The sequence below is a fragment of the Rhodoferax sp. P1_F3 genome, from assembly GCF_056405715.1.
The window spans coordinates 503,572-615,354 of sequence record NZ_JBFUBO010000002.1; the positions used below are offsets into that span (position 1 = coordinate 503,572).

The 111,783-nt window shown below is 61.9% G+C and carries 104 protein-coding genes, 2 pseudogenes and 2 riboswitches (2 of these 108 cut by a window edge); of the genes and pseudogenes, 47 read left to right on the forward strand and 59 right to left on the reverse strand.

The genetic code is table 11. The features are described from left to right. The 5 genes from AC1DZ5_RS05080 to AC1DZ5_RS05100 all read right to left on the reverse strand — a co-directional run. A protein-coding gene (locus AC1DZ5_RS05080) for a DUF4062 domain-containing protein (protein ID WP_477886718.1) crosses the window boundary here: on the reverse strand, positions 1–587 show its start. Its footprint begins 1,846 nt before the window's first position; only the first 587 of its 2,433 coding nucleotides appear in the window; the start codon lies at positions 585–587; its stop codon lies beyond the left edge, outside the window. 200 nt (positions 588–787) lie between these two features. After that, complete coding sequence (locus tag AC1DZ5_RS05085; RefSeq protein WP_477886720.1) at positions 788–1,729, reverse strand: CysB family HTH-type transcriptional regulator; 942 nt, start codon at positions 1,727–1,729, stop codon at positions 788–790. A 6-nt stretch (positions 1,730–1,735) separates the two neighbouring features. Further along, complete coding sequence (locus tag AC1DZ5_RS05090) at positions 1,736–3,031, reverse strand: O-acetylhomoserine aminocarboxypropyltransferase/cysteine synthase family protein (protein WP_477886722.1); 1,296 nt, start codon at positions 3,029–3,031, stop codon at positions 1,736–1,738. 198 nt (positions 3,032–3,229) lie between these two features. Continuing rightward, positions 3,230–4,420, reverse strand: a complete 1,191-nt coding sequence (locus tag AC1DZ5_RS05095) for an MFS transporter (protein WP_477886724.1) — start codon at positions 4,418–4,420, stop codon at positions 3,230–3,232. Beyond that, positions 4,420–5,349: a TauD/TfdA dioxygenase family protein gene (locus AC1DZ5_RS05100; RefSeq protein ID WP_477886726.1), complete on the reverse strand. Its 930-nt coding sequence runs from the start codon at positions 5,347–5,349 to the stop codon at positions 4,420–4,422. Before AC1DZ5_RS05100 ends, AC1DZ5_RS05095 begins: the two co-directional genes overlap by 1 nt. A 208-nt stretch (positions 5,350–5,557) precedes the next feature. On the opposite strand from AC1DZ5_RS05100, the gene AC1DZ5_RS05105 reads away from it, so the two are divergent. Genes AC1DZ5_RS05105 through AC1DZ5_RS05120 form a run of 4 tightly spaced genes read left to right on the forward strand, consistent with a single transcriptional unit; the run spans position 5,558 to position 9,638 of the window. Then, on the forward strand, positions 5,558–6,571 hold the full coding sequence (locus tag AC1DZ5_RS05105) for an ABC transporter substrate-binding protein (protein WP_477886728.1): 1,014 nt from the start codon (positions 5,558–5,560) through the stop codon (positions 6,569–6,571). Beyond that, positions 6,568–7,422, forward strand: a complete 855-nt coding sequence (locus AC1DZ5_RS05110; RefSeq protein ID WP_477886730.1) for an ABC transporter ATP-binding protein — start codon at positions 6,568–6,570, stop codon at positions 7,420–7,422. Before AC1DZ5_RS05105 ends, AC1DZ5_RS05110 begins: the two co-directional genes overlap by 4 nt. Continuing rightward, positions 7,415–8,254 carry an ABC transporter permease gene (locus AC1DZ5_RS05115; protein WP_477886732.1) on the forward strand — a complete coding sequence of 280 codons (840 nt, stop codon included), beginning with the start codon at positions 7,415–7,417 and terminating at the stop codon, positions 8,252–8,254. Before AC1DZ5_RS05110 ends, AC1DZ5_RS05115 begins: the two co-directional genes overlap by 8 nt. Before the next feature lie 31 nt (positions 8,255–8,285). Beyond that, complete coding sequence (locus AC1DZ5_RS05120; RefSeq protein WP_477886734.1) at positions 8,286–9,638, forward strand: LLM class flavin-dependent oxidoreductase; 1,353 nt, start codon at positions 8,286–8,288, stop codon at positions 9,636–9,638. Between the two features lie 6 nt (positions 9,639–9,644). Here AC1DZ5_RS05120 and AC1DZ5_RS05125 read toward each other — a convergent pair whose 3' ends face one another. From AC1DZ5_RS05125 to AC1DZ5_RS05145, 5 genes and pseudogenes are all read right to left on the reverse strand, one after another. After that, positions 9,645–10,406: a carbonic anhydrase gene (locus AC1DZ5_RS05125; protein WP_477886736.1), complete on the reverse strand. Its 762-nt coding sequence runs from the start codon at positions 10,404–10,406 to the stop codon at positions 9,645–9,647. A 120-nt stretch (positions 10,407–10,526) separates the two neighbouring features. Continuing rightward, entirely contained in the window at positions 10,527–10,814 is a 288-nt protein-coding gene (locus AC1DZ5_RS05130) for a hypothetical protein (RefSeq protein WP_477886738.1), read from the reverse strand. A 38-nt stretch (positions 10,815–10,852) separates the two neighbouring features. Next, complete coding sequence (locus AC1DZ5_RS05135) at positions 10,853–11,035, reverse strand: hypothetical protein (RefSeq protein WP_477886740.1); 183 nt, start codon at positions 11,033–11,035, stop codon at positions 10,853–10,855. 41 nt (positions 11,036–11,076) lie between these two features. Beyond that, positions 11,077–11,330: pseudogene (locus tag AC1DZ5_RS05140) on the reverse strand (hypothetical protein); the annotation flags it as partial. A 133-nt stretch (positions 11,331–11,463) separates the two neighbouring features. Then, a complete protein-coding gene (locus tag AC1DZ5_RS05145) occupies positions 11,464–12,405 on the reverse strand; it encodes a LysR family transcriptional regulator (RefSeq protein ID WP_477886742.1) in 942 nt (313 codons plus the stop codon). Positions 12,406–12,497: 92 nt separating this feature from the next. On the opposite strand from AC1DZ5_RS05145, the gene AC1DZ5_RS05150 reads away from it, so the two are divergent. Beyond that, positions 12,498–12,914 (forward strand): nuclear transport factor 2 family protein, encoded by a 417-nt coding sequence (locus AC1DZ5_RS05150; RefSeq protein WP_477886744.1) that lies wholly within the window; start codon positions 12,498–12,500, stop codon positions 12,912–12,914. On the opposite strand, the gene AC1DZ5_RS05155 is transcribed toward AC1DZ5_RS05150, so the two are convergent. The 7 genes from AC1DZ5_RS05155 to AC1DZ5_RS05185 form a co-directional block, all read right to left on the reverse strand. Next, entirely contained in the window at positions 12,904–15,102 is a 2,199-nt protein-coding gene (locus tag AC1DZ5_RS05155) for a putative bifunctional diguanylate cyclase/phosphodiesterase (protein WP_477886746.1), read from the reverse strand. The genes AC1DZ5_RS05150 and AC1DZ5_RS05155 overlap by 11 nt on opposite strands. Continuing rightward, the gene (locus tag AC1DZ5_RS05160; RefSeq protein ID WP_477886748.1) at positions 15,099–15,431 is read right to left on the reverse strand and encodes a circadian clock KaiB family protein; all 333 of its coding nucleotides are present in this window, start codon (positions 15,429–15,431) and stop codon (positions 15,099–15,101) included. The genes AC1DZ5_RS05155 and AC1DZ5_RS05160 overlap by 4 nt, the downstream gene beginning before the upstream one ends. 28 nt (positions 15,432–15,459) lie before the next feature. Further along, positions 15,460–15,795 (reverse strand): circadian clock KaiB family protein, encoded by a 336-nt coding sequence (locus tag AC1DZ5_RS05165; RefSeq protein ID WP_477886750.1) that lies wholly within the window; start codon positions 15,793–15,795, stop codon positions 15,460–15,462. Between the two features lie 27 nt (positions 15,796–15,822). Continuing rightward, positions 15,823–17,526: a circadian clock protein KaiC gene (gene kaiC, locus AC1DZ5_RS05170; RefSeq protein WP_477886752.1), complete on the reverse strand. Its 1,704-nt coding sequence runs from the start codon at positions 17,524–17,526 to the stop codon at positions 15,823–15,825. 246 nt (positions 17,527–17,772) lie between these two features. Continuing rightward, complete coding sequence (locus tag AC1DZ5_RS05175; protein ID WP_477886754.1) at positions 17,773–17,988, reverse strand: TOBE domain-containing protein; 216 nt, start codon at positions 17,986–17,988, stop codon at positions 17,773–17,775. Positions 17,989–18,024: 36 nt separating this feature from the next. Next, positions 18,025–18,615, reverse strand: coding sequence for an NADPH-dependent FMN reductase (gene ssuE, locus AC1DZ5_RS05180; RefSeq protein ID WP_477886756.1), 591 nt, complete (start codon positions 18,613–18,615; stop codon positions 18,025–18,027). A 2-nt stretch (positions 18,616–18,617) separates the two neighbouring features. Beyond that, on the reverse strand, positions 18,618–19,631 hold the full coding sequence (locus AC1DZ5_RS05185; RefSeq protein ID WP_477886758.1) for a sulfate ABC transporter substrate-binding protein: 1,014 nt from the start codon (positions 19,629–19,631) through the stop codon (positions 18,618–18,620). A gap of 317 nt (positions 19,632–19,948) precedes the next feature. On the opposite strand from AC1DZ5_RS05185, the gene AC1DZ5_RS05190 reads away from it, so the two are divergent. From AC1DZ5_RS05190 to AC1DZ5_RS05220, 7 genes are all read left to right on the forward strand, one after another. Continuing rightward, entirely contained in the window at positions 19,949–21,253 is a 1,305-nt protein-coding gene (locus tag AC1DZ5_RS05190; RefSeq protein WP_477886760.1) for an ABC transporter substrate-binding protein, read from the forward strand. Positions 21,254–21,329: 76 nt separating this feature from the next. Further along, positions 21,330–22,190, forward strand: coding sequence for a carbohydrate ABC transporter permease (locus AC1DZ5_RS05195; RefSeq protein WP_310342961.1), 861 nt, complete (start codon positions 21,330–21,332; stop codon positions 22,188–22,190). 7 nt (positions 22,191–22,197) lie between these two features. After that, complete coding sequence (locus tag AC1DZ5_RS05200) at positions 22,198–23,028, forward strand: carbohydrate ABC transporter permease (RefSeq protein ID WP_477886763.1); 831 nt, start codon at positions 22,198–22,200, stop codon at positions 23,026–23,028. A 32-nt stretch (positions 23,029–23,060) separates the two neighbouring features. Then, complete coding sequence (locus tag AC1DZ5_RS05205; RefSeq protein WP_477886764.1) at positions 23,061–24,104, forward strand: ABC transporter ATP-binding protein; 1,044 nt, start codon at positions 23,061–23,063, stop codon at positions 24,102–24,104. Between the two features lie 23 nt (positions 24,105–24,127). Then, the gene (locus AC1DZ5_RS05210) at positions 24,128–24,868 is read left to right on the forward strand and encodes an SDR family oxidoreductase (protein WP_477886765.1); all 741 of its coding nucleotides are present in this window, start codon (positions 24,128–24,130) and stop codon (positions 24,866–24,868) included. A 35-nt stretch (positions 24,869–24,903) separates the two neighbouring features. Then, positions 24,904–26,304, forward strand: a complete 1,401-nt coding sequence (dalD, locus tag AC1DZ5_RS05215) for a D-arabinitol 4-dehydrogenase (RefSeq protein WP_477886766.1) — start codon at positions 24,904–24,906, stop codon at positions 26,302–26,304. Between the two features lie 55 nt (positions 26,305–26,359). Continuing rightward, positions 26,360–27,334: an AraC family transcriptional regulator gene (locus tag AC1DZ5_RS05220; RefSeq protein WP_477886767.1), complete on the forward strand. Its 975-nt coding sequence runs from the start codon at positions 26,360–26,362 to the stop codon at positions 27,332–27,334. Between the two features lie 16 nt (positions 27,335–27,350). Here the strand turns inward: AC1DZ5_RS05220 and AC1DZ5_RS05225 are convergent, their stop codons facing one another. The 6 genes from AC1DZ5_RS05225 to AC1DZ5_RS05250 all read right to left on the reverse strand — a co-directional run bounded on the left by AC1DZ5_RS05225 (position 27,351) and on the right by AC1DZ5_RS05250 (position 31,922). Next, on the reverse strand, positions 27,351–28,766 hold the full coding sequence (locus AC1DZ5_RS05225; protein ID WP_477886769.1) for a DUF342 domain-containing protein: 1,416 nt from the start codon (positions 28,764–28,766) through the stop codon (positions 27,351–27,353). A 765-nt stretch (positions 28,767–29,531) separates the two neighbouring features. Next, positions 29,532–29,714 carry a hypothetical protein gene (locus tag AC1DZ5_RS05230; RefSeq protein WP_477886771.1) on the reverse strand — a complete coding sequence of 61 codons (183 nt, stop codon included), beginning with the start codon at positions 29,712–29,714 and terminating at the stop codon, positions 29,532–29,534. Between the two features lie 77 nt (positions 29,715–29,791). After that, positions 29,792–29,920 (reverse strand): hypothetical protein, encoded by a 129-nt coding sequence (locus tag AC1DZ5_RS05235; RefSeq protein WP_477886773.1) that lies wholly within the window; start codon positions 29,918–29,920, stop codon positions 29,792–29,794. 53 nt (positions 29,921–29,973) lie between these two features. Beyond that, positions 29,974–30,594 carry a nitroreductase family protein gene (locus AC1DZ5_RS05240; protein WP_477886775.1) on the reverse strand — a complete coding sequence of 207 codons (621 nt, stop codon included), beginning with the start codon at positions 30,592–30,594 and terminating at the stop codon, positions 29,974–29,976. 155 nt (positions 30,595–30,749) lie between these two features. Then, positions 30,750–31,241 carry a nuclear transport factor 2 family protein gene (locus AC1DZ5_RS05245; RefSeq protein ID WP_477886777.1) on the reverse strand — a complete coding sequence of 164 codons (492 nt, stop codon included), beginning with the start codon at positions 31,239–31,241 and terminating at the stop codon, positions 30,750–30,752. A 42-nt stretch (positions 31,242–31,283) separates the two neighbouring features. After that, positions 31,284–31,922, reverse strand: coding sequence for an NADPH-dependent F420 reductase (locus AC1DZ5_RS05250; protein WP_477886779.1), 639 nt, complete (start codon positions 31,920–31,922; stop codon positions 31,284–31,286). Between the two features lie 123 nt (positions 31,923–32,045). On the opposite strand from AC1DZ5_RS05250, the gene AC1DZ5_RS05255 reads away from it, so the two are divergent. Next, positions 32,046–32,993, forward strand: coding sequence for a LysR substrate-binding domain-containing protein (locus tag AC1DZ5_RS05255; protein WP_477886781.1), 948 nt, complete (start codon positions 32,046–32,048; stop codon positions 32,991–32,993). A 90-nt stretch (positions 32,994–33,083) separates the two neighbouring features. Here AC1DZ5_RS05255 and AC1DZ5_RS05260 read toward each other — a convergent pair whose 3' ends face one another. Then, the gene (locus tag AC1DZ5_RS05260) at positions 33,084–34,097 is read right to left on the reverse strand and encodes an alpha/beta hydrolase (RefSeq protein ID WP_477886783.1); all 1,014 of its coding nucleotides are present in this window, start codon (positions 34,095–34,097) and stop codon (positions 33,084–33,086) included. Between the two features lie 39 nt (positions 34,098–34,136). Then, positions 34,137–34,562, reverse strand: a complete 426-nt coding sequence (locus AC1DZ5_RS05265) for an organic hydroperoxide resistance protein (RefSeq protein ID WP_477886785.1) — start codon at positions 34,560–34,562, stop codon at positions 34,137–34,139. 118 nt (positions 34,563–34,680) lie between these two features. On the opposite strand from AC1DZ5_RS05265, the gene AC1DZ5_RS05270 reads away from it, so the two are divergent. Further along, positions 34,681–35,529, forward strand: coding sequence for an AraC family transcriptional regulator (locus tag AC1DZ5_RS05270; protein ID WP_477886787.1), 849 nt, complete (start codon positions 34,681–34,683; stop codon positions 35,527–35,529). A gap of 9 nt (positions 35,530–35,538) precedes the next feature. Here AC1DZ5_RS05270 and AC1DZ5_RS05275 read toward each other — a convergent pair whose 3' ends face one another. After that, positions 35,539–36,345: an AraC family ligand binding domain-containing protein gene (locus tag AC1DZ5_RS05275; RefSeq protein ID WP_477886789.1), complete on the reverse strand. Its 807-nt coding sequence runs from the start codon at positions 36,343–36,345 to the stop codon at positions 35,539–35,541. 102 nt (positions 36,346–36,447) lie between these two features. Between AC1DZ5_RS05275 and AC1DZ5_RS05280 the strand changes: the two genes are divergently transcribed. Then, a complete protein-coding gene (locus tag AC1DZ5_RS05280) occupies positions 36,448–37,395 on the forward strand; it encodes a DMT family transporter (RefSeq protein WP_477886791.1) in 948 nt (315 codons plus the stop codon). A gap of 52 nt (positions 37,396–37,447) precedes the next feature. On the opposite strand, the gene AC1DZ5_RS05285 is transcribed toward AC1DZ5_RS05280, so the two are convergent. Then, the gene (locus AC1DZ5_RS05285) at positions 37,448–38,194 is read right to left on the reverse strand and encodes a TerC family protein (RefSeq protein ID WP_477886793.1); all 747 of its coding nucleotides are present in this window, start codon (positions 38,192–38,194) and stop codon (positions 37,448–37,450) included. A gap of 174 nt (positions 38,195–38,368) precedes the next feature. Between AC1DZ5_RS05285 and AC1DZ5_RS05290 the strand changes: the two genes are divergently transcribed. The 5 genes from AC1DZ5_RS05290 (at position 38,369) to AC1DZ5_RS05310 (ending at position 42,541) form a co-directional block, all read left to right on the forward strand. Next, entirely contained in the window at positions 38,369–39,412 is a 1,044-nt protein-coding gene (locus AC1DZ5_RS05290) for an amidohydrolase (RefSeq protein ID WP_477886795.1), read from the forward strand. 122 nt (positions 39,413–39,534) lie between these two features. Further along, positions 39,535–40,518, forward strand: a complete 984-nt coding sequence (locus AC1DZ5_RS05295; protein WP_477886797.1) for an AraC family transcriptional regulator — start codon at positions 39,535–39,537, stop codon at positions 40,516–40,518. Positions 40,519–40,590: 72 nt separating this feature from the next. Next, positions 40,591–40,899 carry a putative quinol monooxygenase gene (locus AC1DZ5_RS05300; RefSeq protein ID WP_477886799.1) on the forward strand — a complete coding sequence of 103 codons (309 nt, stop codon included), beginning with the start codon at positions 40,591–40,593 and terminating at the stop codon, positions 40,897–40,899. After that, positions 40,896–41,867, forward strand: a complete 972-nt coding sequence (locus AC1DZ5_RS05305; RefSeq protein WP_477886801.1) for an MYG1 family protein — start codon at positions 40,896–40,898, stop codon at positions 41,865–41,867. Before AC1DZ5_RS05300 ends, AC1DZ5_RS05305 begins: the two co-directional genes overlap by 4 nt. Beyond that, on the forward strand, positions 41,867–42,541 hold the full coding sequence (locus AC1DZ5_RS05310) for a hypothetical protein (RefSeq protein ID WP_477886803.1): 675 nt from the start codon (positions 41,867–41,869) through the stop codon (positions 42,539–42,541). Before AC1DZ5_RS05305 ends, AC1DZ5_RS05310 begins: the two co-directional genes overlap by 1 nt. 49 nt (positions 42,542–42,590) lie before the next feature. Here the strand turns inward: AC1DZ5_RS05310 and AC1DZ5_RS05315 are convergent, their stop codons facing one another. Both AC1DZ5_RS05315 and AC1DZ5_RS05320 read right to left on the reverse strand, forming a co-directional pair. After that, positions 42,591–43,181 (reverse strand): tRNA-uridine aminocarboxypropyltransferase, encoded by a 591-nt coding sequence (locus tag AC1DZ5_RS05315; RefSeq protein ID WP_477886805.1) that lies wholly within the window; start codon positions 43,179–43,181, stop codon positions 42,591–42,593. Then, positions 43,181–44,083 (reverse strand): LysR family transcriptional regulator, encoded by a 903-nt coding sequence (locus AC1DZ5_RS05320; RefSeq protein WP_477886807.1) that lies wholly within the window; start codon positions 44,081–44,083, stop codon positions 43,181–43,183. Before AC1DZ5_RS05320 ends, AC1DZ5_RS05315 begins: the two co-directional genes overlap by 1 nt. A 101-nt stretch (positions 44,084–44,184) precedes the next feature. On the opposite strand from AC1DZ5_RS05320, the gene AC1DZ5_RS05325 reads away from it, so the two are divergent. From AC1DZ5_RS05325 to add, 3 genes are read left to right on the forward strand one after another with little or no spacing between them, the layout of a single operon-like run. Then, positions 44,185–45,177 (forward strand): SDR family oxidoreductase, encoded by a 993-nt coding sequence (locus AC1DZ5_RS05325; RefSeq protein ID WP_477886809.1) that lies wholly within the window; start codon positions 44,185–44,187, stop codon positions 45,175–45,177. A 40-nt stretch (positions 45,178–45,217) separates the two neighbouring features. Beyond that, positions 45,218–45,433: a DUF4287 domain-containing protein gene (locus AC1DZ5_RS05330; protein WP_477886811.1), complete on the forward strand. Its 216-nt coding sequence runs from the start codon at positions 45,218–45,220 to the stop codon at positions 45,431–45,433. Continuing rightward, positions 45,430–46,443 (forward strand): adenosine deaminase, encoded by a 1,014-nt coding sequence (gene add / locus AC1DZ5_RS05335; RefSeq protein ID WP_477886813.1) that lies wholly within the window; start codon positions 45,430–45,432, stop codon positions 46,441–46,443. The genes AC1DZ5_RS05330 and add overlap by 4 nt, the downstream gene beginning before the upstream one ends. 414 nt (positions 46,444–46,857) lie before the next feature. On the opposite strand, the gene AC1DZ5_RS05340 is transcribed toward add, so the two are convergent. The 7 genes from AC1DZ5_RS05340 to AC1DZ5_RS05370 form a co-directional block, all read right to left on the reverse strand. After that, complete coding sequence (locus AC1DZ5_RS05340; protein ID WP_477886815.1) at positions 46,858–48,741, reverse strand: ATP-dependent nuclease; 1,884 nt, start codon at positions 48,739–48,741, stop codon at positions 46,858–46,860. Positions 48,742–48,763: 22 nt separating this feature from the next. Beyond that, the gene (locus AC1DZ5_RS05345) at positions 48,764–50,023 is read right to left on the reverse strand and encodes a Zn-dependent hydrolase (protein ID WP_477886818.1); all 1,260 of its coding nucleotides are present in this window, start codon (positions 50,021–50,023) and stop codon (positions 48,764–48,766) included. A 29-nt stretch (positions 50,024–50,052) separates the two neighbouring features. After that, positions 50,053–51,495: a dihydropyrimidinase gene (hydA, locus tag AC1DZ5_RS05350; protein ID WP_477886820.1), complete on the reverse strand. Its 1,443-nt coding sequence runs from the start codon at positions 51,493–51,495 to the stop codon at positions 50,053–50,055. A 75-nt stretch (positions 51,496–51,570) separates the two neighbouring features. Continuing rightward, positions 51,571–52,878, reverse strand: a complete 1,308-nt coding sequence (gene preA / locus AC1DZ5_RS05355; protein ID WP_477886822.1) for an NAD-dependent dihydropyrimidine dehydrogenase subunit PreA — start codon at positions 52,876–52,878, stop codon at positions 51,571–51,573. 32 nt (positions 52,879–52,910) lie between these two features. Then, positions 52,911–54,263, reverse strand: a complete 1,353-nt coding sequence (locus AC1DZ5_RS05360; RefSeq protein ID WP_477886824.1) for an NAD(P)-dependent oxidoreductase — start codon at positions 54,261–54,263, stop codon at positions 52,911–52,913. 130 nt (positions 54,264–54,393) lie between these two features. Then, entirely contained in the window at positions 54,394–55,311 is a 918-nt protein-coding gene (locus AC1DZ5_RS05365; RefSeq protein WP_477886826.1) for an alpha/beta hydrolase, read from the reverse strand. A gap of 207 nt (positions 55,312–55,518) precedes the next feature. Then, entirely contained in the window at positions 55,519–56,121 is a 603-nt protein-coding gene (locus AC1DZ5_RS05370; protein WP_477886828.1) for a TetR/AcrR family transcriptional regulator, read from the reverse strand. A gap of 135 nt (positions 56,122–56,256) precedes the next feature. Between AC1DZ5_RS05370 and AC1DZ5_RS05375 the strand changes: the two genes are divergently transcribed. Continuing rightward, positions 56,257–57,270 (forward strand): hypothetical protein, encoded by a 1,014-nt coding sequence (locus AC1DZ5_RS05375; RefSeq protein WP_477886830.1) that lies wholly within the window; start codon positions 56,257–56,259, stop codon positions 57,268–57,270. Positions 57,271–57,277: 7 nt separating this feature from the next. Here AC1DZ5_RS05375 and AC1DZ5_RS05380 read toward each other — a convergent pair whose 3' ends face one another. From AC1DZ5_RS05380 to AC1DZ5_RS05390, 3 genes are read right to left on the reverse strand one after another with little or no spacing between them, the layout of a single operon-like run. After that, entirely contained in the window at positions 57,278–58,177 is a 900-nt protein-coding gene (locus tag AC1DZ5_RS05380; protein ID WP_477886832.1) for a LysR substrate-binding domain-containing protein, read from the reverse strand. A 9-nt stretch (positions 58,178–58,186) separates the two neighbouring features. After that, positions 58,187–58,990 carry a carbon-nitrogen hydrolase family protein gene (locus tag AC1DZ5_RS05385; RefSeq protein WP_477886834.1) on the reverse strand — a complete coding sequence of 268 codons (804 nt, stop codon included), beginning with the start codon at positions 58,988–58,990 and terminating at the stop codon, positions 58,187–58,189. A 5-nt stretch (positions 58,991–58,995) separates the two neighbouring features. Continuing rightward, positions 58,996–60,681, reverse strand: coding sequence for a flavin monoamine oxidase family protein (locus AC1DZ5_RS05390; protein WP_477886836.1), 1,686 nt, complete (start codon positions 60,679–60,681; stop codon positions 58,996–58,998). Between the two features lie 202 nt (positions 60,682–60,883). On the opposite strand from AC1DZ5_RS05390, the gene AC1DZ5_RS05395 reads away from it, so the two are divergent. After that, positions 60,884–62,080, forward strand: a complete 1,197-nt coding sequence (locus tag AC1DZ5_RS05395; protein WP_477886838.1) for an acyl-CoA dehydrogenase — start codon at positions 60,884–60,886, stop codon at positions 62,078–62,080. Between the two features lie 28 nt (positions 62,081–62,108). Here the strand turns inward: AC1DZ5_RS05395 and AC1DZ5_RS05400 are convergent, their stop codons facing one another. Beyond that, positions 62,109–63,155, reverse strand: a complete 1,047-nt coding sequence (locus AC1DZ5_RS05400) for a substrate-binding domain-containing protein (RefSeq protein WP_477886840.1) — start codon at positions 63,153–63,155, stop codon at positions 62,109–62,111. Between the two features lie 42 nt (positions 63,156–63,197). Then, positions 63,198–64,592 (reverse strand): GH1 family beta-glucosidase, encoded by a 1,395-nt coding sequence (locus tag AC1DZ5_RS05405; RefSeq protein ID WP_477886842.1) that lies wholly within the window; start codon positions 64,590–64,592, stop codon positions 63,198–63,200. 240 nt (positions 64,593–64,832) lie between these two features. On the opposite strand from AC1DZ5_RS05405, the gene AC1DZ5_RS05410 reads away from it, so the two are divergent. Next, entirely contained in the window at positions 64,833–66,104 is a 1,272-nt protein-coding gene (locus tag AC1DZ5_RS05410; protein ID WP_477886844.1) for a CaiB/BaiF CoA transferase family protein, read from the forward strand. Positions 66,105–66,127: 23 nt separating this feature from the next. Here the strand turns inward: AC1DZ5_RS05410 and AC1DZ5_RS05415 are convergent, their stop codons facing one another. Both AC1DZ5_RS05415 and AC1DZ5_RS05420 read right to left on the reverse strand, forming a co-directional pair. Beyond that, the gene (locus AC1DZ5_RS05415) at positions 66,128–68,089 is read right to left on the reverse strand and encodes an ATP-binding cassette domain-containing protein (RefSeq protein WP_477886846.1); all 1,962 of its coding nucleotides are present in this window, start codon (positions 68,087–68,089) and stop codon (positions 66,128–66,130) included. Between the two features lie 138 nt (positions 68,090–68,227). Beyond that, the gene (locus AC1DZ5_RS05420; RefSeq protein ID WP_477886848.1) at positions 68,228–69,403 is read right to left on the reverse strand and encodes a diguanylate cyclase; all 1,176 of its coding nucleotides are present in this window, start codon (positions 69,401–69,403) and stop codon (positions 68,228–68,230) included. A gap of 94 nt (positions 69,404–69,497) precedes the next feature. On the opposite strand from AC1DZ5_RS05420, the gene AC1DZ5_RS05425 reads away from it, so the two are divergent. Further along, entirely contained in the window at positions 69,498–70,370 is an 873-nt protein-coding gene (locus AC1DZ5_RS05425; protein ID WP_477886850.1) for a pirin family protein, read from the forward strand. 24 nt (positions 70,371–70,394) lie between these two features. Here AC1DZ5_RS05425 and AC1DZ5_RS05430 read toward each other — a convergent pair whose 3' ends face one another. Continuing rightward, positions 70,395–71,414 carry an LLM class flavin-dependent oxidoreductase gene (locus AC1DZ5_RS05430; protein ID WP_477886852.1) on the reverse strand — a complete coding sequence of 340 codons (1,020 nt, stop codon included), beginning with the start codon at positions 71,412–71,414 and terminating at the stop codon, positions 70,395–70,397. Positions 71,415–71,570: 156 nt separating this feature from the next. On the opposite strand from AC1DZ5_RS05430, the pseudogene AC1DZ5_RS05435 reads away from it, so the two are divergent. After that, a pseudogene (locus tag AC1DZ5_RS05435) lies at positions 71,571–72,065 on the forward strand (FxDxF family PEP-CTERM protein); the annotation flags it as partial. Position 72,066: 1 nt separating this feature from the next. Then, complete coding sequence (locus AC1DZ5_RS05440) at positions 72,067–72,555, forward strand: FxDxF family PEP-CTERM protein (protein ID WP_477886854.1); 489 nt, start codon at positions 72,067–72,069, stop codon at positions 72,553–72,555. Between the two features lie 404 nt (positions 72,556–72,959). Here AC1DZ5_RS05440 and AC1DZ5_RS05445 read toward each other — a convergent pair whose 3' ends face one another. Beyond that, the gene (locus AC1DZ5_RS05445; protein WP_477886856.1) at positions 72,960–74,465 is read right to left on the reverse strand and encodes a CoA-acylating methylmalonate-semialdehyde dehydrogenase; all 1,506 of its coding nucleotides are present in this window, start codon (positions 74,463–74,465) and stop codon (positions 72,960–72,962) included. Positions 74,466–74,548: 83 nt separating this feature from the next. Continuing rightward, a complete protein-coding gene (aptA, locus tag AC1DZ5_RS05450; protein ID WP_477886858.1) occupies positions 74,549–75,925 on the reverse strand; it encodes an omega-aminotransferase AptA in 1,377 nt (458 codons plus the stop codon). Positions 75,926–76,033: 108 nt separating this feature from the next. Between aptA and AC1DZ5_RS05455 the strand changes: the two genes are divergently transcribed. Next, entirely contained in the window at positions 76,034–76,972 is a 939-nt protein-coding gene (locus tag AC1DZ5_RS05455; protein ID WP_477886860.1) for a LysR family transcriptional regulator, read from the forward strand. On the opposite strand, the gene AC1DZ5_RS05460 is transcribed toward AC1DZ5_RS05455, so the two are convergent. The 5 genes from AC1DZ5_RS05460 to AC1DZ5_RS05480 are packed head-to-tail and all read right to left on the reverse strand — an operon-like array spanning position 76,963 to position 81,967. Then, entirely contained in the window at positions 76,963–77,424 is a 462-nt protein-coding gene (locus AC1DZ5_RS05460) for a MarR family winged helix-turn-helix transcriptional regulator (RefSeq protein WP_477684902.1), read from the reverse strand. The two genes, AC1DZ5_RS05455 and AC1DZ5_RS05460, sit on opposite strands and share 10 nt — an antisense overlap. A 59-nt stretch (positions 77,425–77,483) precedes the next feature. Then, positions 77,484–78,470, reverse strand: coding sequence for a Bug family tripartite tricarboxylate transporter substrate binding protein (locus AC1DZ5_RS05465; RefSeq protein WP_477886863.1), 987 nt, complete (start codon positions 78,468–78,470; stop codon positions 77,484–77,486). Between the two features lie 43 nt (positions 78,471–78,513). Continuing rightward, entirely contained in the window at positions 78,514–79,299 is a 786-nt protein-coding gene (locus tag AC1DZ5_RS05470; protein WP_477886865.1) for an SDR family NAD(P)-dependent oxidoreductase, read from the reverse strand. An 11-nt stretch (positions 79,300–79,310) separates the two neighbouring features. Further along, positions 79,311–81,182, reverse strand: a complete 1,872-nt coding sequence (locus AC1DZ5_RS05475; RefSeq protein ID WP_477886867.1) for a feruloyl-CoA synthase — start codon at positions 81,180–81,182, stop codon at positions 79,311–79,313. 2 nt (positions 81,183–81,184) lie between these two features. Further along, positions 81,185–81,967, reverse strand: coding sequence for a crotonase/enoyl-CoA hydratase family protein (locus AC1DZ5_RS05480; protein WP_477886869.1), 783 nt, complete (start codon positions 81,965–81,967; stop codon positions 81,185–81,187). Between the two features lie 125 nt (positions 81,968–82,092). Between AC1DZ5_RS05480 and AC1DZ5_RS05485 the strand changes: the two genes are divergently transcribed. Continuing rightward, positions 82,093–82,956, forward strand: coding sequence for an amidohydrolase family protein (locus tag AC1DZ5_RS05485; protein WP_477886871.1), 864 nt, complete (start codon positions 82,093–82,095; stop codon positions 82,954–82,956). Positions 82,957–82,983: 27 nt separating this feature from the next. Here AC1DZ5_RS05485 and AC1DZ5_RS05490 read toward each other — a convergent pair whose 3' ends face one another. Next, complete coding sequence (locus tag AC1DZ5_RS05490; protein WP_477886873.1) at positions 82,984–84,309, reverse strand: D-amino acid dehydrogenase; 1,326 nt, start codon at positions 84,307–84,309, stop codon at positions 82,984–82,986. Between the two features lie 85 nt (positions 84,310–84,394). Between AC1DZ5_RS05490 and AC1DZ5_RS05495 the strand changes: the two genes are divergently transcribed. After that, positions 84,395–85,309, forward strand: coding sequence for a LysR family transcriptional regulator ArgP (locus AC1DZ5_RS05495; RefSeq protein ID WP_477886875.1), 915 nt, complete (start codon positions 84,395–84,397; stop codon positions 85,307–85,309). A 57-nt stretch (positions 85,310–85,366) separates the two neighbouring features. After that, a complete protein-coding gene (locus AC1DZ5_RS05500; protein ID WP_477886877.1) occupies positions 85,367–85,984 on the forward strand; it encodes a TetR/AcrR family transcriptional regulator in 618 nt (205 codons plus the stop codon). Between the two features lie 43 nt (positions 85,985–86,027). On the opposite strand, the gene AC1DZ5_RS05505 is transcribed toward AC1DZ5_RS05500, so the two are convergent. After that, complete coding sequence (locus AC1DZ5_RS05505) at positions 86,028–86,954, reverse strand: aldose 1-epimerase (RefSeq protein ID WP_477886879.1); 927 nt, start codon at positions 86,952–86,954, stop codon at positions 86,028–86,030. 399 nt (positions 86,955–87,353) lie between these two features. On the opposite strand from AC1DZ5_RS05505, the gene AC1DZ5_RS05510 reads away from it, so the two are divergent. The 6 genes from AC1DZ5_RS05510 (at position 87,354) to AC1DZ5_RS05535 (ending at position 93,961) form a co-directional block, all read left to right on the forward strand. After that, positions 87,354–88,319, forward strand: coding sequence for an ABC transporter substrate-binding protein (locus AC1DZ5_RS05510; protein WP_477886881.1), 966 nt, complete (start codon positions 87,354–87,356; stop codon positions 88,317–88,319). A gap of 72 nt (positions 88,320–88,391) precedes the next feature. After that, positions 88,392–89,933: a sugar ABC transporter ATP-binding protein gene (locus AC1DZ5_RS05515; RefSeq protein WP_477886883.1), complete on the forward strand. Its 1,542-nt coding sequence runs from the start codon at positions 88,392–88,394 to the stop codon at positions 89,931–89,933. Further along, positions 89,930–90,997 carry an ABC transporter permease gene (locus AC1DZ5_RS05520; RefSeq protein WP_477886885.1) on the forward strand — a complete coding sequence of 356 codons (1,068 nt, stop codon included), beginning with the start codon at positions 89,930–89,932 and terminating at the stop codon, positions 90,995–90,997. Before AC1DZ5_RS05515 ends, AC1DZ5_RS05520 begins: the two co-directional genes overlap by 4 nt. Continuing rightward, positions 90,994–91,959, forward strand: a complete 966-nt coding sequence (gene yjfF / locus AC1DZ5_RS05525; protein WP_477886887.1) for a galactofuranose ABC transporter, permease protein YjfF — start codon at positions 90,994–90,996, stop codon at positions 91,957–91,959. Before AC1DZ5_RS05520 ends, yjfF begins: the two co-directional genes overlap by 4 nt. An 84-nt stretch (positions 91,960–92,043) precedes the next feature. Beyond that, positions 92,044–93,027, forward strand: coding sequence for an aldo/keto reductase (locus AC1DZ5_RS05530; RefSeq protein WP_477886889.1), 984 nt, complete (start codon positions 92,044–92,046; stop codon positions 93,025–93,027). Positions 93,028–93,034: 7 nt separating this feature from the next. After that, entirely contained in the window at positions 93,035–93,961 is a 927-nt protein-coding gene (locus tag AC1DZ5_RS05535) for an NAD(P)-dependent oxidoreductase (RefSeq protein ID WP_477886891.1), read from the forward strand. Here AC1DZ5_RS05535 and AC1DZ5_RS05540 read toward each other — a convergent pair. After that, the gene (locus tag AC1DZ5_RS05540; RefSeq protein ID WP_477886893.1) at positions 93,958–94,380 is read right to left on the reverse strand and encodes a universal stress protein; all 423 of its coding nucleotides are present in this window, start codon (positions 94,378–94,380) and stop codon (positions 93,958–93,960) included. The two genes, AC1DZ5_RS05535 and AC1DZ5_RS05540, sit on opposite strands and share 4 nt — an antisense overlap. 93 nt (positions 94,381–94,473) lie before the next feature. Here AC1DZ5_RS05540 and AC1DZ5_RS05545 point away from each other — a divergent pair, with 93 nt between their 5' ends. Further along, on the forward strand, positions 94,474–95,361 hold the full coding sequence (locus AC1DZ5_RS05545) for a DNA ligase (RefSeq protein WP_477886895.1): 888 nt from the start codon (positions 94,474–94,476) through the stop codon (positions 95,359–95,361). A gap of 49 nt (positions 95,362–95,410) precedes the next feature. Here AC1DZ5_RS05545 and AC1DZ5_RS05550 read toward each other — a convergent pair whose 3' ends face one another. Next, positions 95,411–96,217: a metallophosphoesterase gene (locus tag AC1DZ5_RS05550; protein ID WP_477886897.1), complete on the reverse strand. Its 807-nt coding sequence runs from the start codon at positions 96,215–96,217 to the stop codon at positions 95,411–95,413. Then, on the reverse strand, positions 96,214–97,176 hold the full coding sequence (locus AC1DZ5_RS05555; protein ID WP_477886899.1) for a LysR family transcriptional regulator: 963 nt from the start codon (positions 97,174–97,176) through the stop codon (positions 96,214–96,216). The genes AC1DZ5_RS05550 and AC1DZ5_RS05555 overlap by 4 nt, the downstream gene beginning before the upstream one ends. A gap of 129 nt (positions 97,177–97,305) precedes the next feature. Between AC1DZ5_RS05555 and AC1DZ5_RS05560 the strand changes: the two genes are divergently transcribed. After that, the gene (locus AC1DZ5_RS05560; protein ID WP_477886901.1) at positions 97,306–97,710 is read left to right on the forward strand and encodes a hypothetical protein; all 405 of its coding nucleotides are present in this window, start codon (positions 97,306–97,308) and stop codon (positions 97,708–97,710) included. A gap of 98 nt (positions 97,711–97,808) precedes the next feature. Here AC1DZ5_RS05560 and AC1DZ5_RS05565 read toward each other — a convergent pair whose 3' ends face one another. Both AC1DZ5_RS05565 and AC1DZ5_RS05570 read right to left on the reverse strand, forming a co-directional pair. Next, positions 97,809–99,692, reverse strand: coding sequence for a phosphoenolpyruvate carboxykinase (GTP) (locus AC1DZ5_RS05565; RefSeq protein WP_477886903.1), 1,884 nt, complete (start codon positions 99,690–99,692; stop codon positions 97,809–97,811). Between the two features lie 396 nt (positions 99,693–100,088). Continuing rightward, a complete protein-coding gene (locus AC1DZ5_RS05570; protein WP_477886905.1) occupies positions 100,089–100,229 on the reverse strand; it encodes a hypothetical protein in 141 nt (46 codons plus the stop codon). Between the two features lie 162 nt (positions 100,230–100,391). Between AC1DZ5_RS05570 and AC1DZ5_RS05575 the strand changes: the two genes are divergently transcribed. Continuing rightward, the gene (locus AC1DZ5_RS05575) at positions 100,392–102,734 is read left to right on the forward strand and encodes an AAA family ATPase (RefSeq protein WP_477886907.1); all 2,343 of its coding nucleotides are present in this window, start codon (positions 100,392–100,394) and stop codon (positions 102,732–102,734) included. Between the two features lie 142 nt (positions 102,735–102,876). Continuing rightward, positions 102,877–103,170, forward strand: a complete 294-nt coding sequence (locus tag AC1DZ5_RS05580; RefSeq protein WP_477886909.1) for a hypothetical protein — start codon at positions 102,877–102,879, stop codon at positions 103,168–103,170. Between the two features lie 47 nt (positions 103,171–103,217). Here AC1DZ5_RS05580 and recQ read toward each other — a convergent pair whose 3' ends face one another. After that, on the reverse strand, positions 103,218–105,098 hold the full coding sequence (gene recQ / locus AC1DZ5_RS05585; protein ID WP_477886911.1) for a DNA helicase RecQ: 1,881 nt from the start codon (positions 105,096–105,098) through the stop codon (positions 103,218–103,220). Between the two features lie 135 nt (positions 105,099–105,233). Here recQ and AC1DZ5_RS05590 point away from each other — a divergent pair, with 135 nt between their 5' ends. From AC1DZ5_RS05590 to metH, 4 genes are all read left to right on the forward strand, one after another. Continuing rightward, the gene (locus tag AC1DZ5_RS05590) at positions 105,234–107,495 is read left to right on the forward strand and encodes an EAL domain-containing protein (RefSeq protein WP_477886913.1); all 2,262 of its coding nucleotides are present in this window, start codon (positions 105,234–105,236) and stop codon (positions 107,493–107,495) included. Positions 107,496–107,541: 46 nt separating this feature from the next. Continuing rightward, a riboswitch (S-adenosyl-L-homocysteine riboswitch) is annotated at positions 107,542–107,629 on the forward strand. A 25-nt stretch (positions 107,630–107,654) separates the two neighbouring features. Then, entirely contained in the window at positions 107,655–108,731 is a 1,077-nt protein-coding gene (locus AC1DZ5_RS05595; protein WP_477886915.1) for a homocysteine S-methyltransferase family protein, read from the forward strand. 15 nt (positions 108,732–108,746) lie between these two features. Beyond that, positions 108,747–109,751 (forward strand): Gfo/Idh/MocA family protein, encoded by a 1,005-nt coding sequence (locus AC1DZ5_RS05600; protein WP_477886917.1) that lies wholly within the window; start codon positions 108,747–108,749, stop codon positions 109,749–109,751. Between the two features lie 6 nt (positions 109,752–109,757). Further along, positions 109,758–109,843, forward strand: a riboswitch (S-adenosyl-L-homocysteine riboswitch). Between the two features lie 22 nt (positions 109,844–109,865). Next, positions 109,866–111,783, forward strand: the 5' portion of a protein-coding gene (gene metH, locus AC1DZ5_RS05605; protein ID WP_477886919.1) for a methionine synthase. Its footprint extends 848 nt past the window's final position; only the first 1,918 of its 2,766 coding nucleotides appear in the window; it begins with the start codon at positions 109,866–109,868; its stop codon lies off the right edge, out of view.

The window sequence follows — 111,783 nt, forward strand, 5'->3', positions numbered from 1 at the left end:
GTCGTTGGTCCTGGCTCGTTGGTTGGTGCGATTTGTTCCTCAATAGCAGGTGCTTGGTCCTTCTCTGAGTCAGATTCCTTATCTTTGCTGGCAAGTGCGATAACGTATCCTTGAATGCACTTACGGAATTTGATTTCGAAGTCACGCATATCCGAGAAGGTTCCGGCCAATAGCTTCCTCTCGGAAAAAACTTGGTCTTTAAATGCAATGACCTTCTTGAGATGATCCCCTGGGTCGGCGAGAGACGCTGTATCAAGATCCTTTAACAGTAGGCTTATCTCGGGTCGCCCATCTTTTGCGTTTCGTTCCATTGATCGTTGGAACTCCTCTTCGAAACCAGATGTGTAGGGTGGCGTTCCCGGGGGCGTTCCCCAGCGCTTCCAAAGCATGCCAACAAAAAGATCACACCCGTCCAAGTCTCTATTGATGATTGCTTGTGGTCTGCCTACGCCTGGCAGGGTGTCTTCCCAGCCCACCAACTCGACTTGGTATCCCAGCGCATCAGCTAATTGGCTATTGAAGTCATCAACGATCGCTCGAGCAGTCTTGCGCTCCTCTATTAGGTCGCCTGGAGATGCAAGAAACACTTTGACGAATCGCCTTATTCCAGCCATTGGCCTTCCTCCCATTGTTCAATACGCCAGTTCTTCGCATGAACTGCTGTTGAGACATATGGTATCCGTCCAGCTGCTTAAATACAGGCTGATTCATGGCCTGAAATTGCTCGAGAGCGACTAGCACCTTAAGTCGAGCAACCTATTTGAACTGTATTCATCGTGAAGCTTCGTCAAGCCGCTCTCTCCGCCGCACTATTCAATACCTTCGCCACCACCTCCTTACTCAGCGTAGGCACAAACGTCTCAATAAACCGATAGGCATACCCCCGCAGCCACGCCCCGCGGCGCAGCCCGAGCCGCGTCACGTTCACCTGGAACAGGTGGCCCGCGTCGAGGATGCGCAGGTGCGCGTCGCGCTCCTCGTCCACCGCAACCGATGCGACGATGCCTACGCCCATGCCCAGTTCCACATAGGTCTTGATCACGTCGGCGTCCATCGCGGTCAGCACCACCTCGGGGTGCAAGCCGGCCGCGGCAAAGGCGTTGTCGATGTGCGAGCGCCCGGTGTAGCCCAGCTCGTAGGTGATGATGGGATAGCGCGCCAGTTGCTCCAGCGTCACCGGGCCGCCCTGCGCCAGCAGCGGGTGGTCGGGTGGCACCACGATGCTGTGCGTCCAGCGGTAGCAGGGCAGGGTGACCAGCTGCGGGTAGTCGGCCAGCGCCTCGGTGGCCACGCCAATGTCGGCCTCGCCCGAGAGCAGCATGGCGGCCACCTGCTTGGGCGAGCCCTGGTGCAGGTGCAGCGTGACCTTGGGAAACTGGTCGCGAAAATCCTTCACCACATGCGGCAGCGCGTAACGCGCCTGCGAGTGCGTGGCGGCCACTGACAGCTGGCCCTCCAGCTGCGCGCTGTAGTCTTGCCCGGCACGTTTGAGGTTGTCCGCGTCCAGCAGCAGGCGCTCCACGATGGGCAGCAGGTCTTTGCCCGGCGGTGTGAGCCCCGTGAGCCGTTTGCCAGCGCGGCCAAAGATCTCCACACCCAGCTCTTCCTCCAGCTCACGGATCTGGCGGCTCACGCCGGGCTGTGAGGTGTGCAGCATGTGCGCTACTTCCGTGAGGTTGTAGCCGCAGCGCACGGCCTCGCGCACCGATCTCAGTTGTTGGAAATTCATGCCGTCTTACACCGCCGCCAGCGCCTGGTCCAGGTCGGCCAGCAGGTCGTCAATGTGTTCAATGCCGACCGACAGCCGCACCGCATCGACCGGTACGCCGGCCTTGGCCAGTTCTTCGGGCGACAGCTGGCGGTGCGTGGTGGAAGCCGGGTGGGTGGCCAGCGATTTGGCATCGCCAATGTTCACCAGGCGAGTGAAGAGCTGCAGCGCATCCAGAAACCGCGCACCGGCCTCGCGCCCCTGGCCTTCGGGCGCTTTCACGCCAAAGGTCAACAGGCCCGAGGCCTTGCCGCCCAGGTACTTTTGGGCCAGTTCATGGTCGGGGTGGCCGGGCAGGGCGGCAAAGTTGACCCAAGCTACCTTGGCGTGTTTTTGCAGGTGCTGCGCCACCTTGAGTGCGTTGTCGGTGATGCGCTCCAGGCGCAGGGCCAGGGTTTCAATGCCTTGCAGGATCAGGAAGGCGTTGAACGGCGAGATGACAGCACCGGTGTTGCGCAGGGGCACCACGCGGGCGCGGCCAATGTAGGCGGCTGGGCCCAGGGCGTCGGTGTAGACGACGCCGTGGTAGCTGGGGTCGGGCTCGTTCAGGCGCTTGAAGCGGGCCTTGTGCTGGTCCCACGGGAACTTGCCGCTGTCCACAATGGCGCCGCCAATGGTGGTGCCGTGGCCGCCCAAATACTTGGTGAGCGAGTGCACCACGATGTCGGCGCCGTGCTCGATGGGGCGCAGCAGGTAGGGCGTGGCCACGGTGTTGTCCACGATAAGCGGAATGCCGTGGGCATGCGCAATGTCGGCAATGCGGCGGATGTCAGTCACATTGCCCTGCGGGTTGCCTAGCGATTCGACAAAGATGGCCTTGGTACGGTCGTCAATCAGCGGCGCAAAGCTGTCCGGGTTCTTGTGGTCGGCAAAGCGGGTGGTAATGCCGAACTGCGGCAGCGTGTGGGCGAACAGGTTGTAGGTGCCGCCATAGAGCGCGGTGCTGCTGATGATGTTGTCGCCAGCCTCGGCAATGGTCTGGATGGCGTAGGTCACAGCGGCCTGGCCCGAGGCCAGTGCCAGCGCGGCCAGGCCGCCTTCCAGGGCCGCCACGCGCTTTTCCAGCACGTCTTGCGTGGGGTTCATGATGCGGGTGTAGATATTGCCCGGTACCTTCAGGTCGAACAGGTCGGCGCCGTGCTGGGCGCTGTCAAAGGCGTAGGCCGCCGTCTGGTAGATGGGCACGGCCACGGCCTTGGTGGTGGGGTCTGGGCTGTAACCGGCGTGGACGGATTGGGTTTCGAATTTCCAGTGGTCTGACATGGGGGCCTCTCCTGATGGCGGGTGGTGGTGTGACTTGCTATGGTTTTGGTAGCTGCTCGCGCATATTTCACGGGGGCTATAGGCCTATTTCACTTATAAACAGGCCTTTCCAGCTTGCGAAAGATGCGGAAAAAGCCGCGAATGCAGTGCACTCTAAAGGCGGCTCTTCAAAACTCAAAAGAATAAAAAGTTGATTCTTTAGATCAAAAACATCGTAGGGCGTGTGCTCTCGCGGTAGGCGTGCCAGCCCAGCCACCAGAACACCGGCACAAACAGCAGGAACAGCGCCTGCAGCCCCACCACCGTGCCCAGCGTGCCACCCAGCAGCCCGCCGATGAAGCCGCCGCAGGGGCCAGCCAGCGCACTCAGGCCCGACACCCGGCCGCGCCCCAGGCGCGCGCCTACGTGGGCAAACTGGGTGAGCGTGTGCATCTGCAGCAGCCCCAGGCCCGCGCCCAACACCACGCCGCCCACCCACAGCCAGCCTGTCGTGCTGGCCCAGGCCAAGAGCAGTGCCGCCAGCGTGACCGCACTCACTGACGCGAGGACGGTGCGCAGCGGCCCCAGCCAGGTGAGCAGGGGGCCCAGAAAGATCAACGTGGCCACAAAGGCGCTGCCCTGCACCGCCACGAGCGAGCCGGCGCCCAGTGCGGGCAGGCCCAGCTCTTGCACGGCGATGACCACCATGTAGAAGGCGTAGTACATGTGGATGGCCTGGACGGCGCATTCCTGCATGGCCAGCACGCGAATCTCGGGCTCACGCCACAGCGCCCGCACCGACTGGTGCATGGACAGCCGCGCCGCACCGGCGCGCGGTGGTGTGTGCGTGTGCTGGCTCAGCACCGATGACGACAGCCAGGCTGTCAGCACAAACATGGCTGCAATCAGCCAGTAGCTGCCCGCATGGCCCACCAGCGCCACTACACCGGCGGCCAGCATGGGGCCCAGCAGAAACATGCCCGCCATGTGCGCGCCGCGCTGCCAGCCGGCGCGTGCGTGGCCAATGCGCTCCAGCGCCGCCATGAACACGGTGTTGAGCGAGACAAAGCGCAGCGGCATGACAAAGCTGATGAGTGCCGTTAGCAGCACCAGAAACAGCGTGTGCGGCAGCAGCGGAATGGCCGCATACAGACCCCCCATGACCAGGCTACCCGCCACGAACAGCCTCTCAGGGCCGATGCGTTCCACCCAAAAGCCCACCGGAATGCTCATGAACAGAATGCCCACCGACTGCGCCCCGGCGATGGCCGCCAGCCAACCGCCCTGCGCGCCCAGGTGCAGCGCGTACAGGGTGGTGGTGAACTTGGCCAGCCCCACGCTGATCCCCATGAAGGAGGACAGCAGCGCGAAGCGCAGTAAAAACGCGTTGCGTTCAAAGAACCCGCGCATCAGGCGGCCTGGGCCGCGGAGTTGGCAGCCTGGCCCACCGCAAAGCTGCGCCGGCCATCCACCGACACCGGCACTTCACCGCGCACGGTTACCCTGCGCACCACGCGGTGCTGGTGGCCGTAGTCGTTGATGGCGTAGTGCTGCGTGGCGCGGTTGTCCCAGATGGCCACGTCCCCCGTGGTCCATTGCCAGCGCACGGTGTTCTCCAGCCGCGTGATGTGGTGCTGGAAGACCTCGAACAGGCGGTCCGAGTCGTGCGTGTTGTAGCCCACCAGGCGCTTGATGAAGTGGCCTGCGATGAGCGTGCGTTCGCCAGTCTCGGGGTGCACGCGCACCAGCGGGTGCTGCGCTTCGATTAGGCGTGCGCGGAACACATCCCGATAGTGCTGTGCGCCGGCGTCATCAGGCTCTACGCGGGTGGCAGCGTAGTCGTAGTCGTTGCTGTGCACGGCCCACAATTTGTCGGCCAGGGCCTTGAGTTCGTCGGGCAGCTCGTCATAGGCGGTGGCGGTGTTGGCCCACACCGTGTCGCCTCCCGATTTGGGAATCGTCACCCCGCGCAGCACCGACACCTTGGGGTAGTCCGCGTCAAAGGTCACGTCGGTGTGCCAGGAGTTGGCGCGCCCGCCGTGGTTCGAGTCCAGCTCCAGGATCTGGGTGCCGTTGCGCGAAGGCACGGTGGGGTGGGCCACCACATCGCCCCACAGGCTGGCAAAAGCCTGCTGCTCGGCATCGTCCAGATGCTGTTGGCCGTGGAAAAAGATGACCTTGTATTTCAGCAGCGCTTGATGGATGGCGGCAAAGGTCTGGGGGGCCAACTGGCCCGACAGGCGCACGCCGTGGATGACCGCGCCGATGCGGCCAGCCAGGGGACGCACCTCGAGGGCAGCAGCGGTGGTGATGTGGGGGTGTTGCAAGACAGCAGACATGAAAACTCCTTGGTGAGACAGCGTTGAAAGACAAGAAAAGAGAGAAGGCGTTGCCATCGTAGGAAGCCTGTGCGCCGTTGCGAAGCGCCCAATTCGCATGTCGATATGCGCTGCGCAAGCCCGCATAAGCAAGCGCGGTTTTCTTCGTTGTTGTTTGTGGTTGCCGTCTTTACGCTGCACTCCCATGACCAACCGATAAGGACTTTGCATGCGACAATTTTTCAAACTTTTAACTGCCGCCGCCGTGGCGCTGGGCTTCACGGCCACCGCGTGGGCCCAAGAGGCCCTGGAGGTCACCGACATCCGCTACCAGGGCACGGTGGGCCAGGTGGTCTGGATTGAGCTGGCCGAGCACCTGGGCTACCTGGCTCCGCTCAAGGCCAAGTGGGTGGGCAACACCATCAGCGGTCCGCAGGATGTGCAGGCGGTGGTCACCAACGACATTGACATTGGTGGTGCCTTCAATGGCGCACTGGTCAAGCTGATTGCCAAGCGGGCGCCGGTGAAAGCGGTGATTGGCTACTACGGAGTGGACGACAACACCTGGAGTGGCTACTACGTCAAGAACGACAGCCCCATCAAAACCGCCCGCGATCTGCTGGGCAAAAAGGTGGCCATGAACACCCTCGGTGCCCACCACGATTTCATCGTGCGCGAGTACCTGGAGCGCAACAAGATCACGGACGAAGAGGCCAAGCAGGTCACCTTTGTCATCACCCCACCTGTCACCGGTGAGCAGGCCCTGCGCCAGAACCAGGTGGAGGTGACCACGCTGGGCGGCATCCTGCGCGACAAGGCGCTGGAGCGCGGCGGCATCCGCCCTCTGTTTACCGACCGGGACCTGTTTGGCAACTTCACTGCCGGCTCCTATGTGCTGCGCAACAAGTTCATCGAGCAGAACCCCAAGGCCTCCAAGCATTTGGTGAGTGCGCTGGCCCGCTCCATCGAGTGGGCCCGCAACACGCCAGCAGCCCAGGTGCGCAGCACGTTTGAGTCCATCATCAAGGCGCGCGGCCGCGCCGAAAGCGCCGATGCCATCCAGTACTGGAAGAGCACCGGCATACCCTCCACCGGTGGCGTGGTGCTAGACAAGGACCTGCAGGTCTGGATCGACTGGCTGGTCAAGGAGGACATCATCAAGGCTGGTCAGGTCAAGCCTACAGACCTGTACACCAATGCCCTCAACAGCTACGCCACCGGCGCGAAGGTGGCGGCCAAATGAGCACCGCCAAGATCCGTTTTGAACACGTCAGCAAGGAGTTCACCGTCCGCGCTGAAGATGGTGGCCCGGACAAGCGCTTCACGGCCTTGCAGGACGTGACGCTGGACGTCCGTGCGGGTGAATTCCTGGTGTTGGTCGGGCCCAGCGGTTGCGGCAAGTCCACCCTGTTGGACCTGCTGGCCGGCCTGACCTTGCCCAGCCAGGGGCGGGTGCTCATCGATGGGAAACCCATCACCGGCCCGGCCCGAGACCGTGGCGTGGTGTTTCAGCAGTACGCGTTGTTCCCCTGGCTCAGCGCACTGGACAACGTGGCTTTCGGTCTGGAAATCGCGGGCCTGGGCAAGAAGGAACGCAGGGAGAAAGCGGCCCATTACCTGGAACTGGTGGGCCTCACCGATTTCCGCAACCACTACCCGCACGAAATGTCGGGCGGCATGAAGCAACGCGTGGCCATTGCGCGCAGCTTGGCGTATGAGCCCGAGGTGCTGCTGATGGACGAGCCCTTTGCCGCGCTGGATGCGCAAACCCGCGAGACCCTGCAGGAAGAGCTGGTGGAGATCTGGCACCGCACTGGCAAGACCATTGTGTTCATCACCCACGGCATCGACGAAGCCGTGGTGCTGGGCCAGCGCGTGGCGGTGATGACCTCGCGCCCGGGGCGTATCAAACAGATTGTGGACATCCCCGAGACGTTACGCACCGACACACCGGATGTGCGCTCACTGCCCCTGTTTGGTGAGCTGCGCCATCAAATTTGGTCCCTGTTGCACGACGAGGTGGCCGCGGCGCGCCAACAGCGCCGTGCCCGTATCGCAACCCTACCCGCCCGCAAGGAGAGTTTCCATGTCTGATGTCTCGTTAACCGCCGGCACAGCGCCCGTAGCCCTGGTGCCCCCCGCCCGCTGGACGCGCTTGCTGCGCCAGTTGGGCAATATCGGCTGGCGCTCCGCGCTGGTGCTGGCCCTTGCGCTGTGGTGGGAGCTGGCCCCGCGCCTGGAACTGACCGACCCGGCCTTCTTTCCCCCACTCAGCGAAGTGCTGGCTGCAGGCTGGGCCCTGGCACTGAACGGGCAGCTTTGGCAACACACCTCGGCCAGCGTGGCACGGGCCCTGGGTGGCTTTGCCATCGCGGTGTTGTATGCAGTGCCGCTGGGCTTGGCCATTGGCTGGTACCGCCGCCTCGGCCATTTCCTGAACCCGCTCATTGAGGTGCTGCGCAACACGGCGCCGCTGGCCTTGCTGCCCGTGTTCTTGCTGCTGCTGGGCATTGGCGAGGTGTCCAAGGTAGCCATGGTGGTTTACGCCTGCTCATGGCCGCTTTTGCTCAACACCATCTCGGCCGTCAAGCAGGTGGACCCGCTGCTCATCAAGTCCGCCCGCACCATGGGGGCCAGTGCACAGCAGCTGTTCCTCAAGGTCATCTTGCCAGCCTCGGTGCCCACCATTTTTGTGGGCATCCGTCTGGCCAGTGCTACCGCCATTCTGGTGCTGGTGGCGGCCGAGATGGTGGGGGCCAAGTCCGGCCTGGGCTACCTAATCATCTACGCGCAGTACAGCTTTCTGATTCCCGACATGTACTTCGGAATCATTGCCATCACCTTCATTGGCGTGTTGTTCACCCTGGCGCTGGAGGCGGTGGAGCGCCGCCTGACCGCCTGGAAGCCCGCCCCGGCATTGGCTTAAACCCCGTCAACTTTTCAACCAAGGAACTTTCATGTCTGACCGCAAACTGCGCCTGGGCGCCTTCATCATGGCCACGGGCCACCACATCGCCGCCTGGCGCCACCCTGGGTCACAAATCGATTCGGGAACCAATATCGACCACTACATCGAGGTGGCCAAGACCGCCGAGCGCGGCCTGTTCGACCAGGTGTTTGTGGCCGACAGCCCGGGCCTGTGGTTTGAGGGCAGCGATGAAGCCTTCAGCCGCCAGGGCCGGGTGTCGCACTTCGAGCCTGTCACGCTGTGGGCTGCGTTGGCCGCAGTGACCAAGCATGTGGGCTTTGTGGCCACCGCCTCTACCACCTACGAAGACCCGTATTTGCTGGCGCGCAAGTTTGCCTCGCTGGACCACATCAGCAAGGGCCGCGCGGCCTGGAACGTGGTGACCACGGGTGCCGAAACCCTGTATGGCAACTTCGGCCTGGACAAGCACCCCGACCCCGAAACCCGCTACGAGAAGGCGCATGAGTTTGTGGACGTGGTGAAGGGCCTGTGGGACAGTTTTGAAGACGACGCCTTCAGCCGCGACCCAGCCAGCGGCGTGTACTTTGACCCTGCCAAGCTGCACACGCTGAACCACGTGGGCAAGCACCTCAAGGTGAAGGGTCCGCTGAACCTGGAGCGCTCGCCGCAGGGTTACCCGGTCATCGTGCAGGCCGGGTCGTCCGAGCCTGGCAAGGAACTGGCCGCCGCCACGGCGGAAGCCATCTTCACCGCCTGGACCAGCTTGGCCGAGGCGCAAGCGTTTTACAGCGACGTGAAAGGCCGCCTAGCCAAGTACGGCCGCCGCCCCGAGCAGCTCTTGGTGCTGCCCGGCATCTCACCCGTGGTGGGCCGCACGCAGGAAGAGGCCGAAGCCAAATGGGCCGCGCTGCAAAAGCTCATCCACCCCTCCGTGGGCCTGAGCACCATTGAGCCCTTCTGGCCCGGTGAAGATCTCAGCAAGTGGGACCTGGACGCGCCGCCACCCTATATTCCCCAGCCGCCCATCGGCCGCAACAGCCGAGCCCACGTGGTGCTGGAACTGGCACGCCGCGACAAGCTCACCGTGCGCCAGCTCTACGAGTACCTGGCCGGTGCGCGCGGCCACTGGGTGGTGGTGGGCACGCCCGAAAAGATTGCCGACGAGATCCAGACCTGGTTCGAAAACGGCGCGGCCGACGGCTTCAACGTCATGCCGCCTGTGCTGCCCGAATCGCTGGACGACTTTGTCGACTTGGTCATCCCCGAGCTGCAACGCCGTGGCCTGTTCCGCACGGAATACGAAGGCACGACGCTGCGCGAGAACCTGGGGCTGGAGCGGCCGGTGAACCAGTTCACCGTGCGCAAGCAGAAGGCTGCTTAGAGTGTCTTATTTGGACTCTTCAATGATGCGCCCGTTCAGTGGCTGAATGGGGCGCGCATTGGCATTGAAGATGCGGCGGAACGCCTTGATCTGCTCTGCGCCGAGTCGAATCGGTTGCTTCAGCACCATCCATTTCACGCCTTCGGAGCAGGGCGGGGTGGTCAATGAGCCGGCAAAGGAGTAGTAGCCTTTGTCCGCTGGCAGCATGGCGGCCAAGTCGAGTTGCAAGTCGGTCACGGTGATCGTTTCACCCTTGCGCGGCAAGTGGGCAAAAACCGGGGCGAAGGCCGCATTGGTCTTGCCGGGCTGCATCAGCACGCCAATCACGCCCAGGCCGCCCTCGGCATTTTTGTGGACAAAGTGGCCCACCATGGCGGTGTGCTTGCCATTGAGTGCTTCTTCACTGGGGGTGTGGAAGTGGAACTGGAGCAGCTCGTAGGTTTTGTCGCCTACGGTCAGTGTTTGGCCTGCAGGCAGGTTGATCTGGATGGTGTGGCCATTGTTGACCAGCGTGGGGGCAGCGGTGGTGTAGTTGAACTGCAGCGCGGGCAGGTCCGCCTTGACCGCATTGCGGATATCGATGGGGCTTTGGTTGCCGCCCTTGGCGCAGGTTTCAAAAGCCGGGTCTAGTTCGGCCCAATGGGTGGGGCCTTCGTGGCTATGCCCATAGTTCCAGTGAGGTGGATGGCCCTCTGCGTGGGCCAGGCCTGCGGCCAGGGTGAACAAGCCAAGGGCAATGGTTGTGGGAAGTTTGCGAAGAGATTGCATGGTTTTATTGGGTGTGTGGAAGTGAAAGGTTGACTGGTAAGTGTTCGCTGCTTAGCGAACAAGAAATCCTATCGCACATTTTCTCGACATCACGCCGTGGTGTGCGCGGTGGCTCTGCGTTCATGTTTGGTACACAAACCATCCGACAGTCACCCCGAGCACAACCAGAATGGCCACGAGCCATCGCCGGATGGTTCGTTCTTTGACACAACCACCGCAAATACGCACGGCACTGGCGGGGCTCTTGAAGTGCAGCGTCACGGACTTGGCGTCCGACCCCAGCGCGGCACCACACTGGTAACACAGGCCGAGGCTGCGCCATTGAGCGCTCCGGCGTTCGCGCCATACCGATAGCACCATGAGCACCAGCACGGTGAGGGCGATGACGAGAAAACCGATCTTGGACATGGGGCGAGGCTGGACGAGCACGGTGGTTGAAAACCGGTCTAGCTTAGCGAGTTGCGCAGCAGAACACTGAAGGCCTCGCGTGCCATGTGGTGCGAGCGTTCGCGGTGCCAGACTAGCAGTGTTTTTGCTTTACCAACCCCACGGGGTGTTGGATGCGTACGCACGGTGCCAGCGGCAAGATGCATTTCCAGTACGGCCCGCGGCAACAGACTGATGCCCATGCCTGCCGCAACACAACCAATGATCGCCTCGAAAGAACCGTATTTGTGTAGATCTGCTTCAAATTGCGCCGCTGTTTCCGAGATTTTGTTGCCTCTAATTCCAGCCAGCCAGCCAGCCAGCCAGCCAGCCAGCCGGCCAGCCGGCCAGCCAGCCGGCCAGCTTTTCGGCATTGGAATCCAGCTTCTTTGAACTGACCCGCCTTGGGTAGGCAGGTTCAATTTCCTCTGAGCTGAGGTACTTCTTTACGGTGTTGCGAGCCAGGCCTGTACGTCTGGATATCTCGCGGATGGACATTTGTTCCCGTAGTGCCCAACGCCTAATGACATTCAATGTCGCCACGTCTAAGGCCAAAGATTAATGCTTGCTCACAATTCCAGTAGCAGCACGATGCGCGAGAACCTTGGGCTAGAGCGGTCGGTGAGCCAGTTCACCGTGCGCGAGCAGAAGGCTGCGTAGGGCGTTCTGCAGGCGGGGTCGTATCGGACATGACCGTTGCCAGTTGTCGCTGCAATTCCGCAATGCTGGGTGCCAAACGCCGATGCAATCGCGTCAGTGTGAACACATGCATTTCGTAGTGTGGCAGCGCCTCACGCAGAGACAATGGCACGACCAGGCCCTTCGGTCCGTTGTCCAATAAGGCCGCGTGGGGGAGAACACCCAGCAGATCCGTGTGCGCTATGAGGTTGATCATGCTGGCGTAGTCCGGGCAGGACGCAGTGATGCGTGCCGGTGGCATCCGGCGCACGGCAAAAGCTTCCCGCAGTACGTCCACCGGCCCCCGCACACTGGGCTCAACCATGGCCCACTCAGCAGACGCCAATTGCACCAGGGATTGCGCTTTGATCAAGGGGTGGGTTCGGCGGGCATACGCCTGTGGCCTGATGGGATAAAGCGCCTGGGTCACCAGGCCAGCCGTGCTGTAACCACGCGGCATAGGCGCAATCACCAGGTCGAGTTCACCGCCCCGCAAGCCGGCAAGCATGCGTCCTTCGTCTGCGCTGGACATGGCCAAACGTCGATGGGGATGGTCGTGGCACCACGCAAAGTGCAGGGCCGGGCCGCACACCAAGGCTGCGGAGGGCGTAGCCCCAACGCGCAGAGTGCCGCGGCGGCTCGCGGTGACAACACTCTCCCCCATGGCACCCACACGGTCCGCGATGTCAGCACCGTGCAGCGCAACGCGCAGCGCGACTTCGGTGGGAACCTGCTGCCTCCCGGACTTGACAAAAAGCGGGGTGTCAAACTGCAGTTGCAACTGCCGCATTGCGTGGCTGATAGCGGGCTGGGACACGCCACCGGCCAGCGCCGCAGCAGAGAAGCTGCCGTGGTGGATTACCAGCCGAAGGTATAAAAGAAAGCGCAAATTCATAAATGGTGTTTATGGTTTTATGCGCATTGTGACTTGTGCGAAACCCCATCTTTTGGAACCATGGGGCCATTGCAACCACAAGAGAGCCTTCCATGAGCCAACAACACTTAGATGCCGTGCGCGATTACCTCATCCACCTGCATGCCAGCGATACGAAGGCATTGGTTTCTGCGTTCGAAGACGACGGCGTTGTCCACTCCCCGTTTCTCGGGGTCATGAAGGCGGTGGACTTTTTTCCCAAGTTGGCGCTGGCGTCGAGCAAGAGCGTGATCACGCTGATTGACCTGTTTGCCTCTGTGCAAGCGGTTGACGACACAGTGCGGGTGGCCGCGTATTTTCGCTATGACTGGACGCTGAGCGATGGAAGATTGGTCGACTTCACCTGTGTGGACGTCTTCAGTTTTCGGAAAGACAGCATTCGCATCGGCAGCATGCATATCGTGTACGACACGCATCCACTGCGTGAGCAGGTGGGTGACAAATATGCGCCAGATCCGGTCAACGATTGAGAAGTTCTCTACAGTCGGCTGCGGATACTGGCCGACTAAAGTAGTAGCCCTGCACGGCATCGCAGACGTGAGCGCGCAGATAGTTCAGTTGTTCTTCGGTCTCTACACCCTCAGCAATCACTGAGAGCTTCAGGCTGTGCGCCAACGCAATGATGGAACGCACAATCGCCGCGTCATTGCGATCGTTGGTGAGATCTTTGACGAATGACTGGTCTATTTTCAGAATATCTATGGGGAATTGCTTCAGGTAGCTGAGGCTGGAATACCCGGTGCCGAAATCGTCGATCGACAGCTTGATTCCCATCGCCTTGAGTTTGCCAAGCGTTAACACGACCACTTCGACGTTGTCCATCACCATGCTCTCGGTCAACTCCAGTTCGAGATAGCGGGCATCCAGGCCGGTTTCTTGCAGTACCCGTGCAATGACTTCCACCAAGTTCGGCTGCTTGAATTGGCGCGCGGACAAATTGACCGACACACTGACTTTCGGCAGGCCGGCGTTGTGCCAAGTTTTCATTTGTGCGCAGGCGGTCTTGAGTACCCATTCACCGATGGGAACGATCAAGCCCAGCTCCTCGGCCAATGGAATGAAATCCGTCGGTGAAATCATTTCCTGCGCGCCAGGCTTCCAGCGTATCAGTGCTTCCACCCCGACAATGGCACCCGTTTGCAAACCGACTTGCGGTTGGTAATGCAGGAGGAATTCGTTGCGCTCCAAAGCGTGACGCAACATCAACTCCATCGCCATCCTTTTGCGTATCTTTTGGTTCAACTCCTCTGTATAAAACTGGGCATTGTTGCGGCCCTGCTCCTTGGCACGGTACATCGCCGCGTCTGCGTTGCGTAACAGGGTCTGTGCATCCAGGCCGTCGATGGGATACACGCTAAAACCAATGCTGCAGGTGACCTGTAGTTCTTGGCCATCGACCACGACAGGCTCTGCAACCGAGGCGAGTATCTTGGACATCAGCAAGGAAATTACGGCTTCGTTGGAATGGTTGATCACCACGACAAACTCGTCACCACCATACCGTGCCACCGTATCGCTCTCGCGCAGGCAAGATTGCAGGCGCTGCGCCACCGTTTTGAGCAGCTGGTCGCCAGTGAAGTGGCCCAGGCTATCGTTGATGAATTTGAACTGGTCCAGATCGATGAACGCGACCGTGAGTTGGTACTTGTAGCGCTCCGCCGAGAGAATGGCCAGTTGCAGACGATCCTGCAAACGGCAGCGGTTGGACAAGCCTGTCAAGGTGTCGTAGCTGGCCTGGTACAGCAACTGGCCTTCGTATTGCTTGCGCTCGCTGACATCCTCAATGCAGCCTTCATAAAACTGCACTTCTCCGGCCAGGTTGCGAACAGCACGAACCGTTTCGGTGATCCAGATCATCTGCTGGTCCGCGCCGTGAACTTGGGATTCGAGGTTAACGACTTCCCCCGAATTGCGGAGTAATCGCATGCATTCGGAACGCCCCTCAGGATCAACAAAAATCGGACTGGCCGGATCGTTCAGGCAGGCTGTCAGTTGCTCCAACGACGGGGCGCGAAAAATGCGCACCATCGCCGGGTTGATGTTCATGTACTGGCCGTCACGGTCAATCTGAAAAATCCCTTCGACCGCATTCTCGAAAATGGTGCGGTATTTGTGCTCCGCGTCGCGCAAGGCGTTTTCAATCAGCTTGTACGACGTCAAATCCATCGCAACCATGTACAGGATGGTCGGCTCATCCTTGACCTGCAGGATTCTGGGTGACAGTAGCACTGGGAGCGCTGTGCCCTGGGCATCACGCAACAGGACCTCGGCTTTCTGGAGCATGGTCCCCAGCAGCATCTGCTCAACCGTCGCAACCCCAGACGGCACAACAAAGGTCTGCAACAACGTCCCTACCAGTTGGTCTGATGGACACTTCAGCATCTCCGCAAAGCAATGGTTGCAATACAGAATCGTGCCGTCCGTTGCCAGGGTCATGACGCCTTCGTTCATGGCTTCGACCATCAGGCGGTAGGTGTGCTCGGCGCCCTGCAGGGTAAAGATTTTTGCCTCGTCGTGCTTGGAGACCACCAGGGCATCAACGCGGCCGTAGCGTATCGCATCCAATGTTTCTTCCGCTTCCCGCAGGCGTGCACGCAAGTCCGCCAGTTCATCGGACGGTGCAGGTGTGAGATACGTGACGGACGCGAGCTCGGTCATGGCGCATCCTCCCAGTGGCCGTCAACTTCTTGCAGCAGAGCAGAGACATCGGAAAGGTCGCCGATCATGCGTCGCACGGGGAGTGGAAACGTGCGGATCAGCGTCGGCACCGCAATCACGTTCTCTTCTTTCGCCAAAGAGGGTTGCAACAAGAGGTCGACGATCTTCAACTGAACGCGCCCCTGCAGGCGCCCTTCACAGAGGCGTTTGACACACTCCATGGCGCGCATGGAATGGGCGGACATGCCCACCACGTACAAATGGAAAGCGTAGTGCTGCCGCTGTGCGGGTGCCGAATAGACCAGGCGCAGGGGCGAGGCGTTAGGCATCAAGGGCTTAGTAGGCGCATAGGGAGTCTCACTTGCCCGGGTGGATGTCCAGACCGACCAACACCCGCTCCGTATTGGAGAGATCGCCAATGATCTTTTTGATCGGCATTGGCATGCTGCGAACCAGGGTTGGCAGCGCGAAGATTTGATCGCCCTTGGCCAACTTCGGGTTCTCCAATAAGTCGATGACATCGACGTGATAGCGGTCGGGCATATGCTCTTCGCAAATACGGTGCAGATTGGCGCGTGCGACGGCCGATTTGACGGTTTGCCCCGCGACGTACAAGCGCAGCATCCATTGTTTTCCTGGCATCTGCGGCATCGTTGAATGTGTTCTTTCCGTTCCGGTGATTAACTCAAGCATGGTGCGAACCTCACTTTTTCTTAAAAATTAGATGGCTGCCAGATCCGCGCGCCGCAACTTGGCCATGTCGGCCCGGTCATGGACCATGACGGCGTCCCGTTGCTGTTCTTCTTCAGACAGGCTGTCGATGATTTCGGTGGCGGTGTCGAACTCTTCGTGCAGGGCCGCGATATTGGCTTCCAGCGCCTGGCGCTTGCGCTCGTATTCCCGCTTCTTGCGCTGCAGCTCTTGTTGCCGCACCACCGCCCCGGATTTGTCCTGCGACTCCTGGCCAACCCGGGCCGCACCGGTCAAGACCCCTTCAGGCCCCAGGTAGACGTCGACCAGGTCGATGCCCTTGTCGCTCAGAATGAATTCACGGATCTGGTTGGAGTGCGCCATGCCCCGCGATTTCAGGATATACATGCCGCGGTTGCGCTCGCCTTTGTATTCAATGTCGCGCAGGCTCAACCAAGTGTCGATAAGCGAGGGGATTTCTTCGGTGCTCGCCTCGAGTTTGTCGCTGATACTGGTCAAGCCGGTCAGCAAGGTGGTGACTTTGCGGGTCTTCAGAAAATCGATCAACCGGGTCAGCATCGATTTGGCTTCCGTGTCGGAACCGACCACCGTCAAGGCAGAAATCGGATCCACCACGACGATGGCTGGATCCCATTCCAGAATGAGCTTGTGCATGGTCACCAAATGCATCTCCAAGCCATGCACCGACGGACGCGAGGCGTGGAAGCGCAACAGCCCTTGTGCTACCCATGGCGCCAGGTCGATGCCGATGGAGCGCATATTGCGCATGATCTGCTGCGGCGATTCTTCAAATGCGAAAAATAGACATTTCTCGCCGCGACTGCATGCGGCATCGACAAATTTGGCGGACACACTGCTCTTGCCCGAACCTGCCGTACCGGACACCAGAATGGAACTTCCGCGGAAATACCCTTCACCGCTGAGCATCGTGTCCAGGCGCGGAATGCCGCTGGAAATCCGCTCGTCGGACACCGTATGGTCCAGCCCCAGAGACGTGATCGGGAGTATCGAAATCCCCTGTTTGTCGATAAGAAAGGGATATTCGTTGGCTCCGTGTTCACTGCCGCGGTATTTGACGATGCGCAGGCGCCGGGTGGCAATTTGCTCGTCCACGCGCAGGTCCAACAGGATCACGCAGTCGGCCACATATTCTTCCAGCCCATAGCGCGTCAAGGTGCGTTCGCCCCGTTCACCGGTGATGACAGCTGTCACACCCCGGTCCTTGAACCAACGAAACAAGCGACGTAGCTCTGCGCGCAGGATGGCGCCGTTGGTCAAACCGCCGAACAGCGTTTCTATCGTGTCCAGCACAATTCTTTTGGCGCCAATAGCGTCAATGGCCTGTCCCAGGCGGATGAAGAGGCCGTCCAGGTTGTAGTCGCCCGCTTCCTCTATTTCGCTGCGCTCAATGTAGACATATTCAAGACCAAGCAGGCGGCGCGCCTCCAGGTCTTTGAGGTCGTAACCCAGTGCACCGAAGTTGCTGATCAGGTCGTCGTCGGTTTCTTCGAATGACACAAAGACACCGGGCTCGCCATAGTCAATGGCTCCGTGCAGCAAGAACTCCATCGCCAAAATGGTCTTGCCACAGCCGGCGTTGCCGCAGATCAGACTGGGTCGCCCTTTGGGCAGCCCGCCCTCGGTAATCTCATCCAGACCGCGTATGCCCGTAAGCGATTTCGCCAGCGGTTGCGGCGCGTGTGCATTGTTCACAATAGAACCCCCTTGGTTTTAAAAAACCAATCTCTACAACCAAGCGGGATTTTTTCTTTAGAACATCGTCGCGAGAAACGCGACCTGAAAGACAAGATGAATTCTTAGGCCTTGGCAAACCGTTACTTTGTTATAGCAGGTATCGGTTCGTGATAGGCGAAGAATAAGTAACCGTTGTCATAGTCGTGGAAGTACTGGTCACGATAAGGCTGAATTCCGCGGGGCTATCTCGCGGGCTTCAGCGAATCACAGTTTGGCGATAGACACCTCTGTGGATTTGACCAAGGCGACGACATCCGAGCCGATCTTGAGCTGTAGATCGTCTACTGATCGGGTGGTGATGACGGAGGTGACGATGCCCCATGGGGTTTCGACATCGATCTCGGAGACGACGTCGCCGCGGATGATTTCGCGCACTTTGCCTTTGAACTGGTTGCGTACGTTGATGGCTTGGATGGACATGGGTTTCCTGGAAAAAAGAAGAGTGGTCGGGATGGCTCAGGAGCTGTACTGCACCTTTGAAAACGCAACCGGCGCAAACCGCGTGGCAATGGCCAGCCCGGTCTGCAGGGTTTCGGTGATCAGGGTGTGCACGGCGTCGTCCAGGCGCGCGCCAATGTCTGCGCTGACCTGGTAACTGCCGCTTTCCGACACCGTGACCTGGGCGTCGGTGGCGTAGATGCCGGGCAGGATGTGCTTGGCACCCAGTGACTGCAGCACCGGGCGCAGCGAGTAGTCCAGCGCCAGCATGTGGTGCGGGCTGCCACCGGTAGCCAGCGGCAGCACCACCTTGTTTTTGAAGCCGCTTTGCGGGAGCAGGTCCAGAAACACCTTAAGCACGCCGCTGTACGCCGCCTTGTAGACCGGGGTGGCCACGATGATCACGTCCGCCTCTGCCACCTGGCCTGTGGCCTGGCTGATGGAGGGGTGGCCAAAGTCCGCCAGCAGCAGGGCTTGGGGTGACAGGTCCCGCACGCGCAGCCGGTCCACCAGCACACCGCGTGCTTCCAGGCGCTGGCCCGCGGCTTCCAGCAGGGCGGCGGTGCGCGAACGCTCTGACGGACTGCCTGCGATGAGTAGGACGGACATGCTTATTTCTTGGTGTAGATCTGGTCGAAGCTGGCGCCATCGGCAAAGTGCGCTGCATCCGCTTTCTCCCAACCGCCAAAGGCTTCTTCGATGGTGAAGAGCTTCAGAGGCTGGAATTGCTTGGCGTACTTGGCCTTCGCCTTCTCGGAAATCACAGGGCGGTAGAAGTTCTTGCCGGCAATGTCCTGGCCTTCTTCGGAGTACAGGTACTTCAGGTACTCCTCGGCCACGGCACGGGTGCCTTTCTTGTCCACGTTTTTGTCCACCACGGCTACCGCGGGCTCGGCCAGGATGGACAGCGGGGGCGCGATCACATCAAACTTGGCGCCGAATTCTTTTTCTAGCAAATACGCTTCGTTCTCCCAGGCAATCAGCACGTCGCCCTGGGCGCGCTGCGCAAAGGTGATGGTGGAGCCGCGCGCGCCGGTGTCCAGAATCGGCACGTTGGCAAACAACTTGGCGACGAATTCCTTGGCTTTCGCGTCACCGCCGTATTTGCGTTTGGCAAACTCCCAAGCGGCCAGGTAGTTCCAGCGGGCACCGCCCGAGGTCTTGGGGTTGGGGGTAATCACCTTCACGTCGGGGCGAATCAGATCGTCCCAGTCCTTGATCTTCTTGGGGTTGCCTTCACGCACGGCGAACACGATGGTGGACGCATAGGGCGTGGCGTTGTGGGGCAGGCGCTTCTGCCAGTCGGGGTTGATCCAGCCACCGTTTTTCACAATGGCGTTGGTATCCCCGGCCAGGGCCAGGGTCACCACGTCGGCATCCAGGCCGTCAATCACCGAACGGGCCTGCTTGCCCGAACCGCCGTGGCTTTGCTTGATGGTCACGTCCTGCCCGGTTTTGGCCTTCCAGTACTTGGCAAAGGCGGCGTTGAATTCGACGTACAGCTCGCGGGTCGGGTCGTAGGACACGTTGAGCAGGGTGACCGCTTGCTGGGCCAAGGCGCCTGCGGCGGCGCTGACCAGGGCAGCAGCCACGGCAAGGTTCAGAAGGTGGCGACGGTGGGCCATGAAACAAACTCCAGAAAAGCAACGCAACAGTGCGATGGGGTGGATTCTGAAAGCCTGTCGTTAAAACAAGAACTACTGTTTTCTCAGTTCTTAATTACCTAAACATCTGAGAGATGCGCCGCGTAACTTCGCCAAAATTTCCACAAATCAATACGTTATCGCGTGTATATGGGAAAACCCTGACTAGTTTTTGCATGCGAATACTGTCAATCGTTCCAAAAGTATCAACCTCGCCAAGGGGTGACTTCTACTATTCAGGCCTGTCGATGCATCGTTGGCATTGGCTGAACACCCGAACTTCCATTAGGAGACAAAACATGAAACTCAAGGCATCTTTGGCCCTGGCATTTGGTTTGCTGGCCAGCGCCGCATACGCACAAACAGAACTCGTTGTGGCCACCGTGAACAACGGCCACATGATCGAAATGCAGAAGCTCAGCAAGAACTTCGAAACCGCCAACCCCGACATCAAGCTGAAGTGGGTGACGCTGGAAGAAGGCGTGCTGCGCCAGCGCGTGACGACGGACATCGCCACCAAGGGCGGCCAGTTCGACGTGATGACCATCGGCATGTACGAAACCCCCATCTGGGGCAAAAAAGGCTGGCTGCAGGAACTCAAGACTGACGCCAAATACGATGCAGACGACATCCTGCCCGCCATGCGCAATGGCCTGTCGGTAGACGGCAAGATGTTTGCAGTGCCCTTCTACGGCGAATCCTCCATGCTGATGTACCGCAAGGATCTGGCTGACAAGGCCGGCATCAAAGTGGCTGACAAGCCCACCTGGACCGACATCAAGGCCCTGGCCGCCAAGATCCACGATCCCAAGAACGGCGTGTACGGCATCTGCTTGCGCGGCAAGCCAGGTTGGGGCGACAACATGGCCTTCCTGTCTACGCTGGTGAATACCAACGGCGGCCAATGGTTCGACATGAACTGGAAACCCCAACTGGAAAGCCAGCCCTGGAAGGATTCCATCAACTTCTACGTGGACCTGCTGAAGAACTACGGCCCTCCCGGTTCGTCGGCCAACAGCTTCAACGAAATCCTGGCGCTGTATAACGAAGGCAAGTGCGGCATGTGGATCGACGCCACCATCGCAGCGTCCTTCATCACCGACCCCAAGCAGTCCAAAGTGGCTGACAAGGTGGCGTTTGCACAGGCTCCTACCGCGGTAACCCCCAAGGGTGCCAACTGGTTGTGGGCATGGGCGCTGGCCATTCCATCGGGCTCCAAGAAAGTGGACGCTGCGACAAAGTTTGTGACTTGGGCAACATCCAAGGAATACATCGAGCTGGTGGCCAAGACCAATGGCTGGGCCCACGTGCCAACCGGTACCCGCAAGAGCACCTACGCCAATCCTGAGTTCACGAAGGCTGCAAAGTTTGCTGCTGCTGAAAAAGCGGCGATTGACTCGGCCAACCCCAATGACAGCACCCTGCCCAAGAGCCCTTATGTTGGCGTGCAGTTCGCGGCCATCCCTGAGTTCCAGGCCATCGGCGCCACCGTGGGCCAGGAAATGAGCGCAGCGCTGGCTGGCAAGAAATCCGTAGACGACGCCCTCAAAGCCTCTCAAGCCGCGGCTGACCGCGAAATGAAGAAGGCGGGCTACTACAAGTAAACCCTCCTCTCCGGTTGGTGGACTTTCAGGCGCGCGGGGTCTCCTCCGCGCGCCCTTTTTCCCGCGAGGTCGTTGTATGAGTCGCTTTATTCCCCGTGCCTTGATGGCGCCGGCCGTTCTATCCCTGTTCCTGTGGATGATCGTGCCCTTGGTGATGACCCTGTATTTCTCGGTCATCCATTACAACCTGATGCAACCCGACAAAGTGGGCTTCGTCGGTCTGGAAAACTACATCTACTTCATGACCGATCCGTCCTTTGGCACGGCCGTCATGAATACGTTGCTGTTGCTGGGCAGTGTGATCCTGATCACCGTGATTGGCGGCACCCTGGTGGCCCTGCTGATCGACGAACCGTTTCTGGGTCGTGGTCTGGTGCGCATTTTGTTGATTTCTCCCTTCTTCGTCATGCCCACGGTGAATGCGCTGTTGTGGAAGCACATGATGATGAACCCCATCTACGGCGTGCTGGCCCAGGTCTGGCATTTCTTTGGTGCCACGCCGGTGGACTGGCTGACGGACTTTCCGTTGTTCAGCGTCATCATCATCGTGTCCTGGCAGTGGTTGCCGTTTGCCACGCTGATCTTCATCACCTCGCTGCAAAGCATGAACCGCGAGCAGCTAGAAGCCTCGCGCATGGACGGCGCCAACTACCTGCAGCAGCTGCGCTACCTGTACCTGCCGCACCTGGCCCGCTCGGTGGCCATCGTGGTGATGATTGAAATGATCTTCTTGCTCAGCGTCTTCGCCGAGATCTACACCACCACTGGTGGCGGTCCGGGCGACGCGAGTACCAACGTGGCCTTCCTGATCTTCAAGCAGGCGCTGCTGAACTTTGACGCCGGTGTGGCCTCTGCGGGCGCCATGTTCGCCGTGGTGCTGGCCAACATTGCCGCAGTCTTCCTGATCCGCATGGTCGGCAAAAACCTGGACAAGTGAGCACTCCATGACACAACGCAAAAGCTTTCCGTGGTTGCATTGGCTGCGCACCTTGAGTGCCTGGGCCGTGACCTTTGTGCTCTTTTTCCCGCTGGGCTGGCTGGTGCTGACCGCCTTCAAGACCGAGTTGCAGGCTATCTCGGTGCCGCCGCTGCTGTTCTTCCCGCCCACGCTGGAGAACTTCGAGATCGTGCAGGAGCGCAGCGACTACATGCTGTACGCCACCAACTCGCTGATCACCAGCGTGGCCTCCACCATCCTGGGGCTGGCACTGGCTTTCCCCGCGGCCTACGCCATGGCCTTCTTCAAGGGCAAGTACACCAAGGACATCCTGATGTGGATGCTCTCCACCAAGATGATGCCCGCCGTGGGCGCCCTGGTGCCTGTGTACGTGATGGCGCAAACCAGCGGTCTGCTGGACACGCGCACCGGCCTGGTCATCGTCTTCACGCTGTCCAACCTGCCCATCATGGTGTGGATGCTGTACTCCTACCTGAAGGAGATTCCGGCCGAGATTCTGGAAGCCTCGCGCATGGACGGCGCCACGCTGTGGCAAGAGTTCCGCCACGTGCTGCTGCCACTCACCATGGGTGGCCTGGCCTCTACCGGCCTGCTCACCCTGGTGCTGAGCTGGAACGAAGCCTTCTGGTCGCTCAACCTGAGTGCGGCCAAGGCCGGCACGCTGGCCACGCTGATTGCCTCGTACTCCAGCCCCGAGGGCCTGTTCTGGGCCAAGCTGTCCGCCGCCTCCTTCATGGCCATTGGCCCCATCGTGGTCTTCGGCTGGTTCAGCCAAAAACAACTGGTGCAAGGCCTGACCTTCGGCGCCGTCAAGTAAACCAATAAAGATCAGATCAGGAGACCACTCTCATGTCTTACCTCAAACTCAGCGGCGTTGAAAAACTGTTTGGCGAACACCGCGTCATCAAGGGCATCGACCTGGACATCCAGCCTGGCGAATTCGTCGTGTTTGTTGGCCCCTCGGGCTGCGGCAAGTCCACGTTGCTGCGCCTCATTGCCGGCCTGGAAGCCATCGACAACGGCAGTCTGCATCTGGACGGCCGCGACATCACCCACCTGCCTTCGAGCAAGCGCGACTTGGCCATGGTGTTCCAGAGCTATGCCCTCTACCCCCACATGAGCGTGTTCGAAAACATGAGCTTTGCGCTCAAGCTCGCCAATGTGGACCCCGCCGTCATCAAGGAAAAGGTAGACCGCGCGGCCAAGATCCTGAACCTCACCGCCTACCTGGAGCGCACACCCAAAGAGCTGTCCGGTGGCCAGCGCCAGCGTGTGGCCATTGGTCGCGCCATCGTGCGAGCGCCCAAGGTGTTTTTGTTTGACGAACCGCTCTCCAACCTGGACGCCGCACTGCGTGGCCAGACCCGCATCGAGATTGCCAAGCTGCACCGCGATCTGGGCGCCACCACCATCTACGTGACGCACGACCAGGTGGAAGCCATGACCCTGGCCGACCGCGTGGTGGTGCTGCGCGACGGCAACATCGAACAGGTCGGCACGCCGCTGGAGCTGTACGACCGCCCCGCCAATCAGTTTGTGGCGCAGTTCATCGGTACCCCGCAGATGAACGTGATTGAGGCGGCCAAGCTGCCCCAAGTCACCACCGTGGCCGGCTTCGCCGTGCCCGCGCTGGGCGCCATTGGCCTGCGCCCCGAAAACCTCACCCTGGTGGGTGTGGGCCAGGGCCAGGTGCAAGCCAAGGTAGAGCTCATCGAAGCCCTGGGCGCCGAGACCCTGATTTACGTCAGTACCGACAGTGGCGCCCAGCTGGTGTCGCGCCTGAACACGCGCACCGAGCTGCAAGTGGGCTCGGCGGTGGGCGTGCAGATCGATGGCGATTCGGCCCACCTGTTTGATGCCAATGGCCGCGTGGTGGCAGCTGGCAAGCACTGATTCGAACCATACCGCTGAACGCCATGAACACCAACACAACAACCCCTTTGCAAGGCCGGGTAGCCGCCGTGACCGGCGCCGCTTCTGGCATCGGTCTGGCCAGCGCGCGCGCGATGGTGGAGGCGGGGGCACGCGTGGTCTTGGTGGACCGCGACGAGGCTGCGCTGGGCAGGGCCTGTGCAGAGCTGGGCCCCCAGGCCCTGCCGCTGGTGCTGGACCTGCTGGATGCCAAGCAGTGCGCCACGCTGCTGGCGCGGGTGCTGGCGCTTGCCGGCCGGCTCGATGTCTTCCATGCCAATGCCGGTTTGTATGTGGGCGGCGATCTGGTTGATTCCGATCCCGATGCCATCGACCGCATGCTCAACCTGAACGTGAATGTGGTGATGAAGAACGTGCACAACGTGCTGCCCCACATGATTGAGCGCGGCGTGGGCGACATCATCGTCACCAGCTCGCTGGCGGCGCATTTCCCCACCCCGTGGGAGCCGGTGTACGCCTCGTCCAAATGGGCGATTAATTGCTTTGTGCAGACCGTGCGTCGCCAAGTCTTCAAGCACGGCATCCGCGTAGGTTCCATCTCGCCGGGCCCTGTCATCACCTCGCTGCTGGCGGACTGGCCTGCCGAAAAACTGGAAGAGGCCAAGGCCAAAGGCAGTTTGCTGGAGGCGTCCGAAGTGGCCAACGTGGTGCTGTTCATGCTCACGCGTCCGCGCGGCATGACCATCCGCGACGTCGTGATGATGCCCACCCAGTTTGATCTTTGAGTGATTTTGAGAGTTAACCTTTTCCACGCCTGACCATGTATACGATTCTTCACCTCGGACTGGGTTCGTTCCACCGCGCACACCAAGCGCTCTATGTCCACCAACTGCGCCAGCAGGGCGACACGCGCTGGTCCATCACCGGTGGCAACCTGCGTCCGGACATGGCGGACACCATGGCGGCCCTGCAAGCGCAGGGCGGTGCCTACACGCTGGAGACCGTGACGCCCCAGGGAGAGCGCAGCTACACCCGCATCGAGTCCATCCAGGCAGTCATTCCCTACCAGGACGATCTGGCGCCCCTGATTGCTGCCGGTGCTGAGCCGGCCACGCGCATCATCTCTTTCACGGTGACTGAAGCTGGCTATTACCTGGACGCCAAAAACCAGCTGGACTGGACAGCCTTTGCAGACCTGCGCGCGGACCTGGACACGTTCAAGCAAGGTGGCGCGGGCCACACCATCTACGGCGGTCTGGTCAGCATCCTGCGCGCGCGCCTGCACAACGGTGCGGGCCCCGTGACGCTGATGAACTGTGACAACCTGCGACACAACGGCGAGCGCTCGCGTGCGGGCCTGATGCAGTTCATCGATGCACTGGGCGACGCTGAACTCAAAGCCTGGGTGGAGCAACACACCAGCAGCCCCAATGCCATGGTGGACCGCATCACCCCGCGCCCGACCCCCGATGTGGCCGAGCGCGTCAAGGCTGCCACCGGCTGGGATGACCGCGCAGCCCTCATGGGCGAAAGCTTCATCCAGTGGGTGATGGAGGACAACTTCATTGCCGGCCGCCCGGAATGGGAGAAGGTCGGTGTCGAGATGGTGGCCTCGGTGGATGCCTTTGAGGAGGCCAAGATCCGCCTGCTGAACGCCACCCACAGTTGCATCGCCTGGGCCGGCACGCTGGTGGGCTACGAGTACATCCACGAAGGCACGCAAGACTCAGTGATCCGCCGCATCGCCTACGACTACGTGACCGACGACACCATCCCTGTGCTGGACACGCCTGAAAACCCCAGCCCGCTGGACCTGCGCAAATACCGTGACGTGGTGCTGGACCGCTTCAGCAACCCCGCCATTTGCGACACCAACCAACGCGTGGCCATGGACGGGTATTCCAAGATCCCCGGCTTCATCGTGCCCACCATCCGCGAGCGTCTGGCCCGTGGCGAATCCATTGCCAGCGTGGCCATGCTGCCCGCCCTTTTTCTGGCTTACTTGCAGCGCTGGCACAGGGGCGAAATTGCCTACACCTACCAAGACCAGGCTATGGACCCGGCAGCCGCCCATGCCATCTGCGCATCGGTCGACCCGGTGGCCGCTTTTGCCGCCGATCCGGTGTTGTGGGGCCCACTGGCCTCACGCCCGCAACTGCTGGATGCGCTGCGTGTCGGCCATGCGCGGGTTCAGCTCTTTGTGAAAAACCATTTGGGCTGAATAAAGTCAAAAGCTGGTAATGTGAGATCTTGAATCCAATCAGAGGGAAGTTGCCATGGTCGCACCCCATCAATCGCATGCACTGCCCGGGAGCCAGGTCAATCGACGCCGGGCGCCTGAGCTGGAAGCGGACTACAACCGCAACCCGTCGTTAGGCTATGAGCCCACCGACGAGGTGGGCTTCATCCGTTGCCTAGACCATGGCTACCCCACGCCGCTGGCGCGCTGGCACTGCCACGACGAGTACGAGTTGCACCTGATCACTGCCACCTCGGGCAAAGCCTTTGTGGGCGACTGGATTGGCCCCTTTGAGCCTGGTCATTTGGTGCTGTGCGGGCCACGCCTACCGCACAACTGGATCTCGCTGGATTTGCCCGACGAAGGCGTGCCTCAGCGCGACCTGGTCATCCAGTTCCGCCACGAGCCGCTGGAACAGGCCTGCCACGCCATCCCCGAATTTTCTGAAGTGCTGCCGCTGCTGGAGCGCGCACGCCACGGTATCGAGTTCTTCGGCATGGCCGACACCGCCGCGTCGCATTGGCATGCCGTGAAGTCCTCGCGCGGGCTCAAACGGGTGGCGGCCTTTTGCGACCTGGCCAGTGACCTGGCGCGCTGCACCGACTACCGCTTGCTCTCTAACGTGCAAATGCGAGGCGTGGAAAACGATGCCGAGCTGGACCAGATCAACACCATCGTCAACCGCATCACCGAGAACCCCTCGCACTCGCAAACTGCGGCCGAGGTGGCCTCCGAGTTGGCCATGAGCGAAAGCCGTTTCTCGCGCTTCTTTCGCCGCGCCACGGGCAACACCTATACCGACTTTGTGAATCGCGTGCGCATCAACCGCGCCTGTCAGCTGCTCATGAGTTCGGACCGCTATGTGACCAATATTTGCTACGACGTGGGCTTCAACAACGTGGCCAATTTCAACCGCCGTTTTCTGGAGCTCAAGGGCATGACGCCGTCTGAGTTCCGCAAGCAGGCCGAGAGCCGCTTTGGCGGTGCCCCGGCCCATGCGGCCGTTGCCTGATGCGTGAGCCTAGGCCCTAGCTGATAGGGAAGGCTTGGCCGCCGGCATCGGTGAACTGGATCTTGTTGTCCGGGTCCACCGAAAACTCTCCGGTGCCAAACTCTTTGTGCAGCGTGGTTTTTCGCTTGCCAAATGCCAGCTCCACGGCGCCCAGGGTGCCTTGCATCACCTGCACCTTGGCGTTGCGCGTGATGGCCAGCAGCGCATCCAGCTCCGTCTGCTCCACCAAGGACTTGGCCCAGGTTTGGGTGGCCTGCTGCCACGAGGCCCTGACCCGCGGCAGCATCGCCTTGGGGTCTCCCGTTTGGGTCAGGTGCGCCACCAGTTTGGATAGGTTGTCTTCGTTAGCCTTTTCCTTGTCGATGCGTTCTTGCAGTGCCTGGTAGCGTTGCTCCAGCTCGGGGTTGGCCCCAACACTCACGCTGGTGGTGCCGGACTTGGGCGAGCCCAGCGTGGGCACGCGCACCAGCATCATGGCCGCGGTCTTGCCGCCGACCAGCTTGCCCTTTTGCGGTGTCTTCTCCCCAATCACGATGTGGCTGCCGGCCTGCAGTTCTGATTCCAGCGCCATGTCGTGCAGCACGATGGCGGTCTCGGCTTTCACCTTGGCCGATTGGGTGAACCGCGCGGTCACACCCCCACCGCTGACCACCTGGCCCTGGGCGATGATTCCGCCACCCACCAGCACATTGCCTCCGCTCTCGACCGATCCGCCCTCCACCGTGCCGCCCACCGACACATCGCCCGTGGCCTGCACCTTCATGCTGTGCATCACATCGCCATCCACCTGCACGCTGCCATCGAAGTAAATATTGCCGGTGGCCAGGTTCACCTCTGCCACGCGTAGCACTGGCTCCACCTGCACGCCCTGCGCCACCAGCACGGGCTGCCCCTGGATGGTGGCGCACAGCAGGTAGGGATCGTCGGGCGACACCGCGGCCCCCGTCAGCCCGTCGGCAAATGGCAGATCTTTGCCAGGCACCGAAGGCAGAGGTTTACCGGTGATGGTGCGCCCCTCGCTGCCCCAGCTGGCGGGTGTGCGCCGCATCAGGGGCGCGCCCGGTGTCACCAGGCAGATGCCGCTGAACTCTCGGTAGTCCACCAGGCCCTGCGCGTCGATCTTGGGTGCGCGTACGGATGCGTCCAGCGACAGCGCTTCAAAGGCTGCGTCCATCCCGTGTACCGGTTCTGTGCCGCGGGCCACCACCAGTTGTGCGGCTTGACCCTGGGTGCAGGCAGCCAGCACGGCCTCGTGGTCCAGCCCATAGGTAATGCCAGCCTCTGCCAGCGCGGCCATCACCTCCTCCAGGGTGGCATTGTGGCCATCAGCGGAGGGGCACAGGTCCAGGGCGGCGCTCATCGCGTCCGCGGCCAAATGCACCACGATCCGGGGCTTGTCCTCGGCTAGGGTAGTCGTTCCAACAGTGTCCACTTATGTTGTCTCCTCAGAGAGGCTGTGGTGATGTTCTTCTCTGCATTCTGGTGCAGAAGTGAAGAAATGCCAAACCTAGCTTGGGGCTAGCGCTGCGGGGTCAGCGCGTCTTTGCGGTATTCATCGGGCGTGGTGCCCAGTACGGTTCTCAGTCACAACCTCTGCCGCTACAACTTTGCCGCGAAGGCCTTGGCGGTGAGGGGTTTGCTATACAAATAATCTTGCGCCTGTTCGCATCGCAAAAGCTTCAGCAATTGCGTTTCCTCTTTGGTCTCAACGCCTTCAGCGACCACTGCCCATGGGCCAATTAAATAATGCTGTTCACCAGCGTCATGTAATGGACCTCTGTCGTCATCTTCATTACAAAGGACCGGTCGATCTTTAAGGCTACTTGTTCAGCGCAGCCTTAGGCCGTTTTGAAGCGGAATACCAAGGGCAGAGCCTGGTCCGGTAAGCGAGATGCGCATGCCAATACGGATATCGGCGCGCGCTGTTGTAACCGTGAGCGCGGCGAACGCAGCCGCCAGAATGTGCGAGACCTTTGTCATTTTGGGTAGCCCGAGGGCGCGAGGTGAATGTGATGTGTTTTCTTGTGGTGAAGACATGGATAGCGTTTGAGGGGATCTGCCGCACTTGGACGTTTCTGTTGAAATTGCGGGTTTCCACCCACGTTTGCCCGGTAGGATACGAAGTCCGGTTCGGTCACTTCCGCGCTTGACACCCCTCTCCCAAAATGTCGTTATACGAGCCGTTGGCCATGCCAATTCAGCCATTAAAGACAGCTTGGTCGATGTAGCCACTGTCAAACATGGGCTTGATCAGCTTGGGCAGGTCTTTATGACCACCGACTTTGCCGACGACCACAAAGGCTATCGGCACGTCGCCCACTATGGGTTGGTTGTAGGCAGCGGCCTTGAGGCGGGCTTTGGCTGCGGGGGTATTGGCCACCACAAGTCGCCAACTTTGTTGGTTGAAGGATGTAGGGGGTTAATCGGTGTGATGATGTGTACTCAAGGCACCCAATCTCATTCAAGCAATGCGCATAACACCTGAATGACGACTGCAACCGCAAACACTGCGACAAGGGGAGGAATGACGAAGAGTGCAACGCCAAAATCCTCATGGTGCGCTTCAATGTACTTCCAGAACTTCATCACGCTAACTCCTTCTTGGACTTGTCTACTTCAACCATACCCCCCCAAAAAACTTAGTCAGCGCTGAAGCTCACCACGTCAGCCACAGCACGACGTGCTTTACGGGGCCAGTTACCGGGCGCTGCACGACCTACCGCAATCAGCATCACCGGTATTTCATCAGATGCGAGCTTGCACTCGGCACTGACTGCTGCTGGGTCATATCCAATCATGGCTCCCGACACCAGACCTTTGCCGTTTGCTGCATACATCAGCGTCATCGCAGCCATGGAAGCGGAGCGTATGGCTTCATCACGTTGGAGCTGCTCTTTGCCGTCATACGTGCCGTTGGCCATGCCAATCCAGCCATCAAAGGCAGCTTGGTCGATATGGCCACCGTCGAGCATGGGCTTGATCAGCACGGGCAGATCTTTATGGCCACCGACTTTGCCAACGACCACAAAGGTTGTCGCAGCGTCGCCCACTTTAGCTTGGTTGTAGGCAGCGGCCTTGAGGCGGGCTTTGGCTGCGGGGGTATTGACCGCCACAAGTCGCCAGTTTTGCTGGTTGAAGGATGTGGGAGTTTGGTTGGTCAGTTCCGCCAGTTCTGTGATCTCCGACTGGGTCATCACGTGGGTGGGGTCAAAATTGTTGGCAGAGGTGCGGCCATTGATGGCACTGAAAACGTCGATCATGGAAAGTCCTAAAAAATTAAAAATTTGGCACAGACGATGTCGTCAAGCTGCAACGCAGCGTTTAGACCTTGATGAAGTTGATCGCGGCCAGGGGACCGATCTGTGCAGGCGCAGCGGCGAACCTGGCGACCACACTGAAGAGCGTGGTTTTCGCATTAAAACTTGGCGCCGCTCATGGCAGCCATGAATGCCATGGGGTTCCAATACTCGCGGTAGTTGACGATCAGGCCGTTGCGGAAAGTCACGAACGTGGCGTAGCTCATCTCGTAGGGATTGCCGTTGCTGATCACTCGGCCCGAGGCGCTCCACTCGGCGATGGCCACATTCGGATCGTCCGTCACGTGGATTTTCAGAGTGGGGATGGTTTTGACATCAATGACTTTGGGGTAGTTGCGCAAGTACTCATAGATCGCCGCGCGGCCGACAATTTTTTTGGATGCGGGATCGGGCGAGAAAGGGAACTCGACGACAACGTTCTCGTCGCAGAGGGCTGCCCAGCCTTTCATGTCTTTGGCAAAAAAAGTATCGAGGCTACGTTTCAATAATTGTGCTGAAGTCAAGTTTTTACCCGTTTCCTGTGCCAGAACCGGGGTGGCCAAAGTGGCCATGGCGACCGTCGCGGCTGTGATGAGATTGCGTCGTTTCATGGTGTTGTCTTGGTGAGTCAAAAGAGTGCTTGTTCGTATCTTTTAGATCTTGATGAAGTTGATCGCTGCCAGTGGGCCAAACGGCAGTTGTGACAGCGGGCCACCCACATCAAGCGTCCCCAGGTCTACGGCAAAGTAGCCAGCCGCTTCAAGCAGCTTGCGGACTTCGGCTTTTGCGGCAGCGTCATCACCCGAATAGAACTGGACCCGCGTGCCGCCGGAAACTTCCGTCTGAGCCAGCGCATTCACATCCAGATGGTTGAAGGCTTTCACAACCCGTGCACCGGGCACCATCTCGCGAAATACCGCGCTGGAGTGCTGGCCACCCAGGTCAATCGCCTTGATACCCCAGTCCGCCAGTGGATTGGTCGGGTCCTTGGGTGCATTGGGGTCAAGAAACTCAACTGGGTTGGTGCCGTCAATGACGATGCGTCCATTCCAGGCGGGCATGCTTGAGAGCATCGCTGGCAGAGACTCCCAACGCACGGCCACCAGCACGATGTCCGCGCTTGCCGCTTCTGCCACAGTGCCCGCCTTGATGGAAGGGCCAACTTCCGCAATCAACGCGGCCAGGGAGGCTGGCCCACGACTGTTGGAAATGGTTGCTGTGATGCCCTTCTTGGCAAGTGCACGCGCCACATTAGCGCCCAAGCCGCCTGAACCGATGATTCCGATACTCATAACTAAATCCTTTTGATAAATGAGGTAATAAATGCTTTCAGGAGTGAACTTTAGGTGCTTCCGTCATCTATCGGTAGTTGCAGCTGGATAGAATCTGTTTCAACTAATAATTGAAGGTTAGTCATGGAAACTTTCGCCAATCTGGAGTCTTTCGTTCGAAGCGCAGAAAGCGGCAGCTTCTCGTCCGCAGCACGTCGGCTGGCGCTGACACCTGCGGCGGTCAGCCGCAACGTTGCGCAACTGGAGCGCAATCTCGGCGTACGGCTGTTCCAGCGCAGCACACGCGGTCTGACCCTAAGCGAAGCAGGTGAACATTTTTTGCAATCCGTGCGCGGTGGGCTCAAGAGCGTCCAGGATGCGATTGCCGACATCATGGTGAATGCTGGACAGCCCGCCGGAGTACTCAAACTTACTGCTGCGCCCGGCTTTGGGATGGAGTTCCTGTTGCCATTGATGCCGACCTTTCTGGAGCGCTATCCGGCAGTGATACCCGACTGGATTTTTGACAACCGTCCGGTGGACCTGATTGCCGAAGGTTTCGATGCGGCTATCGGCGGTGGCTTCGAATTGCAGCCTGGCATGGTGGCGCGCGAGCTGGGGCGGATACAGCTGGTCGCGGTGGCATCCCCGGCTTTCATGCGCGGAAAACGCCGCCCCAAAGACCCGAGCGGACTTGCTGAATTCGCTGGTGTGGTCATGCGCTCCCCCCTGAATGGCCGCGCACGCACGCGAATCATGCGTAACAGTGCTGGCACTGAAATGGAAGCCGAACAAAAGACCGCAATTTTTATCAACGACCCGGATGCGCAGTGCCGCGCGACCTTGTTGGGCCTGGGAGTTGGCTTGGTGGCCGTGCCGTATGCCGCCCCCCACTTGGCCAGTGGCACATTGGAGCGACTGCTGCCCGAATGGCATGTCGATCTGGGGCCGATCTCGCTCTACTTCGCCAGCCAGAAATTGCTGCCTGCCAAAACGCGCGCTTTCATTGATTTCGCCATCCATGCATTCGGCGAGCAGAAGCTGGCCCATGTGCTTTCTGCCAAGTCATTGGCAAAAAGCAAAGGAGCCTGACGCACAGCATGGGGTCTGGAGCAGGCCTGTCACCTGAACGCTGGCGATGCCACAGGTGTTTTGGATGACACCTGTGGTTATGCAAGCCGCTTATTTCAGACGCAACTTCAGCTCTTCGCTGGCCTGATGCAGTGCCGCCTTGGTGGCAGGCAGAGACGACAACACATTCAACAGCCCGAAGTCGTGAATCATGCCGCCGTAACGGGTGGACACCACGGTCACGCCAGCGGCATCCAACTTGCGCGCATAGGCCTCGCCTTCGTCGCGCAGCACATCTTTTTCAGCCGTTTGAACCAGTGTTGGCGGCAAGCCCTTCAATTGCTCCGGCGTTGCCTGCAATGGCGAGGCATAGATTTCTTGGCGTTGCTTTGCGTCGGTCGTGTAGGCGTCCCAGAACCACTTCATCATGCCTTTGGTCAAGAAGTGATCATTCGCAAACTCATCATAGGAAGCGTTCTCGAAGTTGGCGTTCGTAACGGGCCAGAACAACACTTGTGCGCGCAGCGCCGGGGTTCCCTTGGCTTTGGCCATCAGTGCGACCACCGCAGCCATGTTGCCGCCCACGCTGTTTCCCGCCACCGCCAGGCGCTTGCCATCTACGTTGATCTGGGCACCGTTCTCGGCTACCCACTGGGTTGCCGCATAGGCCTCATTGATGGCCACGGGGTAGCGCGATTCGGGCGAGGGTGTGTAGTTGACGAACACGGCTGCTGCACCGGAATCAGCCACCAGGTCACGTACGAAGCGCTCGTGGGTTGGGAAGTCGCCCAGGATCCAGCCACCGCCGTGGAAGAACATGAAGGCTGGCAGCACACCTTTGGCACCTGCGGGGCGCACGATGGTGAGCTTCAGTGGTTTGCCGTCAATTTGAATGGTCTTTTCGCTCACGTCCGCAGGCGCCAGCTTGGCGCCCTGCTGTGCACCCACCAGCACGGCGCGCGCATCGGCGGGAGAAAAGGTCTCCAAGGGCTTGCCGCCACCCTTGGCGAGCGCCTCAAGAAAGGCCTGGGTGTTGTGTTCGACGCCGGGACTGCCCGCTGCCATTGCGAAGCTGGAAATGGCAGTGGCGAGGGCGGCAGTCAGAAGTTTTGTCTTGAATGTCATGGTGATTCCTTTGGGTTGAATGGAAGGGTGGTGCGATGTTTAGATGAGCGTCAAAGACACATCAATGTTGTTTCGCGTGGCGTTGGAGTACGGGCAAACGATGTGGGCCTTGTCAACCAGGGCCTGCGCCGTCTCGCGGGTCAGGTCAGGAATGCTGATCTGCAACGCGACTTCAATGCCAAAGCCGGTCGGGATGGCACCGATGCCGACGGTGCCGGTCACGTTGGTCGCGGCCGACAAAGCCACCTTCTCTTGGCTGGCAACAAACTTCAGCGCCCCCAAGAAGCAGGCCGAATAGCCAGCAGCAAACAGTTGCTCGGGGTTGGTGCCAGGGCCTCCGGCGCCACCGAGTTCGCGCGGTGTGGACAGCTGGACTTTCAAAACACCATCAGACGAAGTGGCGCTTCCTTCGCGGCCACCGGTGGCGGTGGCCTGTGTGCTGTACAGAACTTTTTCGATTGACATAACTAACTCCTGGGTGAATGGACGGATTGCGAATTGCCGTTTGGCAGTACGAACTTTATCGGCTTGAAGATACGAAACATCACATAAAATGCGCATAACTTGATCGGGAGTACTTTCTATGGCCAATGTATGCACTGACCGTCTCGACGCCTTGTTGAAGCATTTCCCGGTACGTGCCCAGGTGTTCCATTCCGGCGCTTTGTGTGGAATCACCGAATTCACGGACCAGGGTGAAGGGGGGCAACTGCATCTGGTGAAAGCCGGGGTACTCGACGCCATCCACTCAGGACAGCCCGCACTGCATGTGGCAGAGCCCAGCCTGCTGCTGTATCCGAGGCCATTTGCGCGTCGGTTCGTTACTGATGCCCAGCATGGCGCAGAGTTGGCCTGTGCGCACTTGCACTTTGATGGCGGCGCTGCGAACCCTGTTGCCGGAGCCCTACCCGATGTAGTTTGTCTACCTCTCAATACCCTCGACCGCGCCGACCAGGTACTGGCGCTTCTCTTTGAAGAGGCGTTTGGCGACAACTGCGGTCGTCGCGAGGTGGTGGACCGGCTATTTGAAATCGTGCTAATTCAGGTTCTGCGGCATTTGATGGAAAGCGGGCAGATCCGCAGTGGTCTGCTGGCAGGCATGTCGCATCCCAAGCTGCGCAAAGCACTTGTCGCCATGCACGAGCAACCCGCAGAGGAATGGTCTTTGGAGGCGTTGGCGCAAATTGCGGGTATGTCCCGCAGCATCTTTGCAGGTACCTTTAGAGCCACTGTTGGCAGCACCACGGGCGCTTACCTACAGGCTTGGCGGGTGAGGCTTGTACAGAAAGCCTTGCTACAAGGGCAGCAACTGAAAATGATTGCTGGCGAGGTTGGGTATGGGAGTGAGGCTGCGTTGTCCCGCGCATTCAAGGCTCAGTGTGGTGTCGCACCGCGTGAATGGAGGCAGACGCGCAATGCAGCTAACGCTTGAGTTTGCCAATCAGAGAAAGGTCGCCTGAGTCAACACGCCTTTGCGGTATTCATCGGGCGTGGCGCCCATCAGCTTTTTGAACATGCTGATGAAGGCAGAGGCGCTGCCATAACCCAGGTCCAGCGCAATCGTCTCCACCGTTTGGCCGGCTTCCAGCAAGGGCATGGCGCGTACCACGCGCAGCCGCTGGCGCCACTCCGCCAGCGATATGCCCAGGTCGCGCTGGCAACGGCGCATTAGCGTGCGCTCCGTGGTGTGGGCTGCGTTTGCCAGTTCGGGCAATGAGCGGTTGTCGCCGGGGTTGGCCTCCAGCATGCGCAGCACCGCGCTCAGCAGCGGGTCTTCCGAGGTGGGCAGGTAGCTGCCTGCACGTGGCGCCTGCACCAGCTGGTCCAGCAGCACCTGCAGCAGGCGCGCCTCTTGCACGCTTGCGGTTGTGCCGGGCAGCTGCTGGCGCAGGTGTTCCATGAGCGCGCGCACCAGTGGGCTCACCGTTAGCGCGCAGGGCGTGGCGGGCAGCAGGTGGCACAGTGCGGGGCCTATGTACAGCGAGCAGTGGTGCGCTTCGTAGCGGTTCAGCCCCACATGCTTGAGGTTGGGCGGCAACCACACGCCGTACTGCGGCGGTGCCAGGTAGTGGTGGTCTGCCACCTTCACTTCCATCACGCCGCTAAAGGAATACACAAACTCGCCCCAGGCATGCTGGTGCAGCGGGTAGATGCCCTCGGCCGGCGCCACCGCGCTGCGAAACATGATGGGCGAGGGCAGGTTGGCGCTGGAGAGCGGTATCTCCAGCTTGGGTTTGAGGATGGGCATGGCGGGGAGGGCGGCCAGGGAGTGAGGCGTTTGTCGGCTTCGGTGTATGGCTTGTCTGGTTTTCACTATATCAATGAAAGCCGTCAATTCAATAATCAGTGCATGGACATCCGCAAACCCCTCGATTCCCAAGCCATTGGCTGCATGCTGGTGCTGTGCGTGCTGTGGGCACTTCAACAAGTTGCGCTCAAGGCCACGGCCAGCGACATTGCCCCCATCTTTCTGATTGCCCTGCGTTCTGGCGCCGCCGCGGTGTTGGTGGGCTTGCTGATGCTGGTGCGCCGCGAAGACTGGGGTCTGCGCAATGGCAACTGGCGTGCAGGGCTGGTGGTGGGCTCGCTGTTTGCGCTGGAGTTTTTGCTGGTGGGCGAAGGCCTGCGCCACACCAGCGCCTCGCACATGGTGGTGTTCCTGTACACCGCGCCCATCTTCGCTGCGCTGGGTCTGCACTGGCGCCTGCCAGCCGAGCGCCTGGGCGCTGTGCAGTGGTTGGGCATTGCCATGGCCTTTGGCGGCTTGTCGATTGCCTTCTTCGGCCGCAGCCAGCCGTCTGCGGCGGCGCCCGGCAACATGCTGCTGGGTGATTTGCTGGGCCTGATGGGTGGCATGGCCTGGGGCGCCACCACCATGGTGGTGCGCTGCTCGCGCCTCTCCAGCGCGCCGGCCACGCAAACCTTGCTCTACCAATTGGTATGTGCGTTTGTGCTGTTGCTGGTGGTGGCGCTGTCTACAGGCCAGGCCCACTTCAACCCCATCCCCCGGGTCTGGGCTGCCTTGGCGTTCCACACGCTGGTGGTGTCGTTTGCGAGTTTTCTAGTGTGGTTCTGGTTGTTGCGCCACTACCTGGCATCGCGCCTGGGCGTGTTCTCGTTCATGACGCCACTGTTCGGCATCGTGCTGGGCGCCTGGCTGCTGAATGAGCCCATCGAGGCCAGTTTTCTGGTCGGCGCGGTGCCGGTGCTGCTGGGCATTGTGTTGGTGAGTGGCGGCAGCTGGGTGACGCAGCTGCTGGCACCTCTGGCCAAAAAAATAGCCCCTGATTCGCTATGAAATCAGGAGCTGCTAGCGCAATGTTGGCGGGGGCTAGGCCGTCATTTGACACTTAGCCCTTCAGCGCCTGGCGCTTGCTGCGCGCCCGGATGTTGAGCGCTTCCACCCCCAGCGAGAAGGCCATGGCGGCGTAGATATAGCCCTTGGGGATGTGCTGGTCAAAGGCCTCGGCGGTCAGAGCCATGCCCACCATCACCAAAAAGGCCAGGGCCAGTACCTTGACCGACGGGTGCTTGTCCACAAACTCGCCAATCGGCTTGGCAGCCACCAACATGACACCCACGGATGCAATCACCGCGGCCACCATCACGCTGATCTGGTCCACCATGCCCACGGCGGTGATGACGGAGTCCAGTGAAAACACGATGTCGATGATGGCGATCTGGCCGATGATGGCCCAGAACAGCCGGGTGCCAGCGGCCTTGACGGCAGCCGACTCGGTAGCAGCGGGGGCGTGTTGGTCGCGCGCTTCCACCTCCACAAAGATTTCGTGGGATGCCTTGTAGAGCAGGAATACACCGCCCAGCAGCAGCACCAGATCGCGCCCGCTGAATCCCTGGCTGGCAATGGTGAACAGGTCCGAGGTCAGCCCCATCACCCAGCTCAGCGAGAACAGCAGCAACAGCCGTGAGACCATGGCAAAGCCCAGGCCCAACCGGCGCGCCTTGTCGCGCAACTCGGGTGGCAGGCGGCCCACCAGGATGGAGATGAAGATGATGTTGTCTATGCCCAGCACGATCTCCAGGGCGGTCAACATCCCAAAGGCAATCCAGACATTGGGGTCGGTTAAAAAATCCATGGTCAGGCTCTCTGTTCTAAGTGACCCGGGCGATGGTAGGGTCAGAGGCCGCTTCCAGCGAAACCTCAGTCGGCCCAACCCCTTAAAAGACGGGGGCTTGTGGCGCGCCTGGCCGCTTTGCGGTTGCGCGTTCGGCGTCGTTATCATGGGCAGATCGCACGGAGGGTTCGCGTCATGAAACGCAGGCAATGCTTGGCCGCTGGTGGGTTTGCAGCACTTTGGCTGGGCGGCGTGCGCGCGCAAGAGGCACCGGCCAACCTGGCTGTGCTCCAGGCCGGCTATGCGCGCCGCATCAAGCGCCTGTTGGCGGCTGGGCAGTTGCCCTACATCGATGTGGAAAGTTCGTGTAACCCCGCCAAGGTGGACGTCCCCGCCCTGGCTGCCGAGCTCGACCGGCTCCACATCGGCGCCATGGCGCTGTCGTCTGACATGGGTAACCACCAGTTCGAGCGCGGGGTGCTGCGCGACAACTTTTCCCGACAGATCACTGCGCAGTTTCCCGAGCACTTCATCCCCGTGGGCAACGGGGGGCAGCCGCCTTTCACCACCGAGGTAGGCGAAGAGTTTTTGCTGGCCCAGGAGGCTGCGGCTTTGGCGGGCGAAATAGCCTTGTTGGGGGAGTATGAATTTCGGCACTACCCCTCACCGCGCCAAGTCAAGCGGGGAGGTGACGACCGCGATGTAGCCATCGCCCTGGACGGGCCACTGGGCCACCGACTGTTTGGCATCAGCGAAAAGACCGGGTTGTGCTTCCAGCTCCACTACGAGATTGAGGATGCCCTGCTGTCCGCGCTGGAGCAGATGCTGTTGCAGTACCCCAAAGCCCGTGTGGTCTGGTGCCATGTCGGTCAAATACGCTATTTGGAGCGCGCCTCGCGCTACAGCCCGGTGTACGTGGATGGCTTGCTCAGCCGGTTTCCCAATCTCTATTTCGACACCGCCTTTGGCGATGCGCGGTCTGTCTATCCCCTGAGCCAACAGCGGCACGCGCGTGTTTGGGGGGGCGATGGCCAGCTCACGCCCGCCTGGCGCGACCTGATGGCCGCACGCGCAGACCGTTTCATGTCGGCGCTGGACCTGGGCGGCGACCGCATGGACCGCATCCAGGAGTACGACCAAAAGCACCGCCACTTTTTGGGCTGCCTGCCCGCCGAGGTACGCCAGCAGGTGGCCTTTGGTACGGTGTGGAAGCTGCTGTTCGGGGAAGACTTCGCATAGCCCCGATCCGCAACATCCGCGCGTGCTCCCTAAAATCGGGAGATGACCACTACCACCGCCACGCACAGTGGCACCGTCCACGCCGATGACGTGGGCGGTGTCGGTGTTCAAGCTGCGCTAGCATGCCGTTGAAAGAGCAGGCGGCCCTGTCCGTAGTGGAACGCTTGCGGTCCATGGTTGCTGCACGTGCATCTGCCGAAGGCCGTACCGATTCCTTGTATCCCGGGCTTCGGTACTACCGCTTCTCCCACCCCATTGAATACACCAAGGCGCAGCGCCTGGCCCCCGGCATCGTGGTGGTCTTGCAAGGTGCCAAGACGGCCAACCTGGGTGGCCAGCTGCATGCCTACGACCCGCTGCACTACCTGGTCTTGGGTGGTGAAACCGTGTGCCACGGAACCGTGGTGACTGCAAGCTCCGACTGCCCTTACCTCGCCATCCATCTCGATCTGCCACCCGCTGCGCTGGTCAAAACCTTCGTCACGTTGGCAGAGAAGCAGGGGGCACTTGCGCCCACGCCGGTGCGCGAGAACTTTGTGTCGCCGGTGGACACGGGTGTGTTGCAGGCCTTCGCCCGGCTGCTGCCTGCCACCGATACTGCCTTGGATTGCGCCACACTGGCGCCGCTGGTGGTGGAAGAGATCGTGGTGCGCCTGATCCGTTCCAACGCCGCCTTTGCCATTCGCGACGCTGCGGCCATGGGCCGCTCGGCCACCCGCATCCAAAAGTCCATCCAGTTCATCCAGGCCAACTTCGCAGGTTCGCTGTCGGTCGGTGGGTTGGCAGACCACGCGGCCATGAGCCCTTCGCACTACGCCCACAGCTTTCGCCAGGTGGCGGGCGTCAGCCCCATGCGCTACTTGCGCGATGTGCGCCTGGACCAGGCCCGCGTGCTCATGCTGGGTAGCCCGTTGCGCCCCAGCGAGGTGGCCGAGCAGGTCGGTTTTGAAAGCGCTGCGCACTTCACTCGCGAGTTCAAGCGCCGCTTTGAGGTATCGCCCACCGAATACAGTCGCCGCCTGCTGGATGCAGACCGCAGCAAGTCCGCAGCAGAGGTCAAGGAAACCGCAGTTTTCGACATTGCCGCGCACCGCCGCCGTTCGTAGCATGGACGCTGTTGGCCCCGGATGCGTCCGGGCCGACGTTCTTCCATCTTACTTTCTGAGGCAAAGCCATTCATGAGCGGTATCCAGGTCATCATCACATTCGAAACCCACCCCGAGGCGTCTGCGCCGTTTGCGGCCCTGCTGGACCAGGTGCAACACGACCTGCCCCGTGTGAACGGTTGTCAGGGCGTACGCGTCTTTGCCGGCAGCGAAAAGCCGTGCGTTTTCACCTTGCTGGAGCACTGGGACTCTGAGACCGCCCACCAGGCGCATATCGCCACCGTGGTGGCATCGGGCACCTGGGACCACATCGCCGCGCACCTGGCCAAAGACCCAGTCAGCCATTACTACCGCGAGCGAGTCCCTAAAATCGCTGCATGACCGACACAACCACCACCATCGCCACGCACAGTGGCACCTTCCACGCCGACGACGTATTTGGCGTGGGCATCCTGATGGGCGTGTTCCCATCGCACACCCTGGTCCGCACCCGCAAGCAGGAGCTGATCGAGACCGCTGACTTTGTGGTCGACGTGGGCGGCACCTGGGACGCTACCAAGGGCCGCTTTGACCACCACCAGCGCGGCTTTGATGGCGCACGCCCCGCACGCGAGGTAGACGGTGCCACCGTGCCCGGCGTGGGCTACGCCAGCGCGGGCCTGGTGTGGTCGGCCTTTGGCACGGCCTATGTCAAAGCCTGGGCCAGCACCCACGGCCATACGCTGGACGACGTGGCCGTGGCCAGCGTGGTCAACTCCATCGACCATTCGCTGGTGCAGTACCTGGACATTGTGGACACCGGCCAAGGCGATGTGTCGCCCGGCATCTTTGGCCTCTCCAGCCTCATCGCCCAGCTCAACACCCATTGGCTGGAAGAGCAGGGCCTGGACCATACCGCCAAGGCCCAGCTGCTGGAAACGCGCTTCCGCGAAGCCATTGCCATCACCCGCAAGTTTCTGGACCACGCCATCAGCAAAAAAGTGGCGCAACTGCGCGCCATGGACACCGTGCGCAACGCGCCACGCCTGCTGGGCGGCCGCGTGCTGCACCTGCAAGAGGGCGGCATGCCCTGGACGCATGTGGTGGTGAATGAAATGCCCGAGGTGATGTTCGTCATCTACCCCGATTCCGACGGCAACCAGTACCAGATCAAAACCGTGCCGGTGGAGTCTGGCTCGTTCACCGCCCGCATGGACCTGCCCGAAGCTTGGGCCGGCCTGCGCGACGCCGAGCTGGCCGCGGTGAGCGGCGTGGCAGACAGCGTGTTCTGCCACCTGAACCTGTTCATTGGCGGGGCGCGCAGCTTTGACGGTGCGGTGAAGCTGGCCGAGCTGGCGCTGGCCGCCTGATGGCGGACGCCACCCCCGCCACCGCGCTGCACCAGGTTCGCGCTGCCGTACTGGCCAACGTCAAACCGGGGCTGGTGCTGTGGTGCGGGCTGGTGCTGCTGCTCATCGTCTATGCCTGGAGCCCGGCCGTGCAGGCTGGGCTAACGCAATGGGGCCTGCTCAAGCAGGCCTGGGGTTACCCGTTTGCGTTCGTCAGCTACGCCCTGTTTGCCGTGCTGGTGCCAGAGGTGCTGGCCTTTGCGGTGCTGCGCCAGCCCGTGTCTCCCACCGTGTGGTGGGACATGGCCTACGCCACGTTGGTGTTTGGGCTCATCGGCATTTCGGTGGACATGCTCTACGCACTGCAGGCCAGCATGTTTGGCAATGGCAACGACGCGCCCACTATCGTGAAGAAGATGTTGTTCGACCAGTTTGTGTATTCGCCCGTGTCCAACTTCCTCATGGTGGCAGCCTTTGTCTGGAAGGACGAAGGCCTTCGTGCCAGCACCTTGAAATGGTTCGCATCGACCGACTTTCTGAGCCAACACTACCTGCCTGTGCTCATTGCCGTGTGGTGCGTGTGGATACCCGGCGTGCTGGTCATCTACTTCATGCCCACGGCGCTGCAGTTCCCTGTGGCATCACTAATCCTGAGTTTCTGGATTTTGATCTTCAAGTTCATGCGTAAGCGCTAATTGCTCCTGAATCAGGAGCAATTAGCGCATATTTCACGCGGGCTAGAGACTAATTTGGTATGTAAGTCTGCTGCGCCACAAAGCCGTCGAAGGCTTCCAGCAGCGGCTGCCAGCGTGCAGCGTCCCCTTCCAGCTGCGCCAGCGCGGCACAGGTGGCCTCCAGCGTAGACAGCTGCCCCGGTGCGTGTGCCTTGCGGATCGCGTAGCGGCCTGCGGGCACTGCATCCAGTGCCAGCCGCGGCAGGCGCTGCAGCGCAGGGCTTTGGTGCAGCATCTTGCGGCTCTTGCGCCAAGTGGCGTCCAGCACCACCAGCCTGAGTTTTTGTAGATCAACCAGTTGTGTCGCATCCAGCAGCGCGGGCGCCGCGTGGTCCGCGTAGTCGGTGGGCGGGTACAGCAGCACGGTGGTTTTGGGCTCCGGCATCAGCGCCTGCAGCGCCGCATCGTCAAACGCTTCACCCACCACCAGGCGGCTGCCGGGCAGGCTCAGGTGCAGCAGGCGCGCGCTGTTCTTGGCATGGTGTTGTTCCAGCGGGTGCTGCAGGATCAGCACTTCACAGGCAGAGGCTGTGAGCGTGATGAAACTGCAGATACAAGTGGCTAGCGGGCGCAGGCAGCGTGGGCAGGTGGGGCGGGGCATCACTCTCCCATGTAGGCCTGCAGCCCCTGCAGCAACGCGTCAAACGCCACCTTGCAGCGTGGCGTGTTGCGCAGGTCTTCATGCATGGTGAGCCAGGTTTCCAGGCCTAGGGTAAAGCTGTCGGGCAGCAGGTGCACCAGCTGCGGGTCGCGTGCCGCCAGGGGCAGCTGGCAAATGCCAATGCCGCAGCCCGCACGGATCAGCGCCAGCTGCGCCACATCGTTGTCGGTGCGCAATGTGAATGCATCGCGCTGCCACAGCGCAAAGCCTTTGCGCGCGGCGCGCACAAAGGCGGTCTCCTCGTCAAATCCAATGAGCGCGTGCTGCGCCAGATCCGCCATGGTCTGGGGTGTGCCGCGCCGCTGCAGGTACTGCTGGTGCGCGTGAAAGCCCAGGTTCACCTGGCCCACGCGCCGGGCAATCAGTTGCTCTTGCTTGGGCTGCGTCATGCGCACGGCAATGTCGGCCTCGCGCTGCAGCAGGTCTTGCACACGGTTGCTCAGTACCAGCTCCACCTTCAGGTCAGGGTAAGCACTCTGCAGCTGCGCCAGGATGGGCGGCAACACCTCCACGCCCACCACCTCGCTGGCCGTCACGCGCACCGTGCCCTTGATGCCCGAGCCCTGGCTCTCGGCGGCACGCTTCAGCGCGGTGGCAGAGGTGCTCATGGCCTGGGCAAACGGCTGCAGCGCCAGCGCTGCGTCGGTGGGCAGCAGCCCGGTTTGGGAGCGGGTGAACAGCGCCACGCCCAGCGCCTTCTCCAGCGCGTCAATGTGCCGCCCCACGGTGGGCTGGGCAATGCCCATGGCGCGGGCCGCGCCAGAGAGCGAGCCCTCTTCCAGCACGCCCAAATACGAGCGGTACAGCTCCCAGCCAATCTCGGTGTGGTTGTCAGTAGTCATACAGAAATGTATGGCGGCTGGTGCATGTTGGTCAATTGCTTATTAACCCGGGCCCTTCCAAACTTCATCCCATCGCAACACGTTTTTGAAGGAGTAATGAGATGAGCAGCAACACAGCATTGGGAAACACGGCATTGGTACTGGGCGCCACCGGCGGCATTGGCGGCGAAGTGGCACGGCAACTGGTGGAAGCCGGCTGGACAGTGCGCGCCCTGCGCCGTGGCGGCGTGCAAGCCACCGAACAAACGGGCGGTATTGAATGGGTGCGCGGCGATGCCATGAACCGCGCCGATGTGCTGGCCGCGGCCCAGGGCTGCGCCGTCATCGTGCACGCCGTCAACCCACCGGGCTACCGCCGCTGGGCGGAGGTGGTTCTGCCCATGGTGGACAACACCATTGCCGCCGCACAGGCGCAGGGATCCACCATCGTGCTGCCCGGCACGGTCTACAACTTTGGGCCCGACGCCTTCCCCCTGCTGCGAGAGGATTCGCCGCAAAACCCCGTCACCCGCAAAGGCGCCATCCGCGTAGAGCTGGAGCGCCGCTTGCGCGCCGTCAGCGGCCAGGGCTGCAAAGTGATCGTAGTGCGGGCGGGCGATTTTTTTGGCCCCAAGGTGGCCAATAGCTGGTTCTCGCAGGGGCTGGTCAAGCCGGGCCTGCCGGTCAAGGCCATCAGCCTGCCCGGCGCGCCCGGTGTGGGCCACCAGTGGTCGTATGTGCCCGACGTGGCCCGCACCATGGTGGCCCTGCTGCAGCGCCGCGACACGCTGGAGCCTTTTGCCGCCTTCCACATGCAAGGCCATTGGGATGCCGATGGCACACAGATGGCCGAGTCCATCCGCCGCGTGGTCACTCGCCGCGGTGGCGCCCAGCCCAAGGTGAGCGCCTTCCCCTGGTGGCTGATGACGCTGGCCGCGCCCTTTGTGGCCACCCTGCGGGAGCTGCGCGAGATGCGTTACCTGTGGAAGACGCCTCTGGGTATGGACAACGCCAAGCTGGTTGCGACATTGGGGCATGAGCCGCATACGCCGCTGGACGAAGCGGTGGAGGCCGCGTTGGTGGGCATGGGCAACCTGGCCGCTGCAGGCAGATAACAATAGGGGCTCCCCAGAAATCCACAGCAAGGAGATCACCATGGCAGCCCCCGAAAAAGTCAAAGGCCCCGCGTCGTATTTCCCGTCCATCGAGAAGACCTACGGCCACCCCATGGACCATTGGTTTGCCCTGGTGCGCGGGCAGCAAGGCAAGAAGCACATGGAGATCGTCAACTGGCTCAAGGCCGAGCACGGCATGGGCCACGGCCACGCCAACGCAGTGGTGGCGTACTGCCTGGCCCAGGCCAAACCATGAGCGCGCCCTTGCCATCCGCCGAAGAGACGCGCCTGAAGGCTCTGCCCAAGGCCGAAGTGCACCTGCACCTGGAGGGCTGCTTTGAAGCCGCGCTGATTGCGCAGTGGGCCAAGACCGAAGGCGTGGCCTTGCCCAGGCCGCAAGAGGACCTGTTCAAGTTCTCCGGCCTGGCAGATTTTCTGGGCTTCTTGGACCTGGCCTGCGGCCTGGCCCGCACGCAAGACCGCTTGGTGGAGCTGAGCTACGGCCTCAGCCAGCGGCTGGCGGCCAACGGCACGGGCTATGCCGACGTCATCTTCAACCCCACCCACTGGCACGCATGGCATGGCCGCCTGGGCCCCATGCTCGATGCCATCCACGCGGGCTTTAGCGCTGCGGAACAAGACGGCCTGCCCGGCGTAGGCCTGTGCGTCAGCCTGCTGCGCACGCAGTCGGCAGACGAGGCCATCGAACTGGTGGACACATTAACCAGCCTGCGCCACCCGCGCGTGGTGGCGCTATCCGTAGACGGAAACGAAGCCACCGCCGGCCGCACCGGCCCCCGGTTTGCAGAAGCCTTCCGCAAGGCAGCCAGTGCCGGCCTGCGCCGCACCGTGCACGCGGGAGAATCCAGCGGCCCCGAAGGCGTGTGGGACGCCGTGAACCTGCTGGGCGCCGACCGCATCGACCACGGCGTGCGCGCCATCGAAGACCCGGCGCTGGTGCAAATGCTGGCGGATCGGAAAATTCCGCTGGGCGTGTGCCCCACGTCGAATCTGGTGCTGGGGGTGTATCCGTCCATCGAGGCGCACCCCATCGAGCGGCTGCGGCAGGCGGGTGTGCGTGTCTCTTTGAATACCGATGACCCGGCGCTGCTGGGTGCGAGTTTGGTGGGGGAATACGCGCTGTGTCGGCGGGCGTTTGGGTGGACGGATGCGGTGACGCGGGATGTGGCGCGGACGTCGATTGAGGCTAGTTTTGCTAGCGGGGATGTGAAGGCAGGGTTGTTGGAGAAATTGAAGAACTGGTAGCTAGACTAAACGCCCGTAGTTAGAGGTCGTTGGAGTTTACAAACTCCAAACCATGCTCAAAACACCTAGAAGTGCGGTAAGCCAAAGGGGTGCCCAAGCCAAGTATTGCGCGACTTGATATGAGCGTCGTTGATAGGCGATGCATATCAGTGTGAAGTACGCGACATACAAAACTAACCCGGGTAAGAAGATCCGGATGAGCGAACTTGAGGAATTCCCATTGCCGGCGGCGGCAGCAAGAAATATTGCAGCAAATATCCCGCAAACCGATGAGAACAGGATTCCAAGCACTGTGCGTAGGCGAATACCATGTGCGGTGGGCTCACAGCGGATACCTGTCAGGAAATAGCTGATTTTTTCAAAGGTAAGCATGGAATGCAAAAAGTCGGTGAAGATGTAGTTGTCTGTACGTACTTACGCCTTTTCTTGCATGACTGCTCTGAGCCATGCTTCAAGAGGCTGCAAATGCTCAGGTGCATTCACCAATAGCCATTCCACGATTCGCGGTCCATGAGCGGTCTTGTGATACTCGATCGTCCCAAGCTCCAGAAAAACGGCTTTTAGTACCTTGGCCGCGTGCACGGCTGCGCTTTTAGGTTTCCTGGGATTCAGCAGCACTTCGCTGCTCTTCAGCACTCGGCTCAGTGCCTCGGCGACTGTCTGCGGAGCTAACGTTTCTTTGATTTCCGCTTCCAGAACAGCTTGAATGGCCCCGGCATGAAGGAAGTAGTCTTCCAGTATCGCCTCGGGCAGAAAATGAACGATCCCCGCACACTCTTTTTCAATTTGCGCAATCTCACTGTCTTTGCGTTGCTCTCTATCCAGCGCGATTGCAACCATCGGAGGCGCAAGAAAACTGCCACTACTGAGTCTCTTGTAGATTTCAGCAACTTTCTTGGGGTTGTACTTGCGTGATTCGAAGTCGCCGGTTGCATAGAGCGGCAGTACAGCTATGCCTTGCGCTTGTTCGGGCAAGTACTTCCGAAGAAGTTGTGGAAAGACAGCTTCCTCTGTCTCACCTTCGACCCAAAGAACTTTGTCACAACCATGCAGATCGGTCAGGCTGATGCCAAGCTCAACCAAACCTGCCTTTAAGTCGTGTAGCTTTTGACCTGTAGTCTGCTTGGCCGTGGTTTGTTGGCCGTCGTGTTCAAGCAATGTCACAGTTGAGGCGTTGACGGTGCGAAGAACATCGCTGGAATGGGTGGTGATGAAGTATTGATGTTGACTTCCGTGTTCAGCAAGAATGGAAAGCAACTCCCGTAGCGCCCTGGGATGGAGAAACGAGTTGGGTTCCTCAAGCAAGATTATTCGTGGTGTTGGAGCAGTCAATACCACGTACAGCATGGCGAGCGCATTGCCAACGCCAGTTCCCACTTGATTGATTGGGACCGCCAAATCTTCGCGATTCAAGTCTGGAGGAGTAGTGTGAACTTTGAGTTCGAAAGTGTTCTGTCCATTGATGCTAGCCGGAGCGCCCACCCAATAGATGGTCGGGAAAATTCGCTGCAACAGGTGATTTATTCGATCGAATAACACTTTCCTGTTTGTTTGCAGGTTATTGATGCAGAAGGCTAAGTTCGCACCATCTGGTAAGAGTTCTCCACCGTTGTGATTGGTGTGCAAACAAATGGGTTGCACCTTGCGCTCAGATGAAAATTTGTAGATCTTCCGTTGAACTTTCTGTAGAAACTCACTTAGCTGATTTTGATTCGACATAACTCCAGAAATTTCAGCCACTTTTGGGACTTCAGATTGATCCAATCTTGCGAAATTAATGGCGCGACTATTGCCACCCAATTGCTGCCAAGTTGATGGCCAGCCGGTAAAACTAACTCTGCAAAACTGACCGGTAGTTATTCCGCGCTTTATGTCCAAATCCAGCGCTCCAGTAGCCAGTTGATCGTTCACTGCATTAATGTCGGTGGTGTAAAAACTATTTCCATCTCCGGCTCCTATTCCTACATATACGTGTGGTGCAGGTGATGTGAGTTTTCGGAGTTCAGTGACGTTAATGGCGAAGCGAAGTTCCACCTCTGGTCTTTGCAAGGAGGGTTGTTCTGAATCTTCGCTATTCAGTACTGAGCGATGCGGAACATCGGATATTTCATGAAAGGCGATGGATTCAAGTATGGAGCTTTTGCCGCTGGAGTTTGCACCGAGCAACACGTTAAATCCAGCAGCGAAGTTGAATTCTGTTTCGCCATAAAAACTCTTAAAGTTTTTGATTTTCAAATGCTTTAAATGCACTTTGCCTCCCAAAAGAAAACCCGCAGGCAAATGCTCTGCGGGTTTCATTGTGGCAGCCAGATTCAGACCGTCAAACCACCCCAGCCCGCTCCAACATCGCATGCAACAACACATTGCACCCCGCGGTGATGTGCTCGGGCTTCGCGTCCTCGATCTCGTTGTGGCTGATGCCGTCTTTGCAGGGGATGAAGATCATGCCGGCGGGGGCCAGCTTGGCCATGTAGACGGCGTCGTGGCCGGCGCCTGAGACGGCGGGCATGTTGGAGTAGCCCAGCTTCTTGGCGGCGCGGCCCACGGCGTCCACGCAGTTCTCGTGGAAGGCGATGGCGTTGTAGCTGGACACCATTTCGATCTTCACGTCCACGCCGTGCTCCTGGCCCACCTTGGCGGCAAAGGCTTTCACCTCGTCGGCCATTTGGTCCACCAGTGCGTCGGTGGCGTTGCGCAGGTCAATGCTGAACTTCACGCGGCCGGGGATGACGTTGCGGCTGTTGGGGAACACCTGCACCATGCCCACGGTGCCGCGGCCATGCGGCGGGTGGCGATGGGCGGCCGCCACCACGTCTTGCATGATGCGCGTGGCGGCCAGCAGCGCGTCTTTGCGCAGGGCCATGGGCGTGGGGCCGGCGTGGGCTTCCATGCCGGTCACGGTGCAGTCAAACCAGCGGATGCCCAATACGCCGCTGACCACGCCAATGGTCACGTCGTTGTCTTCCAGCACCGGGCCTTGTTCGATGTGCGTCTCAAAGTACGCGCCAATCGGGTGGTCGCCCGGTTCCTGGGTGCCGATGTAGCCGATGCGCTCCAGCTCACCCTTCACGGTTTTGCCTTCGGTGTCGGTGGCCGCATACGCATGCTCCAGCGTGAAGGCCTTGGCAAACACGCCCGAGCCCATCATCACCGGCACAAAGCGCGAGCCTTCTTCGTTGGTCCAGAAGGCCACTTCGATGGGCGCTTCGGTTTCTATGCCCAAGTCATTCAACGTGCGCACCACCTCGATGCCGGCCAGCACGCCGTAGTTGCCATCGAACTTGCCGCCCGTGGGCTGGGTGTCGATGTGGCTGCCGGTCATGATGGGCGGCAGGCTGTTGTTGCGCCCGGCGCGGCGCATGAAGCCGTTGCCGATCTTGTCGATGGTGATGGTCATGCCCGCGTCTTTGGCCCAGCCCAGCACCAGGTCGCGGCCCTGCTTGTCCAGGTCGGTCAGCGTCAGGCGGCACACGCCGCCCTTGGGCGTGGCGCCTATCTTGGCCAGCTCCATGAGCGAAGCCCAGAGGCGATCGCCGTTGATGCGGACCTTGTCGATGTCGATGGCTGTTGCGGTGGTCATGGTGGTGTCCTTGGGTCTTAGCTTTGGGTTTAACGCTTTACGGCGGTGGGGGCCAGCGTGTCGGCCCGCAGTTTGTTGGCGGCAAAGTTGTCGCTGAAGGCGGGGCGCTTCAGGTAGCGGCCCTTGCCCTTCACAGCACGCAGGTCGCCCTGCACATAGACCAGCTCGCCCTGGCTCACGGTGTGGCTGGGGATGCCCTTGACGGTGCGGCCTTCAAAGATGTTGAAGTCGCCCTTGCTGTGCTGCGTCTTGACCGACAGGGTCTTGGTGCCGGCGGGGTCCCACACCACCAGGTCAGCATCGGCGCCCACGGACACGCTGCCCTTTTGCGGGTAGATGTTGAACAGCTTGGCGGTGTTGGCAGACGTCACGGCCACAAACTCGCTGGGCGTCAGGCGGCCGGTGTTCACACCTTCGTCCCAGATCACGGCCAGGCGTTCTTCCACGCCGCCGCAGCCGTTGGGGATCTTGCTGAAGTCGTCTTTGCCCGCGGCCTTTTGCGCGGCGCAGAAGGTGCAGTGGTCGGTGGCGGTGGTGTGCAGGTTGCCGCTTTGCAGGCCGCGCCACAAAAATTCGCTATTGCCCTTGGGGCGGAAGGGCGGGCTCATCACGTGCGCCGCGGCGGTGGCAAAGTCGGGGTGGCGGTAGACGCTGTCGTCCAGCACCAAGTGGCCGGCCAGCACTTCGCCGTACACGCGTTGGCCGCGCGCGCGAGCACGGGCAATGGCCTCAGCCGCTTCCACGCAGCTCACGTGCACCACGTAGATAGGCACGTTCAGCACATCGGCGATGGCAATGGCGCGGTTGGCGGCTTCGGCTTCCACCATGGGCGGACGCGAGAGCGGGTGGCCCTCAGGCCCTTTGATGCCCATCTCGGCCACGGTTTTTTGCAGCAGGTAGACCAGCTCGCCGTTCTCGGCATGCACGGTGGGCATGGCGCCCAGTTCCAGCGAACGCTTGAAGCTGTTCACCAGCGTTTCGTCGTCACACATGATGGCGTTTTTGTAGGCCATGAAGTGCTTGAAGCTGTTGATGCCTTCTTCCTTCACCAGCGTGCCCATGTCTTGGCGCACTTGCTCGCTCCACCAGGTGATGGCGACGTGGAAGGAATAGTCCGACGCCGACTTCTCGGCCCAGCCGCGCCACTTGCGGTAGGCGTCGAGGATGTTTTCTTGCGGGTCGGGGATGACGAAGTCGATGATGGTGGTGTTGCCACCGGCCAGACCGGCCGCGGTGCCGGTAAAGAAATCGTCCATGGTGACCGTGCCCATGAAGGGCAGCTGCATATGGGTGTGCGGGTCAATGCCGCCGGGCATCACGTATTGGCCGCCCGCATCCACCGTGGTCGCACCGGCGGGCGCCGACAGGTTCTCGCCCACGGCCACAATCTTGCCGTCCTGCGTCAACACATCGGCCCGGAAAGACCGGTCGGCGTTCACCACGGTGCCGCCTTTGATCAGAATGCTAGTCATAAATGCTCCTAAATTAGTAGCTGCTTGCGCAATGGATACGGGGGCTAGAGGCCAATTTGATGCCTAAACCTCGGCTCAGGCGGCCTGGCGCATGGGGTTGTTGGGGTGGGTGGTCCAGTCCGCATGTTTATCGCTCACTAGGCTGCCGGTGCGCAAGTCTTTTTCGCCAGCCGGCACATCGCGCAGGGTGATGGTGTCTGGCACGGGGCACACGGTCACACACAGGTTGCAGCCCACGCATTCGTCTTCCTTCACCTCGAAGTGGCGCTTGCCGTCTTTCATGAAGGTGATGGCCTGGTGGCTGGTGTCTTCACAGGCAATGTGGCAGCGGCCGCACTGGATGCAGCTGTCCTGGTTGATGACGGCCTTGCTGATGTGGTTCAGGTTCAGGTAGCGCCAGTCGCTCACGGTGGGCACGGCCTTGCCCACGATCTGGTCCACGCTGGTAAAGCCCATTTCGTCCATGTAGTTAGAGAGGCCGTCGCTCATCTCCTGCACGATCTTGAAGCCGTAGACCATGGCGGCGGTGCACACCTGCACGGTGCCGCTGCCTAGCGCGATGAAGTCCAGCGCGTCGCGCCAGTTGCCAATGCCGCCGATGCCGCTGATGGGGATGCCGGCGGTTTGCGGGTCACGCGCAATCTCGGCCACCATGTTCAGCGCAATAGGTTTGACGGCCGGGCCGCAGTAGCCGCCGTGGCTGCCCTTGCCGCCGGTGCTGGGCGACATGGTCAGCGTGTAGGGGTCCACGCCCATGATGGAGTTGATGGTGTTGATGAGCGACACGGCATCGGCCCCACCCTTTTTGGCGGCGCGGGCGGGGTTGCGGATGTCGGTGATGTTGGGCGTGAGCTTCACAATCACGGGCAGCTTGCTGTACTGCTTGCACCACTCCGTCACCATCTGGATGTACTCGGGCACCTGGCCCACGGCGGCGCCCATGCCGCGTTCGCTCATGCCGTGGGGGCAGCCAAAGTTCAGCTCGATGCCGTCGGCGCCCGTGTCTTCCACGCGCGGCAGAATAGCCTTCCAGCTTTTCTCTTCGCAGGGCACCATCAGCGAGACGATCATCGCGCGGTCGGCCCAGTTGCGCTTCACCTCGGTGATCTCGCGCAGGTTCAGCTCCAAGTCGCGGTCGGTAATGAGCTCGATGTTGTTGAAGCCCATGAGGCGGCGGTCGGGCGAGAGCAGGGCGCCGTAGCGCGGGCCGTTCACGTTGACGACGGGGGGGCCGGCTTCGCCCAGCGTTTTCCAGACCACGCCGCCCCAGCCGGCCTCAAACGCGCGGTTGACGTTGTAGGCCTTGTCGGTGGGCGGGGCGGATGCCAGCCAGAAGGGGTTGGGGCTTTTGATGCCAGCGAAAGTAGTAGCGAGATTGGCCATGGTGTGACTCCGGTGTTCTTGAGGTTGGCCGCTCAGGCCTTGAGGTACGCGTGGATGGCTTTGGCCGATTGCTTGCCGTGTTCCACGGCCTCTACGGTCAGGTCCAGCCCGCCGGCACGGCAGTCGCCGCCGGCCCACACGCCCTTCAGGTTGGTGGTGCCCGCTTCGTCGGTGGCAATCTTGCCGCCGGAGAGCGTCAGGCCACTGTCGGTCAGCACGGGATTGCCCAGCTTCTGGCCAATGGCCTTGAGCACGGTGTCGGCCTCAAAGGTGATCTCGCGGCCCGTGGGCTGCAGCTTGCCGCCCACCAGCGCCTGGTCGGCAAAGCGCACGCCGGCCACATGGCCGTCGCGTCCCACAATTTCTACGGGCGACAACCATTGGTGCAGCACCACGCCATTGGTCTGCGCCCAGTCTTGCTCGGCTTGCGATGCGCCCATGGCGTCGCGCCCGCGGCGGTACACCATGTGCACCACCTTGGCGCCCAGCAGCTTGCTTTGCACCGCAGCGTCCACTGCGGTCATGCCGCCGCCAATCACCACCACGCGGCGGCCCACGGGCAGCGTTGCCTTGTCTTCGGTCTGGCGCAGCGTGGCAATGAAGTCCACCGCGTCTTGCACACCGTCCAGCTCTTCACCGGGCACGCCAAGCTGGTGCGTGGTGGCCAGGCCCATGCCCAGGAACACGGCGCCAAAGTCTTTGCGCAGCGCTTCCAGTTGCGCCACGGTTTCCAGCTTCCAGCCGGTCTGGATGGTGATGCCACCAATGTCCAGCAGCCACTGCACTTCGCGCTGGGCAAAGTCGCCGGGCGTCTTGTAGCTGGCCAGGCCGTATTCGTTCAGGCCACCGGCCTTGGGCTTGGCGTCAAACACCACCACGTCGTGCCCTTCACGCGCCAACGTGTAGGCACAGGCCAGGCCCGCGGGGCCAGCGCCCACCACGGCCACCTTTTTGCCGGTGGATGGGGCGCGGGTAAAGATTTGCGGTTTGTCGCTCTCCATCAGGGCGTCCACCGCGTGGCGCTGCAGGCGGCCAATAGCTACCGGGCGGTCCTCTTGCGTGTTGCGCACGCAGACGGCCTCGCACAGGTTCTCGGTGGGGCAGACGCGGGCGCACATGCCGCCCAGGGGGTTGCTTTCCAGAATCGCCTTGGCAGAGCCGCGCAGGTTGCCGTCGGCAATGCGCTTGATAAACGACGGCACATCAATGCTGGTGGGGCAGGCCGTGGCGCAGGGCGCGTCATAGCAATACAGGCAGCGCTCGGCTTCCAGCAGGGCCTGGGTATTGGTGAAGCGCGGGGTCGCATCGGCGAAGCGCTGGACGTATTCCTCGGTGCTGAGGCGGCCGGCGCGTACGTCGGCGGGAGAGGTAGAGGGGGTGGACACGCGGGCAACTCCTTAAAAAACTGACCGTTTGGTCAAGTCATGAGTTGCATGCTAGCAATCCACGTGCCACGCTGTAACTAGGGTTTGCCCGCAACCCCCGGCACCGGAGGGGTGCGGCCCGTCAGGTCGCTCAGGCCAAAAAGTCGGCCACGGCCTGCATGACCTGGGGGTCACGCAGCAGCCGGGTGTGGCCCAGGCCTTCGGTGGCCAGCAGCGTGGCACCCGGAATAGCCTGGGCAAAGGCGGCGCCGTCGGCAAAGTGGTTGATGCGGTCGCCGTGGTCATGCACCACCAGGGTGGGCTGAGTCACGCCGGGGCCGCTGGCCTGCGGCTCAAACTGGGCCATGAGCATGCCTTCGCGCGCCTCAATGCGCCGCTGCAGGGCGGCGCGCATGGCTTCGTGCAGGCCAAACACCTGGGCAAACAGGCGCGTGTATTCGCGTGGCGAAGCTGGCGGCGCCAACAGCACCACGCGCCGCGTAGGCAGCCCGCGTGCGGCCGCAAAGGCCAGCGCATTGGCCGCCAACGAATGCGCCACCACGCCGTGCACCACCTGCCCCTGCTGGGCCAGGCGGGCCAGGGTGTATTCCATAGCGCGGGCAAACTGCGGCAGGTTGCTTACCCGCCCCTCGCTCTTGCCATGGGCGGGCAAATCCAGCAGCACCGGGCGCAGGCCCTGGACGATCAACGCCTGGGCCAGCGGCAGCATTTGGCCCGCATGGCCGCCCCAACCGTGCACCAACAGCACGCATGTGCCCTCGGCTGGTGCGCTCTTGGCCGGTGCAGCGGGATGGCGCAAAGGCTGGTGCAGCGTGAGGCTGGCATTTTCAAAGGCCCAGCGCTCTTGCGTCCAGTTGCTGGGCCAGGGGCGGTCGCGGCGCAGCCAGCGTGGCGGCAGCGGTGTGCCAAACAGGCGGTAGGCCAGGCGAAGCCCCAACGCCGGCCAGAGCCGCTGAGAGGTACCCAGCGCCAGGCGCAGCACGCGGGTGGCGGGGTTGCTGGCATAAAAGTCAGAAGTGGCTTGCAGGGCTGTGGTCGTGGTTGACATGGTGGGCTCCATTGCGTGTCAGTAGTAAATCCAGTCCGCATTGCTGCGGGGCAATCCGTCAAACAGCCGGCACAGGCGCAGGCCCAGGTAGAGCGCGGCGCCGGCCACGGCGATCAGTAGGGCAAAGATCAGCATGGAATTTCCTTTCTTCGCACGGCTGTGCGAAATTGACATAAACCAAGAGAACGGGTAGGCATGGTGAAAACCTCAGATGCGGTAGCTGGTCAGCATGCGCTGCCAGGTGGCTTGTGCGTGCTGTGCGGCGTGGGTGTCGCGCAGAAAGCGCGCGTCGTGCAGCAGGGCCATGGCCATGCCGTTGAGTTCGGCCACCAACTGGCCAGGGTCGGTGTCGGGGCGCAGGTGGCCGGCGTCCATGGCCTGCAACACCGTGCGCCGCAGCGCGGCGCGCCAGCGGGTCACTTCCTGGAACAGCAAGTCGCGCAGCTCGCCTTCGCGGTCGTCCAGCTCAAAGGCGCCCGCGGTGTACAGGCAGCCGGTGTGCACTTCCACATCGCGCATGCGCACAATCCAGCGCTGCACGATGCCGTCCAACCGTGGCAAGCCCTTGGGGGCTTGCATAGCGGGCACAAATACATCGGCCAGAAAGCGGCGGCCGTATTCCTCGATCACGGCTTTCTGCAGCGCCTCGCGCGAACCCACGCGGGAGAACACGCCGCTTTTGGACAAACCGGCGCGGTCCGCCACCACCTGCAGGTTGATGGCCTCCAGGCCTTCGTCCGCAGCCAGCTGCAACGCCGCATCCACGATGGTGGCGCGGGTCAGTTCACTTTTATGGGTCTTGGCGTCCATGAGGCAAATATTAGCACGGCTGTGCGAAATATGCCAAATACCAACATCCAGGCACTTGGCATTGACATGCGGTTGTCATACCTTTGTCATGCAACGCGACCACAGTGCGTCTTTTTGCCCCACTAGGACGTCCACATGCTGCTCCGCTCGCTCACCACCCTGGCCATTGCCCTCAGCCTCACGGCCTGCGCCACCGCGCCGGGCGCCAGCCGCTCCAGTTACACCTTTGGCCTGTGGGGCGACATGCCCTACAAAAAGGCGGGTGACGATGTCAAACTGCCGGCCGTGCTGGCCAGCATCAATGCCTCCGATGTGGCGTTTTCCATCTACGACGGTGACATCAAGGATGGCAGCTCCAAATGCACGGACGACATCTACACCGATGCACTGGCCATGTTTGGCAGCATGAAAAAGCCCGTGGTCTATGTGCCCGGCGACAACGAATGGACCGACTGCCACCGCAGCAACAACGGGGGCTTTGATGCGCTGGAGCGCTTGGGCCACTTGCGCCGGGTCCTGTTCCCCAGCGCAGCCAGCCTGGGCCAGACCACCATGCCGCTGGAGCACCAGGGCAGGCAGGGTGAAAAGTACGTGGAAAACACCCGCTTCAGCCAGGGCCCCGTGGTGTTTGCAGGCCTGAACGTGCCGGGCAGCAACAACAACGTGATCCTGAGCGAGAAAGAATGCATGAGCAAGAGCGCGCGCAATGCCGCACAGTGTGATGCCGCCAATGCCGAGTACCTGGAGCGTGACAACGCCAACGTGCTGTGGCTGCAACAAACCTTCGAGCAAGCCAAGGCCAAGGGCGCGTTGGGCGTGGTGCTGGTGATTCAGGCCGACCCTGGATTTGACCTGCCAGAGACTGAAGACGTGGATGAAAGCCAGCTGCCCCAGTACAGCGGCTACCGCAACTTCATGGCCCAGATCGTCAAGCAGACCGAGGGCTTTGCCGGTCAGGTGCTGCTGGTGCATGGCGACACCCATTTCTACAAGGTGGACAAGCCGCTGTACTCCCCCACCAAGCTCTTGCCCAACCTGACCCGTTTGCAAACCTTTGGCAGCCCCAGCCTGCATTGGGTCAAGGTGACGGTGGATGCGAATGCCGAGCAGCTGTTCCAGATTCAACCGGTGATCGTGCGCCAGCCCTGAACCGTAGCTAGCCCCGGCTGGCTTGCTGCAGCCAGGTGCTGAAGCTCTGCACCGTGGGTTTGCTGTCGGTGCTTTCGGGCAACACCAGGTAATAGTGGCGTGCGCCGGGCAATGGCGTCGGATGGGCCAGCACCAGCTCGCCGCGGGCCAACTCGGCCTCTACCAACAAGCGTGGCACCAGTGCCACACCCATGCCCTGGGCGGCGGCGGCCGTCGTCATGGAAAACTGCTCGTAGCGCGGGCCGGACAAGGCCAGCGGTGCCTCCACGCCCTGCGCGGCAAACCAGGCTTGCCAGCTGTCGGGCCGGGTGCTTTGCTGCAGCAGGGGCAGGGTGGCAAGGGTCTTGGCGCTCAGGCTTTTGCGACCTGCCAGCAGCGTAGGGCTGCACACGGCCACCACTTCTTCCGCCATCAGTGGCACGCCGCGCGTACCGGCCCAGTGCTGCACCTGGGCCTCGGTGCCCGCGAAGATGGCGGCGTCAAATGGCGTGTCGGCAAACAGGAAAGGCCGGGTGCGGGTTTCAATATGCACCGTGGTGTCCGGGTGCAGCGCCTGAAAGGCCTGCAGGCGCGGAATGAGCCAGCGCGCGGCAAAGGTGGGCACGCTGGCCAGCTGCACCGTGCCGCCGCGTCCTTGGGTGGACATCAGGTCCAGCGTGTCCTGCTCCAGGCCGCGCAGGCGCAGCGCCACCTGCTGGGCGTAGCGTGCGCCGGCCGCGGTCAGCGCCACGCCGTGGCGCGTGCGACGAAACAGCGGTGTGCCCACCAGTTCTTCCAGGGTCGTGATCTGGCGCGAGACAGCGCTCTGTGTCAGCGCCAGCTCTTGCGCGGCGCGCGTAAAGCTCTCGTGGCGGGCCGCGGCATCAAAGCACAGCAAGGCCTGGGTGGCGGGGATTTTGCGGCGCATGGAGGGGTGTCAGGGTGTGTGGGGTGGCACCGTGGCGGCGTCCCGCACATGGCGGTTTGCCGCGCGGGCCGCAGTCAGGCGTGCATCGTCCAGTGTGGCGAGCAGCAGGGTGGCACGGCGGTCGGCCTGTGCCACAGCCTGACCATCCGGAGCCGCCAGCAGGCTTAGCCCGCCGTAGTGCACATCGCCCTCTGCACCCACGTAATTGGCGTAGGCCACATACAGCTGGTTCTCATACGCGCGCACGGGCACCAGAGTCTGGGCCACAAAGTCGTAGTCCGGCATATTGGCCGTGGGCACCACGATGAGGTCGGCCCCTGCCAGCGCCAGGCGGCGCGTGGCTTCGGGAAACTCCACGTCGTAGCAAATCAGCAAGCCAATCGTCCAACCCTGCAGTTTGAAAGTAGCGGCGCTGGGCATACCGGCAGCAAACTGTTGGCGGTCCAGGTCGCCAAACAAATAGGTCTTGCGGTAGTTCAGGCAGCGCTGGCCTTGGGCGTTGATGCATTGCGCAGCGTTGAAGACGGTGCCGCTGGCGTCGCGCTCCGGGTAGCCATAGACCACGGCAAGACTGTGGCGCTGCGCAATGGCAGCCACGGCCTGGGCCCAGGCGCCATCGACGTGCTGGGCCAGCTGCTGCACGGCCGCCGCGCCGATGGCGTAGCCGCTGACAAACATCTCGGGGCATACCAGCATTTGCGCCCCGGCTGTCCCGGCGTGCTGTGCGGCGTGTTCTATCCGTTGCAGGTTTCCCGCCACGTCCAGCGGTGCGGGAGCGCACTGCAGCAGGGCCAGGGTCAGGGGCGTGCGCATGGCGTTCAATCTGGCAGGGCCATCGGGCCCAGCGTGGCGAACACATCGCCGGGGCCGGGGTTGCTCGCATGCGTTTGGCCACCCAGGTGGTGAACGATGCCCCACACGGCATTCAGTGAGGTCTGTACCGCGCCCTCCACCCAGGCGGGTGTCCACGACACATCATCGCCCGCGATGAACAGGCCCCGCTGCTCCGCAGGAAACGCGTCCTGCATGAAGTGCGCGTACATGCGCTGGTTGTAGCGGTAGTGGCCGGGCAGCGCCCCTTTGAAGGCGCCCAGAAAGTAGGGATCAGCCTCCCACGACACGCAGATGGGGTCGCCGATGATGTGGCTCGCAATGTCTACCTTGGGGTAGATTTTCTTGAGTGCCTGCAGTGCGAGCTTCACGCGTTTCTCGGGCGACTGCGGCAGCATCTTGAGCGCATCGCCCATCCAGGCGTACGACAGGCAAATCACGGCGGGCTGGTCTGGCCCGTTGTCAAACAAATAGGTGCCACGTGTGAGCCGGTCAGTCAGCGTCATGCTCATCACGTCGCGGCCGGTCTCGGGGTCTTTGTCTTTCCAGAACGGGCGGTCCACCATCACAAAGGTTTTGCTGGATTGCATGTACCGCGTGCGATCCAGCGCCATCCACATCTTTTGCGAGAAGAGCGACTCTTCCACCGCAATTTGCGTGGTCAGCAGCCAGCTCTGGCAGGTGGTGAGCACGGCGCTGTAGTGACGCGTATCGCCCCAGCAGTCGGTCACGGCCAGGCGGCCATCGGTGGCGCGCGCAATGCTGGCCACCCCAGCGCGCGTGGCGCCTGCATGCAGGCTTTGCAGCGTGGTGCCCCGTGGCCAGTGCACCAGCTGCGTAGGTGCATGGCGCCACAGGCCGTGCGGTACCTGGTCGGCGCCGCCCACAATGAGGCGCTGCTCGTCGTCGCAGTTGGTCAGCACCACGCGCAAGATTTCGAGCATGGAATTGGGAAAATCCGAGTCCCAACCCCCGGTGCCAAAACCCACCTGGCCAAAGATCTCGCGGTGCCGGAACGACAGCTTGGAAAACGCCTTGGAGCTGGCAATGAAGTCGTAAAACGTGCGGTCGTCCCACAGCGGCACCAGCGTGTTCCACAGGCGCTTGAGCGTGGGCACATCACGCGTGCGGATGGCGCCTTGCATGTCGGCAAAGCGGGCATCGTCTTCCAGTGCTTGGGCCCAGGCCTCGGCCACCTCGCGGAACACGGCGGGCAGGTCGGCCAGTGATTGCGCGTAATGGGTCTCGCCTTCCAGATCAATCACCGTGCTGCCCGAGGCGGGTGTCAGCGGGTTGGGGAAGGGTTGCGTCTGTAAGCCCAACTGGTGGACGTAGTGGTAGAAGGCCGTGCCCGACACCGGGAAGCGCATGCCGCCCAGCTCGGCCACCGTGGCTTGCGTGCCTTCAAAGATTTGCGAGCGCAGGCGGCCGCCCATCTTCGAGGCTTCATAGATGACGGGCTTGAGCCCCAGCTTCATGAGCTCGTAGGCCGCCACCATGCCGGCCATGCCCGCACCCACAATGGCTACTTCTTCGCCCAGGCGCGCGGCGGGCAACTGGCCCAGGCCCGCGGGGTGGGCAATCCAGTCGTCAAACGCGAAGGGAAAGTCCGGCCCAAAAATGGTCACCGGCGGGCGCGTGCCGGGCGCGGTGATGGATGTGGTGTTGCCCATGGCAAGAAGCCCCAAAACAAAAACACACTATGGCATAGGCATGCGTGAATCGCAAGATGGTCGATTGGATACGCTGGCTAGAGCAATGCATGCTTGAAGATTAAAAATGCAATACACGCATACCTGGGTGCAAAAGCCTTGATTGTGTGAACGAGGACCACGGGCTACCATAGCCATCCCGAATACCGCTTGGAGCTCCCTCATGTCGCACGCCGCTTTCAACTGGCAAGACCCTTTTTTGCTGGACAGCCAGCTCAGCGACGACGAGCGCATGGTGCGCGATGCCGCGGCAGCCTACTGCCAGGACAAGCTGCTACCGCGCGTGACGCAGGCCTTCCGTGAAGGCAGCACCGACCCTGCGATCTTTAGAGAGATGGGCGCACTCGGTTTGCTCGGCCCGACGATTCCCGAGCAGTACGGCGGCCCGGGCTTGAACTACGTGGCCTACGGCCTGATTGCGCGCGAAGTGGAGCGCGTGGACAGCGGCTACCGCAGCATGATGAGCGTGCAGAGCAGCCTGGTGATGGTGCCTATTTTTGAATTTGGCACCGAGGCGCAAAAACAAAAGTACCTGCCCAAGCTGGCCACCGGTGAGTTCATCGGCTGCTTCGGTCTGACCGAACCTGACCATGGCTCGGACCCCGGCAGCATGGCTACACGCGCCCACAAGGTGGCGGGCGGCTACAAGCTGAGCGGCAGCAAGATGTGGATCAGCAACAGCCCCATTGCCGACGTGTTTGTGGTCTGGGCCAAAGAGGTGAGCGAGGGCGGCAAGGTGGGCCCCATTCGCGGCTTTGTGTTGGAAAAAGGCATGGCCGGCTTGAGCGCCCCCGCCATCCACGGCAAGGTGGGCCTGCGTGCCAGCATCACAGGCGAGATCGTGATGGACGGCGTGTTCTGCCCTGAGGAAAACGCTTTCCCCGACGTGCAGGGTCTCAAGGGTCCGTTCACTTGCCTGAACAGCGCGCGCTATGGCATCGCCTGGGGGGCGCTGGGCGCGGCTGAAGACTGCTGGTTTCGCTCGCGCCAGTACACGCTGGACCGCAAGCAGTTTGGCCGCCCCCTGGCCGCCAACCAGCTGATCCAGAAAAAGTTGGCCGATATGCAGACCGAAATCGCACTGGGCCTGCAAGGCTGCTTGCGCCTGGGCCGCATGAAGGACGAGGGCACGGCGTCGGTAGAGATCACTTCCATCCTGAAGCGCAACAGCTGCGGCAAGGCGCTGGACATTGCGCGCCTGGCGCGCGACATGATGGGTGGCAACGGCATCAGCGACGAGTTTGGCGTGGCCCGCCACCTGGTGAACCTGGAGGTGGTGAACACCTACGAGGGCACGCATGACATCCACGCCCTCATTTTGGGTCGGGCGCAGACGGGCATTGCTGCCTTTGCCAACTGAGCCTACGAGAAGCTCCGATCCAAAGGGTTCAGTCTCGCCCCACAGTGGTCAGGTCCAGCGGGCGGTACGGCCCCGGAGCTACCGATGCGCGCCACACCATGTGGGCCACAAAGTCGCGCTCCACGGGCAAGTTCAGGGCATAGCACATGTTGAGCAAAAAGCGGCATGCGTGGGTGGTGACCTTGTCCATCGGCAGATGCACCGTAGTCAGTGTGGGGGCGGTATAGGCAGCGATGTCGGTGTCGTCATACCCAACGACAGACACGTCGTGTGGCACCTTGCGCCCCGCCTGGAGAAAGCTGGAAATCGCAGCCATCGCCATCACATCGTTGGCGCAAAACACGGCGGTGTAGTTTTGGTCGTGCTGCGCCAGCAATTGCGCTGCGCCTGCGTAGCCGGACACAAAGCTGAAGGTGCCGTCCACCAGGTGCTGCGGCTTGACCTGAACGCCGTGCCGCGCCAGTTCGGCATGGAAGCCGCGCATGCGGTCGTGGTTGTCGGGGGCGTCGCGGTCGCCCTGGATGACAGCAATCTCGCGGTGCCCATGGGACAGCAGGGCCATGGCAGCCAGCCGCCCGGCGTGTTCGTGATCGGCGCTGAAGGCATGCTCCCCTAGTGCGGCACTATGGCGGTTGAGCAGGACCAAGCGGGGGTAGCGCCGGTACAGATCGACCAGATCAGACTCCAGCAAATCGTTGCTGAGGATGCAAATGCCATCGCACTGGCGTTGCATCAAAAACTCCACGCCTTGCAGTGCTTTCTGCCGTTCGTCACCGTGGCCACAGCCGGCGGCTGCCACCATATGCCGGTCCACTGCCCGCAGCTCGCGGTCAATGGCCTGCAGGATGGGCGAGTAGAACGCGCCTTCGAACATGGGCACATAGACCCCCAGCATGCCCAGGCTTTTGAGTGACAACGCCCGCGCCACGTTGGAGGGGTGAAAGTCCAGCTCCTGGATGGCGCGTTGCACCCGGCCCAAGGCGTCGGGAGACACGCCACCGCGGCCCGAAATAGCCCGGGATGCGGTACCTACGCCAACCTGAGCCAGCTTGGCGACGTCTTTGATGGTTGCCATCGTGCGGGAGCGTGGTGGTAGGTGGCTCGGTTCACGCGCTTTTCAGTTGGCACGACGGAGGGCCAGGAACGCTTTGAAAGCCTGGGCGCTGCGTTTCAGCGTCCGGACTTGTGTTTTGTAATCCACGTGCACGATGCCAAATCGGCGCTCATAGCCGAAGGCCCACTCGAAGTTGTCCATAAGGGACCACGCAAAGTAGCCCCGTACATCCACACCGGCGTCGATGGCACGGCTCACCGCAGCAAAGTGGGACTTCATGAAGCGCATGCGTTGCTCGTCCACCACTTCGCCGTTGATGACTTCGTCGCTTGATGCCATGCCGTTTTCGGTGATGTAGATGGGTGGCAGGCGGTCGTACTGGTCTTTGAAGCGGCGCAGCAGGTCTTCCAGGCCTTGGGGGTAGACCTCCCAGCCCATCTGGGTGCGTTCCACACCTTCGAGTGGAACGTCGACAAAACCGGTTCCACCGTCGCTGTGCAGGTTGCAGCGGAAGTAGTAGTTGATGCCCATGAAGTCCAGGGGGCGGCTAATGATGTCCATGTCACCGTCCAGCACCAGGGGCTCGGTGCCGGGCCACAACTTGAACAGTTCCTCAGGGTAGCTGCCTTGCAGCAGTGGCTGCAAGACCCAGTCGTTGTGCTGCACCTCGTAGCGGCGGGCAGCAGTGATATCGGCTTCCTTGCTGCTGTCGGTGGTGCCGCGGCCCACGTTGCACACGATGCCGCGTTTGGCAGCGGGGTCGTTGGCTTGCAGGATGGGCAGTGCCAGGCCGTGGCCGAGCAACAAATGGTGCAAAGCCTGGGTGGGGTAGCGTGGATTGGCCAGGCCGGGCGCGTGGTGGCCGTTGCCGTAGCCCAAGTAGGCGGAGCACCAGGGCTCGTTGAGCGTGGCCCAGCCAGTGACCAGGCCCTTGAGTTCGCGGCTCACCAGGTCGGCGTATTCGGCAAAGCGGTAGGCGGTGTCACGGTTGAGCCAGCCGCCGCGGTCCTCCAGGTGCTGGGGCAGGTCCCAGTGGTACAGCGTGACAAAGCGCTGGATGCCCTTGTCGGCCAGGCGGGTTAGCAGGCGCTTGTAAAAGTCCAGGCCCTTGCGGTTGGGCGTGCCGTTGGCGTGCATGACGCGGGGCCAGGCGATGGACAGGCGGTAGGCATCCACACCGAGGGACTCGATCAGGTCCACATCCTCGCTCCAGCGGTGGTAGTGGTCGCAGGCACCGTCACCAGTGTCGCCGTGCAGCACCTTGCCGGGAGTGGCAGAAAACGTGTCCCAGATGCTGGGCAGGCGGCCGTCTTCGGCAATGGCGCCCTCGATCTGGTAGGACGCGGTGGCAACCCCCCAAACGAACTCGGGGCGGGACATGAGGGATGCAGAGGGGGGTGCAACTTGCGCGGCCAACGCTGGTGCGTTGGGGGCGATGCTGGTTTGGGGGGGGGACATGGAATGGGCTCCGGTTAATGCACGGGGGACCGTCGCGGACCAAAGTGTGTTTCTCTGGCGCGTTAAATTTGGAACCGGTTCCGCGTGGAGGCTAAATTGGAGCATTTTCGGCGCTGGGTGCTTATCGGACTTACCCTTGGTTCTTTCGGGTAACGGGCACCTGCTCCAGATCCAGAGATACTGACAATAGGGCTTCGCGGTCCTCGCACCATCAACCCCATCGACACCGGATTCCCTGCCATGACCACCACTGCATCCACTCCTACTCCCATCCCCGGCGCCCTGAGTCACCTCAAGGTGCTGGACCTGTCCCGCGTGCTGGCAGGCCCCTGGTGCACCCAAATGCTGGCCGACCTGGGTGCCGATGTGGTCAAGGTGGAGCGGCCCGAGGTAGGCGATGACACGCGCCACTGGGGGCCCCCGTTTTTGCAGGACGCGCGCGGCCACGACACGGCGCACGCCACGTACTTCACGGCCTGCAACCGCAACAAGCGCTCCATCACCATCGACATCGCCAAGCCCGAGGGCCAGACGCTGATCCGCCAGATGGCGGCGCAGAGCGACATCCTGGTGGAGAACTTCAAGGTGGGGGGGCTCGCGCACTATGGGCTGGACTACGCGAGCCTCCAAGAAGTGAACCCGCGCCTGATCTACTGCTCCATCACCGGCTTTGGCCAGACCGGGCCGTATGCCGAGCGCGCGGGCTACGACCTCATGGTGCAGGCCATGAGCGGCATGATGAGCATCACCGGCCAGCCCGATGAGCTGCCTGGCGGCGGCCCGCAGCGTGCGGGCGTGGCCATCACCGATGTGTTCACCGGCATCTACGCCACCAGCGCCATCCTGGCGGCGGTGGAAATGCGGCACCGCACCGGCGCAGGCCAGCACATCGACATGGCGCTCTTGGACGTGGGCATGGCCATCCTGGCCAACCAGGCCGCAGGATTTTTGAACACCGGCAAGATTCCGCAGCGCATGGGCAACGCCCACCCCAGCCTGGTGCCCTACCAGGACTTTCCCACGGCGGACGGCGCCATGCTGCTGGCCGTGGGCAACGACGGACAGTTCGCCCGCTTCAGCGCTGCCGCCGGTCACCCCGAGTGGGCACAGGACCCGCGCTTTGGCACCAACACTGAACGCGTGGCCCACCGCACCACGCTGATCCCCATCTTGCGAGAGGTCACGCGTTGGCGCACCACCGCAGAGTGGATCGCGCTGCTGGAGGACAAGGCTGTGCCCTGCGGCCCCATCAACACCGTGGACCAGGCCTTTGCCGACGCCCAGGTGCAGGCCCGAGGTTTGGTGCAAAAACAGCCTTTGGCCCCCGAATCCATTGCGCGAACAGCTATTGAAAGCATAGCAACCGTGGCAAGCCCGCTCAGACTGGGTGACGCGCCAGTGCAGCTTCGCCATGCGCCGCCTGCGCTGGGCGAGCACACCGAAGAAGTGTTGGCGGAGCTGGGGCTGGACGCCGCGGCGATTGCGGCGCTGCGCGCAGCCAAGGTGGTCTAGCCGACCCTGGCGCTGAAACTGCCTCAGGCCTTGCCCAGCACTTCCCAACGCTCCAGCGCGTTCATCAGTTCTTCGTCGATCTGCGCATTGCGCTCGGACAGGGCTATAGCGCGCGCGTTGTCGCTGGCGTACAGGCTGCCGTCGGCCAGGGCCTCGGTGATGTCCTTTTGCTCGGCTTCCAGCGCGGCAATCTGCTCAGGCAGGGCATCCAGCTCGCGCTGTTCCTTGAAGCTGAGCTTCTTGGCCTTGGTGGGGGCGGGCGCCGCAGGCGCAGCCGCACTCACTTGGGCGGTCGCTTGCTCCTGTTTTTGTAGCTGCTCACGCTCGTAGTTAAAGGGCTTGGCCGTGGTTTTTCCAGCGGCGGCGTTGATGGCGTTGGCGCGTTTAGTCTGGATCAACCAGTCGCTCACGCCGCCTTCGTATTCGCGCCACTTGGCATCGCCTTCATACGCAATCGTGCTGGTGACGACGTTGTCGAGGAAGGTCCGGTCATGGCTGACCAGGAACACCGTGCCGTCGTAGTTCTGCAGCAGGTCTTCCAGCAGTTCCAGCGTGTCGATGTCCAGATCGTTGGTCGGCTCATCGAGCACCAGCACGTTGGCGGGGCGGGCGAACAGGCGGGCCAGCAACAGGCGGTTGCGTTCACCACCACTCAAGCTGCGCACGGGTGATGTGGCGCGGGCCGGCGAGAACAAAAAGTCGCCCAGATAGCTCTTGCGGTGCTTCTTCTGGTTGCCAATCTCGATCCATTCACTGCCGGGGCTGATGAAGTCCTCCAGCGTGGCGTCCAGGTCCAGTGCGTTGCGCATCTGGTCGAAGTAGGCGACGGTGATGTTGGCGCCCTGGCGCACCGTGCCCCAGGGGCTGTGGCCGGGTTCGGGCTTGGGGGAGTTGGCGGGCGCCGGGTCGGCCTTGTGGTCGCCCAAAATGAGTTTGAGTAGCGTGGTCTTGCCAGCGCCGTTCGGGCCCAACAGGCCAATCTTGTCGCCGCGCAGGATGGTGGCGGTGAAGTTGTCGACGATCTTGCGGTCGCCAAAGGTCTTGCTGACGTGCGTCAATTCAGCCACCAGTTTGCCGCTCTTGTCACCGGTGTTGACGTCCATGTTGACGCTACCGACCACATCGCGGCGCGCTTCACGCTTGCTGCGCAGCTCGTCCAGCCGCACGATGCGCGCGGTGGCACGGGTGCGGCGGGCCTCCACGCCCTTGCGAATCCACACCTCTTCCTGCGCCAGCAGCTTGTCGGCCTTGGCGTTGATGATGGCCTCTTGCGCCAGTTGCTCTTCCTTTTGCAGCAAGTAGGCCGCAAAGTTGCCGGGGTAGCTCATGAGCTTGCCGCGGTCCAACTCGACGATGCGCGTGGCCACGTTGTCCAAAAAGGAGCGGTCGTGGGTGATGGTGATGATGGACCCCTTGAAATCGACCAGCAGGCCTTCCAGCCATTCGATGGAGTCCAGGTCCAGGTGGTTGGTCGGTTCGTCGAGCAACAGCACGTCGGGTTGCGCCACCAGCGCCTGGGCCAATGCCACGCGTTTTTTGGTACCGCCAGACAGTGTGCTGACAATCGCGTCGGGGTTCAGGTGCAGGCGCTGCAGCGTTTCATTGACCCGCTGCTCCCAGTTCCAGCCGTCCAGCGTTTCGATCTCGCTTTGCATCGCGTCCAGGTCGCCATGGCCCAAGCAATACTCTTCAATCAGGCCAATGACTCGCTCCAGTCCTGCGCGGACAGCTACAAAAACCGTAGCATCTCCGTCGAGCTGGGGCTCCTGGGCCACGTACGAAATACGGGTACCGCCCTGCACTTGCAGCGTGCCGTCATCGGGCTTCTCCATGCCGCCCAGAATTTTGAGCATGGAGGATTTGCCCGCACCGTTGCGGCCGATCAGCCCCACGCGCTCCTGCGTTTCCAGGGAGAAGTCAGCATGATCGAGAAGCGGGACGTGCCCAAATGCCAGCTGGGCGTCGAGAAGGGTAATAAGTGCCATAAGAATCCGGTATAGCCCCCGATTATCCCTTGTGGGCTGTTTGCCCCCACGCTCCGCCGCTGCGCGGGTCGCTGCCCCCCAAGGGGGCTAACCCGCCTTGGGGCGGCCCGGCGGCGGGTTGTCCTCCGCTCCGGAGGTTTAGACCACTCGGTTACGCCCGCGTTGCTTGGCTAAATACAGGGCCTTGTCCGCCTCGGTGTACAGCGTGTCGAAGTCGCGCTTCTCTTCCACCTTGGTGTTGGCTAGGCCAAAGCTGGCGGTGACCGCAATGGTAGTTTTTTCCCACTGCACGGGCGTGCTTTCCAACCGGTAGCGCAGCTTCTCGGCCAGCTTGCGCCCGGCTTCGGCCGAGGTGTTGGGCAGCAACACGATGAATTCCTCGCCGCCCAGGCGACCCACCAAGTCGGTGCTGCGCACCGTAGTGCTGGCCAGCGTGGCTACATGGCGCAACACGGCGTCGCCCGCGGGGTGGCCCCAGGTGTCGTTGATGCGTTTGAAGTGGTCCAGGTCCAGCAACAAAATGGTGGTGGAGCTGCCCTGGCGCTGGGCGCGGTCCAGCTCGCGCCGGCTCAGTTCTACAAAGGTGTTGCGGTTGAACAGGCCGGTCAGACCGTCTTGCCGCGTCAGGCGCTCCAGATCACGCTGCTTCTGGCTGAGTTCGGCGTTGGCTTTCTCCAGCTGCCGTTGTTGCAGGGTGATGGTGCAGAACTGGCGCCACATGAAGAAAGAACACAGACAACCCAGAACACAGGCCGCAAACCCATTGATGCGATTGGACAGCACAAGCTCGGGCTGGACCTGGGTCCATCCCATGACCTTGAAAAAGACCAGGTAGGACAGGACATACACCGCTGCTGCCACGGGAGGCCGCAGATAGACGGCGCCGCCCGCCAAGAGACAGGCGATGAGGTAGGAGGTGATGTTGGGCGTGATGGGCTGGTCCACGGCCACCAGGACAATGCCGACCAGCATGATGAGGACGGCACAGCCCGTGGCAAGCCAGCTGGCTGCGCGTGCGTGGCGAGTTTGTCTCGCACGGTGAACTACCCAACCCAGCGCCAGTACGGTACCAACAATGAAAGCATGGGCCCAGATGAGCCGGAGGTTCCACTCCGCCACGGGCTGGGGGAGCGCTGCACCCAGCAGGCGCAACAGGAATCCGATCAGGAACAGCCCGTTGAGTGCGGCAGCCACCGGCCACAGCATGCGCAGCCGGAGCAGATTGACGCCAGTGGCGTCGTCTGCCACCAGGGTATCTTCAGCGCGCCAGCGCGCAGTCGTCTTTCGCAGGGAATGTAGGAAGATTTGGTCCATGGCTGAACCGAACACTTTAGCAGCCACAGTGTGACAAAACTGCGTCCTGCATCCGCAGGGTTGGTAGGATGCCTGCATCCCACCAACAGCAAGGATGACCATGCCGGAACGCATCACCCCACGCGCCCACGATTTGGGCGGCGGTTTTACCGTGCGGCGTGTGCTGCCCGCCATGCAACGCCAGGCCATTGGTCCCTTTGTGTTCTTTGACCATTTCGGCCCGGTGACTGCGCAGCCCACCGACAACCACGATGTGCGCCCCCATCCCCACATTGGCCTAGCCACCGTCACTTATCTGCTGGAGGGCGCGATGATGCACCGCGACTCCACCGGTGTGGTGCAGCGCATCGAGCCTGGCGCCATCAACTGGATGACGGCGGGGCGCGGCATCGTGCACTCCGAGCGCACGCCGGATGATTTGCGCAGCATCACGCGGCGCAGCCATGGCTTTCAGCTCTGGTCGGCATTGCCGGCCGAGCATGAGGAAGATGGGCCGTCATTCGCCCATACACCGGCCAGCGCGATTCCCGTGGTGCAGCTGCCCGGTGCCACGGTGCGTGTGCTCATCGGCACGGCGTTTGATGCCACCTCGCCCGTAGCCACCTTGTCGCCCACGCTGTATTTGGCGTTGGAACTGGAAGCCGGTGCCCTTATCACCATCCCCGATGCGACGCAGGAGCGCGGCATCTACAGCGTGGACGGCCCGCTGGAGGTGGACGGTGAACTGCTGGAGCCCGGTGAAATGCTGGTGTTGGATGCCGGCAGCACGCCCACCTTGTGCGCCCGCGAGGCCACGCGGGTGATGGTGCTGGGTGGTGCGCCGCTGGGACACCGCCACATGGTTTGGAACTTTGTCTCCAGCCGCAAGGAGCGCATCCTGCAGGCGCAGGACGACTGGGAGGCGCAGCGCTTTGCCTCCGTGCCCGGCGAAACCGAATTTATCCCCCTGCCAGTGCGGCGCTCCTAGTCGCCCCAGCCACTTGGGGGCGTCTCAGGCGGTGTCCGCTTGGGCGTCGTGCAGGGCTTGTGCCGCAATGTCCAGCGAGCGCAGGCGCAGCGCGGGGTCGAACACGTCGCAGACCAGCATCAGCTCGTCGGCCTGCGTGGCGTCTGCCATGGCGGTCAGGCCCTTGCGCACGGTGTCAGGCCCGCCGATCACAGCCTCGCCCAGAAAATCGCCAATCGCAGCACGGGCGTCGGCCGGGCACTGGGCCAAAAAGTTGGGCACCGGGGCCGGCAAGGCCTTGCGCTGCCCGGTCAGGATGCCCAGCACGCGCTGGTAAATGCTGCTGGCTAGCAGTTCGGCCTCTTCGTCAGTGGGCGCAGCCACCAGCGGCACACCCACCATCACGTAGGGCTTGGCCAGCGCGGCCGAGGGTTTGAACAGGCTGCGGTACAGGTCCACCGCCTGGTGCAGAAAGCGCGGCGCAAAGTGCGAGGCAAACGCATAGGGCAGGCCCATGTGCGCGGCCAGCTGCGCGGAGTACAGGCTGGAGCCGAGTAGCCAGATCGGCACATGGGTGTCTGCACCGGGCATGGCCACCAGCTTTTGACCCGGTTGCAGTGGGCCAAGCAGGGTTTGCAGCTCCACCACATCGCGCGGAAAGTCTTCCTCGTTCTCCACCTTGCTGCGGCGTAGGGCGCGCATGGTGGCCTGGTCGGTGCCAGGCGCGCGGCCCAGGCCCAGGTCAATGCGGCCCGGGTACAGCTCGGCCAGCGTGCCAAAGGCCTCGGCCACCACCAGCGGCGCATGGTTGGGCAGCATGATGCCGCCGGAACCGACGCGGATGCGCTCGGTGCCACCCGCAATGTGGCCCACCAGCACGGCGGTGGCGGAGCTGGCAATGCCGGGCATGTTGTGGTGTTCGGCCAGCCAGTAGCGGTTGAAACCTAGTTTTTCGGCGTGTTGGGCGGTGCGCAGGGCAATCTGGAGCGCCTCGGCGACGGTACCGCCTTCGCGCACGGCAACCAGGTCCAAGAGCGATAAACGGGTGTTTTTCAGAGCTTTCATGTAAGTGATTGTCAACAGAAGCCAAAAACCCTGCCCGACTAGTCCAATGGAACTATTGTTGCGGCGCAGCACAGGGTTAATACTAGAAGCGTCATATATTCATCAATTGGGGGTTCCATGCCGTTCTCTAGTCTCAAGCAAATTGCCGCAGCTGTTGCGCTGGTCGGCGCCATGGGAGTTGCAAACGCAACTGTCTACCAAACGAATTTCGGTACGTTGACCGGACCAGTCAGCGCCAACGTCAACGACATTAGTGGCTCTTTTGATAACCTGTATAGCTTTTCCTTGGCTAGTACTGGCGTAACGGGCTCGTTGTACGGCTTCGATGCTTTGGGCTCCTTCGACGGCTTGTTCCAATTTGGTTACTCCTCAACCTTGGCAGGCCCAGTGACATGGTCGACAACACAGCCATTTGGTTCGGTGGATGGTGATGCGGACGGTGTCTTCGCATACACGGGTCAAGCCTCCGGCTTGAATGCGAGCAAGACTTACTGGATCCATCTGTCTGGTTCCGCGGAGCAAGGCGCGTATTCGCTGACTTTGGCACCCGTACCTGAACCAGAAAGTTATGCCTTGCTGCTGGCAGGCCTAGGCTTGATGGGAACCATTGTTCGTCGCCGCAATGTTGCAAAAGCTTCCCAAGGAGTTTGAGATGAAAAAAATTGCCCGTATCGCCTTGATCGCCCTGGCCACGTCTGCTGCGCAGTATTCTCAGGCTGCAACCAGCAGTTTCAACACGGTAGCTGGTACCTCCTTCGAGGAATACTTCGCCGTTACGCCGACGACAACGAACAAACTGTTCCTCACCGTTTCCGGCATGACGGCGCAGTTCGGTTCACTGAGCTTTGAAATTCTTGGCGGTCCCACACCGGTTACCAAGACCTTGAATGGTCTTTTTTCTGTGGCGTTCAATGACTATTTGAACAACAGCTACAGCCTGGCAGCCAACACCCCCTACACGCTGAAGATCTCCGGTGTGACCTTGGCATCGCCTGTGGGTGGCTCGGGCATTGTCAATATCAACTATGCCAACGGAACAGTAACGCCCGTTCCCGAACCCGAGTCCTATGCCATGCTGTTGGCTGGTCTGGGGTTGGTGGGCACCATCGCGCGTCGTCGTTCAAAGAAGCAAGCTGTTTAATCACAGTTTCTGAACCCAAAAAAGGCTTGCGTGCTCCGCAAGCCTTTTTTTGTTTTGTGCTGTGTAACCCACGGATACATATTGGATCCAAATGGACTATTGTTGCAGTGCAGCATAGGGTTAATACTAGGAGTGTCATTCAATTACCACTGGGGGTTTTATGAAGTTCAAGTCACTGATCGTCATCGCAGTCACAGCCACTTCGACCTGGGCGGTTCATGCCACAGGTCAGGATTTACTCACCATTGCCACACCCGACAGAAGCCCCGCAGCCCTGCTCTTGGTTGGGTTGGGATTGATGGGCGTCATCGCTCGTCGTCGGTTCCGCTAATTCACTAGGGCACCTACGGGTGCGTCGAAAAAAAGGGCTTGTCATCGATCGACAAGCCCTTTTGCATTTAAGACTAGCGGCTGCTGGGGAAATTGAACACTGCGCCTTCGCGCACCCCGGCGCTGGGCCAGCGCTGTGTGATGGTCTTGCGCTTGGTATAGAAGCGCACGGCGTCGGGGCCGTAGGCGTGCAGGTCGCCAAACAACGAGCGCTTCCAGCCGCCAAACGAGTGGTAGGCCACGGGCACGGGCAGGGGCACGTTCACGCCCACCATGCCGACCAGGATGTTGTCGGTGAAGTAGCGGGCTGCCTCGCCGTCGCGGGTGAAGATACAGGTGCCGTTGCCGTATTCATGGGCATCGATCATGTCCATGGCTTCTTGCAGCGTCTTGACGCGCACCACGCCCAGCACCGGGCCAAAAATTTCTTCCTGGTAGATCACCATGCCGGGCTTGACGTTGTCAAACAGGCAAGGGCCCAGGTAGTAGCCGTCTTCATGGCCCGCCACCGTGAGACCGCGGCCGTCGACGACCAGCGTGGCGCCTTCTTTCACGCCTTGGTCCACATAGCCCTTCACCTTCTCGAAGTGCGGCCGGGTCACCAGCGGGCCCATGTCCATGCCGGGGGCGGTGCCGGGGCCGACCTTCATTTTTGAGATTTCGGTTTTCAGGCCCGCAATCACGGCGTCCGCGGTGGCGTCGCCCACGGCCACGACCAGTGGGATGGCCATGCAGCGTTCGCCGCACGAGCCATAGGCCGCGCCCATGAGGGCGCTGACCGCGTTGGCCACGTCCGCGTCGGGCATCACCACGGCGTGGTTCTTGGCGCCGCCCAGGGCTTGCACGCGTTTGCCGTGTGCGCAGCCGGTGGCGTAGATGTATTCGGCAATCGGGGTGGAGCCCACAAAGCTCACGGCTTTCACGCGCGGGTCGGTCAGCAGCGTGTCCACCGCTTCCTTGTCGCCATTCACCACGTTCAGCACACCCGGTGGCAGGCCGGCTTCCAGCGCTAGCTCGGCAATGCGCAGCGTACTGCTGGGGTCGCGCTCCGACGGTTTCAGGATGAAGGTATTACCGCAGGCCACGGCCATGGGCCACATCCACAGCGGCACCATGGCAGGAAAGTTGAATGGCGTGATGCCGGCGGTAACGCCCAGGGCTTGGAATTCGGACCAGGAGTCGATGGCCGGGCCCACGTTCTTGCTGTGCTCGCCCTTGAGCAACTCGGGGGCGTAGCTGGCGTATTCCACGTTTTCAATGCCGCGCTGCAGCTCGCCCAGCGCATCGCTCAGCACCTTGCCGTGTTCGGCGGTGATCATGGCGCAGAGTTCTTCGGCGTGTTTTTCGAGCAGCACTTTCAGGTTGCCCATCACGCGAGCCCGCTTGAGCGGGGGCGTGTTGCGCCATGCGGGGAAGGCAGCTTGCGCGTTGGCAATGGCGTCTTCCACTGTGGTTTTGCTGGCCAGCAGCACGCGCTTCTCGGCGCGGCCGGTGGCGGGGTTGAAGACGTCCTGGGCGCGTTCGCCCTGGGTGATGAGTTTGCCGCCGATCAGGTGGCCGACGGTGGGGAGTGAGGACATACGGTGCTTTGTAAGGAAATGGGCTGCTAGCCCTTATGGAATGGGCGCTAGCAGCTATGAATTTAATAGTGATTCGCGACTGCCTACGCGGTTTCGTTGATCGCCTCGCCCAGGGCGTTGACCAGGCTGTCGATCTCGGCTTCGGTGGTGATGAAGGGAGGCGCCAGTGCAATGCAGTCACCCGCGTAGCGCACGTAGAAGCCCTTGTCCAGGCAACGCATGGCCACCTCGTAGGGACGCTTGGCAGGCTCGCCGGGCAGGGCTGCTAGCGAGAAGCCGGCGGACAGGCCCAGGTTGCGGATGTCGGTGATGTGCTTGGTGCCGCGCAGGCTGTGCACGGCCTTTTCAAAGTAGGGGGCCAGGGCCGCCACGCGCTCCACCATGTTTTCCTTGACCAGGATGTCCAGCGCCGCAATGCCAGCGGCGCAGGCCACGGGGTGGGCGGAATAGGTGTAGCCGTGGGGGAATTCCAGCATGTAGTCCGGGCCGCCCTGCGCCATGAAGGTGTCGTAAATCTCTTTCTTGGCCACTGTCACGCCCAGGGGCTGGGCGCCGTTGGTGATCTGCTTGGCGGCATTCAGGATGTCCGGCACCACGCCAAAGTAGGCCGCACCGGTGTAGGCGCCCAGACGGCCAAAGCCGGTGATCACTTCGTCAAAAATCAGCAGAATGTTGTTAGCCGTGCAGATCTCGCGCAGGCGTTGCAGGTAGCCCACGGGCGGCACCACAATGCCGGCCGAGCCGGACATGGGCTCCACGATCACGGCGGCAATGTTGGAGGCGTCGTGCAGGGCAATCAGGCGCAACAGTTCATCGGCCATGTCGCCGCCTTTTTCGGGCAGGCCCTTGCTGAAGGCGTTGCTTGCGAGCTGGGTGTGGGCCAGGTGGTCGGCTTCAATGCCCTGACCGAAGGTCTTGCGGTTGGCCGGCAGGCCGCCCACCGAGATGCCGCCGAAGTTCACACCGTGGTAGCCCTTTTCGCGGCCAATCAGGCGGGTCTTGCTGCCCATGCCCTTGGCGCGCCAGTAGGCACGGGCCATCTTGAGCGCGGTGTCGGCGGATTCAGAGCCGGAGCCGGTGTAGAACACATAGTCCAGGCCTTCGGGGGTCAGTTCCACAATCTTGTTGGCCAGCTCGAACGACAGCGGGTGGCCAAATTGGAAGGCGGGCGAGTAGTCCATGGTCGCCATCTGCTTGCTCACCGCCTCGGTGATTTCGCGGCGGCCGTGGCCTAAGCCCGCGCACCACAGGCCTGACAGTCCGTCAAAAATCTTCTTGCCGTTGGTGTCGGTCAAGTAGGCACCCTGGGCGCCGACCAGCATGCGGGGATTGGCCTTGAAATCGCGGTTGCCGGTAAAGGCCATCCAGTGCGACTCCATCCATTCGCGGGACATGGGGAACGCGGATGCGCTGGTGACGGCCTCGCCAGTGGCAGGGCTGCTGGTGTCGTTGAGCTTCATGGGGAACTCCAGTGGGTGGGGTGGATAAATTGGGTGGGATGTTGGTGCATTGTGGGTAGCTCTGTTACTCTTATAAAGTCACAAATATCACTATTTACTTCGCAATATATGAAAGTGAAAGCCAAGGCCGTCCTCGGCCAGATCAGCGACATGGACCTGCGCCTCCTGCGCGTGTTCAAGGCCGTGGTCGATTGCGGCGGCATGGCCGCAGCCGAACTGGAACTCAATATAGGCACTTCTACGGTCAGCCGCCACATCAAAGATCTGGAAACCCGGCTCGGCCTCACTCTGTGCCGGCGCGGCCGGGCCGGGTTTGCGCTCACGCCCGAGGGCGAAAAAATCTATGCCCAGACCAGCCAGCTGCTGGCTGCGACCGACGCGTTTCGCAGCAGCGTGGACGAAATCCACCAGCGCATGGGTGGGCAGCTGCAGGTGGCGGTGTTCGACAAAACCGCCAGCAACCCGGCCAGTCACATTGCCGAAGCCATTGCTCACTTTCACCAAGAAGCGCCCGATGTGGGGCTGAATCTGCATGTGGCCACGCTCACCGCGATTGAGCGCGGTGTGCTCGACGGCCAGTTTCACGTGGGCATCATCCCCGGCCACCGCAGCTCCGACGTGCTGGAGTACACGCCGCTGTTCGACGAACACATGCTGCTGTACTGCGGCACGCGCCATGCGCTGTGGAACGCCGACCACCGCACCCTGGCCTGGGACACGCTACCCAAGCACGCGTTCGCGGGGTTGGGCTATCACTCGCCCAATATGGAACTGAGCCAACGCATGCGCCTGCCGCGCCGTGCTACGGGTTTTGATCAAGAGTCGATTGCCACGCTGATCCTCTCGGGTCAGTTTCTGGGTTTTCTGCCCGACCACTACGCTGAGAGCTTTGTGCGCCGCGGCCTCATGCAGGCCGTGCGGCCGGATCTGGTGAACTACGCCTGTCAGTTTTTTGCCATCACCCGCAAATCACCGCAGCCCAGCCGGGCGACGCGCGCGTTCCAAGAGTGTTTGGTGCTCGCGCACCCGGCCCAGAATCAGAGATAGATTTTCTGGAGCAACTGCATCAGGGTTTCGCGTTCGGCCGCGCTGAGGCGGGCGGTGGCCGCTTCCTCCAGTTCGGAGGCCGTGGTTTCAGCCCGCTTCATCAGGGCACGCCCCTGAGCGGTCAGGTGCAGGCCCATGGCGCGCCCATCGCTGGGATGGGGCCGGCGCAGAATCAGTTCACGCGCCTGGAGCTGGTTGACCATGCCGACCAAGTTGGGCGGCTGGATACCCAGAGTGGCACACAGCTGCCGCGATGTGATGCCCGGGTTGTGCCGGATCAGCGACAGCACGGAGAAGTCGACCGGCCGCAAACTGTAGACCGCCATGTTGCGCAGAAATGCGTCCACGATGACCAGCGTCGCGCGCCTGGCGTTGTAACCGACCAGGCTGTCCAGGAAGCGGGTGTCAACCTGTTCGACGCCAGCGTCCGGGACGGGTTTGCGAGTTGCCATGGGTGTAAGGGGGAATGGGGCTGCGGTGGGGAGGCCGCATCATAAGTGCCCCCTGAGGGTCAGGACTCGGCGGTAAAACCGATCTTCTTGATCAGTGGCCCCCAGTACTGGCTTTCGGACTCCTGCCACTTGGCCATTTCTTCCACACTGGAGCCGCGCGGAATCAAGCCCACGATGGCTAGGCTGTCGATGACGGTTTTGTCCATCAACGCGGCGTTGATGGCGGTGTTGGCGGCAGTGATCACGGCTTTGGGCGTTTTGGCGGGCGCATAAAAGCCGAACCACTCTTCTGTCGTCAATTCCGGAAAGCCTTGCTCGGCAAAGGTGGGAACGTCCGGGACATAGGGCGAGCGCTTGGGGCCGGAGGTGGCCAGAATGCGCAGCTTGCCGGCCTTGGCATTGGCGATGAAATCCCCGTGCGGGGTGACCATGGCGGCGATCTGGCCACCCACCACATCGGTCACGCCCGGTATGGAGCCGCGGTAAGGGACATGCTTGAGTTCTACGCCACTGTGGATGCCCAGCAAGGCGCCCAGAAAATGCGGTGTGGAGCCGGCGCCCGGGGAGCCATAGCTGGCGTCCTTGGGGTTGGCCTTGGCCCAGGCCAGGAAGTCTTTCACCGTCTTCACGCTGGCAGGCACCATGGAGCCCACGGCAATACCGTGCTGCATGATGGCACCGATGGAGATGGGTGCAAAGTCCTGCGCGGTGTAGTTGAGCTTGCTGTAGATGTAGGGGTAGTTGGCCAGGGCTGATACCTGGGACAGCCCGATCACCGAGCCATCGGCGGGCGCGGCCTTCAGCGCTTCCAGCGCGATGCGGCCGCCCGCACCGGGCTTGTTGTCCACCACCGCGGTGTTCTTGGTGTAGGGTGTGCCTGCCAGTTTCTCACCGACCCGGCGTGCCACTGCGTCACCGGAGCTGCCGGCCGGGAAGCCATAAAGAATCTTGACCTGGTCCAGTGCCTGAGCAAAGGCGACAAAGGGGCTCAGTGCACCGAGGGCGGTGGCACTGGCGGCGGCTTGGATAAGTTGACGGCGTTGCATGGTGCTTGTCTCCTTCTAGTTAATCGTGAACGGGGAACAGGGGTCAGCGCGGCGCCATGCGCAGCGCGCCATCCAGGCGGATCACCTCTCCGTTGAGATGCCCGTTGGTGACGATGTGGCAGGCCAGTTGGGCGAATTCTTCAGGATGGCCCAGGCGCCGCGGGAAGGGGATGGAAGCGGCCAGCGACTGCTGCACAGCTTCTGGCAGTTCTTTCATGAGCGGCGTGGCGAAGAGGCCGGGTGCCACGGTGCAGACCCGGATGCCATGCTGGGCCAGGTCGCGGGCCATGGGCAGGGTTATGCCGACCAGGCCCCCCTTGGAGGCGCTGTAGGCCTGTTGCCCCACCTGGCCGTCGAAGGCAGCTACCGATGCGGTGAACATCATGACGCCGCGTTCACCATCTTCCAGTGGGGGCAGCTTGGCGCAGGCGGCCGCATACAGGCGGCTGACGTTGTAGCTGCCGATGAGGTTGATGTTGACCACGCGCGCGAAGTCCTCCAGCGGGGCCGGGTTGCCGTCCCTGCCCACGATGCGCTTGGCCGAACCGATGCCCGCGACGTTCATCAGGATGCGTGCCGGGCCATGGGCCGCAGCAGCCTGGGCCAGTGCGGTCAAGACGCTCTCGGTGTTGGTGATGTCGCAGGGGCAGGCCACGGCGCTGGCCTCTCCATACTGCGCCCGGAGGTCGTCGGCAACCTTCTGCGCCAATGCCGCGTTGACGTCCAGTACGGCGACCCGGGCGCCCAGGCGCGCCAACTCACGTGCCGTGGCCTCACCCAGGCCGGAGGCGCCGCCGGTGACCAGTGCTGCTTGTCCTTCTATCTTCATGGGCTGCTTTCTCAGGCTTGGGGTTGGAGGATGCCGGGTGCGCTGCCGTCATGCAAGGCCTGCACCAGTGCGTCCCGGTGCTTGAGCACCGCGCGCTGGTTGATGGAGCCTTTGTCGGTGATTTCGCCTCGGTCCGCAGAGGGGGGCTCGGCCAGCAACAGGGCGCGTGCAATGCGGTTGGCGCTGCCCGTGGACAGACGGGCCAACTCATTGAGGATGGCCTGGAAACGGTCACGTACGGGTGCGGTGGCCAGTACGTCGGCCCATGGCGCTTCTGGCGGCAGGCCGCTCACGCTGCGGCATTCGGGCGAGGGAAAGATCAGTGCGCCGACTTCCTTCATGTTTAGGCCCGTGAGCACCACATCCTGCACATAGGGGGCGCCGGTGACGATGACCTTGGCACGCATGGGGCCGACGCTGACGAAGGTGCCAGTGGAGAGCTTGAAGTCTTCGGCAATGCGCCCATCGAAATGCAAGCCGCGGTGGAGGTTGTCGGGGTCAATCCACCGCACGGCGTCACCCGTGCAAAGGTAGCCTTCCTCATCAAAGGCATCGTGTGTGGCCTGCTCCGAGCGCCAGTAGCCGGGCGTCACATTGGGGCCTTTGTAGCGCACCTCAGTTTTTCCATCCACGTCCACCAGCTTGAGCGTCATTCCGGGCACTGGTGCGCCGATGTCGCCGGCCTTCACATCAGGGCTGTTGATGAACATGGCTGATGGAGCAGACTCGGTCATGCCCAGCCCCGTGGCCATGACGATGCGTTCTCCGACCTCTGCCTCTGCCAAGGCATGCAGGCTGTCCCACACGGGCTGCGCCAACCCGGCGCCGGAATAGAAAAACATGCGTATGCGTGACAGCAGGTTCTTGCGCAGCGCCGCGTCGGTTTGCATGGCCTGGGCAATCATCTCGAACCCGGTGGGCACGTTGAAGTACAGCGTGGGGGCAATCTCGCGCAGGTTGCGCAGGGTCTCGCCAATCAGGCTTGCGGTGGGCTTGCCGTCATCGATGTAGAGCGTGCCGCCATGCATCAGTGTCAGGCCCACGTTGTGGTTGCCGCCGAAGGTGTGGTTCCAGGGCAACCAGTCCACGAAGATGGGCGGCGCTTCTGCCAGAACCGGCAGCGACAGCGTGATCTGCTGCAGATTGGCACACCACATGCGGTGGGTGTTGATCACCGGCTTGGGCATCTTGGTGGAGCCCGAGGTGAACAGAAACTTGGCAATGGTGTCGGGCCGCACCGCATGCATGGCTGCGTCCACGGCGGCGGTGGCCACGCAGTTGCGCAGCGCATCGAACGCCGTGGTGGATCGTCCTTCAACCGTGCCTTGGGCCAGCACCACTTCTGTATCTGCACCCACCGTTGCCGTGATGGCGCGCCCATAACGGGCACCGTCGGCGGCGAACACCAGTCCGGGTGTCAGCGTGTCCAGCACGTGGCGCAGCTTGTCGTAGTCCTGGCTGACCGTGGCATAAGCCGGGGAGACCGGGCAGTAGGGCACTCCGGCATAGATGCAGCCCAGTGCCATCAGGGCATGTTCCAGTGTGTTTTCACTGAGGATCACGACCGGGCGCTCGGCGGTGAGCTTGCGGTCCAGCAAGGCCTGGCCGATGCTGCGCGCGCTGGCCAGGGCCTGGGCGTAGCTGATGTGTTGCCAATCGCCCGTGCGTCCATCTGCGAGCGGAGCCCGGCGCGCCATGAAGCTGCGGTGAGGATCGGCTTCGGCCCAGTGGACCAGAAAATCGCTGAGGCGGCGGGCGTAAGCGCCCAGCGGCAGTTCGGCCTGTAAATAGCGTGTGCCGGGTTCGCCGGTGCGTACCTGGACGCTGGTGACGCCGAAGCGGACCGGACGGTAGCGCGGGGTGGACGTGTGGGTCTGTTGCATGGTTAGCTCTTGCTGACTTTGGCGGCCTTGCCGTCCAGGAAGGCGCGCACGCGCTGCTTGGCTTCGGGGGCGCTCTGGGCGATGGCGGCCATCATGGCCTCGGTGAACAGCCCCTGGTCGGCAGGTTGCTCGGCAATGCGCGGCAGGGCGTGGATGAGTGCGTAGTTGGTTAGCGGGGCGTTTTGCGCTACCCGCACGGCCAGTTCCAGCGCTTTCTCAAAGGCCTTGCCCGGTGGCACCAGGTACTGGGCGAAGCCGACTTTTTCGCCGTCCGCCGCGTTGTAGACGCGGCCGGTGAACATCATGTCCGCCATGCGCGCAGCACCGATCAAGCGCGGAATGCGTACCGCACCGCCACCGCCGACGAAGATGCCCCGCGAGCCCTCGGGCAAGGCATAAAAGGTGGTTTCGTCGGCCACGCGGATATGGCAGGCGCTGGCCAGTTCCAGGCCACCACCGACCACGGCACCGTGCAGCGCGGCAATGACCGGCACCGGGCCGTATTGCACGCGCTCCAGTGCGGCGTGCCACATGCGGGAGTGGTGCAGGCCCTGGCCGGCGTCGCGCTCTTTCAGTTCGCTTAAATCCAGGCCGGCACAAAAATGCTCGCCCCCGCCGTCCAGGACGGCGGCGCGCACGCCTTCGGGCATGGTTTCAAACAGATTGCGGATGGCCAGAATGAGGCCGTCGTTAAGGGCATTGCGCTTGGCGGGCCGCGTCAGGCGGATGATGGCAACTTCCTGCTGCTCGCCGTAACGTTCGAAATGGAGGTCTGGATGGTTCATATTTGCGTTTCTTTCTGGAAACTATTATGGTTATGATTTATAACTAATTCAAGCAGACGCAGCGGGCTTTGCGTCAGTGTTTACCCTAGGGTGCCTGGAGCGGCATCCGCAATCTGGAGACAACCATGGACCATAAAAATCTCATCGCCATTGATATCCACACCCACGCAGAAGTCAGCTGCTGGAACCCGTTTGACAACTATGGTGAGGAGTACGACCGCGCGGCCGACAAGTACTTCCGCAACGCCCGCCGCCCGACCATCCAGGAGACGATCGACTACTACCGCGAGCGCCAGATCGGGCTGGTGATGTTTACGGTGGACAGCGAGTCGCAGCTGGGGCGTCGGCGCATTCCGAACGAGGAAATTGCCGAGGCCGCGCAGAAGAACAGCGACATGATGATGTGCTTCGCCAGCATCGACCCGCACAAGGGCAAGATGGGCGCGCGCGAGGCCGAGCGCCTGATCAAGGAGCACGGCGTCAAGGGCTTCAAGTTCCACCCGACCGTGCAGGGCTACCACCCCTACGACAAGATGGCCTGGCCGATCTATGAGGTGATTGCCGAGCACAAGTTGCCCGCCATCTTCCACACGGGCCACAGCGGCATCGGCAGCGGCATGCGCTGCGGCGGCGGCCTGCGCTTGGAGTACAGCAACCCCATGCACCTGGACGACGTGGCGATCAGTTTTCCCGACATGCAGATCGTCATGGCCCACCCCAGCTTCCCCTGGCAGGACGAGGCTCTGAGCGTGGCCACGCACAAGCCCAATGTCTGGATCGACCTGTCGGGCTGGAGCCCCAAGTACTTTCCCAAGCAACTGGTGCAATACGCCAACACCCTGCTGAAAGACCGCATCCTCTTCGGCTCCGACTACCCGCTGATCACGCCCGAGCGCTGGATGAAAGACTTCGAGGAAGCCGGCTTCAAACCCGAGGTAATGCCCGGCATCCTGAAGGGCAATGCGGTGCGTCTGCTGGGGTTGGCCTAAGCCGCGGGGTCTGAGCGGCCCCCACCCTTATGAGCCGTAGAACTTGAAATCCATCTGCGGCTTCTCGCCGTGGATCAACTCGGCAATTGCCTTGCCCGAACCCGCCCCGTGCGTCCATCCCAGCGTGCCATGGCCTGCGTTGACCCAGAGGCCCCGCACCGGGCTTTGGCCGATGTAGGGAATGTTGGTGGGGGTGGCGGGGCGCAGGCCGGTCCAGTAGTTGGGCTGGCCGCCGTCGGCTTCGCTGCGGGTGTCGCACACGCCGGGCAGCACTTCTTCAATGCGGCGAGCCAGCATGTTGCAGCGCGCCTGGGCCACGGGCGTGTCCAGTGACAGATCGAAGCCGCCCACCTCGATGGTGCCGGCCACGCGCAGCTGGTCGCCCAGGCGGCTGATGGCGATCTTCTTGGCGTCGTCGATGGTGGAGACTTGGGGTGCCAGCTCGGGCTTCAAGATATTGAAGGTGGCGCTGTAGCCCTTGCCAGGGTAGATAGGCAGGTTCACACCCACGGTGCGCAACAGTGGCGCGGTGTACGAGCCTGCCGCCACCACGATGTGGTCGACCTGCAGCGTGTGCAGTGATCCTGCGACATTTTGGCCTCTAGCCCCCGTAGACAGTGCGCGAACAGCTATGGATTTGATAGTGCTGTGGCTGACATTCAACCCTTCCACGCTGTGCTCGTACAAAAACTCGGCGCCGCGCGCGGCGCACAGCTTGGCCAGTTCCTGGGTGAAGACGCGGCAGTCGCCCGACTCATCGCTGGGGGTGATGGTGCCGCCCACGATGTTGTGGCCAAACTGTTTGAACGCGGGTTCAATGGTTAGCAGCTCGTCCTTGCTGATGACTTGGCGGTTCACGCCGTACTTGCGCATCAGCGCGGCGGCGTCGCCTGCGGTATCGAACGACTTTTGGTCGCAGTAGTAGTGGGCAATGCCTCGCTCCAGCCGGTTGTATTCGATGCCGGTGGCGGCCACCACGTCTTTGAGGGCCGCATGGCTGTAGGCACCCAGGGCGACGAGCTGCTGCACATTGCGTTCGAACGCGGTGTCGTTGCAGTTGGCCAGGAACTTCAGGCCCCAGGTGTACTGGTGCAGGCCGGGGCCAAACGGGTTTTGCGGGCGGAACAGCAGCGGCGCTTCCTTGCTCAGCATCCACTTCAGCGCCTTCAGCGGCGCCTCTTTGTTGGCCCAGGGCTCGCAGTAGCTGACCGAGATCTGCGCGCCGTTGGCAAAGCTGGTTTCCATGGCAGCGTCGGGCTGGCGCTCCACCACAGTCACTTCGTGGCCCAGCTCCAGCAAATGCCAGGCGGTGCAAATGCCGATGGTGCCGGCGCCGAGAACAATAATTTTCATGGTGCCAGTGTCGTGCAAGGGGCGCGCCTGCAAAAGCGAAATGAAAGTGTTTGCGAAAACATTAGGAACGCTAATAATCTCGCCCATGCGAACTTTTGACACCGATGCCCTGGAGTGCCTGGCCGCCATTGTGGAAGAGGGCGGCTTCGAGCGCGCCGCCGTGCGCCTGTCCATCACCCAGTCCGCCGTTTCCCAGCGCCTGCGCGCGCTGGAAGCCCAGGTGGGCACCGTGCTGCTGGTGCGCAGCCGCCCGGTCAAGGCCACCAGCGCCGGGCGCCTGCTCATAAAGCACGCCATGCAAATGCGCCTGCTGCGCGCCGACCTGGAGGGCGATCTGAAAGAGCTGGCGCCCAATACCGGCGCTGTGGGGGAAGACGAGCGCATCTCCATCGCGGTGAATGCCGACAGCATTGCCACCTGGGCGCTCTCGGCGCTGGACCCATTGGTACACGCTGGGCTGCCGCTGGAAATCATCACCGACGACCAGGATTTCACCCACGAATGGCTGCGCGAAGGCCAGGTGCTGGGCTGCGTGACCACGCTCAAGCAGGCGCTGCGCGGCTGCAAAGTGCTGCCGCTGGGGGCCATGCACTACGTGGCGGTGGTGAGCAAGGACTACGCGCAGGCCCACTGCCCGCAGGGCCTGACGCCGCACAACTTCCGCAGCATTCCGTTCGTGGCCTTCAACCGCAAGGACGATTTGCCCTCCGAATTCGTGGGCAAGGCGCTCAGCCTGCGCCGCGTGTCGGTGGGGCAACGCTTTGTGCCAAGCTCTGAGGGCATGGTGCGCGCGGTGCTGGCCGGCTGGGGCGCCAGCGTGGTACCTGAACTGCTGGTGCGTGGCCTCATCGACAGCGGGCAACTGGTGAACCTGGTGCCCACGGTGACCCTGCCGGTGAACCTGTACTGGCACTGCTGGAACCTCAATTCCGAGGTCATCGACCGGCTGACCAACGCGCTGTCCCAGGCGGCGGCCCGCCTGTTGGACAGTAAAAACTAGTCAGTCACAAATTGGCCGACCCATCCACGGTTTGACGGCCGTGAATAGAATGGGGCCATGAACACCGTCGCCCCCGTCAAAATTTCCTTCAAACAGCAAATGCTGCAGGCGCGGGAAGACGCCATCATCCGCGCGGTGAACCAGCTGCTGGCCGAAAAAGGCTTCGAGGCGATGACGGTGGACGAGGTGGCTGCCCAGGTTGGCATTGCCAAGGCCAGCCTGTACAAGCACTTTCCCAGCAAGGAAGACCTGGCCGCCGCGGCCATGGCCCACCTGATGGGCCAGGCCCAGGCCTATCTGGATACCTTGAACGACGAACAAACCCCGCTGGACAAGTTGCGCGCCGTGGTGCGCTGGACCATGGGCCTGAAGCTGAATGGGGAAATGCCCTCACTGCCCAGCCAAAACTCCACACTGCGTGCCACGCTGATGGGCAACCGCGCTTACATGGACGGCTTGGTGGACGTGAGTGACCGGCTGGGGGGCTGGATCGAGGCTGCCCAGGCGCAGGGCGTGATCAACCCCAAGTTGCCGGCGATTGCTGTGCTCTACACGCTGTACGCCCGTGCCTGCGACCCGGTGCTGGAGTTCCTCAAGATGAGTGAACTGCACACGGACGAGGAAATCATCGAGCTGGTGCTGTCCACCTGCTTTGATGGCCTAAATGCCCGCTAGCCCGCGTTTAATATGTGCTAGCAGCTCCTGAAATCATAGCGTCTTAGTTCGACGATTCGTTCAGCGCTTCAAACCGCCACTCCACACGCTGGCTCAGTGTTTGCCCGGTGCTGAGCACCTGCAGACCCGGCTGGCCGTCCACATGGAAGGCGTCGATCGGGTGGGTCACCGGCTCAAAGCAGAAGTGCGACCCATGCGGCGGGCGGTACAGCAGGCAAAAGCCATCGTCCACACCGCGTGCCATAACTGCGGGGTCGTGCATGTGCAGGCGCAGGCCGTGCTCGGGCCAGTCGATATGGGCCTGGCCGCTCCAGCCCGTGTAGGCGTTGTCGATCAGGCTGCCGTTCACCGGCATGCCGGTGCGCGGGTCCCAACTGGGCGGAAAGTCGGTGCTGTGGGCGGTGGGCATGGGGTCATCCCCGCTGAGCCACACGCCTTGCACGGCGGCTTGCAGCTGCGCACGCGGGGTGCGCACAAATGCCGGGTGCTGGCCCAGGCCATACGGCAGGCTACCTGTGCCCAAGTGGGTCACCTCCAGCAGCTGGTCCATGCCGTCCTCGCGCAGCACAAAACGCTGCAGCGCGCGGTAGTGGTACGGGCTGCCGCCCCAGTGGGCGGACTCCAGCACCATCTCCAGCGCGTCGGCCATAGGCTGGCGAATCTCCCAGGGCTGCAGCCAGCCGTCGCCGTGGATGGGGTAGGGCTCGCCCGCGCGGTTGGGGGCCATGGGGTAGGTGATGCCGTCATGCGCAAAGCCACCGTGGCCAATGCGGTTGGACCAGGGCACCAGCGGGAACGACGCCGTGGTGTAGAGGTCGTTACCCGCACCATCCCAGGGGCGCCACAGGTCCACCACGCCCTGCGGTGCCGTGCGCTGCCAGGCGGCCACGCTGCCACCCAAAGCGGGCAACAGACCCAGGCGTTGGCCTGCGTGGTGCAGCCAGTGGATGGTGTGGGGGGCAGAAGACATGGGCACTTTCAAGGGCATGAACGGGACTGTTCGCAGGTTCCAAAACTGTCGGATGCTAAGGCGTTTTGGTCATTAACAAAAATCAAATAACGGGCATTTGACATATTCAAATGTGTATGTATCGTGACGAAAAAATATGAATGCCGATTTAGTCAAAAATCCGAATTTACGAGGGATTTCGCGGTACCTAGGGTTTTCCTGAATTTGAATATCAGTATGAGTAATACCTAAAACTCTATTAGTTCTGTGTGTTTTTGATACGTATCATCCGCCTCACTTCTTGACGTAACTGGTAACGTGAAATCGTTGTCCGAACCGAAGAGGGAGCGAGAGGCTGAACGCGGGCGGCCTCACTAACGCCCGATACCCGTTTCATTGAAAGATAAAGAGGAGACACCCATGACAAACAATCGCCGTACTCTGCTGGCCACTCTGCTGGCCGCATCCTTCGCCGTGGCCGCCCCCATGAGCGCATTTGCACAAAAGAAAATTGTGGTCGGCTTCAGCCAGATTGGTGCCGAGAGTGAATGGCGTACTGCCAATACCAACTCCATGAAAACTGCTGCCGCTGCTGCTGGCATCGAGTTGAAATTCTCCGATGCTCAGCAAAAGCAAGAAAACCAAATCAAGGCTCTGCGCTCGTTCATCGCCCAAAAGGTGGACGTGATTGCGCTGACTCCCGTCGTCGAATCCGGCTGGGACACTGTGCTGAAGGAAATCAAGGATGCCAAGATTCCTTTGATCTTGATGGACCGTTCGGTGGACTCCAAAGACACGTCTTTGTACGCAACCCACATTGGCTTTGACTTCGTCAAGGAAGGCGAAATGGCCGGTCAGTGGCTGGTTGAGCGCGCCAAGACCATGAAGGGCGATATCAACGTCGTCGAATTGCAAGGCACCGTGGGCTCTGCGCCAGCGATTGACCGCAAGAAGGGTTTCGAATCTGCCATCAAGGCTGAGCCACGTATCAAGATCATCCGCTCGCAAACCGGTGACTTCACCCGTGCCAAGGGCAAGGAAGTCATGGAAGCTTTCTTGAAGGCTGAGGGCAAGAAGATCAACGTCCTGTACGCACACAACGACGACATGGGCATTGGTGCCATCCAGGCCATTGAGGAAGCTGGTCTCAAGCCCGCCAAAGACATCTTGGTGATCTCGGTGGACGGTGTGAAGGGCGCGTTCGAAGCCATGATTGCTGGCAAGCTGAACGTCACCGTGGAATGCAGCCCATTGCTCGGACCTCTGGTCATGGCCACCGCCAAAGACCTCGCCGCTGGCAAGACTGTGCCTCGCAGCCTGATCGGCAAAGATGGCGTGTACCCGATGGAAACCGCGGCCAAAGAGTTCCCAAGCCGCCAGTACTGATCCCTGTTTCGCTTTTAGGTCACTAAGGTTTGGCCCGCGGCCCATGGCTGCGGGCCTTTTTTACAAGACACCATGACATACACACAACAGGCCCCCGGCGCGGCCACCCCGGTGTTGGAGCTCTCTGGCGTGGCCAAACAGTTCGGCACCGTGCGCGCGCTCTCCGGCGTGAACCTGCGCCTCTTCGCGGGTGAAGTGCATGCCCTGATGGGGCAAAACGGGGCTGGCAAGTCCACCCTGATCAAAGTGCTGACGGGTGTGTACCCGGCAGACCAGGGCGATATGCGCCTGGGTGGCAAGTCCATCCGCGCCACCTCCACGCTTGACGCGCAGCGCCTGGGCATCAGCACGGTGTACCAAGAGGTCAACCTCTGCCCCAACCTGTCGGTAGCCGAGAACATTTTTGCCGGCCGCTATCCGCGCAAGGGGCTGGCTGGCGCCTGGGGGATCGACTGGGCGCGTATGCAACGCGAAGCGTGTGCGCTGTTGGCACGCTTGAACCTGGACATTGACGTTACCCAGACGCTCTCCAGTTACTCTGTAGCGGTGCAGCAGATGGTGGCGATTGCCCGTGGCCTGAGTATCTCGGCCCAAGTACTGATATTGGACGAACCTACATCAAGCCTGGACGACGAAGAGGTGGAGCGCCTCTACGGCGTGCTGCGCCAGCTGCGCGACCAGGGCATGGCGATTTTGTTTGTCACCCACTTTCTGGACCAGGTCTACGCCCTGTGCGACCGCATCACCGTGCTGCGCAATGGCGAGCTGGTGGGCGAGTACCCCGCGGCCGAGCTGGGCCACAACGCGCTGATCGCTGCGATGGTCGGGCGCGAGATGGTTGCCAATCCTGCACAAGCGGCGGGTGCCAGTGCTGACGTTAAAAAAGAGCAAACCGTGCTGCTGCAAGCACGCGGTCTTGCCCGTGCGGGCAGTGTCAAGCCGCTGGACCTGACGCTGCATCGCGGGGAGGTGGTCGGCTTGGGTGGCTTGCTGGGCTCGGGCCGAACCGAGCTGGCGCGCGTGTTGTTTGGTTTGGACCAAAGAGATGCCGGGGAACTGCTCATCAACAACAGCCCCGCCAACATGGATTCGCCCGCAGAGGCGATCCGTTTGGGCTTGGGTTTGTGCCCCGAGGACCGCAAGGCCGAGGGCATCATTGGCGAACTCTCGGTGCGCGAAAACATTGCGCTCGCGCTGCAGGCTCGCCAAGGGCTGTGGCCTTGCATTTCGCGGGCCAAGCAAGTCGAAATGGCGGAGTACTACGTCAAGACCCTGGGCATCAAGACCAGCAGCGTCGAAACCCCGATGGGCCAGCTCTCCGGTGGCAACCAGCAAAAGGCGGTGTTAGGTCGGTGGCTGGCAACCAAGCCCAGCCTGCTGATTTTGGACGAGCCCACCCGCGGCATCGACATCGCGGCCAAGCAGGAAATCATGAGCGAAATATTGGTGTTGGCAAAAGAAGGAATGGCCGTGTTGTTTATCTCTTCGGAAATGGAAGAAGTGGTGCGCTTGTCGGATCGTATTGTTGTGATGCGCGACCGTATGAAAGTGGGCGAGCTGCCCGGAGGAACCGATGACCATGCGGTCTACGCCATGATTGCGGGGCAGGCATGAGTACATTGAACAAGCCCTCGTGGGTGCAACGCGTGCAGGCGCACAACCTGTTATGGCCGCTGGTCACGTTGACGCTGATTTTGATGGTCAACGCCAGCCTGAATCCGGGTTTCTGGATGCTGCAATGGCGTGATGGCCACCTTTACGGCAGCGTCATCGACATCCTGAACCGTGCCTCGCCGTTGATGCTGGTCGCGTTGGGTATGACCTTGGTCATCGCAACGCGGGGCATTGATATTTCGGTGGGCGCCACGGTGGCCATCAGTGCTGCGGTCGCGGCATTGATGGTGGGCGGAAAACTGGTGATTACCGATGGGGTGGCCCAGCATGTCAGCCGCTTTCCGATGTGGTTGGCGATTGGGTGTGCGCTGCTCACGGCCCTGGCCTGCGGGCTGTGGAACGGCGTGCTGGTCGCCAAGATTGGCCTGCAGCCCATCATTGCGACGCTGATCTTGATGGTGGCAGGGCGCGGTGTGGCCCAGCTCCTGACGGACGGACAAATCGTCACGGTGTACTACGCCCCCTATTTCTTCATTGGCAGTGGTTACCTGTGGGGTTTGCCGTTTGCATTATTCATCGCAGGCTTTGTGTACCTGGTGATGCATTTGGCGGTTACCCGCACGGCGCTGGGGCTGTTCATCCAGGCCATCGGTATCAATCCTGCGGCAGCGCGGCTGGCCGGTGTGCGTGAGCGATTGATCAGCATCTGTGTGTACGCGTTTTGCGGACTTACGGCCGGTGCCGCAGGCCTGATCATCAGCTCCAACGTGAAGAGTGCGGACGGCAATAACGCGGGCAACTTGCTGGAGTTGGATGCCATTCTGGCGGTCACGCTGGGCGGCACCTTGTTGACCGGCGGACGCTTCAGTCTGGCGGGGAGCCTGATTGGTGCGCTCATTATTCAGACACTGACCTCCACGATTTATTCCATCGGCGTACCGCCTGAAATCAACCTCGTGGTCAAGGCCGCCGTCGTGTTTGTCGTCATGTTGATGCAGTCGGCGGAATTTCGCCGCGCTGTGCGCGGATGGGTGATGCGTCCAAGCGCAGGGAGCAAAGCATGAAGTTGGCGACTAAATACATTCCCTTGGCGGCGACCGTGTCGCTGTTCGCTGTCATGTCGGCGTTTGGTTCGTTGTCCTACAACGGATTTTTCTCGGCACAGGTGTTTTTGAACCTGCTGGTCGACAACGCATTTTTGGTCGTCGTTGCGGTGGGCATGACCTTTGTCATTCTGTCCGGGGGCATCGACCTCTCGGTGGGCTCGGTGGTGGCACTCAGCACCATCGTGCTGGCGAAGCTGGTGGAGCATTGGCACTGGCATCTTGCGGTGGCCATACCGCTGGTGCTGTGCATGGGGGCATTGTTTGGCGCCTTCATGGGCTGGCTCATTCAACGTTTTCGCCTGCAGCCCTTCATCGTCACTTTGGCGGGCATGTTCTTGGCGCGTGGCTTGTGCTACCTGATCAGCATTGATTCGATCAGCATCACCGACGCAGCCTATACGGTGCTGGCGCAAACGCGGATTCACTTGTGGGCGGACGGCCCCATGCTGTCCATCAGTGCCATCCTGGCGCTGGTGGTGTTGGCGGTGGCTGTGTTCCTGGCGCACTGCACCCAGTTTGGCCGCACCGTGTATGCCATTGGTGGTTCAGAGCACTCGGCGGTGCTGATGGGGCTTCCCGTGGCACGAACCAACGTGGCGGTGTATGCGCTGAGCGGGTTCTGTGCTGCCTTGGGGGGCGTCGTTTTCACCTTCTACATGCTGTCGGGCTATGGCTTGCATGCCGTGGGCCTGGAGTTGGATGCGATTGCGGCCGTAGTCATCGGCGGCACCTTGCTGAGTGGCGGCGTGGGCTACATGCTGGGCACCTTGTTTGGCGTGTTGACATTGGGGATCATCCAAACCCTCATCATGTTTGATGGGTCACTCAGTTCCTGGTGGACGCGCATCGTGATTGGTGCCCTGCTGTTTGTGTTCTGCGTGCTGCAAAGGGTCTTTGAGGCCGGGCGCAAGCCGGGCTGATTTTTATGCAAAATGAGCGTCTGGTCCGCATATCTATTGCGCGAGCAGCTCCTGAAACCATAGCAATCTGAATCGAGGCACCCGATGCAATACCGTCCCCTAGGCCGTACCGGCTGGAACATTTCGACCGTGAGCTTCGGCGCTTGGGCCATTGGTGGCACCTGGGGCACGGTGGACGACAAGGACTCCATGGCCGCGCTGCACCGCGCGCTGGACCTGGGCGTCAACTTCTTCGACACCGCCGACGTGTATGGCGACGGCCGCAGCGAACGCCTGCTGGCACGCCTGCGCAAGGAGCGCAGCGAACCGTTCTATGTGGCCACGAAGGCCGGCCGCCGTCTCGACCCACATGTGGCGGCGGGTTTCACGCGTGCCAACCTCACCGCGTTTGTGGAGCGCAGCCTGCAGAACCTCAACACCGAAGCCATCGACCTGCTGCAGCTGCACTGCCCACCCACCGAGGTGTTCTACATGCCCGAGGTGTTTGGCGTGCTGGACGACTTGGTGAAAGCTGGCAAGCTGCGCCACTACGGCGTGAGCGTGGAGAAGGTCGAAGAGGCGCTCAAGGCCATCGAATACCCCGGCGTGCAGAGCGTACAGATCATCTACAACCTGTTCCGCCAGCGTCCGGTTGAGCTGTTGTTTGAACAAACGCAAAAACGCGGCGTGGGCATCCTGGCGCGCCTGCCGCTGTCATCCGGGCTGTTAAGCGGCAAGATGACTGCGCAAAGCACCTTTGGCGCCGACGACCACCGCGGCTTCAACCGCGAAGGCGCGGCCTTCGACAAGGGTGAGACCTTCTCGGGGCTGGACTTCAATGTGGGTCTGCAAGCCGTGGAGGCCATGCGCCCCCTGGTGCCCGCAGGCCAGAGCATGGCGCAGATGGCGCTGCGCTGGATCCAAATGCACCCGGCCGTGACCTGCACCATTCCCGGCGGCAAGAACCCCGCCCAGGTGGCCGACAACGTGGCCGCGGCGGACTTGCCGCCCCTCAGCGACGCCACCATGCAGGCCCTGGCCGACGTGTACGCGCGCTACGCCAAACCGCTGGTGCACCAACGCTGGTAGACCCCGAATGGAACGCGTGCGCGAAACCATTGGCTTTATCGGCCTCGGCCTTATGGGCCATGGCATGGCCAAAAATATCGTGGACAAGGGCTATGCCCTGACCGTGTGCGCCCGCAAGCCCTCGGCAGCGCTGGACGACTTGCTGAGGCGCGGCGCTGCGCGGGCGGACACGCCCCTGGCCGTAGCCAAGCGGGCCACTGTGGTGTTTCTGTGCGTGACGGGTTCGCCGGATGTGGAGGCCATTGTGCGTGGACCATTGGGGCTGGCAAAGGGCTTGCGCCCGGGCTCGGTGGTGGTGGATTGCTCCACCTCCGACCCCACGTCCACGGTGACGCTGGCGGCGGAACTGGCTGCCATCGGAGTGACGCTGGTGGACGCGCCCTTGAGCCGCACGCCCAAAGAGGCCTGGGAAGGCACGCTGGACACCATGGTGGGGGCGGATGCCGCAACCATGGAGCGCATACGGCCCATCTTGACCACTTGGGCTGCGCGCATTGTGCACATCGGAGGGCCGGGGGATGGGCACCGCATGAAGCTTGTCAACAACTTCATATCTCTGGGGTATGCGGCTTTGTATTCCGAGGCACTGACGCTGGCGAAATCCGTCGGCATTGGTCCCAAGCGGGTCGATGCCGTTTTGCGCAACGGCCGCATGGACTGTGGTTTCTACCAGACCTTCATGGGCTACACGCTGGAAGGCAACCGGGAGGCGCACAAGTTCACGCTGAAAAATGCCTTCAAGGACCTGCGCTATCTGGAGTCCATGGCCGACGCCGCAGGCATTTCCAACAGCCTGGGCAATGCGGTGAAAAATTCATTTGCCATGGCATTGGCCACCGGTGGTGCCGAGGCTTACCTGCCCATGCTGCCCGAGTACGTGGCGCGGCTCAGCGGTGTGGACCTGGCACCCGTTGAGCAAACCCCGCTGCCTTAGCGCACCAGCAGCACGGGTACCTTGCAGTGGGCCAGCACCTGGGTGGTGACAGAGCCCATGACCAGGTTGGCCAGCGCGCTGTGCCCGTGGGTGCCCATGACCAGCAAGTCAAATTTGCCGCTGTCGGCCGTTTTCGCAATCAGTGCGCCGGCGGGGCCCACCTTCCAGCTGGTCTTGGCATCAATACCGTGGCGCAGCAGAAACTTGGCAATCGGGGCCAGTACTTTTTCACTTTCCTCGGCGTAGTAGCTTTCCACCACGTCCTTGCCCACCATGCTGCGCGCACGTGGAGGCAGGGCGCTGGCTGCGGTGAACACGGTGTAATCGTGGTCGGTCGAGAGCAGGGCCTCATGGGTGCTCAGGTAGGCGAGCATTTTTTTGCTGTAGCTGCTGCCGTCTACCGCCAATAAGATTTTCATGTGCCACTCCTCAGTGTAAAAACACCAATGTAATACGACTGTTCATCTAGAGACTGTGTTACATCAAACATTACAAAAAGAGGGGGAGCGGGTATGTCACAACCAATCGACCATCAGCGGCGCCATATCGTTTGCGCTCTGGGCGCCATGGCCTTCCCATGGGGGGCTTCCGCGGCTCAGGGCAGCATCGCTCCGCCGCTCATGCTGGCGAGGTCTTATGACGGCCGCAGCGACCCGACCGGGTTTTGGGTGAGCGAAAAATACGATGGCGTGCGCGGCTACTGGGACGGACGGCGTCTGCTGACCCGCGCTGGCAACACCATCGCTGCGCCTGCCTGGTTCACGGCGGGCTGGCCCACCACGGCCATGGAGGGCGAACTCTGGGCGGGACGTGGTCAGTTCAGCCAGGCAGTGTCCACCGTGCGCCAGCAAACACCGGACGATGTGGCTTGGCGTGCTTTGCGTTTCATGGTGTTTGATCTGCCTGCGGAGGACGGAGCGTTCAATGAGCGTTTGCCGCTGCTCCAGGCCCGCGTGGCGCATTTGAACCAAGCCTGGGTACAGGCCGTGACGCAAACACCCGCCACCACGGCGCAGGCGTTGCAAGTTCGTCTAGTGGAGACCGTGCGCGCCGGTGGTGAGGGCCTGGTGCTGCACCGCGGCAGTGCCCACTATGTGGCCCAGCGCAGTGACGACCTGCGCAAGTACAAACCCTTTGAGGATGCCGAGGCGCGCGTCGTCGGGCATGTGGCGGGCACGGGCAAGCACACGGGACGCTTGGGCGCGCTGTGGCTGGAGTTGCCCGCTGCCGAGGGCCAGGTAGCCAGGCGTTTTAAGCTGGGCACGGGTTTTAGCGATGCCCAGCGCCAAGATCCGCCGCCCGTGGGCAGCTGGGTCACCTACCGCTACCGCGGCGTGACGGACAAGGGCCTGCCGCGCTTTGCCAGCTTTCTCCGCGTGGCGGCAGACCCGGCGCTATGAAAATTCGGCGCTCCTGATTTAATAGCTGCTGGCGTATTACTTACGGGGGCTAGCTGCCAATTTCAATCAAAAGTTCGGGCTGGTAGCCCACCTGTTCGTTCTTGCGCGCATAGCCCAGCGGGTTGGCCACCACACGGCAGCCGCCCACGCGGTAGTCGCTGGGCGCATGCAGGTGGCCGTGCAGCCACAGCTGGGCCTGCGGCAGCAAGTCATCCAGGGCATTGCAAAAGCCGGCCGTGCCGGGCACCAGGCCGTAGCGCGGGTCGGCGCTGTGCAGGCTGGGTGCAAAGTGGGTGATGGCCACGGTGGGTCCGTCAAACGGCGTGGCCAGTGCGGCACGCAACCAATCTTGGCACACCAGCGCCTGGGCGCGCACGCCCTCTGCCAGCCAGGGCTCGCCGTCGCACGTGGTCAGGGTCTTCTTCAGGTAGTAGTTGGCAGCGCGAAAAGCCTTGTCGCGCGCCTTGAGTTGCTGGGTTTCGGGGGCCTTCATTGCCAATGCATCGAAGTCGGTCCACAGTGTGGTGCCGACCAGGCGCACACCGTTCATCACCAGGGTCTCTCGCTCCAGCCAAAGAATGCCCAGCCGCTCGCAGGTGGCGCGTAGCCGGGCGTGGGCGGCGTCAAAGTCAAAGCCGTCGTATTCATGGTTGCCGGGCACAAACACCACAGGCGTGGGCCAGCCCTGCAGGGGCGAGAAACGCGCCAGGCCAAAGTCGTCGTCCGTCAACTGCGAGCCGGTTTGGTACGAGCCCACATCCCCGGCCAGCACCAGCAGGTCGGCGCCCAGTGTGGGCGTGGGCACCCAGTGGGGATGCACCTCCAGGTGCAGGTCAGACAGCAGTTGAATCTTCATGCGGAAAACAGGCGGTCGCCAAGTTGGGTGATTTGCTGACGCAGCCAAGCGTGGGGCGCGGCCGCGTCCAGGCGCTGGTGCCACAGGGCGTCTACCTGGATGGGCGGCACGGTAAAAGGCAATTCGCGGATCACCAATTGGTCGGCGTAGCCCGTCACGTTGACAAAGTGGCGCGGCAGCACGGTGAGCAAGTCGGAGTGCACCACCACGCGCCCGGCGGTAAAAAACTGGTTCACGGTTAGCACCACGCGGCGCGTGCGCTTGAGGCTGCCTAGCGATTCGTCGATGAAGCCAAAGGCCCGGCCCGAGAAGCTCACCAGCATGTGGCTGGCCTCGCAAAACCGGTCCAGCGTGAGCTTGCCCTTGGTCAGCGGGTGGTCCTTGCGCATCACACACACGTAGTCACCCACAAACAGCCGATGGTGGCGGAACGATTCGGCCGCACCGGCCTGCGCGCGTGCGGTCAGGTCCGTCAACACGGCCGGGAAGTGGCCAATCGCCAGGTCGGCAGCGCCCTCGTCGAGCACACGGCGTGGGTCGCGCGTGGTTAGCGGCACCACGCGCAGCGACACGCCGGGGGCCTCACGCGCCAGCACCTCCACCAGGTCGGGCAGGAGTTCTGCGGCGGTGGCGTCGGCCATGGTGAGTACAAAGGTGGTGGTGGCCGTGGCCGGCTCAAACACGCTGGGCGCCAGCGAGGTTTGCAGTCTCTGCAGGATTTCACGCACGGCAGGCCAGAGTTCCTGGCCGCGCGGCGTGGGCTCTAGCGTGCGGCCCTTGCGTACCAGCAGCTCGTCGCCCAGTGCATCGCGCAGGCGGCGCAGCGCATTGCTCACTGCGGGCTGGGTCAGCGCCAACTGCTCCGCGGCCTTAGTCAGGCTGCGCTCTGCCATGACCGTGTCAAAGACCTTGAGCAGGTTCAGGTCAAAGGTGCGCAGGTTCAGCGGTGGGGTGGCCATGGTCAATCATAACTTTGGTGAATACTAAACATCACCAACATAAAGTTGAGTCGCATAAGGGAAAACCCTATGATTCAATCATCTTAAAGATTTAGCCCAGTGAGCATCAACCTTTCTAAGGAGTTGACCATGACAACCGTACTCTCTTCTGCCCATTTCGCATCCGCACCTGCCGTGCTGTCTGCCTCCCGCGCTTCCGGCAAGACCGAAGGCTCTCGCACCCTGGCTGGCATGCTGCTGGCTGCCGTGCTGTCCGCCCTGTTGGTGGTGGCTGACCAGGTGATTGACACCTGGGCCGATGGCCACCTGTTGGCTGGCTGGGTGGCCCTGTGGACCGTGGCATTTGCTGCCTTGGCCCTGCTGGCCCCCCCTCTGCGCAAGATGTCTTCCGTTGCCTCGGCTGTGATCATGGGCTGGGTGCGTGCTGCACAAGAACGCCGCATGGAAGAAAAAATGTGGGAATACGCCCACCGCGACCCTCGCATCATGGCCGAGCTGCAACACGCTGTGATGCGCAGCCGCAACGAAGCCTAAGCTTCCGCGCCTCACAAAAAAAGCCACCGGTTCGGTGGCTTTTTGCGTTTCGGGGCCTGGTCGGGGTACCGACTGGCCCGTCTTTCTTGTATCGCCCTTCAGGCAGCCAAACGCTGCGCCAGTTGGGCTTGGGTCTCTTCGAGTTCCTTCGGCAAATGGTAGGCCAGCTGGGTGAACAGCTCGGTGTGCAAGGCAAACTCGGCCTTCCAGTCGGCCTTGTTCATGCTGGTAACGGAGTCAAACTGGGCTTGTGTGAAGTCCAGGCCGGTCCAGTTGATTTCAGAATACTGCGGCGCCACACCAAAGCCAGTTTCTGTGCCGGTGGCCTTGCCTTCCAGGCGGTCGATCATCCACTTCAGCACGCGCATGTTTTCACCATAGCCGGGCCAGACGAACTTGCCGTCCTCGCCCTTGCGGAACCAGTTGGTCGTGAAGATTTTGGGTTGCTTGGCGCCCGATGTAGCTAGCTTGGCGCCGATGTTGAGCCAGTGCTGAAAGTAGTCGCTCATGTTGTAGCCCATAAAGGGCAGCATGGCAAACGGGTCACGGCGCACCACGCCCATTTGGCCCACGGCGGCGGCGGTGGTCTCAGAGCCCATGGTCGCGGCCATGTACACGCCTTCGGTCCAGTTGCGCGCTTCGGTTACCAGCGGCACGGTGGTGGAGCGGCGGCCACCGAAGATGAAGGCGTCAATCGGCACGCCATTGGCGTCGTCCCACTGGCTGTCCAGCGCGGGGTTGTTACCCGCGGCCACGGTGAAGCGAGCATTGGGGTGGGCCGCCTTGGCGCCGGTTTCCTTGGCAATCGCGGGTGTCCAGTCCTTGCCTTGCCAGTCGATCAGGTGCGCGGGCAGGCCGCCGGTGTCCTTTTCCATGCCTTCCCACCAGACGTCGCCGTCATCGGTCAGCGCCACGTTCGTGAAGATCACGTTCTTGTCCAGGCTGGCCATGCAGTTGGGGTTGGTGTGGAAGTTGGTGCCGGGGGCCACACCAAAGTAACCCGCCTCGGGGTTGATGGCGTACAGCTTGCCGTCAGTGCCAGGTTTGATCCAGGCGATGTCGTCGCCAATCGTGGTGACCTTCCAGCCTTCAAAACCGGTGGGAGGCACCAGCATGGAGAAGTTGGTCTTGCCGCAGGCGCTGGGGAAAGCCGCCGCCACGTGGTATTTCTTGCCTTCGGGATTTGTCACACCCAAGATGAGCATGTGCTCTGCCAGCCAGCCTTGGTCGCGACCCATGTTCGAGGCAATGCGCAGCGCAAAACACTTCTTGCCCAAGAGCGCGTTGCCGCCGTAGCCAGAGCCGTAGCTCCAGATCTCGCGCGTCTCGGGGTAATGCACGATGTACTTGGTCTTGTTGCAGGGCCACTTCACATCGGCCTGGCCTGCTTCCAGCGGCGCCCCCACGGTGTGCACGCAGGGCACAAATGCACCCTCCACACCCAATACGTCATACACGGCCTTGCCCATGCGGGTCATGATGCGCTGGTTCACCGCCACATAGGCGCTGTCAGACAGCTCAATACCGATGTGTGCAATGTGCGAGCCCAGCGGCCCCATGGAGAACGGCACCACGTACATGGTGCGGCCCTTCATGCAGCCGTCGAACAGGGCTTGGTTGCCATCCTTGCCAGTTTGCAGCAGAGCGCGCATTTCGGCCGGGGCCATCCAGTTGTTGGTGGGGCCGGCGTTTTCCTTTTTCTCGGAGCAGATGTAGGTGCGGTCTTCCACGCGGGCCACGTCGCTGGGGTCAGAGCAGGCCAGAAAGCTGTTGGGACGCTTGGCGGGGTTGAGTTTTTTGAAGGTGCCGGCGTTTACCAGCTGCTGGCACAGGCGCTGGTATTCCTCTTCGGAACCATCGCACCAGTAAACCTCTTTGGGTTTGCACAGGACCACCATATCGGCGACCCAGGCGATGAGTTTGGCGTTCTTGACGTAGCTGGGGGTGTTGAGGGCTGGGCCCTGCATCACGGGTGCGTTCATGAAAAGCTCCTAAGTTTGAAAATCGTCTTTTCAAAACCGAGGGCAGAGAACAGGGCGCCACAAACTTTGAGAAGACGGCTGACAAGGGTGCTTTAGACCAGAGATCTGAAGCACCCATGCCGAATTCTAAGAACGCGTACCGAAGTTACATAGCGATTACCTGAAATAACTATGCATAAATAGCATTGATGTATGCGCACAGAAGTGGGCTCTATTCGACCTTGAAAGATGGCGTCGGCCCGACCGTCCACAGGCGAGGTAGTCGGTGCAACAGCGAAGAGGAAGGAGGCCTAGCAGGCCTGCAGCGTGGCAGGGGCTAGCGAAAGACAGGCCGCGCCGGTGAGGTTGCCGGCGGGCAAGCCCGGAATGCGTGGCGCAGACCGGGCGGAAGACCTATCAGGCCATGGACACGGCGATGAAGGCCAGCAAGAACATCAGCACGCCGCCCACCAGGGGGAGCACGATGGGCATCATGGGGACGACGGCGTCCACGGGATCCGCAGCGTGGTCGTCAGAGTGGTTGTCTGGTGCAGACATGGGCAATCCTTGTGTTCTTCGTTAGGGGAGGCTGAATTTTACCCACAAGGCGCTCCACGGACGACTCCGAAGCGCTTGCATGGAAATTTCTGCCCAAGGCTTCCATCTTGGCTCGGACTGCGCTATCGTCATTTCAGCACGTCGCAGTGCTGGAGGCGGTTGATGGCCAAGCGTTCGCTGTTCCAGCCCCTAGGTGGGCATCTCATTCCCTCGCCGGGCCTGCAAGAAGCGCCGGTGTTGGATTTGATGTGCTCACACTTTGTATTGACGCTTGCCGCGCGCCAAGGTGCCAGTTTCAATGTGCGGCGCGATTTCAATGGCGTGGTCGGCCTGGCCGGGCGCCACTTGGTGTGGCCGGTCTCGGTGCTGGGGCGCCTGCGCGAATTCCTGGCGCGCCGCTGCCAGGGTAACGAACTCTGGCGCGGCCACGAAGCGCTGGACGCGGGCGAATTTCTGGCGCGTTACGGTGTCTGGTGCGGCCCCTATGACGAAGCCACGGTGTTTTTCTTTCTGGACGAATACGCCAAGGACCAGCCCAAGGACCTTCTTACCGTGCTGTCGGTCACCGGCGAGTGGCTGAGCCACGCGCTCAAAAAGCAATCCACGCTGGTAGAAAAGAACATCAATGCGCTGGCCGGCTTGCTGCAACTCAATAAGGCCGAGCGCGCGCTGCTGCTGTACGGCACGCTGGCGCGCTACCAGCGCGACATGCGCAGCATCCTGGTCGAATTCAAGGTGAACAACGCGCCCGAGGCCTATGCCGCCATTGCCGAGGTGGCGGGTGTGAGCGCCCAGGAGCTGGGCGAGGCGCTACGCGCCGGCTCGCGCCTGGAGCGCATTGGGCTGGTGGAAAACCTGATCTCCGAGCACAACATCACCGACCTGGCCGATCTGATGAAAGTCAGTGAAAAACTGCCACCGGTGCTGATGCGCCACTACCGCGACCAGTCGGAGCTGATGGCGGTGTTCACCAGGCTCTCCACCAAAAGTACGCTGTGTTTGCAGGATTTCAACTTCGTCAGCGAAGATGCTTCGATCATGTGCAACCTGCTGGCGAATGCCGTGGCGCGCAAAGAAGTGGGTATCAATGTGCTTCTTTACGGCCCGCCCGGCACTGGGAAAACCGAGCTGGCCAAGGTGGTGGCGCAGCACGCGGGGCTGGAGCTGTTTGAAGTCGAATATGCCGACCGCGATGGCAACTCGCTGAGCGGACGCGATCGTTACCGCTCGCTGCAAATCGCCCAGGTGTTCCTCAAAGGCAGCGCCCAAGCGGCCCTGCTGTTTGACGAGGTGGAGGATGTGTTCCCCCCGCTGTCCAACGAGGCCGCCCACCTGATCGCGCGGGCAGATGCCTCGGCCGCGCCAGCCAGTGGCAGCGTGAGCGGCAAGGCCTGGGTGAACCAGATTCTGGAGTCCAACGTGGTGCCCACGCTGTGGGTGACCAACCGCATTGAGCAGATTGATCCAGCCTTCCGCCGCCGCTTTGCCTACCACCTGGAGCTCAAATCGCCACCACCCGGTGCGCGCGAAGGCTTGGTGCGCAAGACGCTCGAGGGCGTGCAGGTGTCGGATGCTTTTGTGGCCCGGCTTACTAGCCGCAAGGGACTGACCCCTGCACAAATTCGCACCGCGGTGCGCTTTGCTGGCCTGGCCCGCAGCCCGGGGGCTGTGCAACCAATGGCTGAGGCGGACTCGGTGGGGCTGGAGGCCCTGATTGAGCGGCAGCTAAAAAATGCCGACCTGGCGCTAGGCAACCCTGCCGCCGCTGCGGCCGTGCCCACGGCACTGAGCCAGTACCAGCTCAGCCACCTGAACGTGGAGTCGCGGTTTGAGGTGCCACGCATCGTGCAGGCCTTGCACACCCGTGGCCACGGCACGCTGTGCTTTTATGGCCCTCCGGGCACGGGCAAGACCGCCCTGGCCGAGCACCTGGCGCAGGCGCTCAACAAACCACTGATGATGCGCCAGGCCAGCGATTTGATGAGCAAGTACATCGGAGAAACCGAGCACAACATGGCCGCCATGTTCCGTGAGGCGGAGTCCGAAGGGGCGATCTTGCTGCTGGACGAAGCAGATAGTTTTCTGCAGGACCGGCGCGGCGCCCAACGCAGCTATGAGGTAACCGAGGTGAACGAAATGCTGCAGGGCATGGAGCGGTTCCGGGGCATTTTTGTTTGCACCACCAACCTCATGGACCGGATTGACCAAGCGGCGCTGCGTCGCTTCACTTTCAAGATTCAGTTCAAGCCCCTGTCTGCGGCGCAGCGGACGACCGTGTTTGTGACGGAAGCCTGTGCGAATGACGCAGGGCGCCTGACGCCGGCTCTGGCCAGTCGCCTGGCCGGGCTGGACCAGCTGTGCCTGGGAGACTTTGCCGCCGTCAAGCGCCAGGCCATGATTCTGGATGTCAGCCTGAGCCCCGAGGAGTTCTTGGACCAGCTGGAGGCCGAGCACCGCATCAAACCTGAGGTGCGGGAGAACCGGGGCATGGGCTTTCTGCCGTAACTCCCCCGTAATTTTTTTGTCCCGCCTGTCAACCGCCCGATACGCTCATGCGTATTAGGCACAGGCGGGTACTGAATTTCCCCAGTTCGTTGGAACGTTGACTGGTGGCCGGTGCCTATTTCTCTCCCTTTGCACTGTATATATGCACAGAGATACGATTCAAGTACCTGAAAAAGGTACTTACAAGTGGCAGCTGTTTGACTACTGGTCTGGCGAATTCCGCCAAACCCATGCGGACCACTCGGCGTACATTGCCCTGAACTTTGCCGGCGCGCTCGAAGCCTGCCGCACCAAGTTCCAGGCGCTGGTGCAGCACCACCGTGCCAAAGCGGCCGACGCCAGTTGTTCCGCTCGCCACATGCGCGCTATCGAGCGCTTGGAAAATACCATGTCGGGTGCCGCCATGGCGTACGAAAGCGGCTTCCGCCGCCACTAAGCCCCCGTGCTGGGCCGGCCTTGGGCTTACGTCCCAGCGTCGGCTTTTTATTCCAGCGCCACCACCCGCAGCACATCGCTGGCATAGGCTTCCAGCTTCTTGGCGCCTATGCCGCTGATGCCCTGCAGGTCTTCCAGGCTCTGGGGTGCCCGCTGTGCAATGGCTGCCAACGTGGCGTCATGAAAAATCACATAGGCGGGAAGGTTGTGTTCTTTGGCCACATCCGCTCGCCAGGCCTTGAGGGCCGAGTAGCGCAGCAGGCCTTCGCTGTCCAGGTTGATGGGCGCTTTGACCACGGCACCCAGGCGCGGATTGCGTCGGCTCTTGCGGTCCGCCGGGGCTGACACGGATTCACGCAAACTCACTGGCACCTCGCCTTTGAGCACCGCCCGTGATTCGGCCGTGAGCTGCATGGTGTTGAACTCGCCCTGCACCGCCACCGCGCCCATGGCAATCAACTGGCGCAGCACGCCACGCAGCTGAAGCTCCGAAAAATCTGTCCCCACGCCAAAGGTGCTTAGGCTGGCGTGGCCGTACTGCGTGACTTTCTCCGTCGTTTTGCCACGCACGATGTCCATCAGGTGCCCGGCACCAAAGCTCACGCCACTCATCTGCTGGATGCGGTAGATGGTGGACAGCAGTTTGCGGGCGGCGTCGGTGCCGTCCCACACGGCGGGCGGGTTCAGGCAGTTGTCACAGTTGCCACAGGGCTGGCTGGCCTCGCCAAAGTAGCCCAGCAGCCGCACCCGGCGGCAGTCCGTGGCCTCGGCCAGGCCCAGCAGGGCGTCGAGCTTGCCGCGCATCACCTGCTTGAATTCTTCGCCAGCCGGGCTTTCGTCAATCATGCGGCGCTGGTTCACCACGTCTTGCAGGCCATAGGCCATCCAGGCGTCGGCGGCCAGGCCGTCGCGGCCGGCGCGGCCGGTTTCCTGGTAGTAGCCTTCGATGTTCTTGGGCATGTCGCGGTGGGCCACAAAGCGCACATCGGGCTTGTCGATGCCCATGCCGAAGGCGATGGTGGCTACCATGACGATGCCTTCCTCGCGCAAAAACCGGTCCTGGTGGGTCTGGCGCACTTTGGCGTCCAGCCCTGCGTGGTAGGGCAGGGCCTTGATGCCCGCGTCCACCAGGGTCTGCGCCATGTCTTCCACCTTCTTGCGGCTCTGGCAGTAGACGATGCCGGCCTCGCCCTCGTGCTCGCGTTCAATGAAGCGCAGCAGCTGCAGCGTGGAATCTTTCTTCTCGACGATGGTGTAGCGGATGTTGGGTCGGTCAAAGCTGCTGACAAAGGCGCGCGCGTCTTCGAGCTGCAGCCGCTCCAGGATGTCGGCGCGCGTCAGGTCGTCGGCCGTGGCGGTGAGTGCGATGCGGGGCACGCCGGGGTAGCGCTCATGCAGCACCGTCAGGTTGCGGTAGTCGGGCCGGAAGTCGTGGCCCCACTGGCTCACACAATGGGCCTCGTCAATGGCAAACAGGCTCAGCTTGCCGCGTTCGAACAGCGAATCCAGCAACGCCAAGAAGCGCGCGTTGTTCACCCGCTCCGGCGCGGCGTAGAGCAAGGTGATCTCGCCGCGCAGCAGTTGTTGTTCGATCTGGTAGGCCTCGTCGCCGCTCAGCGTGGAATTGAGAAAGGCGGCGCTGACGCCGGCTTCATGCAGCGCGCCCACCTGGTCGTGCATCAGGGCAATCAGTGGCGAGATGACCAGCGTGGCACCTAGCCCGGCCTGCTGGCGCACGATGGCCGGTACCTGGTAACACAGACTCTTGCCTCCGCCCGTGGGCATGAGCACCAGCGCATCGCCGCCATCGGCCACGTGTTCCACGATGGCCTGCTGCGGGCCGCGGAAGGCGTCGTAGCCAAACACGGTGCGCAAAATGTTGCTGCAGGCATCCAGAGTGGCGCTGGAAGAATAAGTTTCTGCTATCAAAATAGGAGCTATTGGCGCGGTGGTTACGGGGGCTAGAGCACTAAAACATTCAAAACCCAGGCTTCGCCGGTGCGCGGCGCCGGATGAAGGGAAATTCTCCTATTGTCGGGCAAGCCTGTCGCTACACTTGAACCCATGATCGACCAGCCCATCGTGCTCGACACCCAGTTGCAAACCAAGGCCTTGTTGCAGCTGTGCAAGCGACTGGAACGCGCTTGGACCCTGCCCGACATTCTGGCCGCCGTGGCGCCTGTGGTGGAAGACGTTTTGGGCTACGCCCACGCCTGGCTGGCTTTGATAGGCGACCGCCCCGGGTTTGTGTCTGTCATCAGCCAGGCCACGTCCGATGCGGACTACCGGCAACTGCATGCCAAGGCACAGACCATGGACATTCCCATTGCGGGCGACCGCATGCTGGAGGAAATCCTGGCGGCCGACCACGTGGTCGTGGTCAACGACGCACGGACTGACCCGCGCACCAACAAAGAGGTGGTGGCGCAGCTGCACAACCGCACCATCATCAATGTGCCGCTGCTGCTGGCAGATGAGCGTCTAGGCGCTGTGGGTATTGGTACCTTTGGCGATGGGGAGGGCGTGCGCCCTCCGGCCGATTGGCAGATCGATTTCATGCAAGCGCTGGCCGGCCACGTGGCTGTGGCGCTGGACCGGGTGCGCTTCATGCAGGCGCGCAAGTTTGCCGAAGACGCGCTGTACCAAGAGAAAGAACGCCTGCAGGTCACCCTGCACTCCATCAGCGACGCGGTGATCACCACCAATGCCGAAGGCGAGTTGCTCTACATCAACCCCGTGGCCGAGGCGCTGACGGGCTGGACGCTGGCGGGCGCTGTGGGGCGCCCTTACCGGACGGTGTTCAACTTGAGCACCGCCGAAGCGGCGGCGCCTCGCGCGGATCTGGTGGCCGATGCCATCGCGGCGGCGGAAACCCACCGCTATCCCCAGCTCAGCCTGGCGCACCGCCTGGAGGGCACTTTGCTGGTCGAGGCCGCGGTCTCGCCCATCCGCGACGCCGATGGCGAGGTGCAGGGCGCGGTGCTGGTGTTCCGCGATGTAACCGAGCAGCGCCGCCTGAGCCAGGAAATGGCCTTTCAGGCCACACACGACGAATTGACCGGACTGGGCAACCGGCGCGCCTTTGAACAGGCGCTGGCCGAATGCTTTGACCGCACGCGCGACCAGGACCAGCGCCACGTGGTCTGCTACCTGGACCTGGACGAATTCAAAGTGGTGAACGACACCTGCGGCCACACGGCGGGCGACGAGCTGCTGCGCCAGACCGCACAGCTGTTCTCGGAGGTGCTGCGCGAGGAAGACCACCTGTGCCGCATAGGTGGGGACGAGTTCGGCATCGTCCTGACCCACCAGACCGTGGCCCAGGCCCTGCGCGTGGCAGAGCGCCTGCAGCTGAGCCTGGCGGCCTACCGCTTTACCTGGCGCGACCAGAGTTTTGGCGTGGGCGTGAGTGTGGGCATGGTGGTGCTGGATGCGCAGAGTGAAAGCGTGGGCGCACTCTTGCAGGCCGCCGACAGCGCCTGCTACGTGGCCAAGGATTCAGGCCGTGGCCGCATCCACGTCTATGCGAGTGACGACCCGGCGCTGGCGCAGCGTTATGGCGTGATGGAGTGGGTCAGCCGCATCGAGCGTGCGCTGCAAGAAGACCGCTTCGTGCTCTATGGCCAGCCCATCGTGCCCATCAACCCCGGCCCCGCGGTGGGGCTGCACTGCGAATTTTTGCTGCGCCTGCGGGACGAGGCGGGCGCGCTGGTGCTGCCAGGTCAGTTCATGCCTGCGGTGGAGCGCTACCACCTCGCCGCCCGCGTGGACCGCTGGGTGGTGACGCACGCGCTGGAGTGGATGGTGGCGCACCAGGACCACATTGACCAGTGCTCGATCAACCTGTCGGGTCAGTCGCTGGGCGACGAGGTGTTCATGGCCTTTGTGCTGGACACGCTGGCCCACACGCCCTTGCCGTGCCGCAAGCTGTGCTTTGAGATCACGGAGACCGCCGCCATCAGCAACTTGCACACGGCGAAGCATTTCATCGACACCCTGCGCCAACTGGGCTGCAAGCTGTCACTGGACGACTTTGGCAGTGGCCTGTCGTCTTTTGCCTATTTGCGCAACCTGCCGGTGGACGAACTCAAGATCGACGGCCAGTTTGTGCGCGACATTGTCACCGACCCCATCAGCTTGGCCATGGTGAAGTCCATCCACGAGATTGGCTGCCTCATGGGTAAGAAAACCGTGGCCGAGTTTGTCGAGAGTCCGGCCATTCTGGCTGTGTTGTGCGGCTTTGGCGTGCACTATGCCCAAGGCTATGCAGTCGGCCACCCCATGCCGCTGGACGCATTGTTGGCGCTGCACCTGGGCCAGGCTTAAGACCATTTAGCCTTCACGGCCGCTGCGTTGTGAATTAAAATAGTCAAATCCCAAGGGGCGCTGCAGCTGGCGCCTGCCTCTACGACAGGCAGGCCTCCGGTCAGGCTTGGGACTCCCAACTGCGCTCACTTGTTTAAAACCACACAGTGAGCCGCATCCATGAAGCCCATCACCTACACCCGCGCACAAGCCCTGCCAGGCATTCTGGAGAAGCGCATCGCCATTTTGGACGGCGCCATGGGCACCATGATCCAGCGCTTCAAGCTGGGCGAGGCGCAGTACCGTGGCGAGGGTTACACCGGCCCGGGCAGCCAGGGCGACCGCTTCAAGGACTTCCACAAGGACGTCAAAGGCAACAACGAATTGTTGAGCCTCACCCGGCCGGACGTGATCAGCGACATCCACGAGCGCTACCTGGCCGCGGGTGCCGACCTGATCGAGACCAACACCTTTGGCGCCACCACGGTGGCCCAGGCCGACTACGACATGGCCGACCTGGCCATTGAGATGAACCTGGTGTCGGCCAAGCTGGCCCGCGCCGCCTGCGACAAATACAGCACGCCGGACAAACCCCGCTTTGTGGCCGGCGCCCTGGGCCCCACGCCCAAGACGGCCAGCATCAGCCCCGATGTGAATGACCCCGGCGCGCGCAACGTCACCTTTGAAGAGCTGCGCGCCGCCTACTACGACCAGACCAAAGCGCTGGTGGAGGGCGGCAGCGACGTAATTTTGGTGGAAACCATCTTTGACACGCTGAACGCCAAGGCCGCGCTGTTTGCGGTGGACGAGTACTTTGAAGCCAGCGGCGAGCGCCTGCCCATCATCATCAGCGGCACAGTGACCGACGCGTCGGGCCGCATATTGAGTGGCCAGACCGTCACGGCCTTCTGGCACAGCGTGCGGCATGCGCAGCCGCTGGCCATAGGCCTGAACTGTGCGCTGGGTGCGGCGCTGATGCGCCCCTACATTCAGGAACTGAACAAGGTGGCGCCGGACACCTTCATCAGCTGCTACCCCAACGCCGGTCTGCCCAACCCCATGAGCGACACCGGCTTTGACGAAACGCCGGACGTAACCAGCCGCCTGGTGCGCGAGTTTGCCGAGGAAGGTCTGGTGAATATTGTGGGCGGCTGCTGCGGCACTACGCCTGACCACATTGGCGCCATCGCCCATGCGGTGAACCCGATTGCTGCGCGCAGCGTGCAGCGCAATTTCTTCTACAAAGAAGCCGCCTGAACTGAGGACATTGCAATGAAAAAAGTCACCTGGGGCGTGCTCAGCACCGCCAAGATCGGCATGGAGAAGGTCACGCCTGCGCTGATGCGCAGCCAGTGGTGCGACGTGCAGGCGATTGCCTCGCGCAGCTTGCCCAGCGCGCGGGCTGCGGCTGATACGTTGGGTATTCCGAAGGCGTATGGTTCATACGAAGAGCTGCTGGCTGACCCGGCCATCGAGGCCATTTACAACCCCTTGCCCAACGACCTGCACGTGCCGATGACGCTGGCCGCAGCGCGTGCGGGCAAGCATGTGCTGTGCGAGAAGCCGGTTGCGCTCAATGCCAATGAAGCAGCGCAGTTGCGCGAAGTGGCTGGCAAGGTGCACATCATGGAAGCCTTCATGGTGCGCTTTCACCCGCAGTGGCTGCGCACGCGCGAATTGGTGCAGAGTGGCGCGCTGGGCGAGCTGCGCACGGTGCAGGCGTGGTTCTCGTACTTCAACCGCAACGCGGACAACATCCGCAATGACGCTGCCAAGGGCGGCGGTGCGCTGATGGACATTGGCTGTTATCCCATCGTGGCCGGTCGCTTCCTGTTTGGCGCTGAGCCCGTGCGCGTGATGGCGCTGGCGGACATGGATCCGGACTTCGGTGTGGACCGCACCTTCAGCGCATTGCTGGACTTTGGCGGTGGTCGCCGTCTGGATTTCACTGTGTCCATGCAAACCACGCCCTACCAACGGGTGCACGCCATTGGCACCGAGAAACGGGTGGAGATTGAGATTCCGTTCAACGCCCCCCAGGGCCAGGAAACCCGCATCTTTGTGGATGATGGCAAGGTGTTGGGTGGCCGCGAAGCGGCGGTCGAGACCTTTGCCGCCTGCGACCAGTACAGCCTGGAAGGGGATGCCTTCTCGTTGGCCATCCGCGGCGCACAGCCTCTGCACTACGGTGTGGAAGACGCCATCCAGAACATGCGCATCATCGATGCGCTGTTTGCCTCGCAGCGCAGTGGTGCCTGGGAAGTCGTTGCCGGTTAAAATTGGGTCTCCAAGGAGCGTTGCAGCAAACCCGGTGCGGTTTGTCAGGCTTGGACCGGGTGGTGCCACCCTCGCAACGACGCTCACCTGTGACCCCATTTTTCAGGTGAGTTTATGCCCCAAGCCCCCGCCAACACTGCGCAAGCAGCTATTAAAAACGTAGCGCCCATGATGCTCTCCGGTCTGGAGCCGGTCCTGATCGACAGCAGTAGCCTGTTCGTCAATGTGGGTGAGCGCACCAACGTCACCGGCTCCAAGGCCTTTGCCCGCATGATCCTGAATGGCCAGTTCGAGGAAGCGCTGGCTGTGGCCCGCCAGCAAGTGGAAAACGGCGCCCAGATCATCGACATCAATATGGACGAGGCCATGCTGGACAGCCAGGCCGCCATGGTCCGCTTCCTGAACCTGATTGCGTCCGAGCCCGATATTTCCCGTGTGCCCATCATGATCGACAGCTCCAAGTGGAGCGTGATCGAGGCCGGCCTGCGCTGTGTGCAGGGCAAGGCGGTGGTGAACTCCATCAGCATGAAAGAGGGCGTGGACGCCTTCAAGCACCAGGCCAAGCTGCTGCGCCGCTATGGTGCTGCCGCTGTGGTGATGGCTTTTGACGAAAAAGGCCAGGCCGACACCTACGAGCGCAAGGTGGAGATTTGCGAACGCGCTTACCGCATCCTGGTGGACGAGATCGACTTCCCGGCGGAAGACATCATCTTCGACCCCAACATCTTTGCCATTGCCACCGGCATTGAAGAGCACAACAACTACGCGGTGGACTTTATCAACGCCACGCGCTGGATCAAGGAAAACCTGCCCGGCGCCAAGGTGAGTGGCGGTGTGTCCAACGTGTCGTTCAGCTTCCGCGGCAACGACCCGGTGCGCGAGGCCATCCACACCGTGTTTCTGTACCACGCCATCCAGGCGGGTATGGACATGGGCATCGTCAACGCCGGCATGGTGGGCGTGTACGACGACCTGGAGCCCGTGCTGCGCGAGCGCGTGGAAGACGTGGTGCTGAACCGCCGCGACGACGCGGGCGAGCGCCTGGTGGAGATTGCGGAGACTGCCAAAAGCGGTGCCAAGGACGAAAGCAAGAAGCTGGAGTGGCGCGGCACGCCCGAGGCGCCCGCGTCCGTCGGGCAGCGCCTGAGCCATGCCCTTGTGCACGGCATCACCGACTTCATCACCCAAGACACCGAAGAGGCCTACCAGAACGTGCTGGCCAAGGGCGGCCGCCCGCTGCATGTGATCGAAGGCCCGCTGATGGACGGTATGAACGTGGTGGGCGACCTGTTCGGCCAGGGCAAGATGTTTTTGCCTCAGGTGGTGAAAAGCGCGCGCGTGATGAAGAGCGCCGTGGCCCACCTGCTGCCCTATATCGAGGCCGAAAAGCTGGCCATGGTGGAGGCTGGTGGCGAAGCCAAGGCCAAGGGCAAGATCGTCATCGCCACGGTGAAGGGCGACGTGCACGACATTGGCAAGAACATCGTGACCGTGGTCTTGCAGTGCAACAACTTCGACGTGGTCAACATGGGTGTGATGGTGCCCTGCCACGAGATTCTGGCGCGCGCCAAGATCGAAGGCGCGGACATCATTGGCCTGTCCGGCCTGATCACGCCCAGCCTGGAAGAAATGCAGTACGTGGCCGGCGAGATGCAGAAGGACGACTACTTCCGCATCAAGAAAATCCCGCTGCTCATCGGCGGCGCCACCACCAGCCGTGTGCACACGGCGGTGAAGATCTCGCCGCACTACGAAGGCCCCGTGGTCTATGTGCCCGACGCCTCGCGCAGCGTGAGCGTGGCGCAAAGCCTGCTGAGCGACAGTGCGACCAAGTACATCGACGAGCTGAACTCTGACTACGACAAGGTACGCCACCAGCACGCCAACAAGAAGCAGACACCGATGTGGCCTCTGGCCAAGGCACGCGCCAACAAGACGCCGATCGACTGGGCTGCGCACCAGCCCACGGTGCCGAAGTTCATCGGCCGCCGCGTCTTCAAGAACTTTGACCTGGGTGAGCTGGCCAAGTACA

Bases quoted from the DNA above. Each gene is read 5' to 3' on its own strand.
- AC1DZ5_RS05085 (WP_477886720.1), bottom strand. From the start codon at position 1,729: ATGAATTTCCAACAACTGAGATCGGTGCGCGAGGCCGTGCGCTGCGGC.
- AC1DZ5_RS05090 (WP_477886722.1), bottom strand. From the start codon at position 3,031: ATGTCAGACCACTGGAAATTCGAAACCCAATCCGTCCACGCCGGTTAC.
- AC1DZ5_RS05095 (WP_477886724.1), bottom strand. From the start codon at position 4,420: ATGCGCGGGTTCTTTGAACGCAACGCGTTTTTACTGCGCTTCGCGCTG.
- AC1DZ5_RS05100 (WP_477886726.1), bottom strand. From the start codon at position 5,349: ATGTCTGCTGTCTTGCAACACCCCCACATCACCACCGCTGCTGCCCTC.
- AC1DZ5_RS05105 (WP_477886728.1), top strand. From the start codon at position 5,558: ATGCGACAATTTTTCAAACTTTTAACTGCCGCCGCCGTGGCGCTGGGC.
- AC1DZ5_RS05110 (WP_477886730.1), top strand. From the start codon at position 6,568: ATGAGCACCGCCAAGATCCGTTTTGAACACGTCAGCAAGGAGTTCACC.
- AC1DZ5_RS05115 (WP_477886732.1), top strand. From the start codon at position 7,415: ATGTCTGATGTCTCGTTAACCGCCGGCACAGCGCCCGTAGCCCTGGTG.
- AC1DZ5_RS05120 (WP_477886734.1), top strand. From the start codon at position 8,286: ATGTCTGACCGCAAACTGCGCCTGGGCGCCTTCATCATGGCCACGGGC.
- AC1DZ5_RS05125 (WP_477886736.1), bottom strand. From the start codon at position 10,406: ATGCAATCTCTTCGCAAACTTCCCACAACCATTGCCCTTGGCTTGTTC.
- AC1DZ5_RS05130 (WP_477886738.1), bottom strand. From the start codon at position 10,814: ATGTCCAAGATCGGTTTTCTCGTCATCGCCCTCACCGTGCTGGTGCTC.
- AC1DZ5_RS05135 (WP_477886740.1), bottom strand. From the start codon at position 11,035: ATGGGCATCAGTCTGTTGCCGCGGGCCGTACTGGAAATGCATCTTGCC.
- AC1DZ5_RS05145 (WP_477886742.1), bottom strand. From the start codon at position 12,405: ATGAATTTGCGCTTTCTTTTATACCTTCGGCTGGTAATCCACCACGGC.
- AC1DZ5_RS05150 (WP_477886744.1), top strand. From the start codon at position 12,498: ATGAGCCAACAACACTTAGATGCCGTGCGCGATTACCTCATCCACCTG.
- AC1DZ5_RS05155 (WP_477886746.1), bottom strand. From the start codon at position 15,102: ATGACCGAGCTCGCGTCCGTCACGTATCTCACACCTGCACCGTCCGAT.
- AC1DZ5_RS05160 (WP_477886748.1), bottom strand. From the start codon at position 15,431: ATGCCTAACGCCTCGCCCCTGCGCCTGGTCTATTCGGCACCCGCACAG.
- AC1DZ5_RS05165 (WP_477886750.1), bottom strand. From the start codon at position 15,795: ATGCTTGAGTTAATCACCGGAACGGAAAGAACACATTCAACGATGCCG.
- AC1DZ5_RS05175 (WP_477886754.1), bottom strand. From the start codon at position 17,988: ATGTCCATCCAAGCCATCAACGTACGCAACCAGTTCAAAGGCAAAGTG.
- ssuE (WP_477886756.1), bottom strand. From the start codon at position 18,615: ATGTCCGTCCTACTCATCGCAGGCAGTCCGTCAGAGCGTTCGCGCACC.
- AC1DZ5_RS05185 (WP_477886758.1), bottom strand. From the start codon at position 19,631: ATGGCCCACCGTCGCCACCTTCTGAACCTTGCCGTGGCTGCTGCCCTG.
- AC1DZ5_RS05190 (WP_477886760.1), top strand. From the start codon at position 19,949: ATGAAACTCAAGGCATCTTTGGCCCTGGCATTTGGTTTGCTGGCCAGC.
- AC1DZ5_RS05195 (WP_310342961.1), top strand. From the start codon at position 21,330: ATGAGTCGCTTTATTCCCCGTGCCTTGATGGCGCCGGCCGTTCTATCC.
- AC1DZ5_RS05200 (WP_477886763.1), top strand. From the start codon at position 22,198: ATGACACAACGCAAAAGCTTTCCGTGGTTGCATTGGCTGCGCACCTTG.
- AC1DZ5_RS05205 (WP_477886764.1), top strand. From the start codon at position 23,061: ATGTCTTACCTCAAACTCAGCGGCGTTGAAAAACTGTTTGGCGAACAC.
- AC1DZ5_RS05210 (WP_477886765.1), top strand. From the start codon at position 24,128: ATGAACACCAACACAACAACCCCTTTGCAAGGCCGGGTAGCCGCCGTG.
- dalD (WP_477886766.1), top strand. From the start codon at position 24,904: ATGTATACGATTCTTCACCTCGGACTGGGTTCGTTCCACCGCGCACAC.
- AC1DZ5_RS05220 (WP_477886767.1), top strand. From the start codon at position 26,360: ATGGTCGCACCCCATCAATCGCATGCACTGCCCGGGAGCCAGGTCAAT.
- AC1DZ5_RS05235 (WP_477886773.1), bottom strand. From the start codon at position 29,920: ATGAAGTTCTGGAAGTACATTGAAGCGCACCATGAGGATTTTGGCGTT.
- AC1DZ5_RS05240 (WP_477886775.1), bottom strand. From the start codon at position 30,594: ATGATCGACGTTTTCAGTGCCATCAATGGCCGCACCTCTGCCAACAAT.
- AC1DZ5_RS05245 (WP_477886777.1), bottom strand. From the start codon at position 31,241: ATGAAACGACGCAATCTCATCACAGCCGCGACGGTCGCCATGGCCACT.
- AC1DZ5_RS05250 (WP_477886779.1), bottom strand. From the start codon at position 31,922: ATGAGTATCGGAATCATCGGTTCAGGCGGCTTGGGCGCTAATGTGGCG.
- AC1DZ5_RS05255 (WP_477886781.1), top strand. From the start codon at position 32,046: ATGGAAACTTTCGCCAATCTGGAGTCTTTCGTTCGAAGCGCAGAAAGC.
- AC1DZ5_RS05260 (WP_477886783.1), bottom strand. From the start codon at position 34,097: ATGACATTCAAGACAAAACTTCTGACTGCCGCCCTCGCCACTGCCATT.
- AC1DZ5_RS05265 (WP_477886785.1), bottom strand. From the start codon at position 34,562: ATGTCAATCGAAAAAGTTCTGTACAGCACACAGGCCACCGCCACCGGT.
- AC1DZ5_RS05270 (WP_477886787.1), top strand. From the start codon at position 34,681: ATGGCCAATGTATGCACTGACCGTCTCGACGCCTTGTTGAAGCATTTC.
- AC1DZ5_RS05275 (WP_477886789.1), bottom strand. From the start codon at position 36,345: ATGCCCATCCTCAAACCCAAGCTGGAGATACCGCTCTCCAGCGCCAAC.
- AC1DZ5_RS05280 (WP_477886791.1), top strand. From the start codon at position 36,448: ATGGACATCCGCAAACCCCTCGATTCCCAAGCCATTGGCTGCATGCTG.
- AC1DZ5_RS05285 (WP_477886793.1), bottom strand. From the start codon at position 38,194: ATGGATTTTTTAACCGACCCCAATGTCTGGATTGCCTTTGGGATGTTG.
- AC1DZ5_RS05290 (WP_477886795.1), top strand. From the start codon at position 38,369: ATGAAACGCAGGCAATGCTTGGCCGCTGGTGGGTTTGCAGCACTTTGG.
- AC1DZ5_RS05295 (WP_477886797.1), top strand. From the start codon at position 39,535: ATGCCGTTGAAAGAGCAGGCGGCCCTGTCCGTAGTGGAACGCTTGCGG.
- AC1DZ5_RS05300 (WP_477886799.1), top strand. From the start codon at position 40,591: ATGAGCGGTATCCAGGTCATCATCACATTCGAAACCCACCCCGAGGCG.
- AC1DZ5_RS05305 (WP_477886801.1), top strand. From the start codon at position 40,896: ATGACCGACACAACCACCACCATCGCCACGCACAGTGGCACCTTCCAC.
- AC1DZ5_RS05310 (WP_477886803.1), top strand. From the start codon at position 41,867: ATGGCGGACGCCACCCCCGCCACCGCGCTGCACCAGGTTCGCGCTGCC.
- AC1DZ5_RS05315 (WP_477886805.1), bottom strand. From the start codon at position 43,181: ATGCCCCGCCCCACCTGCCCACGCTGCCTGCGCCCGCTAGCCACTTGT.
- AC1DZ5_RS05320 (WP_477886807.1), bottom strand. From the start codon at position 44,083: ATGACTACTGACAACCACACCGAGATTGGCTGGGAGCTGTACCGCTCG.
- AC1DZ5_RS05325 (WP_477886809.1), top strand. From the start codon at position 44,185: ATGAGCAGCAACACAGCATTGGGAAACACGGCATTGGTACTGGGCGCC.
- AC1DZ5_RS05330 (WP_477886811.1), top strand. From the start codon at position 45,218: ATGGCAGCCCCCGAAAAAGTCAAAGGCCCCGCGTCGTATTTCCCGTCC.
- add (WP_477886813.1), top strand. From the start codon at position 45,430: ATGAGCGCGCCCTTGCCATCCGCCGAAGAGACGCGCCTGAAGGCTCTG.
- AC1DZ5_RS05340 (WP_477886815.1), bottom strand. From the start codon at position 48,741: ATGAAACCCGCAGAGCATTTGCCTGCGGGTTTTCTTTTGGGAGGCAAA.
- AC1DZ5_RS05345 (WP_477886818.1), bottom strand. From the start codon at position 50,023: ATGACCACCGCAACAGCCATCGACATCGACAAGGTCCGCATCAACGGC.
- hydA (WP_477886820.1), bottom strand. From the start codon at position 51,495: ATGACTAGCATTCTGATCAAAGGCGGCACCGTGGTGAACGCCGACCGG.
- preA (WP_477886822.1), bottom strand. From the start codon at position 52,878: ATGGCCAATCTCGCTACTACTTTCGCTGGCATCAAAAGCCCCAACCCC.
- AC1DZ5_RS05365 (WP_477886826.1), bottom strand. From the start codon at position 55,311: ATGTCAACCACGACCACAGCCCTGCAAGCCACTTCTGACTTTTATGCC.
- AC1DZ5_RS05370 (WP_477886828.1), bottom strand. From the start codon at position 56,121: ATGGACGCCAAGACCCATAAAAGTGAACTGACCCGCGCCACCATCGTG.
- AC1DZ5_RS05375 (WP_477886830.1), top strand. From the start codon at position 56,257: ATGCTGCTCCGCTCGCTCACCACCCTGGCCATTGCCCTCAGCCTCACG.
- AC1DZ5_RS05380 (WP_477886832.1), bottom strand. From the start codon at position 58,177: ATGCGCCGCAAAATCCCCGCCACCCAGGCCTTGCTGTGCTTTGATGCC.
- AC1DZ5_RS05385 (WP_477886834.1), bottom strand. From the start codon at position 58,990: ATGCGCACGCCCCTGACCCTGGCCCTGCTGCAGTGCGCTCCCGCACCG.
- AC1DZ5_RS05390 (WP_477886836.1), bottom strand. From the start codon at position 60,681: ATGGGCAACACCACATCCATCACCGCGCCCGGCACGCGCCCGCCGGTG.
- AC1DZ5_RS05395 (WP_477886838.1), top strand. From the start codon at position 60,884: ATGTCGCACGCCGCTTTCAACTGGCAAGACCCTTTTTTGCTGGACAGC.
- AC1DZ5_RS05400 (WP_477886840.1), bottom strand. From the start codon at position 63,155: ATGGCAACCATCAAAGACGTCGCCAAGCTGGCTCAGGTTGGCGTAGGT.
- AC1DZ5_RS05405 (WP_477886842.1), bottom strand. From the start codon at position 64,592: ATGTCCCCCCCCCAAACCAGCATCGCCCCCAACGCACCAGCGTTGGCC.
- AC1DZ5_RS05410 (WP_477886844.1), top strand. From the start codon at position 64,833: ATGACCACCACTGCATCCACTCCTACTCCCATCCCCGGCGCCCTGAGT.
- AC1DZ5_RS05415 (WP_477886846.1), bottom strand. From the start codon at position 68,089: ATGGCACTTATTACCCTTCTCGACGCCCAGCTGGCATTTGGGCACGTC.
- AC1DZ5_RS05420 (WP_477886848.1), bottom strand. From the start codon at position 69,403: ATGGACCAAATCTTCCTACATTCCCTGCGAAAGACGACTGCGCGCTGG.
- AC1DZ5_RS05425 (WP_477886850.1), top strand. From the start codon at position 69,498: ATGACCATGCCGGAACGCATCACCCCACGCGCCCACGATTTGGGCGGC.
- AC1DZ5_RS05430 (WP_477886852.1), bottom strand. From the start codon at position 71,414: ATGAAAGCTCTGAAAAACACCCGTTTATCGCTCTTGGACCTGGTTGCC.
- AC1DZ5_RS05440 (WP_477886854.1), top strand. From the start codon at position 72,067: ATGAAAAAAATTGCCCGTATCGCCTTGATCGCCCTGGCCACGTCTGCT.
- AC1DZ5_RS05445 (WP_477886856.1), bottom strand. From the start codon at position 74,465: ATGTCCTCACTCCCCACCGTCGGCCACCTGATCGGCGGCAAACTCATC.
- aptA (WP_477886858.1), bottom strand. From the start codon at position 75,925: ATGAAGCTCAACGACACCAGCAGCCCTGCCACTGGCGAGGCCGTCACC.
- AC1DZ5_RS05455 (WP_477886860.1), top strand. From the start codon at position 76,034: ATGAAAGTGAAAGCCAAGGCCGTCCTCGGCCAGATCAGCGACATGGAC.
- AC1DZ5_RS05460 (WP_477684902.1), bottom strand. From the start codon at position 77,424: ATGGCAACTCGCAAACCCGTCCCGGACGCTGGCGTCGAACAGGTTGAC.
- AC1DZ5_RS05465 (WP_477886863.1), bottom strand. From the start codon at position 78,470: ATGCAACGCCGTCAACTTATCCAAGCCGCCGCCAGTGCCACCGCCCTC.
- AC1DZ5_RS05470 (WP_477886865.1), bottom strand. From the start codon at position 79,299: ATGAAGATAGAAGGACAAGCAGCACTGGTCACCGGCGGCGCCTCCGGC.
- AC1DZ5_RS05475 (WP_477886867.1), bottom strand. From the start codon at position 81,182: ATGCAACAGACCCACACGTCCACCCCGCGCTACCGTCCGGTCCGCTTC.
- AC1DZ5_RS05480 (WP_477886869.1), bottom strand. From the start codon at position 81,967: ATGAACCATCCAGACCTCCATTTCGAACGTTACGGCGAGCAGCAGGAA.
- AC1DZ5_RS05485 (WP_477886871.1), top strand. From the start codon at position 82,093: ATGGACCATAAAAATCTCATCGCCATTGATATCCACACCCACGCAGAA.
- AC1DZ5_RS05490 (WP_477886873.1), bottom strand. From the start codon at position 84,309: ATGAAAATTATTGTTCTCGGCGCCGGCACCATCGGCATTTGCACCGCC.
- AC1DZ5_RS05495 (WP_477886875.1), top strand. From the start codon at position 84,395: ATGCGAACTTTTGACACCGATGCCCTGGAGTGCCTGGCCGCCATTGTG.
- AC1DZ5_RS05500 (WP_477886877.1), top strand. From the start codon at position 85,367: ATGAACACCGTCGCCCCCGTCAAAATTTCCTTCAAACAGCAAATGCTG.
- AC1DZ5_RS05505 (WP_477886879.1), bottom strand. From the start codon at position 86,954: ATGTCTTCTGCCCCCCACACCATCCACTGGCTGCACCACGCAGGCCAA.
- AC1DZ5_RS05510 (WP_477886881.1), top strand. From the start codon at position 87,354: ATGACAAACAATCGCCGTACTCTGCTGGCCACTCTGCTGGCCGCATCC.
- AC1DZ5_RS05515 (WP_477886883.1), top strand. From the start codon at position 88,392: ATGACATACACACAACAGGCCCCCGGCGCGGCCACCCCGGTGTTGGAG.
- AC1DZ5_RS05520 (WP_477886885.1), top strand. From the start codon at position 89,930: ATGAGTACATTGAACAAGCCCTCGTGGGTGCAACGCGTGCAGGCGCAC.
- yjfF (WP_477886887.1), top strand. From the start codon at position 90,994: ATGAAGTTGGCGACTAAATACATTCCCTTGGCGGCGACCGTGTCGCTG.
- AC1DZ5_RS05530 (WP_477886889.1), top strand. From the start codon at position 92,044: ATGCAATACCGTCCCCTAGGCCGTACCGGCTGGAACATTTCGACCGTG.
- AC1DZ5_RS05535 (WP_477886891.1), top strand. From the start codon at position 93,035: ATGGAACGCGTGCGCGAAACCATTGGCTTTATCGGCCTCGGCCTTATG.
- AC1DZ5_RS05540 (WP_477886893.1), bottom strand. From the start codon at position 94,380: ATGAAAATCTTATTGGCGGTAGACGGCAGCAGCTACAGCAAAAAAATG.
- AC1DZ5_RS05545 (WP_477886895.1), top strand. From the start codon at position 94,474: ATGTCACAACCAATCGACCATCAGCGGCGCCATATCGTTTGCGCTCTG.
- AC1DZ5_RS05550 (WP_477886897.1), bottom strand. From the start codon at position 96,217: ATGAAGATTCAACTGCTGTCTGACCTGCACCTGGAGGTGCATCCCCAC.
- AC1DZ5_RS05555 (WP_477886899.1), bottom strand. From the start codon at position 97,176: ATGGCCACCCCACCGCTGAACCTGCGCACCTTTGACCTGAACCTGCTC.
- AC1DZ5_RS05560 (WP_477886901.1), top strand. From the start codon at position 97,306: ATGACAACCGTACTCTCTTCTGCCCATTTCGCATCCGCACCTGCCGTG.
- AC1DZ5_RS05565 (WP_477886903.1), bottom strand. From the start codon at position 99,692: ATGAACGCACCCGTGATGCAGGGCCCAGCCCTCAACACCCCCAGCTAC.
- AC1DZ5_RS05570 (WP_477886905.1), bottom strand. From the start codon at position 100,229: ATGTCTGCACCAGACAACCACTCTGACGACCACGCTGCGGATCCCGTG.
- AC1DZ5_RS05575 (WP_477886907.1), top strand. From the start codon at position 100,392: ATGGCCAAGCGTTCGCTGTTCCAGCCCCTAGGTGGGCATCTCATTCCC.
- AC1DZ5_RS05580 (WP_477886909.1), top strand. From the start codon at position 102,877: ATGCACAGAGATACGATTCAAGTACCTGAAAAAGGTACTTACAAGTGG.
- AC1DZ5_RS05590 (WP_477886913.1), top strand. From the start codon at position 105,234: ATGATCGACCAGCCCATCGTGCTCGACACCCAGTTGCAAACCAAGGCC.
- AC1DZ5_RS05595 (WP_477886915.1), top strand. From the start codon at position 107,655: ATGAAGCCCATCACCTACACCCGCGCACAAGCCCTGCCAGGCATTCTG.
- AC1DZ5_RS05600 (WP_477886917.1), top strand. From the start codon at position 108,747: ATGAAAAAAGTCACCTGGGGCGTGCTCAGCACCGCCAAGATCGGCATG.